Origin of the sequence: Bacillus aerolatus (assembly GCF_009183655.1) — a bacterium.
Classification (GTDB): Bacteria; Bacillota; Bacilli; order Bacillales; family Domibacillaceae; genus Pseudobacillus; species Pseudobacillus aerolatus.
On the sequence record NZ_WEIO01000003.1, the window covers coordinates 1 to 115,343 of the forward strand.

At 40.5% G+C, this 115,343-nt stretch carries 95 protein-coding genes, 2 pseudogenes and 3 riboswitches (1 of these 100 running past the window's edge); of the genes and pseudogenes, 18 read left to right on the forward strand and 79 right to left on the reverse strand.

The features are described 5' to 3' along the window. From F9802_RS06190 to F9802_RS06200, 3 genes and pseudogenes are all read right to left on the reverse strand, one after another. Positions 1–602 (reverse strand): annotated as a pseudogene (locus F9802_RS06190) (urocanate hydratase); the annotation flags it as partial. Between the two features lie 156 nt (positions 603–758). Then, positions 759–1,007 (reverse strand): ferredoxin, encoded by a 249-nt coding sequence (locus F9802_RS06195; protein WP_152150305.1) that lies wholly within the window; start codon positions 1,005–1,007, stop codon positions 759–761. Positions 1,008–1,251: 244 nt separating this feature from the next. Further along, complete coding sequence (locus tag F9802_RS06200) at positions 1,252–2,277, reverse strand: NAD(P)/FAD-dependent oxidoreductase (protein ID WP_152150306.1); 1,026 nt, start codon at positions 2,275–2,277, stop codon at positions 1,252–1,254. A 500-nt stretch (positions 2,278–2,777) separates the two neighbouring features. Here F9802_RS06200 and F9802_RS06205 point away from each other — a divergent pair, with 500 nt between their 5' ends. Then, positions 2,778–3,104: a helix-turn-helix domain-containing protein gene (locus tag F9802_RS06205; protein WP_152150307.1), complete on the forward strand. Its 327-nt coding sequence runs from the start codon at positions 2,778–2,780 to the stop codon at positions 3,102–3,104. A 229-nt stretch (positions 3,105–3,333) separates the two neighbouring features. On the opposite strand, the gene F9802_RS06210 is transcribed toward F9802_RS06205, so the two are convergent. Then, on the reverse strand, positions 3,334–3,474 hold the full coding sequence (locus F9802_RS06210; protein WP_152150308.1) for an anti-repressor SinI family protein: 141 nt from the start codon (positions 3,472–3,474) through the stop codon (positions 3,334–3,336). Positions 3,475–3,489: 15 nt separating this feature from the next. Next, a riboswitch (cyclic di-GMP riboswitch) is annotated at positions 3,490–3,575 on the reverse strand. A 574-nt stretch (positions 3,576–4,149) separates the two neighbouring features. On the opposite strand from F9802_RS06210, the gene F9802_RS06215 reads away from it, so the two are divergent. Together F9802_RS06215 and F9802_RS06220 are read left to right on the forward strand one after the other, a co-directional pair. Next, a complete protein-coding gene (locus F9802_RS06215) occupies positions 4,150–5,613 on the forward strand; it encodes a sodium:solute symporter family protein (protein ID WP_152150309.1) in 1,464 nt (487 codons plus the stop codon). Positions 5,614–5,627: 14 nt separating this feature from the next. Beyond that, positions 5,628–7,295, forward strand: coding sequence for an amidohydrolase (locus F9802_RS06220; protein WP_152150310.1), 1,668 nt, complete (start codon positions 5,628–5,630; stop codon positions 7,293–7,295). A gap of 133 nt (positions 7,296–7,428) precedes the next feature. Here the strand turns inward: F9802_RS06220 and F9802_RS06225 are convergent, their stop codons facing one another. Beyond that, a complete protein-coding gene (locus F9802_RS06225; protein ID WP_152150311.1) occupies positions 7,429–10,449 on the reverse strand; it encodes a DUF6359 domain-containing protein in 3,021 nt (1,006 codons plus the stop codon). Between the two features lie 481 nt (positions 10,450–10,930). Here F9802_RS06225 and F9802_RS06230 point away from each other — a divergent pair, with 481 nt between their 5' ends. After that, the gene (locus F9802_RS06230) at positions 10,931–12,202 is read left to right on the forward strand and encodes an S-layer homology domain-containing protein (RefSeq protein ID WP_152150312.1); all 1,272 of its coding nucleotides are present in this window, start codon (positions 10,931–10,933) and stop codon (positions 12,200–12,202) included. 136 nt (positions 12,203–12,338) lie between these two features. Here F9802_RS06230 and F9802_RS06235 read toward each other — a convergent pair whose 3' ends face one another. The 7 genes from F9802_RS06235 to F9802_RS06265 form a co-directional block, all read right to left on the reverse strand. Continuing rightward, complete coding sequence (locus tag F9802_RS06235) at positions 12,339–13,583, reverse strand: Zn-dependent hydrolase (RefSeq protein ID WP_152150313.1); 1,245 nt, start codon at positions 13,581–13,583, stop codon at positions 12,339–12,341. Between the two features lie 51 nt (positions 13,584–13,634). After that, the gene (locus F9802_RS06240) at positions 13,635–15,104 is read right to left on the reverse strand and encodes a sodium:solute symporter family protein (protein ID WP_152150314.1); all 1,470 of its coding nucleotides are present in this window, start codon (positions 15,102–15,104) and stop codon (positions 13,635–13,637) included. Between the two features lie 199 nt (positions 15,105–15,303). Beyond that, complete coding sequence (locus F9802_RS06245; protein WP_152150315.1) at positions 15,304–16,671, reverse strand: sigma-54 interaction domain-containing protein; 1,368 nt, start codon at positions 16,669–16,671, stop codon at positions 15,304–15,306. Between the two features lie 355 nt (positions 16,672–17,026). Next, the gene (locus F9802_RS06250) at positions 17,027–18,115 is read right to left on the reverse strand and encodes a GerAB/ArcD/ProY family transporter (RefSeq protein ID WP_152150316.1); all 1,089 of its coding nucleotides are present in this window, start codon (positions 18,113–18,115) and stop codon (positions 17,027–17,029) included. Positions 18,116–18,247: 132 nt separating this feature from the next. Next, positions 18,248–19,309, reverse strand: coding sequence for a Ger(x)C family spore germination protein (locus F9802_RS06255; RefSeq protein ID WP_152150317.1), 1,062 nt, complete (start codon positions 19,307–19,309; stop codon positions 18,248–18,250). Next, positions 19,306–20,391, reverse strand: a complete 1,086-nt coding sequence (locus F9802_RS06260) for a GerAB/ArcD/ProY family transporter (protein WP_152150318.1) — start codon at positions 20,389–20,391, stop codon at positions 19,306–19,308. Before F9802_RS06260 ends, F9802_RS06255 begins: the two co-directional genes overlap by 4 nt. Positions 20,392–20,409: 18 nt before the next feature. Continuing rightward, positions 20,410–21,915 carry a spore germination protein gene (locus F9802_RS06265; protein WP_404799146.1) on the reverse strand — a complete coding sequence of 502 codons (1,506 nt, stop codon included), beginning with the start codon at positions 21,913–21,915 and terminating at the stop codon, positions 20,410–20,412. A 237-nt stretch (positions 21,916–22,152) separates the two neighbouring features. On the opposite strand from F9802_RS06265, the gene F9802_RS06270 reads away from it, so the two are divergent. Continuing rightward, positions 22,153–22,737, forward strand: a complete 585-nt coding sequence (locus F9802_RS06270) for a hypothetical protein (RefSeq protein ID WP_152150319.1) — start codon at positions 22,153–22,155, stop codon at positions 22,735–22,737. Between the two features lie 140 nt (positions 22,738–22,877). On the opposite strand, the gene F9802_RS06275 is transcribed toward F9802_RS06270, so the two are convergent. The 9 genes from F9802_RS06275 to F9802_RS06315 form a co-directional block, all read right to left on the reverse strand. Continuing rightward, the gene (locus tag F9802_RS06275; RefSeq protein WP_152150320.1) at positions 22,878–23,864 is read right to left on the reverse strand and encodes a diaminopimelate dehydrogenase; all 987 of its coding nucleotides are present in this window, start codon (positions 23,862–23,864) and stop codon (positions 22,878–22,880) included. Between the two features lie 740 nt (positions 23,865–24,604). Next, the gene (locus tag F9802_RS06280) at positions 24,605–26,314 is read right to left on the reverse strand and encodes a methyl-accepting chemotaxis protein (RefSeq protein ID WP_152150321.1); all 1,710 of its coding nucleotides are present in this window, start codon (positions 26,312–26,314) and stop codon (positions 24,605–24,607) included. Between the two features lie 360 nt (positions 26,315–26,674). Beyond that, on the reverse strand, positions 26,675–27,637 hold the full coding sequence (locus tag F9802_RS06285) for a GDSL-type esterase/lipase family protein (protein WP_191991780.1): 963 nt from the start codon (positions 27,635–27,637) through the stop codon (positions 26,675–26,677). A gap of 273 nt (positions 27,638–27,910) precedes the next feature. After that, positions 27,911–29,161 (reverse strand): polysaccharide deacetylase family protein, encoded by a 1,251-nt coding sequence (locus tag F9802_RS06290; protein WP_152150323.1) that lies wholly within the window; start codon positions 29,159–29,161, stop codon positions 27,911–27,913. Positions 29,162–29,626: 465 nt separating this feature from the next. After that, a complete protein-coding gene (locus F9802_RS06295) occupies positions 29,627–30,103 on the reverse strand; it encodes a VanZ family protein (RefSeq protein WP_191991803.1) in 477 nt (158 codons plus the stop codon). 54 nt (positions 30,104–30,157) lie between these two features. Further along, positions 30,158–30,625 (reverse strand): hypothetical protein, encoded by a 468-nt coding sequence (locus F9802_RS06300; protein ID WP_225435210.1) that lies wholly within the window; start codon positions 30,623–30,625, stop codon positions 30,158–30,160. Between the two features lie 158 nt (positions 30,626–30,783). Then, on the reverse strand, positions 30,784–31,716 hold the full coding sequence (locus F9802_RS06305; RefSeq protein ID WP_225435211.1) for an SGNH/GDSL hydrolase family protein: 933 nt from the start codon (positions 31,714–31,716) through the stop codon (positions 30,784–30,786). A 225-nt stretch (positions 31,717–31,941) separates the two neighbouring features. Continuing rightward, positions 31,942–32,229, reverse strand: a complete 288-nt coding sequence (locus F9802_RS06310) for a DUF4282 domain-containing protein (protein ID WP_152150324.1) — start codon at positions 32,227–32,229, stop codon at positions 31,942–31,944. Positions 32,230–32,482: 253 nt separating this feature from the next. Further along, positions 32,483–32,950, reverse strand: coding sequence for a VanZ family protein (locus F9802_RS06315; protein WP_225435212.1), 468 nt, complete (start codon positions 32,948–32,950; stop codon positions 32,483–32,485). A gap of 376 nt (positions 32,951–33,326) precedes the next feature. Between F9802_RS06315 and F9802_RS06320 the strand changes: the two genes are divergently transcribed. Then, on the forward strand, positions 33,327–33,662 hold the full coding sequence (locus F9802_RS06320) for a helix-turn-helix domain-containing protein (RefSeq protein WP_152150326.1): 336 nt from the start codon (positions 33,327–33,329) through the stop codon (positions 33,660–33,662). Between the two features lie 221 nt (positions 33,663–33,883). Here F9802_RS06320 and F9802_RS06325 read toward each other — a convergent pair whose 3' ends face one another. Further along, positions 33,884–34,039 (reverse strand): anti-repressor SinI family protein, encoded by a 156-nt coding sequence (locus F9802_RS06325; protein WP_152150327.1) that lies wholly within the window; start codon positions 34,037–34,039, stop codon positions 33,884–33,886. Between the two features lie 18 nt (positions 34,040–34,057). Next, a riboswitch (cyclic di-GMP riboswitch) is annotated at positions 34,058–34,143 on the reverse strand. Positions 34,144–34,287: 144 nt separating this feature from the next. Then, positions 34,288–36,018 (reverse strand): phospho-sugar mutase, encoded by a 1,731-nt coding sequence (locus F9802_RS06330; protein WP_152150328.1) that lies wholly within the window; start codon positions 36,016–36,018, stop codon positions 34,288–34,290. Between the two features lie 862 nt (positions 36,019–36,880). Here F9802_RS06330 and F9802_RS06335 point away from each other — a divergent pair. After that, a complete protein-coding gene (locus F9802_RS06335; RefSeq protein WP_152150329.1) occupies positions 36,881–38,629 on the forward strand; it encodes an amidohydrolase in 1,749 nt (582 codons plus the stop codon). Between the two features lie 211 nt (positions 38,630–38,840). Here the strand turns inward: F9802_RS06335 and F9802_RS06340 are convergent, their stop codons facing one another. From F9802_RS06340 to F9802_RS06350, 3 genes are all read right to left on the reverse strand, one after another. Continuing rightward, positions 38,841–39,284 carry a VanZ family protein gene (locus F9802_RS06340; protein WP_152150330.1) on the reverse strand — a complete coding sequence of 148 codons (444 nt, stop codon included), beginning with the start codon at positions 39,282–39,284 and terminating at the stop codon, positions 38,841–38,843. Positions 39,285–39,523: 239 nt separating this feature from the next. Then, on the reverse strand, positions 39,524–41,113 hold the full coding sequence (locus tag F9802_RS06345) for a sodium:solute symporter family protein (protein ID WP_152150331.1): 1,590 nt from the start codon (positions 41,111–41,113) through the stop codon (positions 39,524–39,526). A gap of 282 nt (positions 41,114–41,395) precedes the next feature. Further along, on the reverse strand, positions 41,396–42,664 hold the full coding sequence (locus F9802_RS06350) for an NAD(P)/FAD-dependent oxidoreductase (protein WP_191991781.1): 1,269 nt from the start codon (positions 42,662–42,664) through the stop codon (positions 41,396–41,398). 146 nt (positions 42,665–42,810) lie between these two features. On the opposite strand from F9802_RS06350, the gene F9802_RS06355 reads away from it, so the two are divergent. Next, positions 42,811–44,040, forward strand: coding sequence for a MerR family transcriptional regulator (locus F9802_RS06355; RefSeq protein WP_152150333.1), 1,230 nt, complete (start codon positions 42,811–42,813; stop codon positions 44,038–44,040). Positions 44,041–44,488: 448 nt separating this feature from the next. On the opposite strand, the gene F9802_RS06360 is transcribed toward F9802_RS06355, so the two are convergent. From F9802_RS06360 to F9802_RS06440, 18 genes are all read right to left on the reverse strand, one after another. After that, positions 44,489–45,484, reverse strand: coding sequence for a D-cysteate sulfo-lyase (locus tag F9802_RS06360; RefSeq protein ID WP_152150334.1), 996 nt, complete (start codon positions 45,482–45,484; stop codon positions 44,489–44,491). Positions 45,485–45,536: 52 nt separating this feature from the next. After that, positions 45,537–45,680 carry a hypothetical protein gene (locus tag F9802_RS19545; RefSeq protein WP_191991782.1) on the reverse strand — a complete coding sequence of 48 codons (144 nt, stop codon included), beginning with the start codon at positions 45,678–45,680 and terminating at the stop codon, positions 45,537–45,539. Continuing rightward, positions 45,673–46,131 (reverse strand): VanZ family protein, encoded by a 459-nt coding sequence (locus tag F9802_RS06365; protein WP_152150335.1) that lies wholly within the window; start codon positions 46,129–46,131, stop codon positions 45,673–45,675. The genes F9802_RS19545 and F9802_RS06365 overlap by 8 nt, the downstream gene beginning before the upstream one ends. Before the next feature lie 149 nt (positions 46,132–46,280). After that, complete coding sequence (locus F9802_RS06370) at positions 46,281–47,084, reverse strand: hypothetical protein (protein ID WP_152150336.1); 804 nt, start codon at positions 47,082–47,084, stop codon at positions 46,281–46,283. A 161-nt stretch (positions 47,085–47,245) separates the two neighbouring features. After that, positions 47,246–48,409, reverse strand: coding sequence for a DegT/DnrJ/EryC1/StrS family aminotransferase (locus F9802_RS06375; protein ID WP_152150337.1), 1,164 nt, complete (start codon positions 48,407–48,409; stop codon positions 47,246–47,248). Positions 48,410–48,856: 447 nt separating this feature from the next. Next, a complete protein-coding gene (locus F9802_RS06380) occupies positions 48,857–49,303 on the reverse strand; it encodes a hypothetical protein (protein WP_152150338.1) in 447 nt (148 codons plus the stop codon). Between the two features lie 536 nt (positions 49,304–49,839). Then, positions 49,840–50,466 (reverse strand): acetyltransferase, encoded by a 627-nt coding sequence (locus F9802_RS06385; protein ID WP_152150339.1) that lies wholly within the window; start codon positions 50,464–50,466, stop codon positions 49,840–49,842. Then, positions 50,441–51,067: a sugar transferase gene (locus F9802_RS06390; protein WP_318636106.1), complete on the reverse strand. Its 627-nt coding sequence runs from the start codon at positions 51,065–51,067 to the stop codon at positions 50,441–50,443. Before F9802_RS06390 ends, F9802_RS06385 begins: the two co-directional genes overlap by 26 nt. Positions 51,068–51,085: 18 nt before the next feature. Next, positions 51,086–52,366, reverse strand: a complete 1,281-nt coding sequence (locus tag F9802_RS06395) for a nucleotide sugar dehydrogenase (RefSeq protein WP_152150341.1) — start codon at positions 52,364–52,366, stop codon at positions 51,086–51,088. Beyond that, positions 52,366–53,595 (reverse strand): glycosyltransferase family 4 protein, encoded by a 1,230-nt coding sequence (locus F9802_RS06400; protein WP_152150342.1) that lies wholly within the window; start codon positions 53,593–53,595, stop codon positions 52,366–52,368. The genes F9802_RS06395 and F9802_RS06400 overlap by 1 nt, the downstream gene beginning before the upstream one ends. 13 nt (positions 53,596–53,608) lie before the next feature. Next, positions 53,609–55,684, reverse strand: coding sequence for an alginate lyase family protein (locus F9802_RS06405; RefSeq protein ID WP_152150343.1), 2,076 nt, complete (start codon positions 55,682–55,684; stop codon positions 53,609–53,611). Between the two features lie 63 nt (positions 55,685–55,747). Further along, the gene (locus F9802_RS06410; RefSeq protein ID WP_152150344.1) at positions 55,748–56,854 is read right to left on the reverse strand and encodes a glycosyltransferase; all 1,107 of its coding nucleotides are present in this window, start codon (positions 56,852–56,854) and stop codon (positions 55,748–55,750) included. Beyond that, positions 56,851–58,092, reverse strand: coding sequence for an MATE family efflux transporter (locus tag F9802_RS06415; protein ID WP_152150345.1), 1,242 nt, complete (start codon positions 58,090–58,092; stop codon positions 56,851–56,853). Before F9802_RS06415 ends, F9802_RS06410 begins: the two co-directional genes overlap by 4 nt. Continuing rightward, a complete protein-coding gene (locus tag F9802_RS06420) occupies positions 58,073–59,401 on the reverse strand; it encodes an O-antigen polymerase (RefSeq protein WP_152150346.1) in 1,329 nt (442 codons plus the stop codon). Before F9802_RS06420 ends, F9802_RS06415 begins: the two co-directional genes overlap by 20 nt. A gap of 464 nt (positions 59,402–59,865) precedes the next feature. Then, positions 59,866–61,698 carry a nucleoside-diphosphate sugar epimerase/dehydratase gene (locus F9802_RS06425; protein ID WP_225435213.1) on the reverse strand — a complete coding sequence of 611 codons (1,833 nt, stop codon included), beginning with the start codon at positions 61,696–61,698 and terminating at the stop codon, positions 59,866–59,868. A 405-nt stretch (positions 61,699–62,103) separates the two neighbouring features. Continuing rightward, positions 62,104–62,874, reverse strand: coding sequence for a tyrosine-protein phosphatase (locus F9802_RS06430; RefSeq protein ID WP_152150348.1), 771 nt, complete (start codon positions 62,872–62,874; stop codon positions 62,104–62,106). Between the two features lie 114 nt (positions 62,875–62,988). Beyond that, the gene (locus F9802_RS06435) at positions 62,989–63,690 is read right to left on the reverse strand and encodes a CpsD/CapB family tyrosine-protein kinase (RefSeq protein ID WP_225435214.1); all 702 of its coding nucleotides are present in this window, start codon (positions 63,688–63,690) and stop codon (positions 62,989–62,991) included. Continuing rightward, positions 63,680–64,423: a YveK family protein gene (locus tag F9802_RS06440; RefSeq protein WP_152150350.1), complete on the reverse strand. Its 744-nt coding sequence runs from the start codon at positions 64,421–64,423 to the stop codon at positions 63,680–63,682. The genes F9802_RS06435 and F9802_RS06440 overlap by 11 nt, the downstream gene beginning before the upstream one ends. 236 nt (positions 64,424–64,659) lie before the next feature. Here F9802_RS06440 and F9802_RS06445 point away from each other — a divergent pair, with 236 nt between their 5' ends. Further along, positions 64,660–65,427, forward strand: a complete 768-nt coding sequence (locus F9802_RS06445; RefSeq protein WP_152150351.1) for an SGNH/GDSL hydrolase family protein — start codon at positions 64,660–64,662, stop codon at positions 65,425–65,427. A gap of 81 nt (positions 65,428–65,508) precedes the next feature. Here the strand turns inward: F9802_RS06445 and F9802_RS06450 are convergent, their stop codons facing one another. From F9802_RS06450 to F9802_RS06465, 5 genes are all read right to left on the reverse strand, one after another. Then, on the reverse strand, positions 65,509–66,441 hold the full coding sequence (locus F9802_RS06450) for an LCP family glycopolymer transferase (protein ID WP_152150352.1): 933 nt from the start codon (positions 66,439–66,441) through the stop codon (positions 65,509–65,511). Between the two features lie 462 nt (positions 66,442–66,903). Further along, positions 66,904–67,047 carry a hypothetical protein gene (locus F9802_RS19550; RefSeq protein WP_191991783.1) on the reverse strand — a complete coding sequence of 48 codons (144 nt, stop codon included), beginning with the start codon at positions 67,045–67,047 and terminating at the stop codon, positions 66,904–66,906. After that, on the reverse strand, positions 67,044–67,493 hold the full coding sequence (locus tag F9802_RS06455; protein ID WP_152150353.1) for a VanZ family protein: 450 nt from the start codon (positions 67,491–67,493) through the stop codon (positions 67,044–67,046). The genes F9802_RS19550 and F9802_RS06455 overlap by 4 nt, the downstream gene beginning before the upstream one ends. A gap of 283 nt (positions 67,494–67,776) precedes the next feature. Continuing rightward, positions 67,777–69,111 carry an ABC transporter permease gene (locus F9802_RS06460; RefSeq protein WP_152150354.1) on the reverse strand — a complete coding sequence of 445 codons (1,335 nt, stop codon included), beginning with the start codon at positions 69,109–69,111 and terminating at the stop codon, positions 67,777–67,779. Further along, positions 69,089–69,778, reverse strand: a complete 690-nt coding sequence (locus F9802_RS06465) for an ABC transporter ATP-binding protein (RefSeq protein WP_152150355.1) — start codon at positions 69,776–69,778, stop codon at positions 69,089–69,091. The genes F9802_RS06460 and F9802_RS06465 overlap by 23 nt, the downstream gene beginning before the upstream one ends. 127 nt (positions 69,779–69,905) lie before the next feature. Here F9802_RS06465 and F9802_RS19915 point away from each other — a divergent pair, with 127 nt between their 5' ends. Beyond that, positions 69,906–70,178, forward strand: coding sequence for a hypothetical protein (locus F9802_RS19915; RefSeq protein ID WP_152150356.1), 273 nt, complete (start codon positions 69,906–69,908; stop codon positions 70,176–70,178). Here F9802_RS19915 and F9802_RS20205 read toward each other — a convergent pair. From F9802_RS20205 to F9802_RS06560, 19 genes and pseudogenes are all read right to left on the reverse strand, one after another. Beyond that, a pseudogene (locus F9802_RS20205) lies at positions 70,178–70,222 on the reverse strand (hypothetical protein); the annotation flags it as partial. The gene F9802_RS19915 and the pseudogene F9802_RS20205 sit on opposite strands and share 1 nt — an antisense overlap. A gap of 46 nt (positions 70,223–70,268) precedes the next feature. Then, entirely contained in the window at positions 70,269–71,570 is a 1,302-nt protein-coding gene (locus F9802_RS06475; protein WP_152150357.1) for a hypothetical protein, read from the reverse strand. 540 nt (positions 71,571–72,110) lie between these two features. Further along, a complete protein-coding gene (locus F9802_RS06480; protein WP_225435230.1) occupies positions 72,111–73,235 on the reverse strand; it encodes a DegT/DnrJ/EryC1/StrS family aminotransferase in 1,125 nt (374 codons plus the stop codon). Between the two features lie 114 nt (positions 73,236–73,349). Further along, the gene (locus tag F9802_RS06485) at positions 73,350–73,973 is read right to left on the reverse strand and encodes an acetyltransferase (protein WP_152150358.1); all 624 of its coding nucleotides are present in this window, start codon (positions 73,971–73,973) and stop codon (positions 73,350–73,352) included. Between the two features lie 4 nt (positions 73,974–73,977). After that, positions 73,978–74,574 carry a sugar transferase gene (locus tag F9802_RS06490; protein ID WP_152150359.1) on the reverse strand — a complete coding sequence of 199 codons (597 nt, stop codon included), beginning with the start codon at positions 74,572–74,574 and terminating at the stop codon, positions 73,978–73,980. Beyond that, positions 74,575–75,813, reverse strand: coding sequence for a glycosyltransferase family 4 protein (locus tag F9802_RS06495; RefSeq protein ID WP_152150360.1), 1,239 nt, complete (start codon positions 75,811–75,813; stop codon positions 74,575–74,577). 9 nt (positions 75,814–75,822) lie between these two features. After that, on the reverse strand, positions 75,823–76,539 hold the full coding sequence (locus F9802_RS06500) for an acyltransferase (protein WP_152150361.1): 717 nt from the start codon (positions 76,537–76,539) through the stop codon (positions 75,823–75,825). 48 nt (positions 76,540–76,587) lie between these two features. Next, the gene (gene wecB, locus F9802_RS06505; RefSeq protein ID WP_152150362.1) at positions 76,588–77,658 is read right to left on the reverse strand and encodes a non-hydrolyzing UDP-N-acetylglucosamine 2-epimerase; all 1,071 of its coding nucleotides are present in this window, start codon (positions 77,656–77,658) and stop codon (positions 76,588–76,590) included. Then, entirely contained in the window at positions 77,594–78,781 is a 1,188-nt protein-coding gene (locus F9802_RS06510; RefSeq protein WP_152150363.1) for a DegT/DnrJ/EryC1/StrS family aminotransferase, read from the reverse strand. The genes wecB and F9802_RS06510 overlap by 65 nt, the downstream gene beginning before the upstream one ends. Next, positions 78,753–79,907 (reverse strand): glycosyltransferase family 4 protein, encoded by a 1,155-nt coding sequence (locus F9802_RS06515; RefSeq protein ID WP_152150364.1) that lies wholly within the window; start codon positions 79,905–79,907, stop codon positions 78,753–78,755. Before F9802_RS06515 ends, F9802_RS06510 begins: the two co-directional genes overlap by 29 nt. A 3-nt stretch (positions 79,908–79,910) precedes the next feature. Then, positions 79,911–81,194 carry an oligosaccharide repeat unit polymerase gene (locus tag F9802_RS06520; protein ID WP_152150365.1) on the reverse strand — a complete coding sequence of 428 codons (1,284 nt, stop codon included), beginning with the start codon at positions 81,192–81,194 and terminating at the stop codon, positions 79,911–79,913. Between the two features lie 29 nt (positions 81,195–81,223). After that, positions 81,224–82,504 carry a lipopolysaccharide biosynthesis protein gene (locus F9802_RS06525; protein ID WP_152150366.1) on the reverse strand — a complete coding sequence of 427 codons (1,281 nt, stop codon included), beginning with the start codon at positions 82,502–82,504 and terminating at the stop codon, positions 81,224–81,226. A gap of 21 nt (positions 82,505–82,525) precedes the next feature. Next, positions 82,526–83,854, reverse strand: a complete 1,329-nt coding sequence (locus F9802_RS06530; RefSeq protein WP_152150367.1) for a nucleotide sugar dehydrogenase — start codon at positions 83,852–83,854, stop codon at positions 82,526–82,528. Positions 83,855–83,866: 12 nt separating this feature from the next. Continuing rightward, entirely contained in the window at positions 83,867–84,898 is a 1,032-nt protein-coding gene (locus tag F9802_RS06535; protein WP_152150368.1) for a Gfo/Idh/MocA family protein, read from the reverse strand. A gap of 17 nt (positions 84,899–84,915) precedes the next feature. Continuing rightward, positions 84,916–86,754: a polysaccharide biosynthesis protein gene (locus tag F9802_RS06540; protein WP_152150369.1), complete on the reverse strand. Its 1,839-nt coding sequence runs from the start codon at positions 86,752–86,754 to the stop codon at positions 84,916–84,918. A gap of 390 nt (positions 86,755–87,144) precedes the next feature. Next, positions 87,145–87,915, reverse strand: a complete 771-nt coding sequence (locus tag F9802_RS06545) for a tyrosine-protein phosphatase (protein WP_152150370.1) — start codon at positions 87,913–87,915, stop codon at positions 87,145–87,147. Between the two features lie 111 nt (positions 87,916–88,026). After that, positions 88,027–88,731, reverse strand: a complete 705-nt coding sequence (locus F9802_RS06550) for a CpsD/CapB family tyrosine-protein kinase (RefSeq protein ID WP_152150371.1) — start codon at positions 88,729–88,731, stop codon at positions 88,027–88,029. Then, positions 88,721–89,467, reverse strand: a complete 747-nt coding sequence (locus tag F9802_RS06555; RefSeq protein ID WP_152150372.1) for a YveK family protein — start codon at positions 89,465–89,467, stop codon at positions 88,721–88,723. The genes F9802_RS06550 and F9802_RS06555 overlap by 11 nt, the downstream gene beginning before the upstream one ends. Positions 89,468–89,666: 199 nt before the next feature. After that, positions 89,667–91,715, reverse strand: a complete 2,049-nt coding sequence (locus F9802_RS06560; RefSeq protein WP_191991785.1) for an S-layer homology domain-containing protein — start codon at positions 91,713–91,715, stop codon at positions 89,667–89,669. 252 nt (positions 91,716–91,967) lie between these two features. On the opposite strand from F9802_RS06560, the gene F9802_RS06565 reads away from it, so the two are divergent. The 4 genes from F9802_RS06565 (at position 91,968) to F9802_RS06580 (ending at position 96,559) form a co-directional block, all read left to right on the forward strand. After that, positions 91,968–92,672: a hypothetical protein gene (locus tag F9802_RS06565; RefSeq protein ID WP_152150374.1), complete on the forward strand. Its 705-nt coding sequence runs from the start codon at positions 91,968–91,970 to the stop codon at positions 92,670–92,672. 464 nt (positions 92,673–93,136) lie between these two features. Beyond that, positions 93,137–93,598 carry a competence protein ComK gene (locus tag F9802_RS06570; protein WP_152150375.1) on the forward strand — a complete coding sequence of 154 codons (462 nt, stop codon included), beginning with the start codon at positions 93,137–93,139 and terminating at the stop codon, positions 93,596–93,598. 387 nt (positions 93,599–93,985) lie between these two features. Then, on the forward strand, positions 93,986–95,545 hold the full coding sequence (locus tag F9802_RS06575) for an N-acetylmuramoyl-L-alanine amidase (RefSeq protein ID WP_152150376.1): 1,560 nt from the start codon (positions 93,986–93,988) through the stop codon (positions 95,543–95,545). Between the two features lie 519 nt (positions 95,546–96,064). Beyond that, positions 96,065–96,559, forward strand: a complete 495-nt coding sequence (locus F9802_RS06580; protein ID WP_152150377.1) for a sigma-70 family RNA polymerase sigma factor — start codon at positions 96,065–96,067, stop codon at positions 96,557–96,559. A 277-nt stretch (positions 96,560–96,836) separates the two neighbouring features. Here the strand turns inward: F9802_RS06580 and F9802_RS06585 are convergent, their stop codons facing one another. The 3 genes from F9802_RS06585 to F9802_RS19560 all read right to left on the reverse strand — a co-directional run bounded on the left by F9802_RS06585 (position 96,837) and on the right by F9802_RS19560 (position 98,840). Beyond that, positions 96,837–97,946, reverse strand: coding sequence for a Fic family protein (locus F9802_RS06585; RefSeq protein WP_152150378.1), 1,110 nt, complete (start codon positions 97,944–97,946; stop codon positions 96,837–96,839). A gap of 322 nt (positions 97,947–98,268) precedes the next feature. After that, positions 98,269–98,670 (reverse strand): hypothetical protein, encoded by a 402-nt coding sequence (locus F9802_RS06590; protein WP_152150379.1) that lies wholly within the window; start codon positions 98,668–98,670, stop codon positions 98,269–98,271. Between the two features lie 2 nt (positions 98,671–98,672). Beyond that, on the reverse strand, positions 98,673–98,840 hold the full coding sequence (locus F9802_RS19560) for a hypothetical protein (RefSeq protein WP_191991786.1): 168 nt from the start codon (positions 98,838–98,840) through the stop codon (positions 98,673–98,675). A gap of 467 nt (positions 98,841–99,307) precedes the next feature. Here F9802_RS19560 and F9802_RS06595 point away from each other — a divergent pair, with 467 nt between their 5' ends. Continuing rightward, positions 99,308–100,297, forward strand: a complete 990-nt coding sequence (locus F9802_RS06595) for an S-layer homology domain-containing protein (protein WP_152150380.1) — start codon at positions 99,308–99,310, stop codon at positions 100,295–100,297. A gap of 480 nt (positions 100,298–100,777) precedes the next feature. Further along, positions 100,778–102,529 carry a M14 family metallopeptidase gene (locus F9802_RS06600; RefSeq protein ID WP_191991787.1) on the forward strand — a complete coding sequence of 584 codons (1,752 nt, stop codon included), beginning with the start codon at positions 100,778–100,780 and terminating at the stop codon, positions 102,527–102,529. 358 nt (positions 102,530–102,887) lie between these two features. Here the strand turns inward: F9802_RS06600 and F9802_RS06605 are convergent, their stop codons facing one another. The 8 genes from F9802_RS06605 to F9802_RS06640 form a co-directional block, all read right to left on the reverse strand. Next, positions 102,888–104,303: a purine-cytosine permease family protein gene (locus tag F9802_RS06605; protein WP_152150382.1), complete on the reverse strand. Its 1,416-nt coding sequence runs from the start codon at positions 104,301–104,303 to the stop codon at positions 102,888–102,890. A 684-nt stretch (positions 104,304–104,987) separates the two neighbouring features. Further along, positions 104,988–106,061, reverse strand: coding sequence for an S-layer homology domain-containing protein (locus tag F9802_RS06610; RefSeq protein WP_191991788.1), 1,074 nt, complete (start codon positions 106,059–106,061; stop codon positions 104,988–104,990). Between the two features lie 256 nt (positions 106,062–106,317). Beyond that, positions 106,318–106,842 (reverse strand): nitroreductase family protein, encoded by a 525-nt coding sequence (locus tag F9802_RS06615; RefSeq protein WP_152150384.1) that lies wholly within the window; start codon positions 106,840–106,842, stop codon positions 106,318–106,320. A gap of 102 nt (positions 106,843–106,944) precedes the next feature. Next, positions 106,945–109,332 carry a putative bifunctional diguanylate cyclase/phosphodiesterase gene (locus F9802_RS06620; RefSeq protein WP_191991789.1) on the reverse strand — a complete coding sequence of 796 codons (2,388 nt, stop codon included), beginning with the start codon at positions 109,330–109,332 and terminating at the stop codon, positions 106,945–106,947. A gap of 31 nt (positions 109,333–109,363) precedes the next feature. Then, positions 109,364–109,924 (reverse strand): hypothetical protein, encoded by a 561-nt coding sequence (locus tag F9802_RS06625; RefSeq protein ID WP_152150386.1) that lies wholly within the window; start codon positions 109,922–109,924, stop codon positions 109,364–109,366. An 88-nt stretch (positions 109,925–110,012) separates the two neighbouring features. Further along, positions 110,013–110,153: an anti-repressor SinI family protein gene (locus tag F9802_RS06630; protein ID WP_152150387.1), complete on the reverse strand. Its 141-nt coding sequence runs from the start codon at positions 110,151–110,153 to the stop codon at positions 110,013–110,015. An 18-nt stretch (positions 110,154–110,171) separates the two neighbouring features. Continuing rightward, positions 110,172–110,257: riboswitch (cyclic di-GMP riboswitch) on the reverse strand. 280 nt (positions 110,258–110,537) lie between these two features. Next, complete coding sequence (locus F9802_RS06635) at positions 110,538–111,599, reverse strand: S-layer homology domain-containing protein (RefSeq protein ID WP_152150388.1); 1,062 nt, start codon at positions 111,597–111,599, stop codon at positions 110,538–110,540. Positions 111,600–111,631: 32 nt separating this feature from the next. Next, positions 111,632–111,952, reverse strand: a complete 321-nt coding sequence (locus tag F9802_RS06640; protein WP_152150389.1) for a hypothetical protein — start codon at positions 111,950–111,952, stop codon at positions 111,632–111,634. A 312-nt stretch (positions 111,953–112,264) separates the two neighbouring features. On the opposite strand from F9802_RS06640, the gene F9802_RS06645 reads away from it, so the two are divergent. Together F9802_RS06645 and F9802_RS06650 are read left to right on the forward strand one after the other, a co-directional pair. After that, on the forward strand, positions 112,265–113,905 hold the full coding sequence (locus F9802_RS06645; protein ID WP_152150390.1) for a hypothetical protein: 1,641 nt from the start codon (positions 112,265–112,267) through the stop codon (positions 113,903–113,905). Positions 113,906–113,987: 82 nt separating this feature from the next. Further along, positions 113,988–115,343, forward strand: the 5' portion of a protein-coding gene (locus F9802_RS06650; RefSeq protein ID WP_191991790.1) for an S-layer homology domain-containing protein. Its footprint extends 75 nt past the window's final position; 1,356 of the gene's 1,431 nt are visible here — the first part of the coding sequence; its start codon is at positions 113,988–113,990; the stop codon falls past the right edge of the window.

Here is a 115,343-nt window from a genome sequence, read left to right on the forward strand (position 1 = left end):
TCAATTCTCGTTTCATCGACGTCAATACCAATTACGACACCGCCATTCATCGTCACCGCAAGCGGCTGTGCACCACCCATACCGCCAAGGCCCGCTGTAAGAGTGATCGTGTTCTTGAGTGTGCCGTTGAAATGCTGCTTCGCAAGCTCCGCGAACGTTTCATACGTCCCTTGTACAATTCCTTGAGAACCAATATAAATCCAGCTTCCCGCTGTCATTTGGCCGTACATCATGAGGCCTTTTTGATCCAATTCATGGAACGTATCCCAGTTAGCATAAGCTGGAACAATATTTGAATTGGCGATTAACGCACGCGGCGCATCCTTATGTGTTTTAAAGACAACGACTGGCTTTCCTGATTGAACGAGCAGCGTTTCATCTTCTTCAAGGTTTTTTAACGTTTCCACAATCGCGTCGAAAGATTCCCAGTTACGGGCCGCTTTTCCGATGCCTCCGTAGACGACGAGCTTTTCTGGATGCTCAGCTACCTCGGGATCTAAGTTATTCATCAACATGCGAAGGACAGCTTCTTGCTGCCAGCCTTTTGTGTTTAGTTCTGTTCCTCTGTAACGTTTTACTCGATTTTGTGTAGTTGCACTCATTTCTTCCTGCCTCCTATTTGTGTTAGTGTTAGTTTCATTTTATACTGAAAATTGCAATAATTTATTATAATTTGATGATGTTTTTATGTTTAATTTCTCACTTTTTATTTTTCAACTTCTTGTTTACGAATTGTTTCATGGTGATTAAATAGCGCTTTATCCTGCTTTTAAAGGATCGCCATCGAAAGGTTCATCAGCTATTTTAATAGATTCAGTCGGACAGCCGAGGCTAGCATCTTCTAAATCATAGAAAAGGTCATCAGGAACTTCAGCTGTACCTTGATTATTATCAAGCATGACAAATGAAAGACCATTTTCATCGTAATCAAAGACTTCCGGAGCGGTGCTACCGCATGCTCCACAAGCTATGCAAGTTTCTTTATCCACAATCGTATATTTTGCCACCTCTTGCACCTCCAAAAAATCAAGTTTATTTTACAGCTTAATGAAGCTGAATTAAGAGTTCACTACTATTTCTTTTTCTCTGCGCCTTCTGCTATGCCAGTACTATGAAGTGGTTGAACCTTTCGCGCTGCAGTGGAACTACATTTTCCGCAAGCTCTGCAAGGCTCTTTATCTACAAGCTTACATTTCGGCATCACACACCTTCAAAGGGTGAAGTTTATTTTGTATCATAATCAAGCAGAAATTAGGAATGAACGGCTGCTTCTTTTTTGTCACTCTCTCCCATTACACTCGTACTATGAAGCGGCTGTACCTTCGCTTTTGGATCAATATATACTTTCGCATTGCTAATGGCAGTCGGTGCTTCACCAAATCCGCTGGCGATTAACTTCACTTTTCCTTCATACGTACAAATATCTCCTGCTGCATAAATGCCTTCGATATTTGTCTCCATGCGGGAATTGACAACGATGCTGTTTTTCTCAATTTCAAGGCCCCAGTTTTTAATCGGGCCGAGGGAAGAAACAAAACCGTAAGTAACGACGACATCATCCACATCAACGACTTCTTTTTGTGTGCCTTTTACTTCTTCGAGTACGACTTGCTCAATCCGGTCTTCTCCGATTAATTCCGTCGGCACGTACGGCGTCAAGATGTTCACAGAAGAATTTTTCATCGTTTCCACGCTGTGCTCATGTGCGCGGAATTTATCGCGGCGGTGAGCGATCGTTACTTTTTCTGCAATCGGCTCTAGCATAAGCGCCCAGTCAACCGCCGAGTCGCCGCCGCCGAATACTTGTACCTTTTTCCCCGCAAACTGATTTAAATCATTAATGAAATAATGAAGGTTTTTGCCTTCGTATTTTTCCGATCCTGCAAGCTCCAGCTTTCTCGGCTGGAAGGCTCCGTTGCCAGCAGTAATCACGATCGTTTTCGTAAAATGAGTGCCGGCATTCGTTGTCATTTTAAACACGCCATCTGCCTGCTTCTCGATTTCCTGCACCGCTTCTTCCAGGCACACAGTCGGGTTGAATTGATCCATTTGCTCTTTTAAATTATCCACAAGCTCCTGCGCTCTCACTTTCGGAAAGCCAGCTACATCGTAAATGTATTTTTCAGGATAAAGCGCGGACAGCTGCCCGCCAAGCTGCGGAAGACTCTCGATGATTTTGCAAGACATTTGTCTCATCCCTGCATAAAAAGCAGTAAATAAACCGACGGGCCCTCCGCCTATAATTGTCACGTCAAACACTTTTTCGTTTTGGGGCATTCCATTCACTCCTTGTGAGATGCAAAGTCTCTTGTTTCAAAACATTCAGCCTATAAAATACTCTTCTCTGCAATACTTTAAATTATTTATACATCATCTTTCACAAAAAACTAAGGGCTTTCAGTGCCTAAGTAAAAAATATTCACAATATAACAAAAAAACATATGAGCGGTGCCTGTCACTCCCCGGTTTTTGTCGATGAAAAAGAGAGCCAAGATAAATTGGCTCTCTAGGTTTTCTGTTGTTACTTGTGTAGTGAAACGGCTTCGTCGCAAACCCGTTTACAACAGCGCTTTTTCTTTTCTTCAATACTTGTGCAGGAGTTGAGAAAAATGTGCGTGTTCATATAAGGCGGCAGTTCATGAGCAGGTGCTGAATTGTCAAAATTACAGATTCTCCTTGGCTGATAGGCACTTTTTCAATTTTTTGTCCTTTTATTATTGGTTGTGGTAAAATAAGGTCGATTGATTATTTTTGAGTACATTCTAAGGGTGAGAAAAATGACTATAGGTGAACGAATCCGGGAACTTAGGATGAAAAAAGGTTTATCATTGACCGAATTAGCTAACCGTGCAGGAGTAGCGAAATCGTATATTTCTTCGGTTGAACGACAATTACAATTAAACCCTTCTATCCAATTTCTACATAAAATATCTGCTGTGTTAGATGTAAATGTTGAGAAGTTAATTAACGAGAATAACAGTAAAGAGGATGAAATTGATACAGAATGGCTCGAACTTGCTAAAGAAGCGATGGAGTCAGGAATTAGCAAAGAGCAATTCAAGCAATTTCTTGAGTTTCAAAAGTGGCAAAAATCTAATAAATAATTTTCACTTGGACTTCTCCTGCTTACTTTTTTCAAGTGGAGGAGTCCTGAAAAGATAAGGTAATGGGCAATACTAGGCCTGCTCCAATTTAATATTACCTATTTTATGTACGCTCCTTAAATTCGCAAAATTAATCCTGCTGCGACTTCATTTCTCTCCCACTAACACTAAATGGTTTTTTGAAAATTTAACTAAGACAAATGCCGCAGCTGCGCTTTTTCAGGAAATTTTATACATCGGACTCGAAATTCCCCAAATTCATTTTTCCGCTCTGCAAAAACTCCCTGATTTCCTCGATTGATATACCTAAATTTTTAGCTTCTTTGATTAAGGCCACCCACTCTTGATCCAGCAATAGACCTTCAGCCATAAATATCCCCCTAATATAGGCAGCTCAGCCATCATAGCAAACCACACCTTAGACCTGTAACTTTGCGCCCTTACTTTTCAATAAGTTTGCCTTTTTCATAAGTTTCACATTTGATCCCAGTTTAATAGACTTTCCGAACAGAAGTCTCCCACCTCAACCGTTAGTTAAGTGTCGAGTAGTTGACTAATAGAGAATACACTAATTTATTCACAGTACTTTAATAGTCAAATTGTACCATATCCTTTCACGCTTTCACATAACTTTCGTCAAACTCTTTTCGCTTTCTTTCGACGAAGCTGGACAACAAACTCCCCTTTTCTAAACGAATCGTTCCTCTGCCTTTTTTGTCATAATTGCATTTGGTTAATATAGTCGATCTGTAAGATAAGAACAAATAATCCCAGTATTAATTTAAATTCGGAATAACTCTTATGAAATAGCGCAATAAGTGCGCGCGGATCAATTGATTGAATATTTAGAATACCAATGTTAAGCTTGTATAAATTTAAAGTCATCAGGTCATCATAACGTGTTAGCCAAATTAAAAACAGAAAGGAGCTCCTATCCTAGTTCAGCACCTCAGACTCAAATCAATTGTGAACGCTTTTTAATCTCAGCTCTTCATCTATGATCTACTCTCATGCGGCAAAATGATAATAGTTTGGAGGGAAAACAATGGCGTGGTATTTGAGCTATATTTTAATTTATTTCCTATTTATGTTCGCTGTAGGATTTTACTATTTTACTAAAGTAAAAACGTCGGATTCTTATTTAATTGCCGGTTGGAATATGGGCTTTTGGAACATTGTCGGTACGATTATTAGTACGAACTGCGGTGCCGCTGTGTTTATCGGCTGGATTGGCATGGGGTTCACCGTTGGAGTATCAGGCTTTTTCAAATTTGCTCTCCCTGCTTATTTAACGAGCATGCTTCTCGTCGCCGTTTTCAGCAAGCCGTTAAGAAGACAAAGGCTGTATACGTTAGCTGACCTATTCAGTGAGCGTTTCGGTTCAAAAACCGGTATCATTCCTTCTATCCTCTCCGCTTTCATTTACTCGGTCCCGACGACCGCTCTTCAAATAGTCGGAATGAGTACTGTATTTAGCATCGTGTTTAATATCGATCCTAAAATAGGAATCGCTTTGTCATTCGCCTTAATTTTAGGTTTCACCATTCTTGGAGGCCTTGTTGCTACAATCGTTACTGATGCCATTCAAAGTGTCATTTTGATCGTCGGAATTTTCGTGCTCGCATTCGTTACCTTAAAATTTGGCGGTGGACTTGCCCATGTCATTGAAAGCACGCCGCGTGATTATTTAACTCCTTTAGGAGCCGGCGGTTTAAACGAAGTGCTCATGTTTGCCTTGTCGGTTGCCCCATTTTATTTAATATGGCAGTCCACGTGGCAGCGCATTTTCGCTTCGAAAACAGAAAAAATAGCGATTCAAGCAGGTTTGATCGGACACGTCATTACTTTAGGCATATCTGTATTGCCTTTCAGCATCGGAGTGACGGCCCGTCAGTTCGTCCCTGCCGATATACATCCTGATTTAATTTTCTCCCACATCACTGTCGAACTACTTACTCCAGCCATTGGCGGCATCGTCATCGTCGGCCTTTTATCCGCTCTAATGACCGGCGCCGATTCCTTTATTCTGCAAGGAAGCTCGAACATTACACAAGACTTGTATTTCCGCCTGTTCAATCCGAAAGCATCTGAGAAACAAATGATGTTTGTCGCCCGGTTAAGCGTTGTTGTTATTTCCGTACTCGCCTTAATTTTCGCTTATTTTATGACTGACATTATCAGCATGTACCAATGGGCACTAAGAATATCAGCTACAACGCTCGTCTTTCCGTTTTTGGCGATTATGTTCTGGAGAAGAACAACGAACACCGGAATCATCTCCAGCATGATTGCTGCTTGCTTAGCGACGATCATTTGGCCGTTTTTCGGAACAAACATTGATCAAGTCATACCAGGCTTTATCGTGTCCATTGCGACAGTAGTCATTGTTAGTCTGTTTACAAAACACTCACCTAGCGAAACGATCAAAGCCGTATTCTGGGAAGACCTCCCTTCCGCCAGTAATAGAGGGGCAGAAGAGTCCGAAACTGAACAAACAAATATTATTTAAAAAGGAGCCTCAAGATGAACATTGACCTCATTATAAAAAATGCAAATATCGTTACTTTAGATGAAAAAAATACGGCTGCAAAGTCACTGTTAGTATCGGCCGGAAAGATTGTGAAAATCTGCTCTGAATCAGAACCTGACATACAGGGATATATTATTGACTCCCGTACACAGGAAATAGATTTAAACGGGGCCACTCTTCTCCCGGGCTTCATCGATACACATAGCCATTTGCTTATGTATGGAGAAATGTTAAATTTTATCGATTGCCGTTCCCCTCTCAACAGCAATATAGAAGATATTTTACAAAAAGTCAGGGAAAAAGCGGAACAGACGCCGCCGGGAAATTGGATTATGGGCTGGGGATATGACGATACATTACTGGAAGAAAAAAGACATCCAATGAGAGCAGATTTTGATCAAGTGTCCCCCAACCATCCTGTTTTCATTAGACACATTTCCGGTCACTTCGCCACAGTGAACTCAAAAGCATTGGAACTGGCCGGACTGACAGAAGAAACACAAGATCCGCCAGGTGGCTTTTTTGGCCGGGATAAGGCAGGAAAGCTGGACGGCGTCATTCACGAAATTCCGGCACTAGAAAAAATCATTCCAGCTTTACCTGTTCCAAGCGAAGAGGAAAATATCGAGAACATCGCTAAAGGAGCGCAAGTGTACTTGGCTCAAGGCATCACAACGTGCACAGATGCCGGGGTTGGACTCGATAAAGGAATCGCTGAACTCGATGCCCATTTAGCCGCAATTAATTCCGGCAGAAACCCGATGAATATGAGATTGATGATTATGAATCACTTGCTGAATGAAGACGGACCATTTGCCAATTATACTGCGGAAGGGCTTCAAGTTGAATTAAAACGCAAGTCAAATAACAAGGCTCAGCTCGACAGCGCCAAACATTTTCAAGACGGTTCCATTCAAGGCTACACAGCGGCGCTCAGAAAACCTTATTATAGCGACTCCTCCAAAATCGGCGAACTGTTGAACGAACAACAAGCGTTCAATGAAGAACTCTTGGATTTGCATAATAGAGGCTTCCGCATTGCCATTCATGGCAACGGCGACCGGGCCATTGAGTCCAACATCGAAGCGCTTGGAAACGCAATAAAAAGCAGTCCGCGAGACGACCATCGCCACCGGATCGAACATGTGCAAACTGCAAGCTTTGAAGATTTGCAAACAATGAAACAACTCGGTATTGCCGCTTCCTTCTTTATTAACCACGTTTACTATTGGGGAGAGCGGCACCGCGACATCTTTCTAGGACCAGAGCGGGCATCTCGGTTGAACCCATTAGCCGAAGCTGTTGACTTGGATTTACTATTTACACTGCATTCCGATTGTCCGATCACGCCGATTTCTCCCCTCTTCTCTGTATGGGCAGCCGCAAATCGGTTAACGAGCAAAGGCAATGTTCTGGGAGAAAATCAAAAAATAGACGTGCTAACCGCGCTGAAATCAATGACCATTTACGGAGCAAAACTAAACTTCGAAGAAAACGAAAAAGGAACAATTGAAGTGGGCAAAAAAGCTGACTTCGCTGTGTTGGCCCAAGACCCGTTAACGTGCCCGCCTGAAGACATAAAAGACATTTCAGTAGCAGCGACCATCATTGACGGGAAAGTTGTTTGGGAAAATAGTGCGGTGCCCGTCACGCTCCGGTAGGGAAAAACAAGCAGGCTTCTGCTGTGTTAACCGGGTCCCACCAGAAGAATGTTTTTTCTCATTAATAATTTAACAGAAGGAGAGCCAAGCGGCTCTCCTTCTGCAATATTTGGGGAGTGTCAGCGGCCGTCCCTTAAAACTTAATTTCAACTAACACCGGGTCATGATCACTCGCACGCCCAGCCATGTCTGTAAAGTCGGCGTTAATGTGGACAATGTCCGCCTTTGTTGACTTAGCCAGGTTGTTAGAAACTAAGATGTGGTCAAGCACTTGTGAGTTCCCTTGGAATAAGTAAGTGTAGCGTTCTTTTTCCTTAACTTTGTCGATCATATTAACTAGTTCATTTCCTTTTAAAATCTCCAATGTGCGGGAAAATTCGAAGTCATTTAAATCACCAAGGACAACGACGTTCGCCTGTTTATTTTCTGTTTTAATATTTTCCACGAAATCATTGACGATTTGTGCCATTTGGTGGCGCTGCGCTTCACTTCCGTAAACAGGAGGCTGTGTGGAACCAAATAAAGGTGTGTCTCCTGACTTTGAGTTAAAATGATTGGCAATGACGATGACACTCTCACCTTGAAAATCAAATTGTGCAGCCAGCGGTTTGCGGCTATTGTTAAATGCATCATTGTTCGGATCGATGCGGCCCGGGTTATACGTCAGCTTCCCGTCTTTATAATCGACCGGCTGTGCGGCGCTTCCAGGCTGTGGTCCTTTCGTAAGAGAAACGCGCTCCGGATTATAAAGAAAGCCGACACGAATGTTTGCATTTGGCGCTCCGCCATCTTTGTTATTTTCAGGATTAATATTGACGTATTCGTATGCTGGACCACCCGCTTTTTCGATGGCCGCAATTAAGCGCTCATAGCTCTCGGAAGCATCGGAATCGCCCGCTGCTTGCCCGTTATTATCTTGTACTTCCGTTACTCCAATAATGTCCGGGCTTTTCATATCTTTCGCAAAAGCGCGCGCAAGCTTTTCGGCTTTTGAATCAGGCGTTTCATTACTCGCTTTATTATTTGAGAAGTTCTCCAGATTATAAGACGCAATCGTTAACTTTTTCTTCGCTTGTCCGAGCTTGGTTGTTTCCGGCTTGGCTTTTCCTTTTTTAAAGGCTGCCTGTAAATCCGCTAAGTCCGCATAGATTTTGTAATTTTGGAAGCCATAATTCACTACGCCCGCCACGGTACCGTTGAATAAATCTCCCGTTGCTACGTCAAAGTTTCGTGCTTCATTGTTAGGAAACAATTTAAATTGGATTCTTTCCGGATGCTGATTGTCTTCAGTTAAACGCACCCCGCCGTTGACTGTGTCAGTTTTAGCCTTTTTCTGAACGACGATGAGATCGCCGTGTTCTTGAGGAGCCACCGCTTTCATGTCTCCAACTTCAACACGCATACCTTCAATGCTTTCCCAAAAATCAATCGCATCTTCTTCAGGATCAAACTCTTTGAAACTGTCATTATCTATCACTTTTGTCGGCAAGTTTTTGCCGATGACAATTGGGCGGGGCAGCTTCTCACCACTTGCTGCCTTCTCGACTTTGCCGCCTTGATCGTCACGCGCGTTTATTTGTGTAATCGATAAGTCCGTTTCTCTTTTTGAGTTATTGTAGCCGTCAATATGATATTCATCAACTTTCCCGCTAATGCGGACTTTATCTCCAATGGCAGTATCCGTCGCTTTACCAGTATAAACAATGAGAGCTTCTGACGTTTTCGGATTGTCATCTATTTGATCGTCAGGTGTTTGAATGTGAAAATAATTCCCGCTGCCGATTTTATACGTGTACGTAACAATCCCTTCTATATTCGTGACAATCTCTCCTTTTAACGGAGATTCATGAGAATCACCTTGAATGTCATGAATTTGCAGCCCTTCTTCCGGATCGAACACTTTATATTGGAATTCTTTTACTTCCGTTTGTGTCAAACCTTCTTTTTTAGCAAATACTTTGACCGTCATGTTTCGGTCCACTGTGATCGGTTCTTGATATAAGCGGCCGTGTTGAACCGGGCCTTCTCCAGTAGTCGTATAAAAAATGTCCGCTCCTTCAGTTGCCGTTTCCAATGTTACTTTCGTTCCGGCAGCGATGAGTCCTTCTTCTGGCGAAGCAAATACAGACTGAACAGCAGTCGCATCAGCCACAATATCCGCTTCCCCGCGCGGAATGATTTGATACTTTTCTCCAAACTGCTGCACAATTCCGGTAATGGAGTCATAAGTCGTTCCGACAGCAATATTCAGTGCAGCTGTCTCGTCACGAACGATAAAATTTGTACCGTCTGCAGCCGTGTAATTCACCCAGCCGGATCCTTGCTCTGCACTTTCAATCGTGACGTCTTTGACGGTTGCCAGTTTCGATTCATTTTCTTCATTTAATTCGCTTCCCGCAAGTTGCTTAGGGGAAGGAAGGCCGACATTTCCTTCGTTATTTACTAAAACAGCCGGATCGATTTGAAGCAAATTCTGATATTGCTTTAATGATCCGGTGACAGTGATTTCATCGCCTGGCTGAACATCCAATGAAGCCGGACGGACGGCGATGGCCGCTGTTTCATCTTGAATGTGAATCGTATTTTTTAACTTCGCTGTCACGACTCCTTTTGTCGTAACCGTGCCTGTTTCCTGAGCACGTGCTTCCGCGATTGAAACAACTTCAGCCGGATCTTCTCCCGGCTCTTCGGGGTTAGTGCCTGGATCTTCACTTGATACAAATTCAATCGTTAAGGCCGTGTCTTTTTTAAACGATGGCGCACCAAAATACGCGCCAAGTTCCCCTGTAATCTGAACCTTTTCCCCAATGTTCTCCGGGTTCGTTTTCAAGCCAAATGTGGTGCGATTCCCAGCTGGGGTTTTCAACTGGACAGGCATAATCTTGCTTTTATCCTTTTCATTGGCGGAATCAGCGATCGCAATATTCGTATCATCAACGAAAGGACCGGTAAATTGATACGATGGCCCGCTTTTCGTATAACCAACAATATACCCTTCCACCGTGGCTTGTCCGCTGTTTTGAGCCATCGCCTGTGCAACCGTATGGATTTCAGCTGCTTTTGAATGGCTTGCAGATAACGGTGAAAGTAGGCTGATGAGTAAAATGAACATTAAAGCAGCATTAAATAACTTTCCAACATTCTTTTTCTTCATTTCTTCCTCTCCTTTTCTTTTCTTTTTCTCATTGCAATAAGTTATCTATTAATAAAAGTTTGAACTAAAAGGCCTCGCTTACTGAAATCACCTTCTTGTCGTACTGCTGCTTCTTATCTCCCTACTAAACTAGTAAAGCAGAATTTTATTAATAATCAGTAAAATTTATTTGTAGCTAGAGTAAAAGTTTTGTTAACTTGGTTCTCTAATGCTTATTCTTGCGCGTTTTGGAAATATCGCTTCCAGAAAAATCCTCATCCAAATTATACAATATGTGGGTTGATTTTAACTGTGTACTTAGGAGGAGATCATTTCGCTTATTGTTTTGACTGTGTTTCCTTTTGGACTGTAACGCATCATTACGCAGCGAGCTGCCCCCTTAGAAAATAAATGAGCATAAAGAACTCGAATGCTGTTATAATAGACCTAGTATCCTACATATACCTATTACTTCTATTATCTTATTTTCGGGAGGTTATTTATGGGGAGGAAAAAAATTTTTGCTAGTTTGTTGAGTGTTATTCTTTTTGTAACCGCGTTTCTTTCACCGGCAACAGCCGAGGCAGTTGAAACAAAGCTTGACTATGTTGCTCTTGGTGACTCGCTGGCAGCAGGACAGGATCCGTACAAAAAGATTGGTGCGGGTTATGCAGATATGATCGCTGAAAAGCTTCGTACAGACGGAAAACTCGGTTCTTTTACGAAAGAGTACAGCGCTAGTGGAGCAACCACAACGGACGCATTAAATTCACTGAAAAATCAAAAAGTTCAACAAGCAGTCAAACAAGCTGAGATTGTCACGTTATCTGCGGGTGCCAACGATTTATTTAAGGTGATTAAAATTGACCCGGCTACGAGCAAAATTGTTTACGACTTAGCTGAAGTACAACAAGTAATGTTAACACTGCAACAGAACTTAACGGCAATTACTAGCCAATTGAAAAGGCTGAACCCAAAGGCTCAAGTTTATGTCATGGGGTATTACTTTCCTTTCCCTCACTTTCCTGAAGGAGAAGAGAAAGAACAGGCAAAGATGCTGTCTCTACAGTTAAACCAATTGATAGAAGGTGCAGCCACATACAACGGAGCAGCCTTTGTTTCTGTCCAGGAATTTGATAAAAATGGAGCGGCTTATGTAGAGAACCCTCAAGATGTTCACCCGAATGCTGCAGGCTATCAAGTAATGGCGGATGCTTTCTTCAAGGTCTATCATTCAGCGGACCGATTTAGTGATCTTCCGGAAAGTTCGGAGGCACGCCAAGCCATTTTAGCATTAGCGAACGCCGGCATTTTATCCGGCAAACCGGATGGAACTTTTGAGCCCGGCCGGAATATTACACGTGCAGAGACAGCGATTGTTTTGGCGAAAATTGTGCCGAACCTCCCTGAATCTCCGAAAAATCCAGGGTTTAAAGACATCTCTCCAAACGTGAAAGCGTATGATGCTATCGCTAAATTGACGGAAGCAGGAGTTTTCGCAAAAGCTTCGAGATTCAATCCGAATCAACAGCTGACAAGAGCACAGATGGCACGTCTTTTGTCAGTGATCTATAAGCTTGAAGCTGCGGGGCCAACAAATTTCAAAGATGTGCCGGCTGACTTCTGGGCGAAAAAAGAAATTGATGCCGTAGTAACAAATAAAGTGATGATTGGATCAAACGACAATTCCTTTCACCCGAACAATCCAATCACAAGAGCGGAGTTTTCAATAACGATTTACCGAATATTAGAAAGCTTGAAAACCGCTGCCTAAAATAACCGATAAAGCAAAACACCCGGAGAGAAGTGATTAATTAACTCTCCGGGTGTTTTCTATTGTTATTTTTAAGAAGATGTTTCTTCTTCACAAACCGTTTTGCAATAGCTCTTTCTTTTTTCTTCTATCGTGTTCATTCGCTTGCAAGACGGCATAGCGCTTTGTAAAGGACAGACACTCCCTTTTCAATGTCTTTCCAGGAAGTTGCTTCTTCTTCACAGTGACTTTTGCCATTCACGCTTGGAACAAAGAGCATAGCCGTATCTGCTATTTGATTTATATACATCGCGTCATGCCCGGCGCCGCTGATCATTCGTTTATATGGCAGTTGATCTTCTTGGCAAATATCATTTAACACATGAATTATGTTAGATGAAAAGCGGACAGGACGGTTTGATCCTATTTCATTGATTGAACAATCGATTGCCTCTTTTGCTGCCATGTCTTGAATAAACTGTTTTAATTCTTCTTTATATTGATCCAGCTGATCGGCTTCTGGATGGCGAATATCTACCGAGAAAATGGTTTGCCCTGGCACCGCATTAATAATACCAGGAGTTGTACGAATGCGGCCTACTGTAGCCACTGTCCCGTCCTTTTTATTAGCAGCCCATTTGCTTATTTCTTGAATGATGGCTGACGCTGCAACAAGAGAGTCTTTCCGCATCGTCATTGGCGTGGAACCAGAATGGTCGGATTGACCGGATAACTTCACTTCCATCCAGGAAAATCCGGCCACCCCTTCAACAATGCCGATCGATAGATTTTCCGCTTCCAGTATAGGCCCTTGTTCAATGTGTAACTCAAGAAAAGCGGCTATATGCCGGGCACGATCTTTTTCTTCTCCAAGAAAACCAATTTTTTGTAATTCATTTTTAAAATGAAACCCATCCGCATCTTCCCGCTCATAAACATATTCTTTGGAAAACTTTCCTGTTACTACACCGCTTCCTAACATTTGCGGGGCAAAGCGTGCTCCCTCTTCGTTCGTAAACGAAACAATTTCAATTGGATGGGTGTGCTCAATCCCGCGTTCTCTTATTGTTTCCATCGCTTCCAAGGCAGCTAAAACCCCTAACACTCCATCAAATTTCCCGCCTTTTGGAACGGTATCCAAGTGGGAACCCGTCATCACAACCGGCGCCTGACGATCTTTTCCCTCAAGCCGCCCATAAATATTACCGACATCATCGACCCTCGTTTCCATGCCTAACTCCTGCATCCATTGAATGAATAGCTTTCTCGCTTCTTTATCTTCCTCGGAAAGCGCAAGCCTTGTCACACCGCCTTTAGCTGTCTTTCCGATTTGAGCCATTTCCAGCATGCGCGATTTTAACCGATTAATATTGATCATATTTTTATTGTCTGTGTGAATCATTTTTCTGCCTCCCATATGAAATAATGATTTGCTTCTAATTCATTGCCTTTATTACGATGAAATACTGTTGCTGTCAGGGGGAACAATGATTTTTTCATCATCACTATTTGCTGAATCTAAATCTTCCCAATAAACAGCCCTGACTTGTTCCGTTTTATCATGTTGCGTAATTAAACTAATGCCGACAAGACTGATGATCGATACTAAAAAGCCAAATACGGTGTGGTCGATGCCGATCGCCAAATATGGCCAGCCGAGAGTAGCAATGGCTGACAATACCATGCTCCACACTACACCTTTTTTAGTTGTTCTTCTCCAAAACATGACAGCTAAAAACGGAAAGATCATAACCGTAGCGGATAACCTCAATGCCCACTGATACAAGGTAACAATATCCGTCATAGCATAAGCGACAATCAGGCCTAAAACGGAGATAATCACTACTGTCCAGCGTGCTGTCGCCATAAGTTGTTTTTCATTCGCATTCGGATTCACGAGGCGGGAGTACAGATCTCTCGTTAAATTGGAGCTCCCTTGCAAAATAAAGGAATCGGCTCCTGTCATTAATGCCGCAAGCAAACCGACTAGGACAATTCCGCCAACAGCGGGCGGCAGCAACTCGACAGTAACATAGGAAAATAACAAGTCAGGTCTTATGTCTGCCGGAGCAAACTGGCGGGCAATGATCCCGATACAAAAAGGTAAAATCGAGATGGCTCCAGCAATTAAAAACCCTGTAATACAAGCTTTTTTCGCTACTTTCTCACTTTCAGATGCAAACACCCGCTGCCAAGTTGATTGCCAGACGAGGTAAAAGGGGCCGACAGATAAGGCGAATAAAAGAACTTCATTTAACCCTGACGGACCTACAGGGGACAAGTATTCTATTTGTGTCTTTTCGATAATGTTCCCAAAGCCGCCGCCATACACAACACTTGCGGCAAACAATATCCCAATTCCCGCCAGCAAGATAAACGCTTGAATCGCATCAGTGACAATCGCGGCTGGCAAGCCTCCCAAAATGGTGAACCCTAAAATCAGCGCAAACGATAAAAAGATACCGAGGCCAAGCTCTATGCCCAGCGCAATTTTGAAAATGGTCGACATCCCCACAATTTGCAGCGCCAATGTCGGAACCGAATAAATAAACGCTGAAAGAATAGATGGAACGATGCCGGCTTTTCCACCAAACCTTTCACTAAATAAGTCTGCCAATGTGTAAAGTTTTTGTCTTCTTAACGGTGCGGCAAAAACAAAGATAAGCAAAATACTAAAGGCAATCCCCGGCAGTGCGAATTTAAAAAACCCCGAGAGCCCCACAGCAAAACCCATTCCAACCCAGCCAATAAATACGGCTGCTCCGCACCAAGTACTCACGATTGTGCCAACAATCGGCCAATAACCGACACTCCAGCCGCCAATTAAGTATTCATCGTACGTTTTTATTTTAAAAAAATAGTAAACCCCCATGGCGAACATAAAAATGAAATAAATGACGATATAGCTTACATACCAGCTCATAAATTGCCTCCTTATTTTTTTAAACCGAAGGCGGCCCGCTGCTGCACCACTAGAAAACACAGTTATTTTACTAGCACTAATTTGGCTTAAAAAAGGCTGTCTATGTCTGGATGGCTGAATCATTCTTTAAGACTGTAAATACCACTCCTAATCTCATAATATTCTAAATTATCAAACTAATAAAATTAGTCATTTGCGATTATTTGCCATGTACATACTTTTTAATTTTACGTGTGGCTGCTGTTTGGCTGATTCCAAGCTTTTCAGCGACTTTATAGGAAGATGGGTCCTTTTCATACACTTCTAAAATAATAGATTTTTCGACTTCAGCAAGAATTTCTTTTAGCGTAGTATTGTTTTTTACAGAGGAAGATGCACATATATGTTCAGGTAAATCTATCATTCCAATCACGGAATGATCCGCCATGACAACGAGACGCTCAATTAAGTTTTGCAGTTCTCTAACGTTTCCTTCCCATCCGTACGATAAAAAGGTTTCCAACACTTTTGGTGATAATCGTACTTGTTTGTTATAAGCGGTGTTGTGTTGATGAAGAAAGTAATGAGCGAGCGGAATAATGTCTTCCCTTCTTTCCCTGAGCACAGGGATCGTAATGGGAAAAATGTTTAGCCGGTAATACAAATCCTCCCGGAACAACCCTTTGTCAACCATTTCTTTTAAGTCCCGGTTTGTCGCCGTAATCATTCGGACGTTAATATCCAACTGCTCAGTGCCGCCGACAGGACGGAATTGCTTTTCCTGCAGAACATGCAGCAGCTTGGCCTGCAGATGAATAGGAAGCTCGCCGATTTCATCGAGAAATAAGGTTCCGCCATTTGCTATTTCAAACAGCCCTTTTTTTCCTCCCCGTTCTGCTCCAGTGAACATGCCGCCTTCATAGCCGAACAATTCTACTTCAATCAGCGATTCAGGCAGCGCCGCGCAGTTAACGACATAAAACGGCTCCTTTTCTCTTTCGCTTAGTTGGTGAATAGCTTTGGCGATAATACTTTTGCCAACGCCCGTTTCACCGAGAAGAAGGACATGGCTGTTTACTGCTGCAACCTTTCTCACCATATGAAGCACCGCTTTCATCCTCTCACTGTTTGAAATGATGCCTTCAATGCTCATTTGTTCATGAAGATCCCGCTTATACTGATTGAGTTCATCTTCCGTTTCCTCTAGTTGTTTCTTAAGCATCATTAGCTCTGTTAAATCTCTCGTAAAAGAGATGACGCGGTTTAATTTTCCGTTCGTGTCATAGACCGGCTTTGCACGGACGTACACGTAACGCCCGCCTATTGCTCTTTGAATCATTTCAACTGGATGGCCGACTTTAAGTACTCTTAATACCGCAGATGGCGAGAAGATGCCTTTTTCCTCTAGAACTTTCACATTCGTGCGCAAAATTTCTTCTTTCGTCAGCTGCATAAAAGAAGCGCTTACATTATTTACTCTAATAATATTCGCATCGGCATCGGTTACTAAGATTCCTTCAAATGAATACTCAAAGATATTCTCCAATTCCTGATTCGTTTCCAGAAGCCGCTCAATCTCTCTATTCATTGTTTTCCTCCTCGCATAGATCGTCCCCTTTCTTTTTATTATACATGGAAGATGTGTTGACTTTGACAGCTCCGTAAACTTTAAGTTATCATGCGCTGTTTTCTTCTAATAAGCCCCCCTTTTTCCTCTATGCTCATTAAATATGCAAATGCTGTGCCAGCCGATAAAGCTCCATTAGCAAGCGTTTTTAAATAAAAACGGCAAAAAAATAAGTCCAAAAAGACTTGTTGAAGTCCTTTTGAACTTAAAATGAGGAAGAAAAAAGGCGCCAGACACAACCTGTAAATTTACAAAAAAACAGGCACTTCCTTCCATTCGACATAAACCGGGGAGTGACAGGCACCGTTCCTTTTTCTCATTGTCTCTTCTTCACCTTCCTTACAATCGACAGCAGGACAAAGAGGAGCGGAATATAAAGATAATTTATGATAAATCCTATATCGGAAAAATAATCATCTAGTTTATCAACCTGATATCTCGTCTCCAATTGTGGAATAATGAGAAGAATGATAAATAATAAGCCTACAACGGATTTCCGCTGCTGGATTTTCACGGTCCTTTTCAATAATCTGCTCGCACACCAGAGGTAAATACACACATTCGGTATGATGATGATATTCCAATTAATCACTCCAATATATTCAAAGCGTTCTATAAAAGGAAGCTCGACTATTTTTAACATCGATAAAGTAGGCCAAATCGTTTCTTTTAACTGTTCCTCACTAAAGAACGCAAAGGAGAGAACTGTCGTATACAAATAAATGAGTGTTGTAAAAAGGAGACCGAAATGCGCCCATTTTTTCGATTGCTGCCCATTTTTTATAAACGGGTAAAAGACTAAAATTATTTCGTATCCAATCATGACCACTGTTAAATCCTTTGTAGCTTGGAGTATTTCCTTTATAGAGTGATCATATATCGGAAAGAAATTACGGAAATCAGTATAAGGCAGTATGAATAAAAAAATAAAAATTAGATAAAGCGGCAGCACGATGGAGAAAAATGATAATCCCCCAATCACACGAAGCCCGCTATTGACAGCATAGAAAACTAGGACAAAGAAAAACAATGTAAACAAAAAAACGTTCAAATCCGGAAACATCCATACTTGCACGAGTTCAATATATGTACGTGTCACTGTAAGGAGTCCGTAACAGAAATATCCGACAAAGAGAAGGTTGAAAAGTCCGCCAAGCCACTTGCCAAATACTTGCTGATGGATCGAAGCTAAATCAGCCCCCTCCTCCTTAAGCATTTTATATATAAGAAACATGACAATGTGAGTCATGATACCCGCGATAATCACAGCTATCCATGCATCATAACCAGCACTTTTTGCAACTGTCCGTTGAAAAACGAGAAAGCCCGATCCTATTTGCGTCGAAGCGATGACAAAAAAGACAATAAACGGTTCGATTTTTCTTTGTGCTTCTATCGACTGCATGTCAATGACTTCCCCTCCTTATTCTTCAATGTCATCGGTCTTTTTGATGTTTCGGGTTGAAACGAATCTCTTTCTGCGCCTGTGAATAAGACGGACGGCGAATTTGTTAACCGGGAGTGACAGGCACCGTTCCTATTGAACAACCCCGCTTTCCAGGATCGTAACATCGGTTTTCACATGAACCGTGAGATCTTTATATTCATCGTCCCATTTCTTGAAATCAAAGTTTCTTGTTTGTTGTTTGGCATTGTGGCCTAAGCCAGCCGGGTCAATACCGAGTTGTTGAAAGCGCTTGATCAATTTTGTTGTGTTTTGATTAATTTCTTCAGCAAACTTCTTTTCGAATTGCTCGATTTTTTTCTGAGTCAATTTTTTCCCTCTGTATTCTTGAATGATCCCTTCGACTTTAATATTAATACTCATTTCGAGTGGGTTTCTTTTACTTATCTTTATTTTATTCTTTGAATGGATGCTTCTGATGGTAGCTCGATCACCGTCTAACTTGACTACTTGGCTGCCGCCGCTATATTTGTCAACAAGTAATTTTAAATAGAACATATCCTTCACAGAAACTTTATCAACAAGATGCCCTTGGCGATCTAACAAGCCAATAGCAGAAATATCGATTCGTTGTTGATTAAGCTTTTTAATAATTGGCAAGTAGGCTGTCCGCCCTTTTTGTGTGTAATCATACACAAACAAATGGAGATTCGTTTTTGGCACATCTCCATGTTTAATATTATGATCCAACGCATCTGAAATAAAAGTAGCATTCCCATGATCCCCATATTCTCCTTTAAGCACCTTTTGTGCGCTTCCTTCTGAGATGACAAAATACATCCTTGAACCGAGTCTTGCGTCTCGAACAAAGGCATCGCTGATTTCAATTAAGTCTTTTTTGGCAATCGCTTCACTGAAAATCACCAGCTTCAATGAACCATAAACAATCGTCGAATCTGATTGCCTTTGTAATCTGCTCAATATATTGACACTCGTTTCGTCAACAACAGTCATCGTTACATTTTCCGTTGTTCCGTCTTCATTATATTTTGAAAGAAGAATCGTACCGCGAATTTTATTGTCAGAGGCTTCATCATACCCTACCCCTCTTTCGATATCGACTTCATCAATAATACTCTTGTTCACACACCCTGACAGAATAAGACACAAAAAAAGGAGAATATATTTTTTCATCGTTTATTCTTCACCTTCTTTACGATCAATAGCAGTACAAAGAGGAGCGGGATATAAAGATAATTCACAGCGAACCCAATCTTCTGAATATAATCATTAAGTACATCGACCTGATATCTTGTTTCCAATTGAGGAATGAGAAAGAGAAGGATGAATAATAAGCCAACAACGGATTTCCGCTGTTGAATGTTGACGGTTCGTTTCAGCAATCTGCTCGCACACCAAAGGTAAATACACACATTCGGTATAATGATGATATACCAATTGACGATACTAATATATTCAAATCGTTCAATAAAAGGAAACTGGACTATTTTTAACATGGATAAAGTAGGCCAAATCGTTTCTTTTAACTGCTCTTCACTAAAGTAGGCAAAGGTAAGGAACGTTATATACAAATAGATGAACGTTGTGAAAAGGAGACCAAAATGCGCCCATTTTTCCGATTTCTGCCCATTTTTTATAAACGGGTAAAAGACTAAAATCGTTTCGTACCCAAGGGTGATCACCGTTAAATCCTTTGTAGCTTGGAGTATTTCCTTTATAGAGTGGTCATATATCGGAAGAAAATTACGGAAGTCGGTATAAGGCAGTATGAATAAAAAAACAAGTATTAGATAGAGCGGCAACACAATGGAAAAGAATGATAATCCCGAAATCACACGGAATCCGCTATTTACAACATAGAAAACTAGGATAAAGAAAAACAATGTAAACCAAAAAACATTCAAATCCGGAAACATCCATACTTGCACAACTTCAATATAGGAACGGGCAACTGTAAGGAGTGCGTAACCAAAATAGACGACAAAGAGAAGGTTAAACATCCCGCCAAGCCATTTTCCAAATACTTGCTGATGAATGGAAACTAGATCAGCCTCCTCTTTGAGCATCTTATATATAAGAAACATGACAGTATTCGTAGCGATACCCGCGATGACTACGGAAATCCATGCATCATAGCCGGCACTCGCTGCCACTATCCGTTGAAAGCCGAGCATGCCTACTCCTAGCTGTGTCGAGGCGATGACGAAAAAGACAATAAACGGTTCAATTTTTCTTTGCACTTTTATCGGCTGCATGCCAACGACCTCCGCTCCTTATTCTTCAATATCATGACGCCTCTTTTGGTGCTTCGGGTTGAAACGAATCTCTTTCTGCGCCTGTACATAAGATGGACGGCGAATTTGTTTATCAAAGGACAGTCGAATAAATGAATCCTTCAAGTCGCGCCATCTTGGAGGATATATTGGTTCTAAGTAAGGGCGTCCCAATGATGTAAGGCGCAGTAAATGCGTGATAACAATAAGTAAACAAAATACGATCCCAAGCAGCCCCAAAAGCTGTGCAAAAAGGAGAAAAGGAAACCGAAGGAAGCGAATCGCATTGCCCATTTTATACACAGGAGTAATGAAAGAAGCTAGAGCAGCGAGAGCCACAAGAATCAATAAAACATTACTCGTTAATCCCGCTTCAACCGAAGCTGTTCCGATCACAATCCCGCCAACAATCCCGATCGTCTGTCCAATTTTAGTCGGCAGCCTGGCTCCCGCTTCCCGCAGCAGTTCAATCGTCAATTCGAGAATAAGCGCCTCCAATATCGGCGGAAAAGGAATCACTTGTCTTGATGTAATCAAGGTAGCTGTCAAATCCTTCGGAATTAGTTCATAATGATAAGTTAACACCGCGACATACATCGGTGTAATTAAAATGGAAAATACAACGGCGAACAAACGAATTAATCGCAGGATGGAAGCCGTTATCCAGTTGAATAAATAATCCTCAGGCGAGCTAAAGAATTCCACCAGATTTGTCGGACCTATTAAAGCATGCGGGGACCCATCAACCAACACGACCACTTTCCCTTCTACGAGTACGCCTGCCGCACGGTCAGGTCTTTCCGTATCAAGAAATTGCGGGAATGGTGAGTTTTTATTATCCGCGGTCAGCTGCTCTATATAAGAGCTGTCATTAATCTGATCAAAATCAATCGCTTGTAAGCGCTGCCGCATCGTATTCACATTTTCCATGTTGGCAATATCATCAATATACATGAGTGCCGTTCTTGTCTTTGATACAGAACCGATGGTGAATTCTTCGATCATCAGCTCTTTCACGGGCAATCGTATTCTCAGAAGATTAATATTCTGATCGATCGCTTCAATAAACGCTTCTTTCGGGCCGATTACCGACGTTTCCACTTCAGGCATGGAAAGCGAGCGAACGATAACTTCTTTCGCAGCAATAAAAGCAACATGTTGTTTATCTGTATGTACTTTCAATACTAGATAGCCATTGAATAACTTTTCTTCAATGAGCGCTTCATTTGTCTCGATTTGCACATCTTCAATTGGAAGTATCTTTTTCACATCAGCAATAGATGCAAATTGCTTATCTAACAAATAGGGCAAAATATTTTTTTGGATAATGTCCTGATCCACGATTGTAGAAATATAGCGAATCGAAAAATGGAGATTTGTCTCGCTATTATAATAAGAAGACTCCTTCTCATCTTTTGACTTAGCAGGAGCCGTGTCAGTCTCTTCAGAATACTGTTCTTTTAATTTTGGTTGTTTATTGCCTTTTTTAAAGAAAAAACCCATCATGATCCTCCACTCCACCAAAACGTTCATTCAACTGTTAGTTTGTCCTTATTGACCAAAAAGATGTGCCGTTATTAAAAAAACCAACTCGTCCTTAAGCTGACAAAATGAAAAAATCCTGTGGAGATTTCTATCCACAGGATTTTTTCGTTATTCAGGGAATGACGATGGCACCCTATCACAAAGATAGGAGGTTTGCATACATTACATAGAGTGCAACATGAAAGGAGATTAGGATCTATGGATTATAGAGAATATCCATATCACTTCCCATTCCTGCCAGATGAAGAATGGCAAGCATTTGAAGATGAAGAATGGCGAGCATTTGAAAACGAGGCTTTCCCGGATTTTCCGCTGGACCAGCAGCAAGGGTTTCCAGGGGAGTTCGGATCACCCGGACAACAGTCAGGGTTCCCTGAAGGATTTGGACTGCCGAGGCAACAGCCTGGCTTCCCTGGAGGATTCGGACCACCGGGGCAACAGCCTGGCTTCCCTGGAGGATTCGGACCACCTGGACAATTGCCAGGTTTCCCTGGAGGGTTTGGACCGCCGGGGCAGCAGCAAGGAGGAGCGCCAACTTCACCGCCTCCATCCTTTACCCCGCAGCTTCAGCAGCAATCGGCTTCTTTATTTGCCGTTGACCCGGGTGCGATAAGGGGCTGTTTATACCGTTATACTTATGTCTGGCTTGAAAACGGCCGCAGCTTCTGGTTCTATCCAATCTTTGTAGGGAGAAACTCTGTGTCTGGCTGGCGCTGGAGAAACCGGCGCTGGGTATACTACGGAACAGACTTAAGAACCATCCGTTCCTTCCAATGTTTCTGATCGGCGGTAAGTTCCGAAACCCCAACCACTGAAATATAGGAGTTCAGTAAAACAAAAAGAGACAGAAAACCGCTTAATAGGTTTTCTGTCTCTATTTAACTTTCTATAAAACTCCACAAATTTCAGGGAGTGACAAGCACTTACAGCAAGTCTCTTCTTAATTCTTCTGCAGACTTCGGAGATAAATAAACAGGCGGAACTTCAAATACTGTTTTTGCACCAGCTTGCCCCTCATTGTTTAATCGATAAGCAGCCCGCGCATAAGCAACTAATACACTAGCCGTGAATTCCGGATTGCTGTCGAGATTGAGCGAGAATTCGATAATTTGTTTATTATCTTCACCTGTTTTTCCGCTGCGAATGACAAACCCACCGTGCGGCAGTTTTGAGTGATCTGCTTTCAATTCCTCTGCTGTGATAAAGTTCACTTCTGTTTCATAATCAGCAAAGTAGTTCGGCATCGTTTTAATTTCTTGTTCAATTTTCGCTTTATCGTACCCTTCTTCCGCTACTACATAGCAAACACGCAGGTGTTTTTCAGCAGTGGCCAACTCAGGGTTTTCTCCATTTCTTACCTTCTCTACAGCTTCCTCGATTGGGATCGTGTACTGAACAGCACCCGCTACTCCATCAACTCTGCGAACAGCGTCTGAGTGCCCCTGGCTGAGACCTTTCCCCCAGAAAGAGTAAGTTCCGCCATTTGGTAAAATAGCTTCCGTCATGAGTCGATTGATAGAGAACAAGCCCGGGTCCCAACCTACAGAAATAATGCTTGTCTTCCCACTTGCTTTCGCTGCTTCATCAACCATATTAAAATATTCAGGAATCTTTGCATGCGTATCGTAGCTATCAATTGTATTAAACAATCTAGCAAATTGAGGACCTTGTTCTGGAAGATCCGTTGCTGATCCGCCACATAAAATCATCACATCGATTTCGTTCGTATAACTTTCTGCATCAGAAATATGTAAAACTTTCACATTTGGAATATTTACCGAAAGGCTGTCAGGTGTTCTTCTTGTAAAAATGGCGACCAATTCCATATCCGGACATTGCTCGATTGCTGCTGCAACCCCTTTGCCAAGGTTGCCGTAACCTACGATTCCCACTTTGATTTGACTGCTCATCTTTTTCCCTCCATAGCTGCATTTTCCCGAGGACATTGAAGTCCTGTTTCTTTTTCAATATTACCTTTTTTTGACGCAACACACAAACCGCAGCTATGAAAAATCGCAACGTTTTGTGATTTTTCGCTATAGTATTTGAAATTTAGACACGAACGAACTAAGCGAAAAAGTCCGTTAAAAAAGAGGTTTCTCAAAAGCCTGTTTTGAGTAACTTGTATCTCATGCGCATATTCCCGCTATTTCCGCGCATAAACAGAGGCTGGGCGTGCAGAAAACCTTAAAACTCGCGCACATTTCGGTCATCCTCGTTCAGAAAACAATCAACGCCGTGCAGAAACACCAATCACCGGCGCACAATGTGGCACCGCTTCTTAAAAGAGGGGTGTTTTCATTATTTTTTTATCCAAATTACGCACTTTATTATCTATTTTCGCCTTTTTATTATCCAATTGTGAAAATTCGCCACTTTATTATCCCGCCAATTAAATGAGTAAAAGCCCCAAAAGTCAGTACTTACCAGACTTTTGGGGCTTTCCCTTTTTAAAGTTGCATTACGCACAGACCATTGGCATTTATGCGCGAATATAACGGGTTCTGCACGAGAATCATTGAATTGTGCATAACAAACCGACTTATGCACCGGGCGTCGGACTTTGTGCACGGATTGTACGATTTTCTGCACGCCCAAGTTCGATTTATGCGCGAGAACAGCTGAAGTATGCGCGCTGTCCAATGATAAATTAAACTTTAAATCTCCCAATCTGCTCTTGCAGCTCTCCCGCCATGTGGGACAATGAGCCGGCAGATGCTGAGATTTCTTCCATAGATGCCATTTGCTCTTCGATTGCTGCTGCGACATTTTGTGTGCCTGATGCAGCTTCTTCGGCTATTTCAGCTAATAGTTTTTCTGATTGCAGCACTTGTTCAGATCCTGCTGACAGTTGTTGGGCAGCGGCCGACACTTCTTGCAATTGCGCAGATACTTCATCTACAGAGCTGCGAATTTGCGCAAATGATTCTCCGGCTTTATTGACTACCCCTATCCCTTCGCTCACTTCACTTGTTGTTTTTTCCATTGATTGGACGGCAGCTTGCGTCTCATCTTGGATCAAAGCGATTAATTGTGAAATATCCCGGGCCGATTCCGCCGATTGTTCCGCTAGCCTCCGAACTTCATCTGCGACGACAGCGAACCCTCGTCCATGTTCTCCCGCTCTTGCCGATTCGATCGCAGCATTTAAAGCTAAAAGGTTCGTCTGTGAGGCAATATTTGTGATCGCTTCAATAATCTTTCCAATCTCTTGAGAACGCTCGCCCAGCCCTTTCACCACTTGTGATAATTGATTAACGGTAAGATTAATCGAATTCATTTGTCCAATGGTTGATTGAATCGCTTCATTTCCTTCTATCGCTTTTTGTGAAGCTTCTACTGCGTTGACAGACAATTCCTGGGCATTAGAGGCAATTTGCTGAACACTCAACGCCATTTCTTCTACTACTTTTGAACTTTCCTCCGTACTCTTCACTTGTTGATCGGCTCCAATAGCCACCTCTTGAATAGTAGAGGCAATTTGTTCACTTGCTTTGCTTGATTCCTCTGAACTCGCCGTTAACTCTTCAGAAGCAGCGGCCACTTGTTCAGAGGTGATATTCACCTGGCCCATCAACTCTCGCAAGTTCAGCATCATTTTGTTAAAAGAAATGGTTAATTGACCAATCTCATCATTGGATCGATATGTCCCTTCAACGGTTAAATCACCCTGCTCTGCCCCTTCCATGAGCCCTTGCATTTCTTTTACCGGATTGGCAATCATACGGACAACGATAAACCCAGTCACTGCTTTTAAAGCAATCGACAAAAGAATGACTGCCATAATGATTACCTTACTAACCTGATTATCTTTTGTTATGTTTGAATTTAATTCATCTGCATATTCCTCCAAATAATTTCCTATTTCATTCAATAATGCATTGGCGCTTTCTCGAGAGGACTTTACACCTTGCCGATACTCTGTGTATCCTAAATTACCATTTCCCGCCAGCGCTAAATCAGATACTTTCTGTACCCCGTTTAAATAGGTCTCATACTCCGCTTTAAATTGAGAAAATTTCTCCACTATAGCTGCAGACAAAAGACTGTTTTCTAGTTCATTCACTAATTGTTCATTTTCTTTCTTTTTCGCATCGATTTCACCTGTTAATTCTTGTTTCATGGCTGCATCGGAAGTAAGCAGCAACTCGACTGTATAACTATCAATCGCCCGATTGTTTGTACGGATTTGACTTTGCCATTTTACAGGAAGTAACGCATCCTTATACATTTGTTCTGAAGTTTTATCCATTTTATTCATAAAATAAAAGCCAGTACCGCCGATCACACCAAAAATGACAAATGAAATCAGCATTAGAAAAAGCAATTTCCTGCCAATTGCGGCATTACGTAACCACATACTATCTCCCCTTTTCACTATCCAAAGAATGATTAAATGAATGTTGATAACTTATATTTTGAACTTCCTCCCGCAGGCAATTCGCATTTTTCTTAAAATTATCGGCTATCGTATAAAACGAATGGCCCAAATCTGCGGTTTCATCTTTATATATATATCGGCAAAACTAGGCAGATATTTAGTTTTTTTAGCTTTACGAACGCCCCTATCAGTCTTTTTTCCTAGATAAAACTCTATTTACGATTCTTTTACATAGGTTTTTAGACATTGAATAGCAGGAACCTCATTTTTAAGTAAAAAAAAGACAGAAACCCCTTCAATGGATTTCTGTCTCTAAATGAAAAAAATATGCGCGCCAGCCTACTTTGACAATGCTGTGTTCACTGCCGCACTCACAGATCGATAAACAACATCTGCCCCCTGCGGAGTAAAATGTGTTCCGGATTGGTCGATAAACCTCGTGTTAATTAATTTTCTATCGGTTATCCCCTTCATCGAGCCGGTAATATTTTTGTAGTTATCAACTAAAAGAACCTTCTTCTCCTTAGCGACTTTTCTCACAATGGCATTGTATGAGTCATGCCACAGCCGGGCACCATTATATCTGCTGTACAGGTTCTGATTATTCCTCGAGTAATAATAGTTGGTATTATTACCTTGAATGACAGGGATAGTAGTCATTAAGATCACACGGGACTGACGGGCTTTAAGTGTATCAGTGAAATAACGTACATTTTTCTCGAACTGCGCTTTTGTCACTTTCGGCTGACCATTCGCGTTCAGTACGGCATCATTCGTTCCAAACATAATGATGACGACTTTCGGCTTTTTATTTAATACATCTTTTTGAAATCTTGCCTTGCCTTGTTCTGACGTATGCCCTCCGACTCCTGCATTGATCACCGTTCGATACTGTCCGAGCTTATTCACCCATTTATCTTTTTCATCGTAGCCATTGTCACGCCAATTTGTGCCTTGTGTGTTGCTGTCGCCGAAGGCAACAATGATCTCGCTTCCCGGCACCGGCGAATCCTTGGCTATCTTTAAATAACGAGCCGCTACATAACCGATCTTGTTTTTGTAACGGATTTCTGCCCATCCGCCCGGCTTAGCAGCATATATATAAGTCGCCGCTCCTTTTTTCAAAGAACCGATTATTTTTGCTTTCGCATGAGGCTTTTCACGAACATTTAACGAAGATACATTGACCGTGGCTTTTTGTGGTTTTGTTTCAGCAAAGGATGAATCTATATTTATATTGAATAAAAATAGAAAAACGAACAGCCAAATACAGATACTTTTCCAAAGCAGTCCCCTTTTCATCCGCACTCCCCCCATGCACTTTCCGAAAAATAGTAACCTATGAATAAGATGCTGCATTGTGCACAAGTCCTTGGCATTTATGCACGACTGTGACTGCTTTCTGCGCAAGAATCATTGAATTATGCGCAACAAACAAACTTATGCACCGTGCGCCGGACTTTGTGCACGAGCTGTACAAGGTTCTGCACGCCCATGCCCAATTTATGCGCGAGAACAGCCGGAATATGCACGTTGCCTAACGATAAAATAAAAGTTACGCAAAAGAGGCTTTCCCTAATACCGCCCTTCAATTTTCTTAACGAAGTCATCCATTGTGTGGTAAGGGCCGATTCCTTGCCTTTTCAAAATGTAGGGCTGATCGCCGCGCTGAACGTTCCCTGTTTCAGTCGTGAATGCCAGGCGGATGCCGGCCGCTTTGGCAGCTTGAATCGTATGGCTGCTGTATTGTCCCCATGGGTAGGCTAAATATTGAATAGAAGACGGGTCTTCTAACGGTTTGCCGATATGCTCTCTGCCTTTGATCAAGTCCAGCTCGATCTCTTTTTGCGTTTTAGAGATCAAATAAGGAATTAATGTCTCTCTTTCTCTTAAATGCATGCCATTTGTGTGGTGCTGAAAATCAAAAATGTCGATTGTTTCTTTCATCTCTTTATAACCCATATATTGCAGCGTCATCGGATCCCACGACTGGGCGAATGATCTTGTTTTTCCGCCAATAACGAAAGAAACAGCTTTTTGATTGTTTTCCTTTAAAATCGGATACGCGTATTTTTGCATAGATAAATAGTTATCATCAAACGTGATAACAGCTACTTTTCCTGTTAAGTTTTGTTCGTTATTCAAGTAGCGGTCCAGCTCTTGAAGTAAAATCGTTTTCCAGCCGTTTTGCTTCAAATAATCCATTTGCTTTTGAAACTCGGAAACTTTTATCACCATCGAGTTTTTCTCAAATGGCGTCTGTTCAGGCTGCTCCAGCATGTGATGATACATCAACACCGGAATGCCGAGATCTTCGTACACTTTGCTCTCATGTATGTAGCCCAACTGGCCGCCTACATTGACTAAATACCAATTACTTATTTTTCTCGCAACTGGATAACGAATATTTCCTTTCACTAAAGCGATCGCTTTTTGTTTCTTATCTATACGGTTAAAAACGATCGACTCTGTCTTCGTAACAATGCTTAGATTAGAGTTCACTGGTTTCTTTGACTTTGACTGCACTATTTGTTTTTTTGTCGCTGTCTTTATATGAGCTCCCTTTTTGATAAACCCTGTGGCATTTCCAAATGGGACATAATAATAATTTTGATCCTCTGTTACGACTTCATATAACTGCCACGCTAAAAGAGTGCCGATCGTCACCTGCTTCCCGTCCACATAATCATATACCGGGGCTTTCTGCGTAGTCACAATCCACTTAGAAGAAGCAGCTGCTTGAGCTTCCTTCCCCTGAACAATGAACAAAGACGCGACCGCCAAACACACAACTAGTAATATATTAATACAAAAACCTTTCAACACACTTCCCCATCCCTCTTTGTAGTCCTATAGACTTGATGTAAACTATTACCACTATATCAAAAAACAATAGTACTAGGAAGGAAGTTTTAAAAGTTCACTTTATCACTTTAAAGCAACGGGGGTCAGTCCCCCACCGCTTTAAAGCGATGAGGGACTGACTCTTTATATTGAGATTTCCCTGCATAAAAAAAGAGCCATTCCAAAAGTCGGTGCTTAACAGACTTTTGGAATAGCCCCCTTTAGTGAAGCAATATTGCTTTGTGCACGGATCATTGGCATTTATGCGCGAATTTGATAGATTTGTGCACGGAAATCATTGAATTGTGCACGAAAAAGTGACTTGTGCACGGATCGCCACGCTTTGTGCACGGGTTGTACGACTTTCTGCGCGCCCACGCCCGGTTTATGCGCGAAAATAGCCGGAATATGCACGGCACACTCGGCACAAAAACCCAGACGCAGCACCTACCCCCTCTTCTTCCACGCATACAACGGCACAAAGATCAAAAGCGCAATTGCCGCTCCAACAAGATCCAGCGCGACATCTTGAACGAGCGGCGTCCGCCCTCCTGTCTGCAGCTGGTGCAGCTCATCAAACGCAGCATACACGCCGGCACCAACAAGAGCGAACAGCCCAGCTTTTCCTACTTGATTCGGCCGCCACAGCACATACACGAGAAACAGCGCCACCGCCAAGCATCCGAACAAAAACACGTGGGCAAACTTGCGGATGAAAAACTCGAGAAAATAATAATACCCTCTCGTCTCAACCGAAATGACTTGGCCCCAATACGTCACCTCGAACTGTGACAACACACCGGCAAATGGCTCACCCGGCAGCACCTTTGGCAAGAGCCGTACGAGCGACTGCTGTTCATACGTCTGCGAAGAAAAAAGAAAAATCACCCCTGCCACCATCAGCAATATAACAATTCTTATCATCTGTTTCACTATCTACTCCTTTGCGGCAGCATTCTCCATTTGCTGCTTAACGATTTATTGATCGTAGTCCCACAAAATGAGCCACTCGTCTTTTTCTTGTACGACGAACACCTCTTGCTGCAAAGAAAAATTCCCATACTTCCCTTTGTATACTTGAACGACAGGCACTTTATATACCCACCTCAGCACCGGTGCTTCTTTGGAAGGCTTCCACGTCTCTAATTCTTCCGGCTCTCCAAGTGTATACGAAAAAGTTTCCACCCCGAAGTGATTCATAAACACATGCGCCCGGTCCTGTATATAAGCCCCTTTCGTAAATTTCTCTTTCATATAGGGATGGAATAACTTCCACGAATTTGTGAAATCTCCTTCTTGTTCAAACTGATAAAATTCATCGACCGCTTCTTGCGCCTCTTCACCTGGCGAAGAAGACACCAGCCGGCTCAAGAGCCACACGATCATAACGAACACGAACAGGAGGATGATGAACTTTCCCGCATGCGAACGCCGCCTCCTCAACATATAAAACCCCCTCAGAAAAAAGGCTGTTTATTCGAGGATATTCGGCCAGGCTGCGGTTTAGTATGATTCGTTAGAAGAAGAATCATCGCGAAAAAAGCCAGCACCCTTCATCGGATGCTGGCTCTCGATTTCACTGGAGCGGCACTTAGTGTTTATTCTCACCACAACGCCGCGCTCACCGCCATTCTCGCTCCCCAATAAACAACGTTTGCTCCTTGTGGGGTAAAATGTGTTCCCGATGGGTCAATGAGTCCCGATTTCACTAATGTTTCATCTGATATCCCGTTCGGTAGTTGAGTAATATTTTGATAGTTATCCACTAATAGGACGTTCTTCTCTCTGGCAACTTTTCTCACAATTTCATTGTATGAATCATGCCACATCCTCGCACCGCCATATGTGCCGTACAAACGTTCATTATTCCTGGCGTAGTAATGATCCAGCCCTTCAATGACAGGAATAGTTGTCATTAAGATGACAGTAGACTGGCGGGCTTGAAGTGTATCCGTGAAATAACGTAAATTCTCCTCAAACTTCGCTTTTGTCACTTTCGGCTGACCATCGGCATTCAATACGGCATCATTTGTGCCAAACATAATAATAACAACTTTCGGGTTTTTACTTAATACGTCTCTTTGAAATCTTATCCTGCCTTGTTCTGACGTATTCCCTCCGACTCCTGCATTGATCACTGTTCGGTGTTGCGCGAGCCTGTTCACCCATTTATCTCTTACATCGTAACCATTCTCAAACCAATTTGTGCCTTCTGTATTGCTGTCGCCGAACACAACAACGACATCGCTTCTGTCCGCTCCTGCTAATACTGCCGAATCCTTTACTGCTTTTACATAACGAGCCGCTAAATAACCAAGCGGATGAGTAGACTGTATATAAGTGAGCGCCCCCTTTTTTAACGAACCGATGATTTTCTCTTCTATATGAGACCTTTCACGAACATTTAATAGAGATGCAGTGTCTGTTTCTTTTTGCAGCTTTGTTTCAGCAAACGCTGATTCAATATGTAGATTAAATAAAAATAGAAAAACGACTAACCAACTAAATAAACTTTTCCAGCGGAATCCCCTTTTCACCTATATTCCTCCAATGTACTTTTCGAGAAAATGAACTCTCTTACACTTAGCATACTAAACTAGTTTGACGATGTCCTAACGGTTAGTAAACTAAATTTCAATGTTAACCCGCTCATCTTTGTTTGTCGAGGTGTAGTTTTTTACCATCTGATTTCTAGCGGTTTACTATGAAAATCAGCAAAAAAAACAGCACCCATTATCGGATGCTGGCTCCCACTTTCACTGTTACTGCTGTGAAGTCTGGTTGTTAGAAAGTTGTTTCTCAATTTTTTTCAGTGACTCATCCATCTTAAAGAAGATAATAAGAAGTTCACAATAAACACGCACCATTAATGGACCAATGACAATCGTTAATAGCCCCATAATCACACTTAATCCGCCGCCGTAATAAGAACTGACTCCAGTCATCATCATGCCAATTCCAGAAAGAACAGACATCGCGACCCCAATCCAAAAAATAATTTTAATAATAGTTGGGGTAATCATTTTGTCAAATGACAGGAAGTTCCCCATGCGCACACCCCTTTCCAAAAAATTGCTTTCAGTAACATAGTATTTCGAAAGTAAATATTTATGTTGGAAATTAAGATAAATATCAGGGGAGCGTATCAAGGGGGTCAGTGACTGCGGGGACACCGCCTATCAAAGCAACGTCCCCTTTGAACTCGAAACATTCATTGCTTACAAATTTTGCTCCTAAATCATCAACTGAAGCTTCTCTAATAGCTCTCGAACAAGTTCCTTAGCAAGATTTCATTCCCACACACTAGTATTTGTTTAAATAACTCCTTCTTCTTCTGCTCGCAGAGTCATCCTCATTTGATTGATTAAAATGGCTTCTCTTTCTCACCACTCGCCTCCACACAAACAAGGCGAGTGCCGCACCAACTGAATCTAATAGGACATCCGCTACAGAAGCCGTTCGCCCTGGAACAAATGATTGGTGAAATTCATCCGTCGCTGCATACACCGTTGTCAGCAGCCAAGCAAGGAAAAATCTCTTCTTCCGAAACACGAAGGTACATAAAACGGCAAGGAAACCAAATACCATCACATGAGTAGCCTTGCGGATGAGGAAGTTAACCACTTTCGCTTGTTCATCATCTAAACCGAACAATTGCTGAAAGATGGTTAACGTATTTGAACCAGAAGAAGATGGAGCGGCAGTAAACGCAAAGATGAGAAAACACCATACGATCGGTACAGCAACAACTAAGATGGAATTCTTTTTCATATTCATCCTCTAATCTGCATATTCTTCATGCGAAAAAAGGGACTGACCCGTCATAGTGAGCCAGTCCCGGTTAAAAAATAAAAAAAGTGAAGCGGCGCTGCATAGATTATGCACGGCTATGAAGACTTTCTGCACGGGAATCATTGGATTGTGCACAAGTTGTACGGTTTTCTGCACACCCAGGCCCCATTTTTGCACAGGAACAGCCAGATAGGCACGTTGCCTTATGATTACGCAAAAGAGACTTTTAAGACATCCCTACGGATAATCAGCCACCTTCACAATATTTAAGTGCAGGGTCTTTGTCCTTTTCAGGATTGTCATGTTAAAATATAAAGATCGAAGTTAGATTTTAACACATTCTAAGGGTGATCATATGTCTATAGGAACACGAATCCGTGAACTTAGGATGAAAAAAGGATTGTCATTGACCGAGTTGGCTAATCGGGCGGGAGTAGCGAAATCATATATCTCTTCGGTTGAACGCCAAATACAATTAAATCCTTCCATCCAATTTCTAAACAAAGTATCTGCGGTGTTGGATGTGAATGTTGAGAAACTAATTCATGAACATGACAGCACAGAGGAAGAAATTGATATGGAATGGCTTGAACTTGCCAAGGAAGCAATGGAATCTGGCATTAGCAAAGAGCAATTCAAACAATTTCTTGAATTTCAAAAGTGGCAGAAGTCCAACAGCCCCGATAAGTAATACTTCTTTTAACAGGACTTTCCCCATACTTTTGTGTGCATTACTGGGGAAGTCCTGAAAAGCAACTCACCTGTCAATTTTATCCGATCAAACTCCCTCAAATCCAGCCTTGCTGTGAACGGTATAACCGTCCATTGACTAGCTCTCCCGCTCGCTAAAATGTACGAAAATTCAAATAATTCCCCGCCTGCTTCGGACTCTCGCCCTATTATACCCCCACTTTAACAGTAAGATCGCAACGCCGATTTTGAATTTTTCTGATTTACTCTTTCGCTTTTTAAAAATCCCTTCACTTCTTGAGGGGATATACCTAGACCTTTTGCTTCCTTCATCAACGCAATCCACTCCCTGTCCAACGAGATTTGATCTTTCCCCATATGAATCCCCCTAATAATATAGGCAGCCCAGCCATCATAGCAGCCATCCCCTTAGACCTGAAACTTTGCGTCCTTATTTTTCAATAAGTTTGCCTTTTCTATAATTTTCAAACACATATTTGCCCATAAAAAGAAGAAAAAAGTTTTATTCCATTATAGAAAATTGTACCATTTTACTCAGTATGTTTGCATCATTTTTTAACAAAACATTTTACCTCTTTTTTCGACAGGTTCATTATGAACCTTCCCTACACCATCACTAATCCATTGACCATTCCCATGACTTCTTTCTCCAGACTAGAAAGCTTTTCTTTACTGTCAGCCATTGACTCGCCTTTCACCGCAAAGTAAAACTTCACTTTCGGTTCCGTACCTGAAGGGCGTACACACACCCAGGAACCATCAGCTAATTTAAACTTCAATACATTCGATTTCGGCAAATCAATCGACGCTTTAAAGCCGGTACGAACGTCCGTACACTCACTTGCCGCATAGTCTTCCATCGCTATTAGCGGGATACCATTCATACTTTCGGGTGGCTCATGACGGAACTTCTCTAAAATCGACGCGATTTGCTCCGCTCCATCTTTCCCTTTCAACGTCAACGAACTTAGCGACTCTTGATAAAAGCCATACTTCTCAAAGATCTCTATTAATCCATCATACAGCGATTTCCCTTGCGCTTTATAATAAGCCGCCACTTCTGCCGCAAATACCGCAGACTGCACCGCATCTTTATCGCGCACAAAATCGCCAATTAAATACCCATAACTTTCTTCATAGCCAAATAAAAATGTATGCTCACTCGTTTGCTCAAACTGCTTGATTTTCTCGCCAATAAATTTAAATCCCGTCAGCGTATCCATCGTCGTCACACCAAAATCAGCGGCAATTGCCCGGCCAATCTCTGACGTAACGATCGTCTTTAGCACAACACCGTTGTCAGGCAGCGTGCCATTTTGCTGTTTTTGCTCAAGTAAATAATGCAGCATTAACGCACCCACTTGATTTCCTGTCAGAACGACATACTCACCTTCATGGTTTTTCACTGCTACACCGAGACGATCAGCATCAGGATCCGTTCCCATTAAAATATCGGCATCTATCTCTTTTCCATAACGAATCGCCAGCTCAAACGCCACATGCTCTTCAGGATTAGGCGACTGGACCGTTGAAAAGTTCGAGTCAGGAAGCTCCTGTTCCTTTACAATGGTTACATTCTTGAAACCAAAAGCTTCAAGTCCTGCACACACCGGCTTATTCGCTGTTCCATGAAGCGGAGTGAAAACAATGGATAAATCCTTACTAGCTTGCCGGTTCAACTGAATCGACTTCAACGCATCAATATAAGCCCGATCCACTGGTTCCCCTATATAAGTAAGCAGCCCTTTCTCTAACAGCTCCTGCTCGTCTCCCGCTTCAATCGCCAGCTCGCTGCCTGCTTCCTGTACATAGCTAATAATCACATCAGCCGCAGCCGGAGGAATCTGACCGCCATCTTCCCCGTACACTTTAAAGCCATTATACTTGGGAGGATTATGGCTCGCCGTAATCACCACACCGGCATACGCATGCAAATAACACACCGCAAACGACAACACAGGCGTCGGACGCAGCTCTTCAAACACATACGCTTGTACTCCATGCTTGCCAACTGCTTTCGCCACTTCCAACGCAAACTCCGGCGACATGTGACGGCAATCATAAGCAATCACCACACCGCGCATCATTGCTTCCTCTCCCTGTTCCACAATATAACGTGCCAACCCTTCCGCCGCTTTCCGGACCGTGTAAATATTCATCCGATTCGTCCCCGGCCCTAACTCACCGCGCATGCCGCCTGTCCCAAACTCCAACTCTTTATAAAAACTATCCTCAAGCAACTTGTCATCTTCTTGAATAGCTAGTAATCTATCCTTTAACCCTTCATCCAGCGCTTCATGACTTAGCCATTGATCTGCTTTCTCTTTCCAGGACATAGAATCGCTCCTTTATTTCCATACTTATGTAAAAAACAGCCGGGCACCTAGTTCTTTCATCACTTTTTTTAAAAAAATCCTTTAAATTAATTTCCTTTGCTATTCTTTTATCAACACAATTCTCTTTATTGGCACAATCCATCTTTCTTAATAAAGAACACTTTAAACAAAAAAAATAACTTCATTCAAAAGAATATAAATACATAATTTCATATCGATATCTATTTGCTAGAAGTTCATATTATACCATTCATCTTAGTTCTTTATAAAGAACATGTCAACACTTATGTTTTTGGACTCTTTTTCCCTTTCCAAACCGAAGTAAGTATACAACTATAAAGCAGCCTCCATTTGCTTTCTTAGAAAATGACTAAACATATGTAAACAGGCGCTGCCCGACACCAAGGAACTCTTTCCCTGTATGTTCCAAAGGCACTTTCGACAAAGTGAATATTGCCCCAGCCCTCTTGAGGTTCGTAACCTTCTAGCGGCAATAAGACATCTTTCGTAAAATACATGAACGTTCCCCTCTTTGAAATAGACAACAAGACCCAATTACGATGTCAGAATATTATGATTATTGCATTATTTACTTTGTTAAATTTAAGAGCCATTATATAAGTAGTGCTATAGGGTACTTGATGCTTGTCATACACCTGGACATGCTCTTGCCTGCATTGGAGGTTCGAAGCGGGAAAAAGGGCTCCTTAGAAAGCGTAGATTACAACAAGTCTGTCCATAGAGAGTTTATCCACCCTGTCAAACATGGAGTGTATTGGAGGCGATAAATGAAAAAATGAGTTGCAGGCACAAAGCAGAATTATACCGTGAATCTGTCTAACTACTAATCTACGATAGGAGAATGATGTTGAAAAAGATTCATTTAAGTACAAAAAAAATACTTATACTCGCTTTAGTCATAGCCTTGTGTATGGGATTTTCGTCTTCTGGGACCCTTCCTAAGAAGCTTGATCCTCTTGCACCTGATACTGTTTATGTAAACGGAAAAATTATTACAATGGATGCGGATTCTTCTTCTGCTGAAGCCGTAGCTGTGAAAGAAGGCAAAATCATAGCCGTCGGGAAGAGCAAGGACATCCGTCAATTGGCCGGGCGTTCTACTAAAACGGTTGATTTGAAGGGGAAAGTTATGCTGCCGGGATTAATTGATGCGCACAGCCACTTTCCAAGTTCCGGTCTAGTCGGGGCAGTTTATGTTGATTTAAACAGCCCGCCGGTTGGATCAATTGAAAAAATCCAAGACATTATCGATGTGTTGACCGAACGTTCACAGAAAACAACAGAAGGCGAATGGATACTCGGTCGAGGCTATGATCAAACGCTTATAAAGGAAAAACGTCATCCAACCCGTGATGACCTTGATCAAGTGTCGACTAAACACCCAATCTTTCTTACGCATACCTCTGGGCATCTTGCTGTAGCTAACAGTGCGGCACTTAAGCTAGCAGGAATTACGAAAGATACCCCCAACCCAGATGGCGGTACGATTTGGAAAGATCGTGAAACAGGAGAGCCGACAGGCGTGTTGGAAGAAGGTGCGATGACATTAGTCAGCAAGCACGTCCCACCCGCTTCATTCGAACAAAATGTAGAAGCGGTGAAAGAAGCCGTTAAGCAATATACCGCAGCTGGGGTGACGACATCTATCATCGCCTCAGGAAGTAAAGAAAGCTTGATCAACCTGCAGAAATACTCCAAGCAAGGAATTTTGCCGCTTAGAATTACAACAATGGGCACTGGAGGAGGTCTTGGTGATGTGTCTGCCTCTCCGGGGGAAGTGGGCGGCTTTATCACTGGATTTGGAAATGACATGCTGAAGCTTGGTGCCGTTAAGATGTGGCAAGATGGGTCCATCCAAGGATACACCGGCTATTTAAGTAAACCATACCACGTGCCGCCGGGAGACGACCCAGACTACCGGGGACATCCGCTTCAAAGCCGTGAAAAATTAGCCGAGCGCGTCACAGAACTGCACAAAAATGGATATCAAGTGGCCATTCATGGGAACGGAGACGCAGCCATTGATGACATTCTTTACGCTTTCCGCAAAGCGCAAGAGGCATTCCCACGGAAAGATGCTCGTCACCGCATTGAGCACGCTCAAATGGCTAGAGAAGACCAGCTTGACGAAATGAAAGAATTAGGGATCACACCTTCTTTCTATGTCTCGCATACATTCTTTTGGGGAGATCAACACTGGGAAACGTTTATGGGACCTGAAAGAGCGGCTCGTATGAGTCCACTCAACTCGGCCGTTAAACGCGGGATCCGATTCAGTATTCACCTAGATACACCAGTTACTCCGATGAGTCCATTACAAGGAGTCTGGTCGGCTGTCAACCGAACAGCAAGAAGCGGCGAGGTAATCGGACCAGAACAGCGGGTCACGCGGATGGAAGCCCTTCGCGCAGTAACAATTGACGCCGCATGGCAAAACTTCGAGGAAAACATTAAAGGATCCATTGAACAAGGAAAATACGCAGACTTCGTTATTTTAGAAGAAAACCCGTTAACCGTTGATCCTATGAAAATAAAGGACATTAACATACTTGAGACCATCATCAACGGAGATACGGTATATAAGAAATAAATGAAACTTGTTCCCCAACAGAGGTGGTTTTCTCTGTTGGGGAAATGAAGTTATTAGGCACCTAATGTTCGTTCTTCACCTCCGCTCTTGAACAATCAACTGAAGCCTCTCCGATAGCTCTTGAACAAGTTCCTCAGCAGCAACACTCACTTCACTCCCGCGTTCATACCCAAAGGCTATTATTTGTTTATATAACTCCCTTTTCTCCTGTTCACTCACTACTTTTCCCTCTCCCATTCACAGAATCATAATCAACCGATTTATTAAAATGGTTTTTCTTCCCAAAAACAAACAAAGCAAGTGCCGCACCAACTGAATCTAATAAAACATCCGCTATAGAAGCCGTTCGTCCTGGAACAAATGACTGGTAAAATCCATCTGTCACTGCATACACAGTCGTCAGCAGCCAAGCAAAGAAAAACCTTTTCTTCCGAAACACAAAAGTAAATAAAATAGCAAGGAAACCAAACATCATCACATGAGTAGCCTTACGGATGAGGAAATTAACCATTTTCGCTTGTTCATCATCTAAACCGAACCATTGCTGGAAGAGGCTGAACGTAGTGGAACCTGAGAGAAATGGCGAGGCGGTAAACGAGAAGATGAGGGAACACCATACAATCGGTACAACAACTAGGAAGAAGCTCTTTTTCATAGTAAAACCTCTAACTATACATATTCTTCATACGAAAAAAAAGACTGGCTCGTCGTAGTGAGTCAGTTCCCGGTTAAAAAAATATAAAAGTTGTCTATTGAACGGAATGTTGACTGGCACCCCACTTCTCGGATTTTCCTCAACAGATTCCTCTTTCCCAAGAGAACATTCGTTCCACAAATATCGGGGAGTGACAGGCACCGCTAAGCGGCGCCTAGCTCCCAAGACATTCTTATTCATTATATTACGGGTATATAATAAAATATAAAAGTTATAAGAATAACCAAAACACCAGATCCAATTAAAATCTTAGGATATCTTTTTGTTTGTTTGATGGCCTTTTTATCGTACTCATCCTCAGGTAGTATCATTAATTGTCTATGGTATTCAATTTCTTCTTTTGTTGGGGAAGTCAGCTTGGAGCCGATGATTAAAGCACCTAAAGAACAGATGCCTCCAAACACGGCGGAATTCAGATAAATCGGAAGAGTGATGATTTCAAAAAACCTCGCAATTTCTGTAACTACTACTCCAACAAATCCGGCTGTGATACTCCAAAAAGCACCTGCTTTTGTCACTTTATTTGATAGCACACTTGCGAAGGCAACAGGCCCCCACGAAGCAGCAAAAAGAGTAGCGGCAAATACGGAAATCCAAAAAATTGCCGGCGGCTGATAAATCGTTATGATTAAACTGATAACACTTACCAAAATGATGACGATTCGGCTCGTTCTCAATAATTGTTTATCGGACATAGACGTATTTTTTAATAAGTCTTTCGAAATGCTGTTTCCGATCAATTGAAGAAACGTAGAACTTGAAGACAACGCAGCTGCCAAAATACCACTGATGGCGATAACCCCAATCCATGTTGGAACGAGATTCATCACGGACCAGATAAACACCCGCTCTGATGGCTCTATCGATGGGTTGATACTATTTACTGTCAACATAGTAATATGCAAAAATAAATAAATGAAAGCTAAGATGATAGTAGCAATAATAGAGGAACGAATGGCCACATGTTCATTTTTAGCCATTAAATATCTGCTAGTTTGCCATGGGCTTACAGCAATGACAAACCCCCATACAATGCCGATGATGATCACATAAAGCAGAATGTCTGTAGAAGAACCCATATAAGCTCCTTCTCCTGTAATACCATGCCAGCTTAGCATATTAGGCTTTGCTTCCAAATTAGCCGTTTTAACCAACGCTTCCGGTAAACCTCCAGCAGCATTTAAAATGTAGGGAATGGATAAAAACGTAGCTATTGTGAAAACTAAAAACATAATCGTATCTGTAACTAAAACACCCTTGGCACCTGATGAGAAGGTAATAATAGTATAGATCGCTGTAATGAGTACTAAAGACAATGTGTAGTTAATGCCAGTAATTTCTGAAAATAACAATCCTGCGCCTTGTGTAACAGCCACTAAATACGCCGTGATTCCTATAACTAGCGTAAGCGCTGCCACTATTCTTACTTTTTGGGAATTAAATCTCTCTCCAAAGTACTCTGGAAGTGTTAATGCTTTACTTCTTCTTAAGTATCTCCCAAAAAACAGAACGCCTATAATGTATCCCGGTAATACGAAAATGGACATAATCAACAGAGGAATGGCATATCCATCATAGGAGAACCCCGCATCTCCCATAAAAGCGACTGTACTTAAATAGGAGGCAACTAAAGAACCAACAATCAATAATGTCGAGGCATTTCTTCCTGATACATAATAATCTTCTAAGTTTTTTACTTTTTTAGAAATGAAAAGACCGACTAGACTATAAAAAACAAAAGACACTAATGCTCCAATCGTGTAGATCATCTAGAACCCCTCCAAATCACATTATTTATAAACTCTCCTCATAAAGACCTCCGTAACAAAACCAGTTGCAATCATTATACCCCCATAAGAAAGTGCAAAAATTAGTTCTCCCACCGTTAACTTCCCTCCCTGCGCTAATTAGTCCAGTAAGATAAATCTCCCTCCGTTATAGAAAAGGGCGATTTATGATGAATATTTTGTATTCGATATCATTTATAATCCATCATCGATTTTATTTCAACAATATTCTGAATAGTTCAGACGTAGGAAGTAAACTAGCTGTTAATTTAATTTATCTAAAAGTCTGAAGTATAGGTTGGCAGAGCTGACAAGAAACTTCTTTTGATTATATAAAGGAATACTTTTCAACGGAGTATTCTCAAAGGTTTTATTTATCCTTTCTTCCCGTAAGATGCATTGTGCCAATAGCTGTCCGTGAAGCGTTGATTGAGATGCCCCGTGTCCGGTGTAACCTACGGAGTAATAAGCTCCTTGAGTTGTTCTCCCTATTACCGGAAACTTATCGATCGTCGCTCCTATTAATCCTCCCCACTGATAATCAATAGAAACACCTGAAAGCTCGGGGAAAACAGTGGTTAGCTTACTATATAACTCGTTAAAATATTTTTTCTTTGCCGGATAACCAATTCCCGATCCTCCGAATATGATTCTAGAATCAGGTGTCTGCCGAAAATAATTGGTAAGGTTAATCGTATCAAAAAGCATCCGATTATTCGGTATTAACGTAGATAGCAGCTGTTCATCTAACTTTTCTGTTGCAACAAGAAAACTAGAGATAGGAAGAACCCCTTTGTGCAGCTCTGGCTCAATTTTATTTGAATAACCGTCGGTCGCAAAAATAAGTTCTTTTGCTGTCACCTTTCCCTTTTCGGAAGATACGATAAAGAATTGTCCAGATTTTTTAATATCCATAGCTTTTGTTTGTTCATATATTTCAGCTCCAAGATCCGCTGTTACTTCCGCCAGTCCGCGGACATAATTAAGCGGATGAAAGCCGTAACTTTTTGGGTCAAGAAAACCAACTTGATAAAAATCGGAATTTACTTCTTGTTGTAAAGCATCGTCCGTTAATACTTCAACTTCTCTATTAAAATGCTTAAGGATTAGTTCTCGTTCACGCTCAAAATCCTTTGCCTTTTTTTTATTTTTAGATAAAGCAACATGACCAGACTTCCTGATAGAACAATCAATTTGGTGCTCGCTCGCAATTCGTTCAACCGCTTGAATGCTATCTAATGCATATTGATCCAGTCTTTTCGCCTCATCTACTCCCCACCTATTGATAAGTGCACTAGCGGAAAGTTTATACCCCGTGTTCATCATCCCGCCGTTACGCCCACTAGCTCCCCAGCCAATGGTATGTTGCTCTAAAACAACAGTACGAACTCCTTGCTTTTGAAGATAATAAGATGCAGCGATACCAGTAAAACCACCACCGATAATCACAACGTCCGCAGTTACGTGATCGCTTAAAAATGGATATGTTCGCTTATACTTCGTCGTTGCCTCCCATAATGTATCCGTTTTCAATATTCGCCACTCCTTTCAAGATGTATCATTATTTTAATCAGTGGGGGATACTACACTGCAACAAACAAATTAACGGAAAATTCTTTCAACCATTGAGCATACTCCATGGTTAATTTATAATAGATTGCAAGAGGAGGGGAAACTACATGTTAATAGGCAAGTTTGCTCAAAAGTACAATGTAAAAACAGATACTATTCGTTATTACATGGAGCTCGGTTTACTCATTCCGAAAAAGAAAAAGCACTATTATTACTTTGATAAAACTTGTGAAGAAGATATGAAATTAGTTACCGAACTAAAGAAATATCGCTTTTCCCTTCAGGAAATTAACAAATTTCTTTCTTTTAAAAGGGTAACATTGCTGGCTAACAAAGAGGATCTAACATTTTTAATACAAATGTTAAAAGAAAAGAAAGAGGAATTAACTCATAATGTAAAAGATATGGCTAACTCCATTCAGGACATAGAACTTAAAATGCAAGAGCTGAACCGTTTGCATCCTATAGAAGCTGAGAGTAAGGGACTTCCATTTGATTTTTTACCTCTATTGTATTGCCCTAGATGTCAAGTCTCTTTAGATTTGAAAAATACTAGTACAAGAATACAGCAAATTTATATGGGAGAGTTATTTTGTTCATGTGGTTATACAGCAAAGATCCATGAAGGAATTGTCCTAACAGAACATTTAAATAAAAGATCCGTTAACCCCCACTATATATATGACATAGAAATGTTAAAAATTATTCAATCCAGTTTTATCAGCTTGAGTGAAAAGTGCAGCCTTCGACTGAAAGAACACCTTTTATCTCAAGATTTGGCCCACAAAGTAGTGATGGAAACACACATTGATACTTATGTCTTTTTAAATAAATACATTTCCGAGCTTAACGAGGATGCATTCTATATTTTTTGCGGAAGTACTTTGCCAATGTTAAAGATTCTTAAAATGAAAATAGAAAAGATAAATCCCAATTTAAAAATTCTTTATTTACTAAACAGCGGTCTAGATCTTCCATTTAAGCATGGGAACATTGATTTTGTCATTGACAGTTATTCTTTTAATGAATATTCCTTATTTAACTGTTCTCTTCCGATGGAATTTCTTTATCCCTATCTCCATAAAGACAGTAAAATTATTGGATCAAGCTTTTATTATAAAAAAAACACGAAGTCTTTAATAAATATGAAAAATTTTTATCCAAACTCTTATCCTTCTAATCTTCATTCATATTTTATTGAGGAAAATTTAAAGATTGGGGATTATAAAGTCATTGAAAAAGAGGACATTGGCTCCACAACGAACCTCGGAGGCTATATTAAATATCATGTTCCTGGGGAAGAGGCGTACTTTTTTTCCTATTTAGCCACAAAGTAAACAACAGTCGAGCATACCCGACTATCGTTTAAACCCTTCAGTACGTTTATTAGTTGTCTATATGATAAAAACCGTAATAAAGTTTTCTGCGGCTTTTCATCTGTTATTCCTTTTAAATTCTCTTTAATATCGTTCCATATCTATCTTTGCCATAATGAATTATAATGGCCCTAAAACTAGACACCAAATGAGGAAATATTAAGGTAGATTTATGAACTATAAACGATATACGTCAGGATTTAAATCTCAAGTTACGCTAGAGCGGAAAGAAGCCCGGCAACCACCCTCATAATATTCAGCTGCCTTTCATTCTAGCGTATTCCTATTTGATGATTCCTCTGAAAATACAAAAATGAAAGCCTCGCAGAATTTCTTTCTACGAAGCCTTCAAAAGTTATTTTAAAGATCTATTTTTAATTCCCTGGATGGTGCCTGATACCCGATGCCCTTAACAAAACAGAGAAGTATTAGCATATAACGCAGGGGCACCGCCGGAGTGTACAAATAAAATGTTATCATCCTGCTTAAAGTGACCTTTTCGTATTAAATCAATGAGTCCGGCTGCTGCTTTACCCGTATATACCGGATCGAGTAAAATCCCTTCTGTTCTTGCCAAGAGCTGGACAGCTTCCACCATTTCAGGCGTAGGCAACGCATAGCCCGGTCCGACATACTCATCAAAACACGTAACGGCCTCACGGGGGATCGAATTTGGAAGGCCAATGTGTGCTGAAGTGTCTTTCACAAGCTGAAAAACTTTCTCTTCTTGTTCAACTTTTCCTCTGCTTACGTTTATGCCAATGACCGGTATGTTACTTTGACTTCCATAAAACCCGGCCACTAAACCTGCATGCATTCCTCCACTGCCGCTTACACAAACAACAGCGTTCACATTGATTCCTTGATCAAATGACTGAGCCAAAATTTCCTGGGCGCAAGCAACATACCCCGTGGCACCAATGACATTGGACCCACCCATCGGAATGATATAAGGTTGATGTCCTTCCTCCGTTACCTCTTTAGCTACTTTCTGCATTTCTTTCATCAAGTCCGTTCCATTAGGCACCACCTTAATATTTTCAGCGCCCAGTAAATGATACAGAAAATAGTTACCGTTAAAATCTGGCTCAGAGCTTTTTGAAAGTCCCTCTTCCAACACAAGAATACACTTCATTTTCTCTTTAACGGCAGCGGCTAATGTTAAACGGCAATGATTCGATTGAATGCCTCCACACGTAATTAACGTATCCGCTCCTTTTTCCAGCGCATCAGCCACAAGAAATTCTAATTTTCTTGTTTTATTTCCACCAGCCGTCAGCCCAAGCAAATCATCTCGTTTAAGATAAATAGAAGGGCCGCCAAGAACTTCAGAGAAATGAGACAATTTCTCGATAGGCGTATATGACGGTGTGTATCTCTGTCTAGGAAACTGCGATAAATTCATAGTATATCTCCTCCTGTACTCCCATTTAAAACTAGTCACATGTAAATGTAAATTAATTCCGCTCTTGAACGATCAACTGAAGCCTCTCGGACAGCTCTCGCACAAGTTCCTCCGCAGAAACACTTATTTCATTTCCGCGCTTATACCCAAACGCGAGTATTTGTTTAAATAACTCCTTTTTCTCCTGTTCACTCACTGCTTTTCCCTCTCCTATTTATAGAATCATCTGTAATCGATTGATTAATATCTTGTTTTTTCTCGCTAACAACCCGACTCCATACAAACAAAGCAAGAGCCGCACCAACTGAATCTAATAAAACATCAGCAATCGAAGCCGTTCGTCCTGGAACGAATGATTGGTGAAATTCATCCGTCGCTGCATACACCGTTGTCAGCGTCCAGGCAAAAAGAAACCTCTTTTTCCGAAGCACAAACGTAAATAAAAGGGCAAGGAAACCAAACACCACCACATGAGTAGCCTTACGGACGAGGAAATTAACCACTTTCGCTTGTTCATCATCTAAACCGAACAACTGCTGAAAGGTACTTAACGTGTGGGAGCCAGAAGAAGACGGGGAGGCAGTAAACGCAAAAATGAGGAAGCACCAGATGATCAGTACACTAACTAAAAAAGGGTTCTTTTTCATATTAAATCCTCTAATCTATATATTTTTCATGTAAAAAAAGGGGGGCTGACCTGCAGGCAGTCCCCGGTGGAATAAAACAAAAAGCGAAAAGTATTAACTATATAATTCTGACCTTTTACTATTAGCTCGTCCCCAACCCATTCATATCTTTAATCATTAATAATCACTCCTCCTCCAACTCCGGCCATAGCAAAAATCTCTGTAACCAATGTTGAGTTAGTGATTTCATCACCATAAAAGGCATCAAGAGCATCAATAAACCAATCTGATCCTTCTAAAACGATCCCTCCATTACTCTCTAGATTATGAATGGCTTCCTCTATCATTGCTGTCTTTTGCGAAGAAGTTAACTGCATCCAGTCATCACCATCTGCCGTTGACAGGTTCGTGTCTGGATAAACATTCGTATCTTCAACCACTACCTCTTCTACAGGTAATTCCTCAGCTGTTTCGCTAGGTTCCTCTTGTTCAACTACTTCCGTCGTGATTGTTTCATTTAAAACGTCAGCCCGCTTTAAGAAAACATATTCTCCATCTTCTTTGTAAGCAGTCATTTGATGATTGCTCGTTGGAAGATATGACACTGTATACGTATGATCCAATGTTTTAATCACAATAGAATCGACTGTACATTCATAGTCCTCATCACAATCAACCGTAGAACCACCGCTTTTTTGCCAAAGCAACTCGTTCACATAGCTAAAGAAATTTGCCTTTTCTTCTTGAGAAAGTGTATCAAACTCATCATTCGCATCCAATTCCAAGTTATAAATAACGCTCTTCTCTTGGCCTTTTTCAGTATCGAAAAAGGTTAGTTCATCAACGTATTTGCCTATTTCTTTATCTGAAATTAAATCCTCCGCCACTTCATGAACTTTACTACCATCAAAACCGCACCCAACTAAAACGAATAAACTAATGCCGATAACAAAAAAATGACGCAATCTTCTCATGTTGTTTCCCTTTTCTTTGTTTATTAACGAAAAACTACATTTCCGTCTGTAAAATGAAGTAAATTAAAAACCCTCAAATATTTTCATCAATCACCGTACTAAAGCAAAAAAGGGGACTGACCCGTCATATAGAGTCAGTCCCCGGTTAAAAAAGTAATTTGTTAACGTATACCTGCTTTACTATTTACCACATTTATTATTTTAGCAATCACGCGCTCCTGCTGCTCTGCTGTCATGTTTGATCCAGATGGCAGACAGATTCCGTTTTCAAATAGTTCATCTGAGACGCTTCTATCTGTATCATGAGGATAATACTTCACCCCTTCAAAAAGCGGCTGCAGATGGAGTGGCTTCCATACCGGGCGTGCTTCAATATTTTCTTCTTCTAATGCATCAATCAGGTCCATCGGCGATAACCCCAATTTTCCCTGATCAATCGTCAGCGTTGTCAACCAGCGGTTATGTAAAGTACCTTCAAGCTCCGGCATAAACTCCAAACCTTCAATCCCGCCAAGCGCTTCCACATAGCGATCAAAAATCGCTCGTCTTGCGGCTACACGCTCATCTAACACTTCCAACTGCGCCCGGCCGACACCGGCTAAAATATTGCTCATCCGGTAGTTATATCCTTCTTCACTATGCTGGTAATGAGGCGCCGGATCACGTGCCTGTGTCGCTAAAAACCGTGCCTTGCGCAATGCAGTCTCTTCATTCGAAACAAGCATGCCGCCTCCGGACGTTGTTATAATCTTATTACCATTAAAAGAATAAACACCAAACTTACCGAACGTACCACTCTTTTTGCCTTTATACTCTGCTCCAAGCGACTCCGCTGCATCTTCAATCACCGGCACACCGTAACGATCACAAATCGCCATCAGCTCGTCCATCTTTGCACTTTGGCCGTATAAATTAACAACAATCACCGCTTTCGGCAGCCGGCCTTCCTGCTCTGAATCTACAAATGCCCCCTCCAATGCGTCGGGTGACATATTCCACGTCTCCGGCTCCGAATCAATAAACACCGGCTCCGCACCTTGATACAAAATCGGATTAGCAGTCGCAACAAAAGTCAGTGACGAACAAAACACCCGGTCTCCCGCCTGCACATCAAGCAACCGTAGAGCTAGATGAATTGCTGCCGTCCCGGAACTCACTGCCGCTGCATCTTTCACGCCAACATATGATGCCAGTTCCTTCTCAAATCCATCCACATTCGGGCCAAGCGGTGCAATCCAATTCGTTTCAAATGCATCATTTATATACTTCTGTTCCCTCCCGCTCATATGGGGGGAGGAAAGGAAAATCCTTGGTTGGTCAGACATAACAGTCCCTCTTTTCTCATCACACTAGATTTTAGAAGTAATTAAACTCTGCTAGACATTAGCAAAGCTAAAAGAAAAAACCCGACAGCATGCCGGGCATCCAATAAAATGCGGGCTCTAACTAAATAATTCATATAACTTTTGAAAGCCGTTCTTTAATAATTCACAAACGAGCGACAGATATCACTAGCGCTTTTCCTGAAGCAGCTGTTCATCCTCTTCAGCCAGCCCTATTGCCCGCTTTAGCAGGCGTAGCAGCCCATTGAAGGAATTTTTCTTTTTCTTGAGTAGAATCAAAAGACACTTTGAGATGCTTTATACGCCTTCCCAAGCTTTTCGCATCCTCCTTGAGGAGTTTTATTTACTATAATACCATCAAAAAAGTTTTCTTACTCAATCAGAGGGCTACTAGATATACAAACAAATGAGAGACCGAACCCAATTCCTCTATCCTTTATCAAGCAAAAAACCTCTTAATTCTTTTAATAACCGGTCTGCGGATAAAAAAGTCACTAAAGTTAAAAAGTATAAAGTTTTTAAAATGGTTGAAAGGTTATATTCCTCAAACATAGCAACATTAAATTCATCGTACTGTATCACTACTGTTAGGCACAATAGAAGTGAATAAACGATTATTCTTCTTACCTGAAGCGCTTCTTCATTCAAGTATTTTAGATATACCCAAATCACTAGAATAATAGGAAAACCCATAAAATGATAAAAATAAAAGCTATCATATTCAATTGATAAAATGAAGATAATCATTATCCAAATCAATAATACAAAGAGTAGGGTGTAAAGAGATATTATTTGACTGAAAATCTTTTTTACTTTTATCCAAAACCATTTCTTTTTCTTAATTACTTCTTCAAGCAGTGATGTACCACTTGGCAATTGAGGGTGCCTCTCTCTTAATATAGCAACAGCCTCGCTATTAGTTAACAGAAAAAAGGCACAAAACAGAAAAAGGTGCTATGAAAGTTCTTCCAAGGTGTGCGAATAATTCTGTCGTTTCATAGTAAATCATTTTATGATAAGAGCTTGCAATTCTTGTAAAGATAAAAACATTCAAAAACCAAGCTTTTAAAAATAAAATTTCCAAAAACAAGATGTGCCATCTTTTAAATATTTATTCAACAATATTGGCTATATATAGTCGACTTGAATCTATCTACGAAAAAAAATAAACCTTTAGAAGAACATCTAGCAGCTTATTTACAAGATAAAATAATATTAGTGAGACTAGAATAAATAATAGCACCGATATCATTGTATTGCCCACCTCACTTAAACTAGCAATTCCGCCTAGTAAAGTATATGTGGGATCAGCAAGAATATTATTTTAAGTAAGTTTACTTACGGTAATATCAATTAATCTTTGTAAAGGATTTTTCAACTGGACAAACCATCGTTTCATTTATTAAAGCGGATTAACCAATAACCCGAGCCGGTGCACCAACAGCCGTTACTTCATCAGCAATATTAGTAATAACAGTTGACCCTGCCCCAATCATTGACCATTGGCCAATCCGATTCCCTGGTATGACGGTCGCGCCAGCTCCGATTTGCGTACCTTCCCCTACTGTCACATTGCCTGTTAAAATCGCTCCAGGCGACACATGAGCATAGTCTCCCACAAAATTGTCATGTTCAATAACAGCAGAAGTATTGATAATGACATGGCGGCCAATTTCGGCATCAGCATTAATAACGGTATTCGGCATCACAACCGTACCCTCTTTTATAACAGCAGAAGGGCTAAGCACAGCAGTAGGATGGATAAGCACAGCAAATCGGGCATTCTGAGCAGCTAATCGTTCTGCTATTTGCTTCCTAACTCGGTTGTTGCCAATAGCAATGACAAGTTGTACTTTTGTTTCTATTTGCATAAGTTCAAATGCATAAGAAACCGGTGCTAAAATTACTTTGCCTTCTTTACTGGGTTCCGTATATTTATCATCCAGCAAAGCAATTAATTGATATTCTCCCATTGCCTGAATCGTATCTTGGACAACTTTACTATGCCCACCTTCACCGATGACTGCAATTGGCTTCATTTCTCTCCACGCCTTTCGAACCTTTAAACTTCTCTATTGTTACGTGACCGGTCTGGCTAATACCCTCTGACTTAAACACCTTTAATACTGTTAAAAACAATATCTTTATATCCAGCCAAAAAGAGCGGTTGTCAACATACCATACATCCAACTTAAACTTATCTTCCCACGAAATCGCATTACGGCCATTCACCTGGGCCCAACCGGTAATGCCAGGACGCACCTCATGCCGGCGAGCTTGCTCTCGTGTATACAAATCTAGATACTCCATCAGCAGCGGCCGGGGACCAACTAAACTAATATCGCCCTTTAATACATTAAATAACTGAGGTAGCTCGTCGAGACTTAGCTTCCGAAGCAACTGGCCAAATGGAGTCAATCGAATATGGTCGGGCATTAGATCCCCATTCTTATCACGTTCATCCGTCATCGTCCTAAATTTATAAACAAAAAAAGGCTTGCCGTGCAAGCCTGGGCGCTGTTGTTTAAACACGATAGGAGAACCAAGTTTTAAGCGGATCAATAGAACAGTAATTAAAATGACAGGTGATAGAGCCATTAAACCTATAAGAGAACAGATAAAATCAAAAAACCTCTTTATATTAAACACCTTCATCCATTAAACATTTTGAACATACTTGATTTTGGCTAAATTGCCAAAGTTGTAATAGTCAATATTTGCATCATTAATCACTACACAATTCTTCGTATCAAACACAACTGGCATCTTCATCTTATTAAAAATTGTTTCTTCATCTAGTTGCTTAAACTCATTATGATCCGTTAATACAAGAATACACTCCGCATCCTGTACTGCTTCCTCAAATGAAGATAAGTGGAAGTTTACTTGTTGCTGTTGCACGTGCGGATCATAAATACCGATTTTATATCCTTCTGCTTGAAGCAAGCTTAATACATCCATTGCTGGGCTTTCACGCACGTCATCAATATTGCCTTTATACGTTAAACCAAAAACTGCGATCTTAGATGCTGTATCAGGAAGCATCTTCTTCACTTGATTGACAACAAATTCAGGCATAGAGTTGTTAATTCTGCGTGCATCGGAAATTAAGACAGATTGCTCAGGAGCTTTTTCCATAATAAAATACGGATCTACCGCAAGACAATGTCCGCCTACCCCTGGACCTGGTTGATGCAAATTCACACGCGGATGATGATTTGCAAGCTGGATGACCTCAAGAGCGTTAACATCAAGTTTTTCTGAGATCTTCACTAATTCGTTAGCTAATGCAATATTTACATCACGGTAAGTGTTTTCCATCAGCTTGGACATTTCCGCACTGACTGCACTAGTGATCAAGATGTCTCCTGTAACAAAGCTTCGGTACACATCAGCTGCTTTTTGAGCAGAAATCTCATTAATACCACCGACAATTCGTGTATTCTCCACCAATTCAATTAAAATTCGTCCAGGCAGTACGCGTTCCGGGCAATGAGCAAGATAAATATCTTCCCCTGGCTGCCATCCCGCTTCTCTTAAAATAGGTGCTACAACATCATCAATCGTGCGCGGCGGAATCGTCGACTCTACAATAACCGTATTTCCTTCTTTTAAAAGTGGAATTGCCGCTTTTGTCGCTTCAATCACATAATCAAGATTAGCTGTATTATCTTCATTATGAGGAGTTGGAACAGCAATGATAAAACAGTTCGCTTCACTAGGCTCTAATTGTGCTCTTAAGTTGCCCGATTCCACGCCGCTTTTTACCAACTCCTCCAAGCCAACCTCTTCAATATGAATTTCGCCTCTATTTAACTTATCAACAGCTACTGGATTAACATCCACACCGGTAACTTTCCACCCAGCTCTAGCAAACATAGCAGCTGTCGGCAATCCAATATAACCTAGACCTATTACACATAAGCTTTTATTACTCATTACCTTGCCACCTTTTTGATTTCGTTCACATATTTTTCTGCTAAACTCTCCCGGCTAAAGTTTTCTCTTACAAAAGACAGACCATTTTCCCCGAGCTGTTTTTGCAGCTGTTTATTATGATAAAGCTCTAAAATCTTTTCTTTAAACTCTTTAGGGTTTTCCGGATCAACATAGTAACCACTGCCACTCTCTTCAACCAACTCCCGGGCGACACCATCGATTCCCAGTAAAATGGGCTTAGCACAAGACATATAATCAAACACTTTATTTGGATAGACCGTTTTAAACGTATCTATCTTTTTCAATACCGCCGTACAAATATCCGATGCATTACAAAAATCGGCAATCACTTTTTTAGGCTGGGAATCAACAAATAATACATTGTTTAATCCTTCGTCTTTGGCCCGCTTGATAAGCTCTTTCTTTTGCATTCCGTCGCCGACAAGCATAAAGATAATATCTTTTTGATCTTCACACTCTTTCGCTACATCAAGCAGAGAATGAAGATGATTGGCCACACCATGAGCCCCTAGATACGTAATAACAAACCTACCTTCTAAATTGTACTTATCACGCACCCAGTTTTCCCTTGGCCCCGGCTGAAAAATATCTAAATCTGCCCCATTTGGTATGAAGATAATTTTGTCTTCTCGAATGCTTTTTTTGTCTATCAGCGTTTGTTTAAAAGCAGGCGTGAGCACGTTAATTTTGTCTGCGAATTTATACGAAAGCTTTTCAACTAAATAGGCTATATTTATAATCAGCTTATTGTTTAACACGCCTGTATCAATCGCTGATTCGGGCCACAAATCTCTGATTTCAAAGACCATTGGCATTCGTTTAAATAGTTTAGCAAGCAGGCCGGTAATACCAACGAACAGAGGTGGCGATGTAACGATCATGACATCATGCTTTTTAACTTTAAATAAAATTGCAGATAAGGAGGAAAAAGTAAAAGAGAAATATCCCCATAAACGGCCAACAAAAGATTTGTTGTATGCTTCAGACACATATGTCCGGAGCACCGTTGTCTTTTCGGAATACTTCTCTTCTACAATCCATTTACCTTTATATTTCTCTTTTTTCTGGCCAGTCGCGTAGTGTACCGTTCCTGCCACAACAGTAATTTCATGACCCATTTCTTCCCAATACTTGACGAATTGATTAAAGCGAGAGCCGCCTGGATCGTCTTTGCCTAAAAAATATTGATGCAAAACTAATATTTTCACAAGTAACATCCTTTTATTTCATATTAAAAATGTTGTCGCCGCCAATTTTATTTAAATTTACTTCTAATTCTCCAATTGTTACTTTTCCATTGTCTAACGAGACAAAATGCTTTGCTTCGGCTGCTCCAATAACCGTTACAAATCGTAAAGATTGATCAGCCCCACATTCCAGAACAGCTTGTGGAAACGGCTCTTTATAACCATAGTAGAGAGACCTCCACCCTTTCAATGGTCGTTCTGATCCTTTGTACAGCCCAGAAGAAAATGACTGTGTACAGTACGTCGTCAATTTCCATTGTTCTGTAGAATCAATACTAACCCTCCACTCATTGTCAGAGAACTTTTCTACATTTTGTACCCCGAATAGCCAGCTTAATGAAACTTTATCATTGGAGAACTTTCCGAAAAGATCATCAACCACAATCCATTGATCTCCGCTTTCTAAAATACCCCGTCTATGAGTGATCTCACCGTAGCCGGAATGCTCGCCTTCAAACAATTGATACTGAAGACGCTGAGAAAATGCAAGAGCTTTCGATTTTGTCCAGTTTAACCAAATAAATCGGGATGCTTTTTTCATCTGATCTTGATTATTTATCGTGACAGTATTATGAGAAGCAGTCCCATTAAAATACAGAATATGATCCATGTCTGTATTATAAGAAAACGTGCCCGCATCGGCTAAAATGTTTTTCCCTTTATGCCATAGATCAAAATGAAGCATATCCGCTTGAGCAGGCCTGTGTTTATAAGTGGTACAGCGAATCATTCCAAATGATTCCTCATTCCGAATCGTATAATATCCACCTTTTTCGAAGGAAGAAGACTGTTGATTCAAGTTCGATGCCGGAGCGGCAAGTGCGTTATCTCCTGACAACCAGTATACAATTTCGCTAACAGACTCTTCTTTATATAATAATTCACCATTTGTAACATACCAGGCAGCTTGAAGAGCTGGACGATGATCGAGGTATTCACACGAAGTCAATGGGTGAATATAAGCCCCATCATTCATGCCATAATTAGGCAGACGCCCAGACGGAAGTTCTTGATGTTGATACATAAACAAAATAGTTTGACGAAATCGTTGAACAAATGACTCTTCAAATAAATCATTATTAATCTGGCCCAAGCGCAACACCCAAGTTAAACCTTGGATTGCCAGCCGCTGATAATTCATCGAATGTTGAATGTAAGAACCATCTTCATATATTTGCCACATAGCCTCAGACTGTATATATTTCTTGCCTTTTTTTCTCCACTTTTCTGCTTTATCAAAGTACGGAAAAAGCATTCCCGCTGTATACATGCCCGCAGCTTCTGATAAGGAATGATTATTCTTTACTGATTTAAGAGCAAATGAAAAGTGCTTTTCAACATGATCCGCATGATGGTAAATTGCCTTGAGCATTAACTCAATTCTATTTTCAGTTGTAAATGGGTGATCAAGAAAAGCAAACAACCCAAACGTCCAAGCCATAAGCCGCAAAGACATCTCTTGACCACATTTATAATTGGGACCAAGTTCTGGAGGGTTTTTATCAATAAAATCTTCGAAATATGCCCAAAATGTTTCTACATATTTATCCTCGCCAGCAACCGCGTAGGCCCTAACTAAAGGATAGACAAATAAAAAACGCGATAATTCCCATATCCATTTAATATCGCCAAAGTCACTTCCTAAATCAGCGATAGCCGCCCAATGCTGATCAGCCGGCGCAGAATTTTTATTAGCTGGATTGTAGTGCCACTCCAGCTCATCATAGCTGAATAGGTGCTGGCTAAAGTATCGAAATTTGTGCTCACAAATATCATCGGCTTCCGCAATCGCCTGATCCAACTGAAAAACTTCTTTCATATCTTTGTAACCGCTTGGTGTTGCTGAGAAAAAGTATCTCTTTCTTGATTCTTGTAGTAATGCCGTTAAGTCTCTTGTTTCCGTTAGATTTGTGCTCAAATCAATTTCTGAATAAGAAAAAGCCGGGAATTGCTTCTGTAACAATCCCAGCTTTTTTTCAAGTTCGTATTTAATTCTAAAAGCAGTCCAGTCAAGCCCCATATTACGAATAATCTCTAGTTTATCCTTCATTTTGCTCTCCTTTTAAAATAAATTAGGGATTAGATTTTCCTCAATTATTTAATACTGTGAAAGCTACTTGCTGTAAATAGATTTGAGTATATTGGAATAATGGCTAAAAAAGTACTGGTTTTTTATACTTTTACAGTTATTAGATTTGTCTGCTATATCATTGGGATTAATTAACAAAAAATCAAAAAGTTTTTCTAAATCTTCTTCTCCACTAGCATCAATGTTATAACCTATTTCTAATTTCGATACGCAGTCCGAAAGTTTTGTATCTTTAGCAACAATGATCGGTCGTTCAGAAACTATAGCTTCATAAAGCTTATTTGGCAAGGCTACTCGGACATTTTTAATTTTTGTGTCGTAAACAGAATAAATTATATCTACGGACTCATATAATTTTTTTATGTCCTTCTTATAATCATACTTTCCAAAAAAAGAAATATTATCATTTTCTAAGTATTCATTTTTAAGAGAAATGTAGTCTGGGCCGTCCCCAGCAATCATTACTTTTACATTTTTTCTTTTACAAACATTTAATAGGTTAATAAGTTGCTGTTTATATCTTACTACACCGATGAAGCCAATTCTAAACTCTGAAGATTTGGGAGGAGTAATATCCTTATAGTATTCTTCATCTGGAACATTTGGTATTAGGATGTATTTTTCCTTATCAATTTTACCTTGGTAATAATCCTCCCAAAAATACGGAGATGTTAAAATAAGGGAATCGACATTTTTTAATAATTTCTTTTCCAAAAACGAAAGGAATTTTCTAAAGAAATTAGCCTTAAAAGAAGAGCTATCATTGTAAACATATTTATGCAAATCGGCAACTTCATAGATTACTTCTACATTTTTTGAGAACAAAAATTTATATAAAGATACAATAAAAAGCATATCTAGGTTACCAACGTGTATTTTGTTTGGCTTTTCTCTATTGAAATTATTAAAAGCCGTAAACATAAAGGTTAATAAAAATAATATTCTACTTTTACTAAATTCACTTCTCAATATATTTTTTTCTCCAATCACTTCTACAAGTTCATCACTATTAAATACATTATTAGGTCTTTCAGCATATACAACCTGCGTCGAACCAACTTTATTGGCCACTTTTATCCTTTTTACAAATCTAGGATCCGGAAAATGGGAAAGCAGAAAAGTTATTTTCAATTATTATCATTCCTTAATGGCAAATTAGACTTTTTTAGATTTCTAAGAACAAAAAAAGTCTGAATACAATTTTTTGAAAGATACACTAAAATTAAAGAAAAAATATAACCTTTGAGTTCGAAAATCTCAATTAAAAAAGAAGAGAGTACTATTATTCCAATTAAAGAACTCAAATCTATTAATATTTTTGAAGTATCTTTTATATAAACCATGGTTAATCCTCTTAAAAAAAGATCCAATAAAATTATTGGCTGTAACAACGATATTAACAATAAATACGGAGTTATTTCACTGCTATACTCTCTATAAAATATTTTTACTACAAAAGGGGTGAGCATGAATATAAAAATACCTGTAGTCAATAACGTTAATAAAGTAAAGATACTAACTTGTAATAAGTATTTGCCTTCTATAGCAACCTTTTTATTAGAAAGATAACTAAAAACCATATTAGACACAGCTCCAAGAGGGAACATAATTAACATTCCTAGAATTGATCCTGTATAAAATATAGCTAGATAATCTTCCTCTAAAAAAAAAGGAATTATAATCCGATCAATATATTTTAAACCTACAGTTGATAACATAAGTGCCATCATCACTGTAAAGCTCTTAATTTCTTTGATCGTGTATAACCAAATTTGATATAGATTGATAAAACAAAACGATGATCTATATACATATAATAATAATATAGTAGAGATCAATTCCGGAATAATTATAAAGAAAAAAGGGTCTTTTATATTAAAATAATTTAAGTGAGAAAAAAGAATTAGCATGCTTGCAAATAATAAATTTATGAAATTAGTTATTAAAAGATATTTAAACTTTAAATTCTTATATGGAAAAGCCATTAAAAAAGTTTTTAATGATAAAACTAATATATATAACCCATTGATTGTACTAATGTGACTTACAAAAGAGATAACCACTGTGAATATAGCAACAATAAAAAACGAGAAATAAAGCGTCCATGAAATGTACTCTTTTTCTTTATTTTTAGTTTTTAAGTCTCTAATAATTAAATTTGATGCTGCTCCAGCTATTACTCCACATAGAATATTTGAATAACCTAATACAATTAGAATATTAGCAAACTCATTAGTATATTCTGACGCGATAAAAGGCAACACAAAAATTTGCAAAGATATTATTCCCACAATATTTGCTAATATATTTATTACACTGCTTTTAAGAAAAAAACCAAAGCCCAGTTTTTTAACTAACTTTTTTATCATAACTAAATTCCTTTTTTGATATTAAAGATAAAAAGTTTAAAAGATACAACACTAATGCACAAAAAATTAGCGGGTATAGTCCATTAAAAGTTCCTCTAGTTAATAATAAAAGAAAAATAAAAATTGTAGAACCAAGAACTATACTAAGTATATTGTCAAAGTAATTCACTTTAAATTGTGCATATGCCAAAAAACACCCCAGAAATAAACCGATAACAACTCCATTAAATCCAAAATTTAAATAAGCGTCTCCTAAAATAGAAGGGGGAAAAGTAGCACCAACTATATATGCTTCTGGATTTATAATAGCAGCAAATATTCGTTGTGTTTCTTCTGGTTTGAAATCGAAAATAGTTGAAGGGAAAAGGGTAAGCAATAACCTTAGATATGTATCCCCATCTAGCGAAAAATTCATATAGTCTTTAATATACATTGCCGTGAAGGTAGCATCATAAAACCAACTTAAGTCTCCACTTTCTAATGATAAAAGATAAGCTTCTTTGTTATTAAATAAGATTAAGTCAATAAAACCTGAAACACCATCTACCGATTTCATATTATATCTAATAAATTGCCATATAACAAAAAGATGAACAAAGACTGCTGAAAGGATAAGATACTTTGGATTTATTTTAGGGTTAACCTTCATTCTCCCCATTAAATAAGAAAATGCTATCGCTATAATCTGACTTCTTGTTCCAAAAACAAACATCAAAATGAAAAAAGTCGCCGCTAATGATAAAATATACAGCCAATTTATCGAGGCTTTTTTTGATGCAATTAAATAAGTAGGCACTACTAACAAGTATGTTAGATAGGTAGATAACAAACTGAAAACAGTATTTTGCGTTTCAAAAAATGCAAATCTTGAGGAAGCTAATAAATTGCTAAGATTCATACCAGAAAAGTAAATTAAACCTACACTTCCACATAAAGATAAAAAGGACAATTGATTAAAAAGCGTTTGTTTTTTTGTAAGCTCAATATAATTTTCACATTTAATTATTTTGCTTTTGGCTAATAACATATAAGAAATGATATAAGAGAAAATTACAAAAAGGATAAAAGTTAAGGAATACAAAGAATACTTATTTATTTCCGAAGAATGAGCCACACTAAACGTAGAAGAAACTAATGTGATGTATTCCTCTTCATAAATATTATATTTTAGCAATGGGATAATGTAAAAAACTAAAACAAACAAAATAATAAATGAACTTATAATATAATGTTTATTAAATTTAAACCCTATATACCTAGCTATTAATAAAATAAAAATAATAAGAAATATACATAATAAATAAATCATATGCCCTCGCTACTTTTTAAGAATTTTATTTAACGAAATTAATTATATAAATCATTCTTAATTCTCCGTCATGTACAACAATGCTCTTTTCTTGCCTATACTGATACTAAAGGAAAGGGCGAGAGAAACTGTGCCATCATTCAATATGGATAATTTTTTTTATAAAAAAGCTCAATACAAAGATAAAACATTTTTGAATTTTCTGCGCTATGTTCTCAATTAATATGAAGACCGATACATCCTCTCACCTTTCCCTTTTGCTGCCAGGCCTTCCTAACTTGAATGCAATAGAACGTTTAAGGTCTAGCTGAAAGGAAATATGATTATCAGCCACTAATAAAGACCTCCCTGAATCGAATCGGTCCTCTCATTTATGGATGATTTGGACACCTCTCAGAAGAAGATGCTTCAGTGTATCGATCTTTAGCCGTATCAATCAGAAAATGGAGTTGGACTTATTCCCTTTAACTCCTCACTACTTCCCTCATCACCCGCTGCAACCCACTCTTCGTATTCGCAATCTCCACAAGCTGCTCTTTCAACAGCTTAGCGTTCTTCGCTGGCAAGCTATTGATAAACTCCCAGAGCACATCCCCTTCCACCTGCCCAGCCTTCCCAATATGTATCTTCGGGAACACCTGCTTAGAATGGACTTCGTTTTCGTTGAGAAGTTCTTCATACATCTTCTCCCCCGGTCGAATACCGGAGAACTGAATACCGATTTCTTCTATAGTATAACCTGAAAGTGTAATCAAGTTTTTGGCGAGGTCGACGATTTTGACGGGTTCGCCCATATCGAGTACGAAGATCTCCCCTCCCCTAGCGAGTGCCCCTGCCTGGATGACGAGTCTGGATGCTTCCGGGATGGTCATGAAGTATCTTGTCATATCCGGATGGGTGACGGTGACGGGACCGCCGGCTTGGATTTGTTTTTTGAACAGCGGGATGACACTGCCTCTTGACCCTAAGACGTTGCCGAAGCGGACGGCGACGAAGCTCGTGTTGCTTTCTTTGTCGAGCTGCTGGATGACCATTTCTGCGACGCGTTTTGTCGCGCCCATGACGTTCGTTGGGTTGACGGCTTTGTCGGATGAGATGAGTACGAATTTTTTGACGCCGGCAACTGCGGCGGCTTCCCCTACATTTTTTGTGCCGAAAACATTGTTTTTAACCGCTTCTTTCGGGTTGTATTCCATAAGCGGCACGTGTTTATGAGCCGCGGCGTGATAGACGACTTCTGGGCGGTGTTCTGCCATCAGGCTGAACATGCGCTCGCGGTCTTGAATATCACCGATAATCGGAATGATGTCAATCATGCCTTTATAGCGGTTGCGCAGTTCCATGTCGATTTGATAGATACTGTTTTCTCCGTGGCCGACAAGCACAATTTTATCCGGCTGGAACATACCGATTTGCCGGCAGATTTCCGAACCGATCGAACCGCCGGCGCCTGTAACGAGTACGGTGCGGCCAGTGACGTATTCCGAAATACTTTCAAGATCGAGATCGACTGGTTTACGCCCAAGCAAGTCTTCTACTTGTACTTCGCGGAACTGGCTGACGGATACCCGGCCGGTCATGACGTCTTCGATGAGCGGCATGATTTGCGTTTTAGCATCTGTTTTAGCACACTGTTCATAAATATGCTGAATTCCTTTTTTCTCAAGTGAGGGAATCGCTATAATGATATTGTCGATGTGTTCTTTTTCAACGATATCCGGAATGTCGGCGATTGTTCCTGCCACGGTCACTCCGTGAATTTGCAGCCGCTGCTTTCTCGGTTCATCGTCGACGAAAGCGACTGGAAAAAAGTCGGCGTCTGCGTAAGTAAGTAGCTGGCGGACAACCATCGAGCCCCCTGAACCGGCACCGACGATTAATGTCCGTTTCTTGTCATTATTGCCTGCAATGAAATGGTCCCGATACAATCGCCACGAAAAGCGTGAACCTCCGATCAGCAGAATATGAAGCATCCACGTGATTAAAAGCACACGCATGTAAATATCCTGGAACGCCACTAGCTGGATGATGGCTGTGGCTGCGATGGAAAAAGTTACAGCTCTTGCAATGGCCATTAACTCGCGCACGCTTGCGTATTCCCATGCTTTTTGGTACAGCTTGTAAATAGCCGCAAATAAATGATGGCTCGCCAGCAGGGAAACAGAGCTGATAAACAATGTACTCGCACTGTAAATGTTCATATAAGGATGCAAAATAAAATAACCGATATAAATAGAAAATAAAACGATGACTGAATCAAGCCCTACTAACAGCGACAGCCTTTTTTGGTAAGTCAACAGCAATTCACCTCTTTGTTTGTTCATTATCTTTGGTGTTTCCAAATAAAAAACAGTTAATAGAAACCCACCCCTGTTGGATGGGCTTTTATTAACTGTTTTTCCACTATTTTTCTAGATTTCAAGTTCAAAAAATAAAGTAAAACCGGGCATCTAACCCGTCCTCACGCTATACTACTGACGACTGGCGTCTAAGGCGATTCTATAAATACCCACAGTACAGCCGAGTGCCTCCGTTGATAAAGGTCAGGAGGCATCACCTAAACATCTATACTTTTAAGCCGTTGCTATTATTTCACTTATTTTGTAAAAGGAATAGCTGTAAGTTTATCCGTTGCTGGCTTGTTTTTACATTGTTTCCTAAGACTGATTCCGCCGCTCTGCGATGTTCACTTTTTGAATAGATTAAAATAATCCGAGAAACTTCTTTTTCGTCCGAATTCGCTCCGGTGGTTCTTTGTACATATGCTGGCCGTTCACAATCAGTTCGGCGTTTTCTTTAAAGTAATACACATAATCCGTTCCCGCTCTTTTTTGCAGGCGCTCGTGTGCTTGCGCCATATGGAAACTGCGGTTTTTTACGTTGTGAGCGTCGGAAGCAAAGAGATGCGTTAAGTTCGCGTCAATCAGCTGTTCTGTAAACATCTGGATCTTTTTCCCGAACTTGCCAATATAAGAAGACGCAGTAATTTGTGTCGCCGCTCCGTTTTTCACTAGGTTGTACAATCTGTCTGGTTTCTCTATTAGTTCCTGATTACGCTCAGGATGGACGATGATGGGCAAGAGCCCTTTCATCTGCATGTCAAAGAAAAGTTGTTCCGCATATTGGGGAACATAGCCAGATGGAAACTCAATCAATACGTAAGATGAATCTCCGCCGATTGTCAGCAATTCATCTTTTTCATAATCTTCCATTAATTCCCCGTATATTCGTATTTCCTGACCGGGTAGAATTTCGACATTTATACCCCCATCTTTTAGCTCTTTATTTAAGTCGGCTACACCAGCGATAATGTCTTTTTTCACATTGTCGTACGTGCCGTTTTTATGGTGAGGAGTGGCCACGATTGTCGTGATCCCCTCTTTTTCTGCTTCTTTAGCCATGATTAAACTTTCTGTCAGTGTTGTTGCTCCATCATCGACCCTAGGTAAAATGTGGCAGTGAAGATCAATCACATTATCACCTCCCTCTATTTCTAGCATTATAGTGACAATAATCATATGATTCACCTTACCATATATATGCCATTAAACCTATAGGATTTCCTCGACAGTATTTCCTAATTTCCCCTATTTACCGTAGTAATAATAGTAGTTTGAATCACTCTGTTTTCTATTATTTAAGACGACTCCAAGCGGCTTTGCATTGACTGATTGCAGAAGCTCCTTCGCTTTTAATGCCGCGTCGATTTCCGTTTTCCCGCTATTGACAACGAGTACGCTTCCATCACACTGGTTAGCGAGCACTTGGGCATCCGTCACTGCGAGGATCGGCGGCGTATCAAAAATGACTATGTCGAATTGTGTATACGCTTCTTCCAGGCATTCTGCCATCGCCTCCGAACTAAGCAGCTCGGCAGGGTTGGGCGGAATCGGTCCGGAAGTCAATACGTGAAGGAAGTCAATCTCTGTTTGACCGGCTGCCTCAGAAAGTTCCATCTGCTTAGTCAATACATTCGTTAGACCAAAATTATTCATGCGATTGAATGTGTAATGCGCGGTTGGCTTGCGCATGTCCGCGTCCACTAACAGTACTTTCTTCTTCTGCTGGGCAAAGACAACGGCCAGATTGCTCGCTGTAGTGGACTTCCCTTCTCCGGGACCTGCGGAAGTAACGAGCAAAGAGCGAATCGCCTGATCCACGGAAGAGAATAAAATATTCGTGCGGATCGTCCGGTACTGTTCGGAAATAGGTGACTTCGGATTTGTTTTGGCGATTAAATTTCGCTGAGCTGAGCCTGGAGCTGTCTTTTTCGTTTTCTTAAGAACCAATGGTTTCACCTCTGTATGCTGTTTTCTTTGCACGGGACCTTGTTGTTTTTCCATCTTGCGCAGTAATCGTTGTCACGCTGCCAAGCATAGGGAGATCAAGCAGGCGCTCTACATCTTGTTCCGTTTTCACTGTGTTATCGAGGTATTCGAGCAGGAAAACGAGACCGACACCTGCCATTAAACCGACGACAAGCGCAATGGCAATGTTTAATAGCGGCTGCGGTTTAACAGGAGACATGCCTTCTGCTGCTTCTGCTTTCGCCAAAATACTGACGTTATCGACATTCATAATGTTTACAATTTCTTTTTGAAAGACTGTGGCCACTTCATTGGCGATGGCCGCGGCACGCTCGGGATCCGTATCCTGAACGGACACATTGACGACTTGTGAATCTTTTTCACTTTGAACGGTAATCTTCCCATTCAGCTCTTTCGCTGTCCCGTCCAGTTTTAAGTTATCGACCACTTTCTCCAAAATGGCCGGGCTTTTCATAATGACATTATACGTGTTGATTAGTTGCAGATTTGTTTGCACTTCCGTCGGGTTATAAAGCTGCTGCTCTGTCTTCGCCTGATTGACAAGCAGCTGTGTTGATGTTTGGTAAACGGGGGTAAGAACAAAATAGCTAATAATACCGCTGATCAACGCAGCCGAAAAAGTTATAAACAAGATTAACCTCAAGTGTTTTCGAAGCGTACTTGTCAATTCACGCAAGCTGATTGTCTCTTCCATACTTTCCTCCTAGTAATATCATTAGTCGCTTTTCCAACAATTCTCTTAAACGATTGCTAACAAGTTGAAATTATATCATACCTTTTTGTAAAAAGGCGTAGAAATTTAAGGCATTATGACGCTTGCGGCAAATCTTGACTTTAGATTCATTTAATAATAGATTTTAATAAAAGAACAGCTTTTTTTGATTTTTCCCAAAAAGAATACAAAGATATAGGAAAAAGGTGGAGGTTTTTTTGAAGAAATTTTCAATAGTGTTTTATATCCTCAGCATTATTGTTTTTTTAATCGCGGCCAATGTTTATTGGAAAGAGCGTACGACCTTTTCATCGGCTAGTACAGCAGCTTCTACTGCTCCCTCAGATTCCACCAACAACAGTCAGTCAGTAGATGACTTAACAAGAAAATGGCCAAGCGCTGCCAGGGAGGCTTTTTCTCAAACACGGGAAGCAGGCGTACCCTATAAAATCACCATTGCCGGCTCCTCCGCATTAGGTGCCGAAACAAATGGCTGGTCCACTGCCGTGAAAAAAGAACTGGACGATACATTCGGCCAGGCAGTAAAAGTGGACATTAAAGAATTCGACGGCACCTCGCTTGATTTTATGGAGTCAGATGTTCATGAAGCGATTATTCAATCGGCTCCCGATCTCATTCTCTATGAATCTTTTCTGTTAAAAGATAATGGTGTTGTTGACATGAATACTCATTCTGAACTGATTACTACATTTAATAAAGAGTTAAAATCTGCCAATGAACAAGCGGTTCTCATGTTGCAGCCGCCACACCCAATTTACAATGCTACTTTCTATCCTGCTCAAAAAGAAGACTTAAAAAAGTTTGCCCAGGACAACAGCTTGCGCTTTATCGACCACTGGAACGCTTGGCCGGATGTGAAAGATGAAAAAACGACTGAATTACTCTCTGAAGACCAATCTACTCCAAACGAGAAAGGCCACAAAATTTGGGCGGATTATTTGTCAAAAGAATTAATAGCGGAATAAAAAATACATGGCCATAAAAAACTGCACCCCAATTGTTAGTGGTGTCTAACAATTGGGGTGCAGTTCAGAGCCGTGTATTTTTTATTCTATATCCAAATGTTTTTTGAAAATAGATGATACCCTTTCTTTTTCTTCATCCGATACTAAGTAATAATAGACGCCGCCGATTTTCTTGTTGCTGCCTTCGACTTCCTCCTGCTTAATATTGTGTCTGGCAGGCGCATAGTTTTTTTGGATAGCCATCATTTCATCGATGGACAAATTCGTTTGAACGTTTTTTTCCACGACTCCTAACATGCCATTGTATTTCCGGACGGATTGAGCACTCGCTCCTTTGTCAATGATGCCTTGAATCACTTGGCGCTGCCGAGCTTGTCTGCCGAAGTCTCCCTGCGGATCTTCATATCTCATTCGTGAATACTTCAACGCTTCTTCCCCATTCAACTTGATCGTGTCTTTAGGAAAGTCTTCTCCCTCATAAGAAAAAGCAAATGTATTATTAACAGTGATTCCCCCGACCGCATCCACAATATCTTTAAACCCGTCCATGTTCATTTCAATGTAGTAATCTACCGGAACATCAAGAAATTCTTCTACCGTTTTCGCCGCCATATTGACGCCGCCAAACGCATACGCATGATTAATTTTATCTTCTTTGCCTTTGCCGACAATATCCACACGCGTATCGCGGGGAATACTCAACATTTCCACTGAATTCTCCTGCCCATTCACAGACAGCAAAATCATCGTATCCGAACGCCCTTTATCCCCTTCCCGCTCATCCACTCCTAAAAGCAGCACAGTGAACGGCATGTTATCTTTTAACGACACTTCTTTCTCACGCTTCTCCGACTTCTCAAGCGCCGACTCATTTACCATGTTCTTTAGTGCACTATTGAAGGAAGAATACACATTGAATGCGAAGCCCGCCCCCACAACTATAAGTAACAACAAAATCGTTAATATAATCTTCTTCTTACCCTTTCTCTTTGGCGACCTTCTTCTTCGTTCCATGCTGTAGACTCCTTTTGTCTCATTCGTAGTGAAAAACTTTCTTCTTTCTTTTTAGAATAGCATGGATTTTGGAATGAGCAAGAAGCGTATGTTATTTCGGACAATTCTTTAAATCTGGAGTTTCATACGGAGAGAACAAATGAGCGGCCAATATTACGTACTTGATCTTCAACAGGACAAAACTCTATTTGTCCTCCATTGTAGATCTTTATAATAACGAAGTCAGATCGTTGCCTGCAATAATTTGAACTTGTCGATGGACACCATGAAAAAAGCGGAACGTGAACGGCCCCCTCTTGCATAGTGATCAAGGGTTCCAGTACACATCCCTCCAATATAACAACCTGTTTAAAAGATACAAGATGAACGTTAAGGCAAACTGCTTGGATAACGCCTGTATGGAAAGTTTCTTCAACCATTTTAAAACAGAAATTTTTCTCTTTATTCTTTATGAACGTTCTTTCACTTTTGCTCTTGAACGATCAACTGAAGCCTCTCGGGCAGCTCTTGAACATGTTTCTTAGCAGAAACACTCACTTCATTCCCACGTTCATACCCAAAAGCTAGTATTTGTTTAAATAATTCTTTCTTCTCCTGTTCACTCACTGCTTCTCTCTCCTACCCTTAGAATCATATTCAATTGATTTATTTAAACGGTATTTCCTTCTCACCATTCTGCTCCAGACAAACAAAGCAAGAGCCGCACTAATTGAATCTAATAAGACATCAGCGATAGAACCCGTTCGTCCTGGAACAAGCGATTGGTGAAATTCATCCGTCGCTGCATACACAGTCGTCAGCAGCCAAGCAAAGAGAAATCTCTTCTTCCGAAACACGAAAGTAAATAAAATAGCAAGGAAACCAAACACCATTACATGAGTAGCCTTACGAATGAGGAAGTTAACCACTTTCGCTTGTTCGTCATTTAAATCAAGCAATTGTTGAAAGATGCTTAACGTATTTGAACCAGCAGAAGATGGAGAGGCAGTAAACAAGAAGATAAGGAAACACCATGCGACTGGTACAAAAACTAAGAAGTAGTCCTTTTTCATGTTAAACCCTTTAATCTGCGTATTTCTTCACGCTAAAAAAAGGGGACTGACCCGTAATGATGAGTCAGTCCCCGATAAAAAAGATGTCTGTTTAAAAAATGAGCAAAAAGCATTAATTACATGATTCTGATTTTCTACTGCCAAAAGGAAGACATCACTCCGCAGTAAACACTTTTTGCAGGAACTCTTTTGAGTTGTATCACCGCTGCGATAAAGCGCTGGGAACAGGCAGAGAGGACATCTTTCACTCGGCAGACCCTTAATAGTCAACCGTTTGGAACATTTACTCAAATCTCAACGCTTTGCTCGGATTCATTCTCGCTGCTTTCAATGCTGGATAAATGCCAAACAAGGTGCCGACAGCGAGTGAGGAATATAACGCAAGCTTGACCCCCCATAGCGGCAACACAAGAGAAAAGATGAAAATGTTATTGTTCCACAGTTCAATAAAGACGTAGCCTAGTCCTATGCCAATGACTCCGCCAAGCAAACAAAGCAGGAGCGTTTCAAAGAAAAACTGTACCATCACTTCAAATGTCGTAGCGCCCAGCGCTTTACGAATCCCAATTTCCCGCGTCCGCTCCCTGACAGACATTACCATGACATTCATGATACCCGTTCCACTGATCAAGAGTGCCGTCACGGTGATCCCCACGAGCATGACTTGTAAAATCGTTGTTACTTTATCAAGCGCCTTGAGCATCTGTTCTTGCTTCACTACGCTGAAATCAATTTCCTTGTGATTTTCTTTAATCGCAGCAAACACATCGCTATCGACTTGGTCGATTACGGAGGTGCTTTTAGCTTCGACAATCATTTTATTCAAATTTTTCATATCTGTCTCTTGCAGTGCTGTTTCGATCGGCATGATGACATTGTTGTCAGTGCTTGCACCAAGTGTCGCATTCGGCGCCAGTACGCCAATCACCTTGTACTTCATGTCATTGATGACCACTTCTTTGCCGACAAGTGAAGCTTCCTTCTTTTCAGCAACTACCATTTGAGCGGTTAACGAAGAAAAAATCCGCTTCCACCACGGCTCGGGTGTGGCTTTTACCGGTGCGCTATTTTCCTGTGGTACACTTTCTTTCCCAAGCAGTCCGTCATGAATGTTGCTTCCTAAAACAATCACTCTTGCTTTCTCTTTCTGTTCTTCTTTCGTAAAAAAACGTCCTTCTACGAGTTCCGCGTGCTGCACCCGGCTATATTGATCCGTGCTGCCGACTAGTACAGACTGCAGCCTTTTTACATCCTTTCCTTCTCCCATTCGCACAGTCGTGACCGTTTCCAAATGAGGTGTCACTGAGCGGACATTTTCCACTTTTTCCACTGCTTTGGCGTCGTCATATGTCAGCGTACTCGGCACACTCGTTAAACCGCTCAAAAAATCCTTTTGGCCGCTTGCTGTATCGAGAACCCGTCCAGGGATAACTAAAATTTGCTCAGCCCCTAGCCCGCCCATCTGCTTCAACAGCGTATCTTTGACGCCAATGGAAATCGATATCAGCACAATAACCGCAAACATACCGATCACAACACCCATCATCGCAAACAGGACCCGTAAACGATTCGCCCACAACCCAAACCACGCCAGCTTAAATCCCGTAAGCAGCTTCATTGGCCATCTCCCTCAACATGCCATTCTGCAACAGCAAAGTCCGTTCCGCCCGCTTCGCCACTTCGATATCATGCGTGATCATCACAACCGTAGCACCATTTTTATGTACGCGGTCGATTAACTGCAGGACACTTTCTGTCGTCCCTTCATCGAGGCTTCCAGTCGGTTCATCGGCTAAAATCAAGCTCGGCTCATTGATGAGCGCCCGTGCAATCGCTACCCGTTGCTTTTCCCCGCCGGATAAGCGGCTTGGCTTTTGACTCTTTTTATTCGATAATCCCACTTCTTCCAGCATGTTAAGCACCTTTGCTTTCTTTCCAACCCACTTTTTCCGGCCATACGTAAGCGGCAGCAGTACATTTTGATACACAGACAAATTAGGAATGAGCTGAAAATTCTGAAACACAAACCCAATTTCTTTGTTTCTCAGCGCCGCCCGTTTGCCTTTTCCCATTTTATGAACCGCCTGTCCAGCCAGCTCATACTCGCCGCCATCAAGCACATCGAGCGTGCCAAGCAAATTCAGCAGCGTACTCTTTCCCGAACCGGACTTCCCCATGATCGCCACATACTCACCTTGCCCGATTTGCAAATTTACGCCGCGTAAAACCGGCACCTTCTCTCCTCCTGAACGGTAAAACTTCTTTGCCTCGCGCAATTCAATCATCTAATAACCTCCAAACTAACGGAATATTGTTTCACTCGGACTCTACGTATCTAAAGATAAATTTTTTATTTAACTTCAAAAGCCCGTGATCATACGGAGTTAATCCAGTACAATCACGGGTTTTTAAATGGATACTTACATAAAAATAAAAAACTTCTTCAAAATCAATTTCATTTTTTATTTTCGCTTCTTTGTCGACCCACTCGCTTCCACAAATAAAACAGCACATAAAGAGCAAGCGCAATTGCCTCTCCAATCAAATCCAAAAACACATCATCAAGAAGCAGCATCCATCCACCTGTCTGTAGCTGGTGTAACTCACCAAACGCTGCATACACACCAGTTGCCTGCGAGTACAATCAGCCCAACGCTTAATCGGTCTCTACAGCAAGTAACGTGAAACAGAGCTACAACCAATAAACCAAACAAAAACAAGTGAGCCAACTTGCGGATAAAAAACTCGATAAAAGGGTAACTTTTAACCTTTATATCATCTTATTTTCGAAGCCAATATGGCCAGGATTTCTTTGTAACCATTATTATAAGAATCAGAAACTGCTGAAAAGGATTTACTATTCCTAGTTGTGCTGGGACCCGAGTACAAATCTACTGCTTCTTCAGACAATGGAAACTGTTTTGCCAAATCAGAATATACATGTTTTATTCTATCCGAACCAAGAAATGTCCACCAACCTATCGTAAAAGTTCCTGACAACTCATATGGACCGTACCCATTATTTTGGATTGTTGCATAATCCCATCTATAAACTCCATTATAGCCATCCATAAAGTTATTCAACTTATAATAAGGTGTAGTATTATCTGGAGCAATAAGAACCTTGTCAAAAAATTGTTTTTCTAAACCTCTATGGATTTTTAAAAATAATTCTCTTTGTTCCGACTCCTTTGGATACGCACCAATAAAGCTTTCTATCCACAATGGGAAACGGTGAGAATGAGATGAGTCGGCTGCTATGTTCTTAATTGTTTTTATTTCACTGATATCTTTTTTATTACCATATCCAGCATATAAGTAATCCGGATGGTCACTCCATACGCCGGGTTGGAATAGCCACCTTCCTTCTTTATCAAATTTACTCTCTTTTTGAAACACTAAATAGCTTATTCTTAAAATATCGTTAAGTATGGGTTCGTCACTAAAGTAGTTACTTAAATCCGCAGCAATCGCAAATGTAAAGAACTCTTCATCGACAAAGGCTCTATAATAGCTATTATCTACATTTTTGTTTTCTAGTTTCCATAATACTCGCTGCCGCATTCCGCCTTGGAAGTCTTCCCTCTCCCATTGCCATGCAGGAATTTCTATCCACAATCTCTCGATTTCACTCAATAAATAATTAGCTAAATAATTAACGTGATCTTTATCAGTACTCCTACTATCCGCTAACAGAATGTATCTGCTAATTAAATAATAGTAATGCAGTGTAGATAGCCTTTTATTTTCTATATTGACGTCAACTTCTTCATTTCCATTGACCGCAAAGCGATCAAAATGTTCTTCAAAGTCATTTATTATCTTCTTGTCAGAAGATTGATAGGCGTAATGGAGGGGAACCATAAGAAAATGACCAGCATCATAGAAATCACGTTCAGACTTTAATTCTTCTTGTAAATAAGCACGTATTGTATCATTCCATAACTTTTTTTCTCTATTATTCAATTTTAAAGAATACTTTTGATTATCATTATTTTTGTTAAAGATAGTTACACAAGTAACGCAGGTGACTATAACGGAAGATAACAAAATTAAAATTATTAATTTCTTCATCACACTATTTATTCCTTTTTATTTTGAACTTTAACAGATTAGCTATTATCTGTGAACACTCCCGACTATGAGATTACACGCCAGTAGTTGCTTCACAAGACGTATTCATATAGACAATAATTTGTTATATTCTTGAGTGCTTATCCATGCGTTAGCAAGTGCTTCGGCAAGTTGACGTGTAAAAGAAAGAAAAGAAATAAGACTTCGACCTTAACGAATGAGAATACATAAATGTTTCTTTATTTGTAATCTTTAACCAATAATCGAAGTCTCTCGAGAAGAAAGAGCAGAAGTAATAAACACAAAGATAGGAAAACATCGTATAATAAAGCAGCATAATAAAAATGGGACTTTCTTATATTAACCCTCTAACATAAATATTCTTTATGACAAAAAAGGAGACTGACCCTTTATACGAGTCAGTCCCTGGTTAAAAAGGTAAAAAGGCAACTAATTAAAACATAAACAAAAAACGATGATTATATAATTCTAACCTTCTATGATTGAAAAGGACATTAACAGTAGTCAAAGCAGTCAAACTCCTCATAAGCTGCCGGCTTTAACTTTCACCGTTTCCTTAACCTTATCAATCACTCTTTGCTGCTGCTCTTCAGTCATATTCGATCCTGAAGGAAGACATAAGCCATTTTTAAACAACTCATCCGAAACGCTTCTTCCCTCTCCATGAGAGTAATATGCAGTTCCTTCAAATAACGGCTGCAAATGGAGCGGCTTCCATACTGGCCGTGCTTCTATATTCTCCTCTGCTAATGCTTCAATTAACTCAATGGGCGACACGCCTAATTTCTCTCGATCGACCGTTAAGGTTGTCAGCCAGCGGTTATGCAATGTGCCTTTCAACTCAGGCATAAACTCAAAACCATCTATTTCGCCAAACGCTTCCATGTAATGTTTAAAAATAGCTCGTCTTGCTGCCACTCGCTCATCGAGCACTTCTAACTGCGCCCGGCCAACTCCTGCTAAAATATTGCTCATCCGATAATTATAACCCACTTCACTATGCTGATAATGAGGCGCTGGATCACGCGCCTGGGTCGCCAAAAAGCGCGCCTTGTGCAATGCTTCCTTATCATTCGAAACAAGCATACCGCCGCCGGACGTTGTAATAATTTTATTCCCGTTAAAAGAAAACACACCAAACTTGCCAAACGTGCCGCTTTTCTTCCCCTTATACTCGGCTCCAAGCGACTCCGCCGCATCTTCAATAACCGGAACACCGTAACGATCACAAATCGCCAGCAACTCATCCATCTTTGCGCTTTGACCGTATAAATTTACAACAATCACCGCTTTTGGCAGCCAGCCTTCTTGCTCCGCGTCAATGAATGCCCGTTCCAGCGCATCAGGCGACATATTCCATGTTTTCGGCTCCGAATCAATAAATATCGGCTCTGCTCCTTCATACACAATAGGGTTTGCACTCGCCACAAACGTTAGCGTTGAACAAAACACCCGGTCTCTTGCCTGCACATCAAGCAGTTGTAACGCCAGGTGAATCGCAGCCGTTCCCGAACTCAGCGCCGCTGCACCCTTTACACCAACATACGCTGCCAATTCCTTCTCAAACCCATCCACATTCGGACCGAGCGGCGCAATCCAGTTCGTTTCAAACGCAGCATTTATGTAATTCTGTTCCCGCCCGCTCATATGCGGGGGAGAAAGAAAAATCCTTGGTAGTTGGGGCACAATCATCTCTCCTTCTTTCATATATAATATACGCTATATTTGTTTCTTTTTAACTGAACCGAAAAGTTAAGCAGCCTAAATTACCCTTGCCGGAGCCCCCACAGCCGTAATTTCTTGCGGCAAATCACCAATCACTACAGAACCAGCTCCCACAACCGACCATGGTCCAATCGTCTTGCCAGGAATCACAACTGCCCCAGCTCCAATATGAGTGCCTGTTCCTACTGTGACATTTCCTGTGAGAGTAACATTCGGTGAGATATGAGAGAAATCTCCAATTCGATTATCATGCTCAACAACAGCAGCAGTATTAATAATCGTATGTTGACCGATAACAGCAGCAGCATTAATGACAGCATTAGGCATTACGACCGTGCCATCTTTTATCAAAGCCGATGGACTAACAATAGCAGAAGGATGAATAAGTACAGCAAAGTGGGCATTTTTAGAGGCTAACCTTTCTACAATTTGCTTCCTAACCCGATTATTCCCGATAGCAACAATAAAATGTACCTCTTTCTCTTCTTGCATGAGTTTAAATGCGTAAGAAATAGGGGCTAAAATCACTTTATCACTTTTTTGGGAAATTGTGTATTTATCATCCAATAAAGCAACTAGCTTGTACTCTGCCTCTGCTTTGATTATATCTTGAACAACCTTGCTGTGTCCGCCTTCACCAATAACTACGATTGCCTTCATCTCTCTACACGCCTTTCGAGCCTTTAAACTTCTCCATCGTTACATGCCCTGTTTGACTAATTCCTTCTGACTTAAACACCTTTAATACTGTCATAAATAATATTTTAATGTCTAGCCAAAAGGAGCGGTTATCTACATACCATACATCCAACTTAAACTTATCTTCCCAAGAAATCGCATTGCGCCCATTCACCTGCGCCCATCCGGTAATACCTGGGCGCACTTCATGCCTGCGTGCTTGTTCTGATGTATATAACTCCAAATACTCCATCAATAAAGGTCTCGGACCGACTAAACTAATATCACCCTTCAATACATTAAACAACTGCGGCAATTCATCCAAACTCAGCTTCCTAAGTAGCTGACCGAAAGGTGTTAACCTTGCATAATCCGGTAGCAATTCCCCATTTTCATCTTTCTCGTCAGTCATAGTCCGAAATTTATACACAAAAAAAGGCTTACCATATAGTCCAGGGCGCTTTTGCTTAAAGATAATGGGTGAACCAAGTTTTATACGAATTAGAAACGCAGTAATTAAAATAATGGGAGATAAAATTACGAAACCGATAAAAGAGAATGTGAAATCAAATAATCGTTTCATTCACTTCATTTCCTTTGTATCTGCAAGCATAATTTTCTCTAGTCTTTCAGAAAGAAGAGCCCAATTGTGTTCTTTTTCTACATAAAGTCGAGCTTTTTGCCCCAGTTGATGGAGGTCTTCTTTAGAAGCAGTCATTAAAACTTTAGCTAACTCTGTAGAAAAATTATTTTTTATGACATAACCACCGCCTGCTTTTTCGACAGGAGTATCATCTAAATTACAAAGAAGAGCCACTGGTAAAGAGGCTCCCATGTAATCAAAGAGCTTGTTTGGACTTATTCCCCATTTAAAAACAGGAGAGTCCTTCAACGGCAGTAACCCAATATCACATTGAGAGAGCAAGGCGGGTATACATTCTTTGGGTAACGGATCGACAAAATCTAAATTTGATATATTTTCCTTATGTTTTCTTTCTATAAGTCGTTTCTTTTCTGGTCCATTTCCCACTAATAGAAAATGTACTGAAGGTTTACTTTCTTTTAAAATCTTAGCAGAATCAAGAATAGCATCTAAATTATTAGCAAGACCATGAGTACCCGTATAAACGGCAAGAACACGATCTTTATTTTTTTCTAAAATCTGCTTAACTTCGCTTGGCAACTCTTCTACAGCGTCTAACCGTTTAAGGTCAATTCCATTTGGTAAATATAATACTTTTTCTTTTTTGATACCTTTATTTGTTACATAACCAACCGCTTTATCAAATAAAACAATAATTCTTTTAGATTTACGATAGAGGAACTTTTCCATTGATGCCAATCCATAGATTACTGGATTTCTCGCTGTGACTTTCCCTAAATCGATTAGCGTTTGCGGCCATAAATCCCTTTCTTCAAAATAAAATGTTGATTTCTTTTTTTTCGAAGTCAAGTAACCAACATAGGCAGCTAAAGGATGTACTAATGAGCCTATTACTATGTCAGGCTGCTGGTCGATATTCTTAGCAATTTTGTATGCTCTTCTACTATATGAAATCATATTAAATACTCTGTTGATATCATTTTTATGATAAGGAGTTGTCCTAATCCAAATAAATTCAATCCCGTCATAATTTTTTTTAACAAACAGTTGCTTATTGTCCATCAAATGCTCTTCATGTAATGTTTGATGATTATAGGAAGAAGCAAAAATAGTCACCTTGTGTCCTTTAGCAATTAATTGCTTTGCTAAGTCATAATGGCGGGTTCCTCCGCTTGATCCAGGCCCAATTGCGTAGTGGTTAAAAATCCATATATTCACCTTAAAACCTCACTCTTGATTTCTTAGTAATTGATCAGCCGGCACGTCTCTCACTTTTTTTGCCGGTGAACCAACAACCAGTTCTTCTGTTTGTATGTCTTTTGTTACTACACTTGCTGCTGCTGCCGCTCCATCTTCATGAATTACTTTCCCTGGAAGAATCGTTGCGTTCGCTCCAATGCGGCCGCCGTCTTTAATGGTTACACCTTTAAATTTATCAAACCGTTCCTTGCTTCTTCCCATATAATTATCATTAGTCGTAACAACACACGGAGCGACAAATACATAATCACCGAGCTCAGAATAAGCGGTAATATAGCAATTAGTTTCAAGCTTACACCGCTTCCCCACTTTGCAGTCATTTTCAACGGCGACTCCGCGGCCGACAATCGTCCGTTCCCCAATCGTTACCCGCTCACGAATAGTGGCTAAGTCTGCGATGAACACTTCATCACCAATTTCCGCATTCGCATAAATAATAGCTGAGGTTCCGATCGTCACACCCGATCCAATGACGGCCGGTGGAAGCTGTTTCGTTTCTGGCAAAATAGATGCTTTTGCCCGTGTTGGCTGTTTTCCGATAACGACATTATCTTGAATAATGACGTTGCTCCCGATTCGAGTTCCCTCATATATAACAACGTTGTTGCCAATGACCACATTGTCCCCAAAAGTAATACCTTCACCTACAACGACATTTTGACCTACACTTATCGTCGCTTTCATTATTCATCTCTCCTTAAAAAAGCCGCCTGTATGAACGGGCGGCTTTTTTTATCCAAAGTATTTAATAATTTCTTTAGTAATTTTCTCTGATGCTTTACCATCACCATAAAGTTGCTTAGAATAATCTGTTGGTTTAAAGTCCTGTATAATAGCAGCCAGGTCTTCTTTTAATGGGGCAACTAAGCGGTTACACCCGGCTTCCACTGTTTCCACCCATTCTGTTTCGGGACGCAAAGTCAGACAGGGTACTTTTGCAAAATAGGCTTCCTTTTGTACACCACCTGAATCCGTCACAATGGCTTTCGCATACTTTTCAAGCAGCAGCATTTCTAGATAAGAAACAGGCTCAATCACTTGTAAATTGCTCCCCACCCCAGTTAATTCACTTAATCCGTATTCATCGAGCCTGTGCTTCGTTCTTGGATGAAGCGGCAAAATGACAGTTTCATCAAGGTTCGCGAACGCTTTAAAAATGGCAGTCAATTTTTCCTTTGAGTCCGTATTATCCGCACGATGAATGGTCGCAAGAGTATATCTCTTTTCTTCTACACCAAACTGCTCAAGGTTGTATTTTTCTTCCGCAATCGCTGTATTGTACAAGACCGCATCATACATGACATCACCGACATTCACAACATTCTCGGTAATGTTTTCATTCTTAAGGTTTTGCACAGCTGTTTCAGTCGGCGGGAATAGCAATGTAGATACATGATCCGTTATTACACGGTTTATTTCTTCTGGCATTTTTTTATTAAAGCTCCTAAGTCCCGCTTCAATATGAATAAGCGGAATGTGAAGCTTGCTTGCGGCAAGTGCACCAGCAAGCGTTGAATTCGTATCTCCGTATACAAGCACTGCATCTGGCTTCTCTTTAAAGACAACTTCTTCAATCGCCGCAAGCATGTCTCCCGTCTGTTTACCGTGCGAAGCCGAGCCTATGCCTAAATCATAATCTGGCTTCGGTATATTCAGTTCATGGAAGAAAACCCCGGCCATATTGTAATCATAGTGCTGGCCTGTATTCACCAGCACTTCTGTTGCGTGTTTACGTAGTTCACGAGAAACAGGTGCTACTTTCACTAGTTGCGGCCGTGTCCCGGCAATTGTCAGTATCTTCATTTGTTCTTCCCTCACTTTGGTAAAACTCAATAATTTTTTCAATCACGTAGTCCTGATCTTCTTGTTTTAACTCTGGATACATCGGAAGGGAAATCGCTTCTTTCGCCGCTTTTTCAGTTTCTGGCAGGTCTCCTTCCTGATAACCGAGCTCTTTAAACACTGGTTGAACATGAAGCGGCATCGGATAATAAACCATTGTGGAAACTCCCTGCTCTTTCAAATATTGCTGGAGTCCGTCACGTTTCGGAACACGCAAGGTGTATTGATGGAAAACATGATAATTACCTTTTTTCTGAACAGGCGTCTGGAGGACTTCCTCTAACTTTTCATTGAGCTTGTCTGTGTAATAAGCTGCCCGTTCACGACGGGCATGAGACCATTTGTCCAAATGAGGAAACTTTACATTTAAAATCGCTGCCTGCAGTTCATCTAGGCGGCTGTTATAGCCGAGAACATGATGATAATACTTCGGCTTGCTTCCGTGAACACGGATGACACGTGCTTTTTCAGCAAGCTCTTCATTATTCGTGACAATCATACCTCCGTCACCATACGCACCTAAGTTTTTCGTTGGGAAGAAGCTATATGTAGCCGCTGTGCCAAGTTCCCCAACACTGTGACCGTTTTGCTTCGCGCCAATCGCCTGCGCGGCATCCTCTACAATAACAAGGTTATGTTTGTCGGCAATTTCCCTGATCGCTTCCATATCCGCCATTTGACCATATAAGTGAACAGGAATAATCGCTTTTGTCTTCTTCGTAATCACTGACTCAATTTTCGAAGGATCAATATTAAACGTAACCGGGTCAATATCGACATAAACAGGTACCGCGCCGGCACGGGCAATCGCCCCGCCCGTCGCAAAAAAAGTGAACGCTGTTGTAATCACTTCATCCCCTGTTTCTACACCCGCTGCCTGCAAAGCAATATGAATCGCATCACTGCCGTTCCCGACACCGATACCGTGATCAACGTTACTGTATTTCGCTATATCCGCTTCAAGCTGCTTTACATTGCTTCCTAAAATAAATTGAGAAGAAGACATCACCTCATCCATCTTGGCGATAACTTCTTCTCTCATTGATTGATATTGTTCAGATAGATCGAGCATTTGAATTTTCATAGTGAACTCCTTTTATATCTTTTTTATCAGAAAGACTTTTATAAGCTGCAATTAACTTCTTACTCTCGTTCTCCCAGTTATATTCTGCTTCTATAGCTTTGCGTCCGTTTTTCCCCATTCGTTCGGCTTCTTTAGGATGATCTATTAACCATTGGACGGCAAAAGCAATTTGTTCTGGTTTTAATGGGTCTACACAAATGCCACATTCATTTTTTTCGATAATCCCTTTCCAGAGCGGGAAATCAGATGCAATAACTGGAATGCCCGCTGCCATGTACTCAAACATTTTTACCGGTAGGGCATCCACATAGTTCAAGGTTGGGTGCAAAACCACCAACCCTACTTTTGATTTTTGATATACTTCTTTTACTTCATCACGACTCAAATAGCCTAATTCTTTTACCTTTGTCCAGCCATTCAATCTTGTTACTAACTCTCTTTCTGCAGAAACCGCAAATCTTCCGCCGAGAAGCATATGTATGTTATCTGTTAAACTCAGCGCCTTTACCATTTCACTAATGCCTCTTACAATCGTAATTCCGCCAACATAACAAATGGCATTTTCTTTACCTGCCCAAGCGCTACTTTTAATTTTCAGCTCTTCTAACAAAGGATAGTTATTAATGTCTTGAGCTTTGCATCTTAACCTTAAAAAACGATCTCTAATATGCGGAGTAGCAGCTAAAATGGCATCAAATTTTCTCGCAGCTCTATTTTCAAATTGCTCAAATAATTTCGAGACCAGTCTACGAACGTATATTGGCAACCACTCTTTTGTTAATATTTGCCTCGGGACATCTTCATGGACATCGTAAATTACTTTTTTACCGGCTTTTTTTAATTTCAAACCAACCGGGATGAGCTCCGGGTCGTGAAAGTGATATATATCCGCATCTACCTCCAAACCCTTTTGAAAAACCTTGTTAACCGTTTTTGTCATTCTCTTCAAACGGTTGCCTGTTTCTTTTATTACCCCATGTACTTGAACATCTTCAATAATAGAATCGGATGCACCCGGCACAACGAAATGCACCTCATAACCCGACTCTGCCAGCGAGCGGCATTCTTTAATAAAAATTCGTGTGTCTGTGTAGGAGTGTACAGATGTTAAATGACATATTTTCATTTTTTACTCCCTTTTATATTTTATTTCGTTAGCAAAAAAACTATTAGTCAACCAAAGCATCAAAACTGCAAACAAAATCCCGTGTGTCAGCAAGGATGTGAAAAATGCAGAATTAATTAACGACATTGCCGGAATCGCAAGAATCGACATTGATAAAAATGACGGCATTGAGACGGACACTGTATCGATTATTTTTAATAATATTGCAAGTAACAATGAAAATCCTAAAATTCCTATAACTCCAAAATTTAAATAAGCATCTCCAAAAAAGCCAACATTCGGAGCAAATTCTCGTTCAAAATAAGAAGTTGCAACTAATTGAACCGGAGTTGAATTATAAACATTATCGTTTAAAAAGCCCAAAAACGAATGTGAAAGTTTGAACTTTTCGATTCCTTGAAAGAAGTGATAGTAAATATAATGCAAATTACTCGGAACAAAAAATAACCGTCTGATAAAAATCGAGGCCATATAGAAGGAACCGGAAAAATTGTAGATAATCACACATACTGCTACTAATAGCGAAGAACCTAAAGAAATAACTAACAATAAATTATTTTTTAATTTAGTTTTTCCAAACAGATGAAACCCTATTAAAACTAAAGGTGCAAAAAGAAAACTTTTAAAATTTGTCATTGAAAATAAGAAGACTTGCAGCACTATAAAAATTCCTGCTAGTTTATAGTTTCGCTTATACATAGATACAGCTATTACTAACATGTTGATAACATGTGCCTGCCATGGGAGTAAATATGCCAGAACTTTATTGTTAGTATTTCCGTAAGCTTCTCGAACGCTATAAATCTCAGACAAATTTAAATTGATCCGGCTTAAACCGCCTTGCGCTATTAATAGTCCGTAAACAATGACTGTCATGCCGCCAACGATAAACATTATTAAATTTTTTCCTTCTTTAAGCCGCACCAAATGTATCTTTGAAAATAAACTTACTATCAAAATAATCAAGAACAAAGACAAACTAATCAAATAAATAAATGGACGCGGTTGATCTTGTAGCCAAAACAAAGAAGTTAAAGGAATAAACAATAATACAATTATTAAATAAATAACTATTTTGCTAGGTGCTTTCTTATGTTCGAGTAAAAAAATAGCAATTAGGAAAACAACTGAAGCCAGAATATATGACTCAAACATTTTCGGGTAAGATTTATATAAAATAAAACCCTCGTATGCAAAGATAGGATTGATAATCGCAACATAGCTATATTCCAAAAGAAATTTTAAAGTGGTTAAAAAAATGAATGTAATTATTTTTATTTTTATCATGTATAGCTCCAAACAACTAATGTATTAATTTAACTACGAATGTAACCTGCAGCCCGGCTAACCCTAAAAATAAAAAATAAATATACGATGTAAAAGAGAATTTCGTGTATCGAATACGCTAAAATCACTGCTTCTATATCTAAATAGGTAGAACTTATCCAGAGTACAGAAACCGTAGAAACCGCTCTTATTCCTTGAATGATGGAAAGTAACTTTACTTTCTGCTTAACGAAAAATACAACACTTAGTGGAGAAACAACAAATTTTGCATAATATCCAAAAGCCAAAATTTGAGATAACTCTCCTGCTTTCCGCCATTCTTCGCCAAATACAAGTGCAAATCCCCACGGTCCTGCGGTTACAAGAAGTAATACTGGGACGATGCCAATAACGGAGAGAAGTATAAGAACCTTTCTTAGTACATGGCCAAAGGGCTTCCCATCAGAATATAATTCAGCTATTTCACTTAAAAACACTTGTGCAACCGAAGTAGAGATTAACGAAATCGGTAAGACTGCTACCCGAATTGTTAAACTATAAAAACCGACAATTGCTTCCGAAAAGAAACGCATTAAAATAAAAACCGGCGCCTGTGCTGCCATATTGTCAAAAAAAGCAGATGTGCTATTATACAACGGGTAATGTCTATGTATTTTTGCTGTCTGTTTTAATGAATCGAATTGATAGTTTCGAAAGTCAAATAAAAAACTAAGCCTTTTGACGATGGTCTGATACACAACTGAAATGACATAACCTAGTACATTAGCCAAAATAAGCCCCACGGAATGAAGCCCTATTAAACCAAAAATAATAGAGCTTCCACTCGTCACAGAGCTACGGAGTACTTTCCCTTTAGAAAGCACTCCGAATTCTTTGTGCTTATTTAAATAGTAATTCAGTCCCTGCATAATCCCCATGGCAAGCAGGGTAACTGGAATATATATAAGAAGCGAGGATACTTTCTCTAATCCGAACATGCCAATAAATTGATCGTAGAAGATTTGTTCGGCTAACAATATCAATATGGTGAAAAATGTAGAGAGTATGACTACCACTTTAAATAATGCCTGACTCTCTTTTTCCAATTTTACGGTATTAATAGCAAATTCATATCTGCCTGTAGTGTAAACAATCAACAAAGAACATACAGAAAGATAGAAACTAAAATAGCCAAATTCTTCTGGGCTGTATATTCGCGTAAGAAATGGCGAAGCCGCGACATTAATAAATTGAGCAAGCAATGTAGCTGAAAACAAAGTTGCAAAGTTTTTAAGAAATCTATTAGAATTTAATCTATCTTTTATTCTCATCACAGGCACTTCCCTGGCTGTTTACAATTTTAAATATTTACTCTGTTCCGTTTCGCTATAAGTGTTTCTTGTATCGAATATGGCCTGCGACTTCCTCATGATTGTTTGGTAATCAAACGCGCTATGATTTGTAGCAATCACCGTTAAGTCAGCCTGCTCAAGCAGCTCTTCTGTCAAGTTTACCGTTTCATGTATTTTTCCCTTCAACTTAAATTCTTCAATGTGAGGATCAGAAACTGCCCAATCCGCTCCTGCTTGTGTCAACTTCCCTAGAATAGGCAACACCGGCGATTCCCGATAATCATCAATATCTTTCTTATAAGCAACACCTAAAACAAGTATTTTAGAACCTTTAAGAGCTTTTCCTTGTTTATTTAAAATTCCTGCACAACGCTGCACGACAAACTCTGGCATACTATCGTTAATTTCACCAGCAGTTTCAATCAATTTTGTATGGTAGTTGTACTCACGTGCTTTCCAAGTAAGATACCACGGATCGATCGGAATGCAGTGACCGCCAAGACCGGGACCTGGATAGAACGGCATAAATCCGTACGGTTTTGTTGCAGCTGCGTCGATCACTTCCCAGACGTCGATCTCCATTTTGTTGCAAAGAATTGCCATTTCATTAGCAAGGGCGATGTTAATGTTACGGAATGTGTTTTCAAGAAGTTTTTCCATTTCAGCAACAGCAGGACTAGATACTTCATGCACATCTCCTTCTAATACAGAACGATACATCGTTGCCGCTACGTTTGTACAAGTTTCTGTCATTCCGCCGACGACTTTCGGTGTATTCTTCGTATTAAATTTTTTGTTTCCCGGATCTACACGTTCCGGAGAATAAGCAAGAAAAAATTCCTCTCCACAGACGAATCCGGTTTCTTCAAGTATTGGTTTAATCAATTCTTCTGTAGTGCCGGGATAAGTCGTACTTTCCAAAACAACGAGCGTTCCTTTTTTAATATACTTGGCAATAGCTTTGGCAGAGTTTTGCACGTATTCCATGTTCGGCTGTTTATAAATATCGAGCGGTGTTGGTACACAGATCGCTAAAGCATCCACATTCCGAATAAATGAATAGTTAGAAGTAGCTTTTAATTTATTCGATTGAACCAATTCCTCGAGATCCGCTGTAATTACATCTCCAATGTAATTCTCTCCTCGATTGACTTTTTCCACTTTTTCCTGCTGTACATCAAAGCCGATGACATCATAGCCCGCTTTCGCTTTCTCAACCGCCAGCGGCAGGCCCACATATCCAAGCCCGACGACACCGATAGTTGCTGTCTTAGTTTCAAGTTTGGCAATTAGCTGTTCCGCTGTATTACTGATCGTTTGTGTTATCATGATCAATCTCCTTTACATACATACTTTGACAGGCTTCATATAGATTGGTTCGTTCCCGGCGGCCGATTCGTAAAAAGCAAGGACAAGCTCTAAAGCTCTTCTGCCATCTTCTCCGGTGACAGCCGGCTCTCTGTTTTCATTTACCGCTTCTATCATGTCTTCAATAATGCATTGGTGCCCAGGTTTCCCCCACGGATCGGCCTTTACTTTATTTAATATCTCTTCCGCCTCTTCTTCCGACATACCCTCGATGGTTAAGCATTCAAAATAAAGTGCATTCGCACCGCCGATTTTCACCGTGCCTTTTTCACCGAAAATCGTAATCGACTCTTCAAAGTTCCGCGGATACACTGTAGTGGACGCTTCCACCGTTCCAAGAGCCCCCGACTCAAATCGGATCACACCGGTTGATACATCTTCTGCTTCAATTTTTCGTAAGCGTGTCGCTTCCATGCTGAATATTTGTTCAGGCTGACCCATGAACCAAAGCAACAAATCCAAATTATGAATGGCCTGATTCATTAGCACTCCACCGTCATATTGCTTCGTGCCACGCCATAAAGCTTGGTCATAATATTCCTGATTTCGGTTCCAGTTGACAGTTGCATTGGCATGGCTGATTGTCCCCAGCAAACCTCTATTAAGAATTCCCCTCAGTTCCTGCACAACCGGGCGGAATCTGTTCGGGTGAACAACCGCCAGCTTAACACTGTTCTCTTTGCAGGCATAAATAATCCGGTCCGTTTCTTCCAAAGTCATCGCGATCGGTTTCTCCAAAATAATATGCTTACGTGCTCTAGCCGCTTCTTCTGCTAAAGGCGCATGGAGGCCGCTCGGCGTGCAAATGCAGACAATATCGATATCTTCTCTTTGCAGCATCTCTGAAAACTCGGTAAAAGCCTTTGCCTCATATGTATCTACGTAATATTCCATTGCTTTGGACACTTTATCGCACACAGCGACAAGTTTAGCCCCCTGTATATTCTCAATGGCTTGAGCATGTTTTTTCGCAATAAAGCCACACCCTACAATTGCAAAATTCATGATTAGACTCCTTCTTTCTATATTAATACTCCGCTGACTTCTCGCATCAACTGCTGCAGTTCGCCTTTCGCATTAGCAATCTCTACTAATTCCTCTTTTAGCAACCCATTGCTTTTCGCAGGCAAGCTGTTAATAAATTCCCAAAGCACCTCCCCTTCCACTTGTCCCGCTTTCCCAATGTGAATCTTTGGAAATACTTGATTTGGATGAACCTCGTTATTGTTAAGCAGCTCTTCGTACATTTTTTCGCCCGGGCGAATGCCTGAAAATTTGATGCCGATTTCTTCGATGCCATAGCCTGACAGTTTAATAAGGTTTTTGGCGAGGTCAACGATTTTGACAGGTTCGCCCATATCAAGGACGAAGATTTCTCCTCCTTTGGCGAGTGCGCCAGCCTGAATAACAAGCCTTGATGCTTCCGGGATGGTCATGAAGTATCGTGTCATATCGGGATGAGTAACGGTAACTGGGCCGCCTGCTTGTATTTGTTTTTTGAATAAAGGAATGACGCTGCCTCTTGACCCTAAGACGTTGCCGAAGCGGACCGCAACGAAGCTTGTTTCGCTTTCTTTGTCGAGCTGTTGGATAACCATTTCGGCGACGCGTTTTGTCGCGCCCATCACGTTCGTCGGGTTGACGGCTTTATCGGATGAAATTAAGACGAACTTTTTGACGCCAGCTGCACAGGCTGCTTCGGCTAAGTTTTTCGTGCCGAAAATGTTGTTTTTTACCGCCTCTTTCGGATTGTATTCCATGAGCGGTACATGCTTATGGGCAGCCGCATGATAAACAACGTCCGGCTTGTACTCTTGCATGACGCTGAGCATGCGCTCGCGATCTTGAATGTCACCGATAATCGGAATAATTTCAATCGACCCTTTATTGCGATTTCGCAGTTCCATATCAATTTGATAAATACTGTTTTCCCCATGGCCGACAAGAACAATTTTACCTGGCTGGAAGGTACCGATCTGGCGGCAAATTTCCGATCCAATCGATCCGCCAGCTCCTGTCACGAGGATGGTTCGGCCTTTAACATATTCGGAGATGCTTTCAATATTAAGTTCTACTGGATCACGCCCTAGTAAATCTTCCACTTGTACTTCGCGGAATTGGTTAACGGATACGCGGCCTGTTATGACATCTTCAATGAGTGGCATGATTTGAACTTTTGCACTCGTTTTCGCACATTGCTTATAAATATGTTGAGTTTCAGACCGTTTCAATGAGGGAATAGCGATAATAATGTGGTCGATTTGCCGTTCTTCCACTATTCTCGGTATGTCTGCCGTTTTCCCCTCTACTGTGACTCCGTGGATTTGCAGCCGCTGTTTGTTGCTATCATCGTCTACAAGTGCAACCGGACAGAAATCTACGTCGTTATGGTTAAGCAGCTGGCGGACGACCATGGATCCTCCTGAACCGGCCCCAACAATCAATGCTCGCTTTTTTTCTTCGTCCCCTGCAATAAAGTGGTCGCGGTACATGCGCCAAGAAAAACGGGAACCGCCGATTAAAAGAATGTGCAGCATCCACGTGACCAAGAGAACACGTATGTATATGTCTTGGAAAGCAGCCAGTTGAATAATAGCAGTTATGGCGATAGATAACGTGACTGCTTTGGCGATGGCGACCAGTTCACGGACACTCGCGTATTCCCACGCTTTCTGGTAGAGCTTGTAAAGGGCGGCGAACAAATGATGGCTCGCTAAAAGCGAAATCGAACTGATAAATAACGTGCTTGCATTATAAATATTCATGTACGGATGCAAAATGAAATAGCCGATATAAATAGAGAATAAAACGATAGCTGAATCAAGCCCGACTAACAGCGACAGCCTTTTTTGATACGTCAATTGCATTCACCCCTTAATGTATGAACTTTAAATTAAAAATGACTGTTTTATGTAAAAAACAGCTAATAGAAAACCACTTCGCAAAATGGGCTTTTATTAACTGTTTTTCTTTTAATGTTGGCTTAAAAGAAGTTTATAAAAGCTACGAACATAAATGTTCATAAATTAATTGGGCATCTAACCCGTCCTCACGCTGCACTACTGACGACTTGCGTCTAAGGCCGAGGAATTCCATCCAGACCCACAGTACAGCCGAGTGCCTCCATTGATAAAGGTTAGGAGGCATTACCATTTTTGTTCATAATTTTACTTTATATGTATAAATACCTATATTTATCCATGTTTTTTAGTTAAAAAAATAAGCTGGATTTGATCCTGCTGTTTAAGAATTTAAAAAATACCTAGAATCTTCTTTTTTTTACGAATTTTCTCCGGAGGTTCTTTATATAAATGATTTCCCTCAATAATTAACTCTGCATTCTCCTGAAAATAGTAAACATAGTCATCCCCCATCTTTTCTGCCATCCGCGCGTAGGCATCGGCCATTTTGAATGTACGAGTATGCGTATTATGAGCATCAGACGCCAGCAAGTGAGTCAATTGGGCATCAATGAGTTGTTCGGTAAATAACTGGATTTTTTTCCCGAAATGCCCTGTATAAGACGACGCAGTAATTTGGGTGGCTGCTCCGTTTTTAACAAGTGAGTACAACCTGTCAGGGTGCTGGATTAATTCCTGGTTGCGCTCCGGATGAACGATCACGGGAAGCAGCCCGTTCATTTGAATGTCATAGAAGAGCTGTTCCGTGTAGTGGGGAACAGAGCCGGAAGGAAATTCAATAAAGATATAGGAAGAAGTTCCGGCGATTGTCAGAAGTTCATCTTTTTCATAGTCTTCTAACAGTTCCCCATAGATTCTTATCTCCTGTCCCGGCAGCACATCCACATTTATACCGGCTTTTGTCAGCTCTTTATTTAAAGCGGCAACACTCGTTACGATCTCTGCTTTTACATTTTCATATGCGCCATTTTTATGATGAGGCGTGGCCACAATGGCGGATATTCCCTGTTTTTCCGCTTCTTTTGCCATAGCAATGCTCGCTGGGCTGGTATCGGCTCCATCATCCAGCCCATGTAATATGTGGCAATGAAGGTCTATCATGCTATCACCTACCTTTTTTTCACTTGACAAACAGGGAAAAAAATAACATAATTATCTTACGAATATAGGTGTCGTTTTACCCACCTAATTCCTTTGATGACTCTTAACAGGTTATTTATTACCGTAATAATAGTAATAACTTGACTCTTTCAATTTATGGTTATTTAATACAACACCAAGCGGTTTAGCTTTAGCTGACTGCAGCAACTCTTTTGCTTTTATAGCACCGTCGGCTTCTGTTTTTCCGCTGTTTACGACGAGTATGGTACCGTCACACTGATTGGCCAGCACTTGCGCATCCGTTACAGCCAGCACCGGTGGTGTATCAAAAATGACCAAATCGTACAAGCTGTAAGCTTCATTAAGAAACTGTTCCATTATCCGAGAGCCTAATAATTCGGCGGGGTTAGGCGGGATCGGCCCGGAAAGCAGCACATCCAGCCCATTTACATCCGTTTCTACTACTGCTACAGAGAGACTTTTTTGCTTGGCTAAGACATTCGTTAATCCAATCGTATTCGTTAAATTAAAAGTATATTGCATCGTTGGCTTGCGCATATCAGCATCCACCAGCAGTACACTCTTCCCTTGCTGAGCAAAAACAATCGCCAAGTTGGCTGCCGTTGTTGACTTCCCTTCACCAGGGCCTGCAGAGGTGATCAGCAGAGAACGGATTGCTTGATCGACTGACGAAAATATAATGTTTGTGCGAATCGTTCGGTATTGCTCGGAAATTGGTGATTTCGGATCAGTTTTAGCGATAAGTTTTCGCTGCGTCTGACCGGGAGCTTCATTTCTCTTTTTCTTAAGAACCAATGGTTTCACCTCTTACTGTTGCTTTCTGTGTTGCGGGAACAGTGCTTTTTCCTTTATTTTGTACATCGATAACTGTTACGCTGCCGAGTACCGGAAGACCGAGTAGCTTTTCAACGTCCTGCTCGGATTTAATGGTGTTATCCATGTATTCAAGCAGAAAAGCGAGACCGACACCTGTCATTAATCCGACAACGAGTGCGATAGCAATATTTAAGAGCGGTTTCGGCTTTACGGGTGCTGCCCCCTCTTTTGCTTCAGCTTGGGCCAAAATGCTGACATTATCGACATTCATAATTTTGACGATTTCACTTTGAAACACACGGGCTGTTTCATTTGCAATGTCCGCCGCTATTGTTGGGTCTTCATCCCGTACGGCCACATTCACGACCTGTGAATCTTTTTCACTTTGCACTGTAATTTTTTCGTTTAACCCGGCCGCCGTCATATCTAAATCAAGATTTTGAGCGACTTTGTCAAGAATAGCCGGACTTTTAATAATGACATTGTATGTATTGATTAACTGCAGGTTTGTCTGTACCTCAGCCGGATTATACAGTTGCTGCTCTGATTTTGCCTGATTCACAAGCAGCTGAGTCGATGTCTGGTAAATAGGAGTAAGAACGAAATAACTGATGAGTCCGCTAATTAAAGCGGCTGTAAACGTAATGAGCACTATTAGTTTTAATCGCTTTTTTAATGTATCTGCTAGTTCTCGCAAGCTGATGGTTTCTTCCATAAAATCCTCCTAAATAAATGTCGAAAAGGTATTATTTGACGAAATTGTAGCATACTGAATATTAACTTTCAGAGAAATTAAGCATAATTATCATAAGTTTAACACTCTTGTAATATTTTGTATTAAAATTACAAAACTATTAAACAATTTTCACAAAGCAAAACAGCCAAAAGAAGGCTGCTTTGCTCAAGAGTTAAAATTATTTTAATTCACTCATCAAGTCTGCTTTAATTAAGAATTCAGCAAGAATACGGGCCATTTGGTCACGTTTTGTAAATGCCGTCGGCTCAAAGTTGCCTTTGGTCGTACCGGCTACAATGCCTGCTTGGTAGGCACGGAGAACATCCTCACGAGTAGAAGCACCCACTTTTTTCGCATCTTTAAAATCTGTAATTTTCTTATTCTTGTTAAACTTCTCTTTATCAAAGTCGACGAAACTTAAGTTCAGCGCACGGCCGATCATTGCTGTTGCTTCCGCACGGGTAATTCTGTCATTTGGAGCAAATGTGCCATTTTTCTTACCAGCGACAACGCCATTTTTCACAGCTGCCATTAATGCACCTTCTACGTTAAACCACTCATCGCCTTTCACATCTTTAAAACGGCCATCATAATCAGCTCCCGGAAGACCTAATGCGCGAGTCAGTAATACAGCAAATTGCGCACGAGTCATATATTCATCCGGACCGTATTTGCCATTTGTTTTTCCGCTGATGATATACTTTGAAGCTAATGACTCAATATAGTTTTCCGCCCAATTATTACCTTTGTCAACATCAGGGAAAGTTACATTTCCTTCAATCACTGTGTACACAGAGCTTCTTAACGATTTAACAACCGCTTTTTGTTTGTCGTCTTCCGTCACAAACCTAGTTGGTACAGCACTGAACGTATTGTCATCATTAACGCGTACACCTGTTGCACGATTCGTATTCACATTAGCATTTAAGCCGAATCCGCGTTTTACATATTCGTTCCCTACATTGCGTAAAATAACTGATTTATCACCGCCGACAGCTTCTACAGAGAAATCAACGATTTGCGAAAGAACTTTTGCTCCCTTCGCTTGAACTGCTTTCGTTACTTCTAGAGCTCTTGCAGATGGAACAGGATTCACAGATACTTTTAAAGATAATTCAGAAACTGGCACACCGAGTTTTTTCGCAAGCGCAGCTGTGTCCACATCCTCTACTTCAATTTCATAAGAAACGCCGTCTCCTTGTACAGTAATATCTGCATCTGGCGCTTTTGCTTTGAGCTTATCTATCAACTCCGCAGGAATCAATAAAGAAACTGTTTGTCCAACTTCCACTTTCGGAAGATTAATTACTACCTCATCTTTCTCTGGCGTAACAACTGCCACAATCTCATCAATCAATGCATCGGGAATCGTCCCAATGACTTCATTTCCGTTTGCTTCCACAACAGGAGTAACCTCTACCCCATCATCTGTTGGAGTGGTGTCACCAGGAGTTGGTCCAGGCGTACCGCCTCCACCATTACCAGGAGGGGTCGGTTCTTCTGGCTTCTCATTTGCTTTTTTCAGCGCTTTGACTACAACTTTTGCTGCTGAAAGATTAGGGTCTATTTTTTGGACAAGCTCTTTTATCGCCCCAGGTGCTTCCTCTTGATTAATATTTCGTAAAATGGTCTTTGTTATGACGGCATTTTCACTCGGATCTTTGGCCGACAACAACGCCCTTGTCAAAGCAATCGCATGTTTTTCTTCGCTAAGATCCTCTATCTCTGTCAACTGAATAATATCTAAAAACTTTTGTTCAACATTCGCCACATACGTTAAATACTGGTCCATTGTAATCGAAGTTCCCTCTGATTCAAATACTGCTTCTACATTTGGGCTTTGTTCTTTAGCGAAGGCTTCGATATCCTCCTTTTTCGCTTCCAGAAGATTTACTTCTGTAATAAAGTCAATCGTAGCTACAAATAGAGCCCTTCCTTCCTCTGATACAGGAGCTTTGAGAATTCGATCAACGTAGTCTTCTGCGCTAATTCTATCAGCTTTTTCTTGGGCCTCATTAAGAACCTGAATGTCTTCATCCGTTAGATGCTTTCTTACAGTTTGCAAGTAAGCTACCAAACTTTCTAAATCTGTAAAGTTCAAGTTTTGTTCCGCTGCTTCTACTTGATCAGCATGGAAACCCCCTCCAAATGCAGCAATCGGCGTAAAAGCTACTGTAGCAGCAATCATTGCTTTCAACGCTTTGTTACTAAACGGATACCTTTTCATTCTCATCTCCCCTTACTTAATATACTCTCTATGTAGGTTGTACATTGTTGAAAATAAGAATTAGAAATAAATCCAATTATTCTCATAAAGATTACACACACACATCATAGCTTATAACATTCTGACAATCAAACAAAATTGGATAAATAGTTATATAATACCAATTTTATCATTATATTCTTTTCTGCCTATCTTTTACTGTTTGCAATGCTATACTGTTAAAAAATCAAATTAACGGAGGCTGGTAAGTACATGAGGAAATTCATCAAATTTTCTTTAGTGGCTTTGCTAGTACTGGCTGCTGGTACGGGAGCTGCGATTTACTACTTTGCAAAAGTAAAAAATTATGATGTTGCCGATCAAAAAGTTGATGAAATTATCGAAAAACAATACAGCATCAAGCTGCCTGATGGGACATCGCTCCCAGAAGGAATTAAGAAAGATGCAGATGGAAGTGTGTGGATAGACAAGAATGGCCATTATATACTAGAGAATGGCAGCACGGTCGCCCCTGAAAAATGGATGACTGAAAATAGCCAACTCGGCAACAGCGGAATAGCGAGCGCCAACACATTAGCTGACGGGGGAAACGATCCAAATAAAAAAGTGACCGTTGATACTATTAAAAACCGCTATGCTTCTACTTTTAGCAATTTACAGGGACAGGCAGAAAACCAATTAGGAACTTTAGTCGGACAAGCAAAAAAAGAATACACTCAAAAGTTAGCAAACGGTGAAAAAATCAATCCGGCTTATTTTTATCAAAAATACTCCAATGCAGCAGATGCGGTTGAGTCGAAAACTGACGCTGCTTTTAACACCGTCTACAACACACTAAAAAATGATTTGAAAAATAACAACTACAGCACTTCTCATGCCGAGCCATTTAAAACGAGCTATGAAAATGTAAAAGCACAACAGAGAAACGAGTTAATGAAAAAGGTCACCGGCAGATAATAATTGTCTCTCCCTTCCTTAACGTTTCGATCACCAAAAAGGGTAACGAAAAAAGGAGCAATTCCCCTATTAAGAGGAGTTGCTCCTTTTTTCGTTGCTATATTAATTATAAAGAGCGGCCTATGGAATTAGCGGCCAGCTGTTTGTCCTCTGCTTGGCTGCCGCTTTTTCAATCGGATGACCGGGTTTCAGCGGGAATCACGCATTTATAGTCGACATTTCGAGTTTTACAGCCGGTTATGGCGAATTCACAGTCGGTTTTCCGCTTTTTGCAGTCCATATCGTCTATTTTGCAAACGCCAAGGCAGTTTGTGGCCTAATCTACAAATGACCCATCGAAAGAAATGTAAATATTATTAAAATAGTGTAAATATTTCAATAAAATAGTCTATTCAGTCTAGTTAATATTAACCACTATGATATAGTAAAACTGAATTTGATGATAATGAGGGGGATACGTACTTATGAAAATTGTTAAACGTTACAAAATTTCGTTACGCACTATGGCTCTTGTCGAACAATATCATCACGATTATAACACGATTATTTATGACGAAGATGGCGTCTATTACTCCAAACAAACTGTAAGATCGATTCTCGAAGACGCCTGCATGCGCGGATTTTCCACGTATGAAGGCAGGACCAAAGTTGCTCGCAAGCTCCTGAATTACATTCAGAAGACACCGTTGCTTATTTGTCTCAATAAAAACATTTGCGCCTTTCCAACGATGTCACCAAACAATTACGGCTGCATTTGGATCATTCATCACCAAGTCCAAAACTGCCAGATGAAGGATCGCAAACTAACCGTTACATTTAATAATGGCACACAGCTGCCGCTCGATTGTTCTCTCCGTGTCTTCAAACAACAACAAGAACGCACGTCTAACTGCATCAATTACTACTATCGTAATTTGTTGACTTAATGTTACAAACAACGTTTTCTGTCATACTTTTAAGGGCTATTAAGACATCGTCTGGGAATTTTGCCATGCAGCCTATATAACAACATACATACATATTATGATTTTCATCCAGTAACGGGCCCCGCTCAATGAGTTGGGGTTTTTACTAGTTTGTAGAACGATTTAAAGCCTCCATCTCTTCCTCATTTAATATAGAAGCAGATCATTACTAGGCAGTCTTTTCGTTATATGCAAATAGAAACTTTTGCCTCATTATGTCGAATAAATGGCTATTTTTACAACTTTTCCGACCTTTTTCTCAACTTTTGAAATATTACGGAAATAAACACCAAAATATTTAAAAAATGCTAAAATGAAAACTGCATTTGCCAAAAACCTATTAAGGCGGTGGTTATTATTAGAAAACTATTTATCTGTCTAGCTTCTTTTCTGCTCTTTTTCTCGTTGCAGACAGATCCATTAACGGCAAAAGCAGCGCAAAGTACGATTCAAATTGCTGTACACAAAGCGAATATTCGCAGTGAGCCAAGCATGACATCAAGTGTAATCGGACAAGCAGACAGGAATGAGCAGTACTCTGTGTTGAAAGAAAAATATGACTGGTATCAAATTCAGCTGGACAACGGCAAAAAAGGCTGGGTGGCCGGTTACATTGTGACAAAGACTCATCAAGCGAATCGGTCATCGAGCAGCAATAGTTTATCTGGCACGATTCAAATTGCAGTAAATAAAGCGAATGTCCGCAGTGAGCCGAGCAAGACGGCAAGCGTGATCGCTCAGGCTGATCGAAATGAACAGTATCAAGTGATGAAAGAGAAATATGGCTGGTATCAAATTCAGCTGGCTAACGGCAAAAAAGGCTGGGTAGCCGGTTATATTGTGATAAAAGGCAGCGGCGGAACTCAGCAGGCTGTGAAAGGAACTTCCTCCAAAAAAACAGGTACGATCACTGCGGATAATTTACATGTCCGAAACAGCCCTTCTTTATCAGCCGGCATTATGGGGAAACTACATATTGGCGACCAAGTAACGGTAGCCGGGACAAAAAATGATTGGGTGAACATTACTTATAAAAGTCAGGATGCCTGGGTAAACAAACAGTTTATTCGAATCAATGAAGCGAATAAGCTAAGCAATACTCAAGCTTCTGTTGATGGGTTTGCCGTCATATTACACGACAGAACAAACATCCGCTCCGCTGCAGGGGTATCCTCTTCAGTTGTCACTAAAGGTTCTCAAGGTGAACGGTATCCAATCATTGGCCGGGAAGGCGACTGGTATAAAATTACGTTAGCAAGCGGCAGGCAAGCATATGTGGCCAGTTGGGTTGTATCAGTAAATGGAGAAGGCAACGCCAGCACGGCTCCTTCCGCTCAAACAACACAGCCAAATGCTAGCCGCTCCACGAGTCTGCAAGGTAAAACCATTGTTTTAGACCCGGGTCATGGCGGCAAAGATCCTGGCGCTACCAGCATGAAAGGGACGTTCGAAAAATATTTAACGATGCAAACGTCGCAGCTCTTGTATCAGAAATTGACAAAGGCAGGAGCCACTGTCATTTTAACCCGCTCAAATGACAGCTATGTCTCTCTTCCTTCACGAGTATCGGCATCTAACCACCTTAAAGCCGATGCCTTCATTAGCATTCACTATGACAGTACATACCACGCAGGAGCGAATGGGTTCACGACTTATTATAAACATGGGTATCAAGAGACCCTCGCAAAAAGTGTGAATAAGGAACTTACCCGCACCCTGCCTTTAAAAGATCGTGGTACTCGCCAAGGTGATTATTACGTTATTCGCGAAAATAGCCAGCCTGCTATTTTGCTGGAGCTTGGTTATTTAAGCAACCCGCGGGAAGGATCATTAATCGTCACTACGCCATATCAGGAGTCTGTCACGAATAGTATTTACAACGGATTAAATTCATATTTCAGTCGTTAATTTTTAACGGGGCTGTTCCTAGTCAGTTTTCACTGACTTTCGGAACAGCCCTGTTTTTATGTGTATGGATAGGAGTGACTAACTTTATTGTATTCTTTTAGACAAATCTTGAGCGGCGTGCATATTCTGGCTGTTCCTGCGCATAAACCGGACCTGTGCGCGCAAAAAATCGTTCAACTCGCGCACAAAGTCTCGTGACCGGCGCACAAGTCTATTTGCCGCGCACATTTCGATGATTTTCGTTCAGAAAGCCATCATAGCCGTGCATAAACGCCAATGACCTGCGCATAACGCCGTACGCTCCGTTGTATTTAATGAAGAAAGTGAACGCTGCCTAATGCTAAAAAGGCAGCGTTGTGTCATTTCGTTATAAGTAAATTGGCCGTACGGCAGCGTCGAACCGTCCGTCTATAGGCACCGTTCCCTTTGTTTGCCGTATCGATCCTGAAAATGATTCCCGCTATGCTTGATTCAACCCGGGAATACAAGGAACGCGCGCTTCCATAAAGGAAGAGTTTAATGGCAAGCTTTGATGAAATGGTGGCCGATTTTACCCCGATGATCCACCATGTGATGAAGTCACTGCATATTTACAAAGACGAAGATGAATTTTTTCAAGTCGGGCAAATTGCGCTTTGGGAAGCTTCTCAAAAATTCACTGAAAACAAAGGCAAGTTCTCCAACTATGCCTATACTTACATGAAAGGACGGATGATGAATGCTTTAAAAAGAGCAAACGAAACAAAAGAGCGGAACGTGTATCCGGATGAGCCGTTTTGGGAAGCACAAGCCGGCGGCCAAAGCGACACCCCCTTTGAATTAGACGCATTACTCTCTTACGCAGGAGACTTAAGCGCAAGAGAAAAAACGTGGCTCGTCTGTACGTTTTACTACTGCATGACCATTACAGACATCGCCGCCCAAGAAAACGTTTCCCCATCCGCCGTGAAAAAATGGCGTAAACGAGCGATTGAAAAACTTAAAAGTAGCGGGCGGGGATTGTTGATGGATTAACAAACACCCTTGCCGGAGTTAAGCCACAGATTTGACTATAAATCGGCGCTAGCCGACTGTAATTTGGGTTTGACCGACTATAAATCCGCAGCGGCCGCCTGCAAATTGATGAATACCGACTGTAATCAAACAAGAAGGTGTCCCAAAAGTCTAAACTTCTAGGACACCTTCTTGCACTTTCCAGATTATTAAATAAGATTCATCACCCTGCTTTTATCCTAGGTAATGCTAGACTTCACTCGAAACTTCGTTTTATCATACACCGTCCCCTTTACTCTCATAGATCAGTCATAATTCCAATCAAATCATATTGATAAAAGCGTCGGTTTCGTTTTCGATCATCGCCAAAGATCATTTGCAATTGCATGAGTTGAGCTAGGCTTTTTCGGATTGTGGCAGGGGCTAAATCAGTCGCTTCTTGAATCTGATGCACTGTAGCGATTGGATTCATAAATAATGCTCCCCAGACTTTTTTCGTCGATGGCTGAGCAAGCTTTGAAATTCCTTTATGGTATAACTTTTCCGCTTGGTCAAGTTTTTCGTATTGATGTTCGGCCATTCTTGTTGCAGCATCCAGGAAAAAGATGATCCAGTTTTTCCAATCTGGTTCTTCCCTCCCAATTGCCCGAACGCCGTTTAACATAGCGTAATATTTAAATTTTTCCCGCTCAAGTTCTTCGCTTAAGAAAAAGATGGGCGAATCAATAAGTTTTGATTGAAGTAAATACAGGACGATTAAAATTCTACCGAGGCGTCCATTCCCATCCAAAAAAGGATGAATCGATTCAAATTGAGCATGGATAATAGCCGCTTTTATGAGAGGGTGCAAGGACTCTTCTTCCTCTGAGTCCGTATACGCATTCCCATTAATATATTTCTCCAAGTTCGCCATATACCCTCCCATTAATTGTGGTTCAGGCGGTATATACGAGGCATCCTTCATTTGCTTAGTAGGTCCAATAAAGTTCTGAATCCGGCGGTATGCACCAGACGCACTAGTCGAACCTCGGGCACCTTCCATTAAAATTTTATGCATATCACGAATTAAGCGTTCTGTTAACGGATAGCCCGTTTGAATAGTTTCTACACCAAGCTTCAAAGCATTCTGGTAGTTACGAACTTCTGTTTTTTTCCAATCGGACTGCTGATCAATCTTGTCTTCGAGCATTTCGCTAAATGTGACTTGCGTGCCTTCGATACGGGTAGATTGAACAGATTCTTGTAGTGTCAATAACTGAATAAATGATTCATTCACTAAAGAATAAGTAAGCTTCTGTCTCAACTTTTCCAATTTAGCTGATGCCTCAACCACTTTTTTGTAAAATGCCAGCTCTGTCTCAGGATCAAACTTGAGCGGCAGGAATGGTAATTGATAAGGTTGTTTCACGTTTACACACCACCTAAGATAATTATTATCCTTTTATTATCTTATAATACGCTAAAGTGTGCGTTTACGCTATTTTTCCTTTTAAAAAAATCGTAAAATAACCTATTTAGGGATTGTTGATGGAGCAGAAGCGGCGATTCATCCCCTATTTCCCTTAAATAAAAAAGCAGGGAGCCAAATGAATGGCTCCCCGCCTTTAGTCCTTCCAATTGTCTGTATGGTGCCTGACATCCTATTTTTGTCACGTTTCCGCGGGAGAAAGTGTACAATAAAAAGAAGCATTGATGAATCACACCAATGCCCATTTTTCGGAAATGACTTATTAGCAGGAGTCTTTATCGTCTTTTAAAAGGACAAAGTCTTTGAATAAAACTAAAGCTTCTGTAAAGTTGCCTACTTGGTCAATAGCAACAGCGTTAAATACAACTTGGCCATTATGACGTTTATTGCTTAGAATGGTTACACGCACTTCGTATGAGTCTACTGCAGAGATGTTAGCAAAAAAGTGTTGTGTTCTCCCCGCTGGAATTTGAACTTGTGCTCCAGGCAGTACTTGGACAGCCATTGGATTAGTCGGAGTTCCCGGTGGTGCAGCAGACGTATCCGCATCCCCCCAGTTAAATACTTCTACTTTGACAGAAACACGCCGGTCTCCAAAGTTAGTAACAGACACATATAAGTCTTGCGCAATGTTTGCATCTCCCTCAGCACTGTCATCGTTCACGATCACCCCGGAAGTGTAAACTTTTTCGTGCTCGTCATTCCTGTCATGCTTGTTGCACTTGTCATGTCTGTCATGTCTGTCATCCTTGTCACACTTGTCATGTCTATCATCCTTGTCGCACTTGTCATGCCAGTCATGCTTGTTACACTCATCGCATCTGACACTATCATGCTTACATTTCCTGCAGCCCCAATGATTACTTCCCATACTTTATTCTCCTTTTCCTTAAGATTGCCAAGTTAAAAGTAACTAATCCCCTGGCTTACTATATCTTATGAATGCTTGAATGAATGGCGATAGTTCGTCCACCTATTTTTTAAAAAAGAGTGATTCTGCCTACCTTTCTTCCTTACAATTTGCTCTTGCCGTCTAGATTTTAAAAACGGGCAGGGATTGTTAATTGATTAAAGGAGTTAAACTGCCGAACACTAAACAGAAAAAAGAGCCAGAGAGTCAATAATTAACTCTCTGGCCCTTATACTTTCCAGATCCTCGAATAAGGCTCGTCATCCTGTTTTTATTCTAGGCAGTCCTTTAACCCCGCAATAGTGCGTTTCTATCCATCTAACAAACTATTTACGGTTATTTTCTTTAGTGGTACAATGATCAAAATATATTTTGACAGGAGATCGACACGATGAACAACTACAAACTTTTCACAGCAGCAACTGCTGTTACTATAGCCGCTGTGAGTGTTTCCTCACCATCAAATGCAGAATCTGTCCATTCATTTACAGATGTAGGAAAAAATTATGACGAAGCAGTCAGCTTTTTATATGAAAATGAAATTATTAATGGGATATCTCCTACAAAATTCGGCATCGATCAGCCATTAAAGCGCGGTGATGCAGCGGTTATTTTAGCCAATGCACTCGGACTTGATACTGAGAGCGCTCCTGATGCAGGTTTTAAAGATGTAAACAAACGTATTAAAGGATCGGTTAATGCGCTGGCAGAAGCAGGCATTGTTTCTGGTGTAACCAAAACAGAATTTAAACCTGACGAGACATTGAGCCGCGGCGCGATGGCAAAATTTCTTGTACTAGGGTTTGAATTACAAGAGTATGAAACGGAAACACCATTTACAGATGTAGGCGGAGTGTTTGCTCCGTATATTGAAGCACTTTATGGCGCTGAAATTACTAGCGGCAAGACAGCGACTTCATACGGAACACACCTCGATATTAAACGTGGTGAGTTTTCAAACTTGTTGTACAATACAATCTTGTTTATGCTCGAAGATTTCTATTTCCCTGTCATTGAAAGTGCGAAAGTGACATCAACTACCTCAACCGAAATTGTGTTAACAGAAGCAGTCCCGCCTGAATATAGTGCGAGAGAAACAGCGGAGTCCTTCTTCTTTTCAGTTAAATTAAAAGACGGATCTGAAACGGATTTTGAACCGACTGCATACACATTGTCCGCAGACCGTAAAACATTGACGATTGAGCATAAAAATTATGATTTGAACGGAAAAGAAGGCATCATGGTCATTGACGACTGGGAAACTGTCTTTGAAGCTCCATTCAATTATAAACAAGTGTCGACTACGACAAGTTACAATGTAACGGACGAGACATTTGATTATACACACTTGCTTCCTGCTACAGAAGGAACTGCAATTTAAATAAGTAGAGGGCCATTGGGTAAGTAATTCCGATAACGTGGAGAAACATTATAAATAGCACAAAAAATTGAGGGTCAAATCATATAGATTTGACCCTCAATTTTTTATTGTCTTATAAAGGCTTCATTTGTTTTAACAGGAAAAATGGCATTGCTTTTTTTGCACGTATAGTACTTAACGCCTTTTTAATTTTTGTTATATTGTGAATATTCTTGCTAATTTTTCATAATCTCTTTTTTTTACAAAAGATCATGTAATAATAACTTATGGTCTTGCGTAACTAATGGCCAACATAATGAGAATAAAAAAGATCAAAAAGAAAAAACGCTTATTTATACTCATCTCTGCAGTTAACTCATTTTTCTTTTAGAAGATGGGAGGTAAAATTTTATGACAACAATTTCTCCACCTCTATGTTAAATGAAAATATCTTAATGATTCTCGAGCCAATATGAAACTATGAAGAGGAGGATGTTCGATATGTTTAAAAGTAAAACTTTGGTGTCTTCTACTATAGCTGTGATGACATTATCAGTAATGTTTGGATTGAATCAAACGAGTATGGCTTCTTCTACACCGAAACAAGGAAAAGAGGGAACAACTGCATCCGATGTAAACGCAGCGCCGCCCGCAGCTGGGCAAATAAACCCTACGTTTACCCCTTATTTTGGCCAAAGCTACAAGCAGCCTGAACAAGTCAAAGCATTATATCCAAAGCCTGATATCAGCTTCGATACTCCTGCATTTAAAGAAGGTAAGTCGGACTTCACAACGCAAGAGGAAATGATGCAGTTCTTGAAGGAATTAGATGGAAAAAGCGACCTCATGAAGATGGAGACCTCTCTATATTCGCTTGAGGGGCGCGAGATGCCGCTGCTTATTTTTACAACAAGCGAAAGTGAACATTCAGCTGATTTTAAACGTAAGCCAACAGTTTGGATGGAAGCACAAATTCATGGCAATGAGCCAGCTGCAGGCGAGTCTGCTTTAGTGACAGCGCAGCAACTGGCCACGGGTAAACTCGGTCAAGAAGTGCTCAAAAAGATCAACGTTGTCATGGTCCCCCGAAAAAATCCAGATGGATCTTACTATTTTCAACGGGAGAATGCGAAACGGCTGGATGCGAACCGTGACCATATGAAATTTGAATTGTCGGAAATCAGAGAAGTTACTAAAGTATTTAATCGATTTAAACCAGAAGTGTCCATTGCCTTGCATGAAGAAGGCGTTGTATCCGATGCATTTTCCGACGTTGGCGAAGAGGGAGCACTGAAATACCACGATATTACTATGGCGAAACAATATAACTTAAATACTCCGAAGTCCATCTTTGAAAAGACCGATGACTGGTTAATTAACCGTGCTCATAGGGATCTAGCGAAAAGTGGTTACTCTTCTAGTACGTATCTCGTGCCTGAGCGTTCTGATAAGGGCGAATACATTGTATCAGAAGTAGGAACAGAGCCGCGCTATGAAACTACTTTCCAAGGCCTTCAGCCGAGTTTTTCTTTATTTGTTGAAAGCCGGGGGATCGGTATTGGCCGAGAAAACTTTGAACGCAGAGTAGCTTCACAAGTAGCTGCCCAAACTAGTTTATTAAAGACAGCTGCCAAGCAAGCCAAACAAATAAAAGCTACTGTTGACGCCGCAAGAGCAGAAGTCGTACGAAAAGGTGAAACAGTAAAGGATAATGATAAAATCGTTATCAATAGCACAACTAAAGAAATTGCTAGTAATAATCGAATGAAAGTTGTGGACATCGCCAAAGGAGAAGTTGTAGAGATACCAGTCAAATACCTTAGCCTTGATAAGGGAGTCCCTACTCTGGAACGCATCCGTCCAAATGCATACATTTTGCCTCCGGCTTACCACGAGATTGCTGAAAAACTGCAAATAGCAGGCGTTGAAGTAAGTAAATTGAAAGAGGAAAAGGTGCTGGCAGTAGAACGTTACAAAGTCACTGAACAAAAGGCAGACGAGCGTTACTACCAGGGACATTTGTTGAACCACGTTAAAACAGAAGTACAAGAAAAAGAGTACTTCTTTCCAAAGGGAAGCTACGTCTTCCAAATGAATCAGCCTGCAGCTAACCTCATTGCAGAGGCTCTTGAGCCCGAAGCTGTAGATAGCTACGTTACATTTAACTTTATACCTGCTGACCTCGGCAACGAATTGCCGATCTACCGATATATGAAGGAAGACAAACTCAATGTAGAAGCTGTGAAAAACTAAAACAGAAAGTAAAAGAGAAAAGGCAAAGAACCAACTAAATGGTCCTCTGCCTTTTTCTCTTCCGATAAAAGTAAACAGCGATGAATATAGCTAGAACGATGAAAGGAATTAAATAAACACTATATTGAGCAAGATAAAATGTGACTTTATGCCACTTTCGCCCCAATTCCCGGCCTAATGTGATAAAAGTGAACACCCATAAAGCAGCACCGGAGTAGGCAAACAAAGCAAATTTTCTATACGGCAAGCAGTTAATGGCGGCCAAATAAGCAATCGGGCTAAGTTATCTTAGTAGTTGCCTACCTTGTTTAGACTCACAAACTATGAAAAAAGCTTTGCGGAGATCCCCCATCAACATTCACGCTATATATTCATCCGATTCCACATCATTAGCTGCTTTTTTGCTGTAATATTTGCCTTTTGTAGCGAGTGCCAGCACAATTGTGAGTGCAAATGCTATGATGGCTGCAAAGAAGGCGGCGATATTTTGCAGGAAGATACCCATGTATCCAAAGGCTGCGATGGAACCTACTACACTGGCTGCGATTAAAGACACCACTCCAACCGGGTTCCATGCATATAAATATTCCTGCCTGTGCTCAAAATATTTAGGGCCGATTTTTAATAGTCTTTTCACAACAAAAGCATCGCACAAAAGAATGGCAGCCCAGGATAGAAGAAAAACACCTTGGAATGTAAGTAAACTGCCTAAGTGATCTAACACGCCGCCAAGCATTAAAATGATGGCAGCAATAGAAGTGAAGACGACCCAGAAATTCCGCCCTGGCTTAAATTTGAATACGTTTTCAAAAAAGTTCGCCAAAGATAAAGAGCTGCTGTATAAGTTAGTAATATTTATACGCAATTGCGTTAAGATCGTAAACAGCGCTCCCCCAATACCGAGAATTTGCACGAAGAAAACGCCTGGATTTTCTTCACCCATTTGAACGCCAAACCAAATACCGATAACCCCCATTATGAAGAAACAAACAAGCTGTGGAATAAACCCAACGGCAAATACACCTATTTTAAATTCTTCTTTTTTAATAAATCTCGCATAATCTGACACGAGCAGAGCCATGATTCCTACGAGGCCATTCATGATCCCGATGCAGGCAAGCAAAGATGCTCCGCCAACCTCTCCTCCTTCAGGAAGAAATGTCCATATACTCCCTTCAAAAGTTGACGTGTTGAGAACGATGAAAAAACCGGTACCGAGTAAAAGAATAAAGAGCGGCATCGACCACTTTTGCAGCTTGTCCAGCTGCTTAATGCCAAACCAGTTTAATGGAATAACAATCAGGCCGAAGAAAATCATTAACCCCCAGACCGGAACAAATGAAATATATTCATGAACAGCAGCAGCCATAATGGAACCTTCGATCGCACAATACATAATAAAATTGAGTGCATAGATTAACGAAGTAATTGACGCCCCGAAGTAACCAACCCCCCCGCCTCGGGCCATTAAGTTTACATTCAAACCAGACTTTGCTGCATAATAACAAATACCTATTCCAATGACGCCTGCTACTACAGTTGCGTAAATTTCTGCTATTAATGCATTAACTGCCCCAAAATTAATGGCCATCAAACTGCCCATTTGAATAAATAACATCGCCGTCGCCACGCCTAAAGTGACATTTGTAATACTTAGCCACCCCATCGTCCGGCCTTCTACAGGCACTTTTTCTAAAGCAAAATCATCTTTCTTTTCTTCTTTACTGACTTCCTCTCTTTTCTCCCCTGTTTTTGGCCTTAAAATCTCCACCATACCTTCATCCCCCTTGCTATATATTTTACAAAGCAACCAACAGCCAACTAACCAGCTTTCCTCCTTTGCCGCAGCTAATACTTTTTCAAATCCCCTTATTTAACATCTATTCTTCTTATAGAGCTACGATAATATAAGCAAGTATCACGCCAAAGTGCCCAATTTTCTAAAAATTATAAAAATTAGTTTGTTTTAGCCTATTTATCCTTCTTCTCTCCTGTTTACTGTCATTTTCTTGAACAAATAACAGTAAAAATACCAGCAAATAATTGCAAGTTTGAAATTTAAATTGCAGTTTTGGCTGTTTTCCCTTGCTAGATAGAGCGCTTATCGCCCACTTTTTGAACATCTATATGTACTGACGAGCCATTTGACCATTCACTTATTCCGACTCATGAAACAGCCTTTGATTCAGGAAAAACGCCTGGTGCCCTCCTCTTTTTTGAAAATCAAAAAAACAGCACAACATGCGCTGTTTTAGGAAATACTTTTATATTGTTTTGTTTCTTTTTTTAATAAGAATACGGTGAAAGTATAGATAATACAGATTCCAATCGGTACTACAACAAAGGCATCTTCAATAAAAAGCGAGCCAAGCATTCCCTTCAAAATGATTGGCTCGCTTTTTCTTTTATCTTGTGAACCTTTCGACGAACTCAGAGGTTCGGCCACGAGCACGATAAGTTAGCGATTCGTCAGTTCCGCTAATTCGAGAATTACGGCTCCGTTAATGACCGATTTTATACGCCCGACATTTGGTGCATAGTACACAAACGTGCCATCTTTATCGGTGACTTCAACTACGTTTCTAAATGTTCCCGCCGGAGTAGTGATAGTTTTCGTCATTGAGGTGATGGTGTGTTTTTTTCCGCTTCCCGAAGGACCTATTGGCCAAGATTGGCCGACTTTGACAGGATATTTCAAAAGCATCACTTCTTCAATTACCCCTTCAGATTCCATGTAACTGAAGTAATATCCGTTACTATCTTCTCTTTCTACCATCCTTGCATCTACCTTTTTACCGCCCTCATATACTTCCCATACATTCCAGCCATTAGACTGTTCTCCAGAAAACTTATAAACGATCGTTCCCACTTCATCCGCATGGTAATGGTAAACCTTGCTTTGATCCATCGCGTAACTTCTAGGTACTTCCACTTTAAATCGATCGTCTAACGCTCTCGCTAAAAAAGCGGAAAACTGAGCGCGGGTGACATCCACATTAGGCCGGTACGTATTATTCGGGTACCCGGCAGTAATTTTCTCCGCCAAAATTCGTTTAATGTACACATAGGCAGACATATTAGGTGAAACATCGGTGAAAGAAGCAGCGGCCTCCTCTGTTAGCTGAAAAGCTCTCGATAAGAAAATCGCCATTTGCCCCCGCGTGACAAATTCATGTGGACGATAAGTGCCATCTGGAAAACCGCTGATGATTCCTTTTTCCACTGCTGAAGCGATATAACCGCTCGCCTTTTGATTCGCTCCTACATCTGAAAACTTAGTGGCTCTTTGTTCGCCGCTTAACCGTAATGCTCTCCCAATCATAATCGCTGCGGCAGCCCGCGTTACTTCTTCATCGGGGCGAAAAGTAGAATCCGTATAGCCTGAGATGACCCCTTCACTCTCTAAAAATAACATTTCCTCATAAAAACGGTGGCTCTCTGTCAAATCTTTAAACCCGGCCGCCTTCGCACTAAAGCTAAAAGTACTAAATATTAAGGTAAATACAACTAGAAACAACAAGCTTCTTTTCATACTCACTCCCCCTTCTCTGCTTATACATATGGCGGCCATTCAATCTTTTATTCCCCTAAAATAGTGCCTGTCACCCGTCACTTTAAAGCAGTAACGCAGTGGGGGACTGACCCCGTTTCCCACAACATTTCCCATTCAGTCCGCCAAAATCTATGACCCTACAAAAAGAGAGCTAATCATTTCTTCCAAAATGATTAGCTCTCTTTTTCTTTTATCTTATAAAGCTTTCGACAAAACCAAGGGAGTGACAGGCACCCTACCTAAAATATTCTCTGTACACAATCTCTTCAAACGGTATATGCTTCTTCGGTTTCGGTTCTGCACTGATCTGTCCGATACCCATTACTGTTACGATACGGCGGTCGTCGGGGATGCTGAGTGCCTTTCGTACGTGAGACTCTCGTTTTTCTGACTCCTCTGCATCTTCCGAGTGATAAATCGCACCAAATGCAGCGCCCAGCTGTTCTTGTTCGGCGGCTAACCATATAAATGCTGATGCAATGGATGCATCTTGCAGCCAGTATTTACTTACATCCGGACGGCCTGTAATAGCAATTCCAGCTCCTGCATCCGCCAGCCATTTCATGAACGGAGTAGCCGTTGATAAATGAACGAGCTTTTCCCGATCCGTTACCACAATCAGCTCACGGGACGGCAAGTTATTCCCCGCAGGTGCCAAGTACCCTGCGCGAATAATTCGATTCAAGGCATCTTCATCCACTTTTTGTGCTAAAAATGCTGTGATTTCTCTTCGTTTTTCAATAGTTTCATGTACATTCATCCTCATTTCCCCTTTCCATTATATTTTATCAAACTTTTCTGAAAAATTAGGTTTTTACTAGAGAAACCGCCGCCAGTCATTGAACATTAGCTTTATATTCATTTATTCTTCTGAAACCAATGTTACTTTTCCATGAGTTTCAATCATCTTCCTGTTTCCTTTATAGGAAGCGACAGGTACCCTTACTAAAAGTTGCTCAAATTGTTCTTTTGGCAGCGGGGGACTAAAAAGGTATCCTTGAAACTCTTCACAGCCAACCTTTTTAAGATAGGCAGCCTGGGTATTATTTTCTACTCCTTCTGCTATTACTTTCATTCCGAGTTCTTTAGCCATTAATGTCGTTAACCTTACGATCGCTGCATTCTTTTCGTTTTGTTCCATTGAAGCTACAAATGATCGGTCGATTTTTAGTTTATCAATCTGAAGCTGACTTAAATATTTTAAAGAAGAATAACCTGTTCCGAAGTCATCGATCGAAATGCTGAAACCTATTTTCTTTAGAGATGAGAGTTTGCAGAGGACATATTCAATGTTCTCCATTGCGACACTTTCTGTAATTTCCAATTCCAAATATTTTGGATCAGCACCTGTCTCAATTAAAATACTTTCAACTGTTTCTACAAAATCAGTTTGTTGAAATTGCATAGGTGAAATGTTTATTGCCACTTTCACTGGTGAAATGCCTTTTTTCTGCCAATCGACAATTTGACGGCATACAGCCCTTAATACCCATTCACCCATCCACTTAATAAATCCACTTTCTTCAGCGAGAGGAATAAACCGGTCAGGCAATATAAGCCCTTCTCCTGCTTTATTCCACCTAATTAACGCTTCAGCGCCCACCATTTCATTTGTATTAATAGAAACTTGAGGCTGATAATATAAAACAAACTCTTCTCTTTCGATTGCTTTATGCAGAGAATTTTCTAATTCAAACCCCGAAAGGTTTTTCATAGAAAAATCATAAAATAAAAAATCATTTTTTCCTTTCTTTTTTACTTCGTACATGGCCAAGTCTGCACGTGTTAATAGCGTGTCAAAATCAGTTCCATCGCTTGGATAGAGAGCAATCCCTATACTAGGAGTAATATGGATATCTTTATCTTTTAGAGTATAGGGCTTTCTTAGCTTTGCTAAAATATTCATAGCCGCTTTTTCCGCTTCCTCGATAGATAAATATTTTATTAAAACGGAAAATTCATCTCCGCCAATTCGAAAAGCACGGCAATGACTGCCCCTATTATCACGCAGCCTCTCCCCGACTTCCTGCAGCAATAAATCACCAAAAGAATGGCCCAGATTATCATTAATATTTTTAAAGCGGTCAATGTCTATCATCATCACAGCAAATTGGTTTTCTTTATTGATCAGTAAATCTGAAAATTCCTTCTCAAATAACCTTCTATTAGGAAGGCCCGTCAGCATATCTTGATAAGCGATATGTTCTACCTCATGCAAGGTTTCCTCTAGTTGTTCCGTCCTTTTTTTTACTGTCTGTTCTAAATGCTCATTTATGTTAGAAAGCTTATTGAACAAAGCTTCATTTTCAAACAAGGTAAAAATTTGCCTGATAATGATTAACAGGATAACCATAAAGAAACTCAAAAAAACCGTGTCAGATTTATAAAAGTCAACACCTGCGACGATAAAGAACGCTACAACTGCAGAATAAGGCAAAATAATTTTCAAAAAGTGATTCTTTTTATGTTTATATACTTCTCCATGTTGCGGCAAAGGCTGTTCTTCATGATAGAGTCCTGAAAGACCGATCAGCAAAAGAGTGGATCCCCATAAAATATCAATATTGCTTCCTACAATTTCTACTTTGAGAACTGTTAAATAGGAAGCGATAGTATCCGCTGTAATTAGAAGCAATAAACCAAAAATCAATAACACCTTGGTTTTTCGATTGAAAATAGCATGAGAAGCTGTCAACAAGCTTAGGACGCCAAACAAGACCCCTAAATCTAGAATTGGATAAATAATTTTAATCACATAAAGCTTGCTTGCCGATTGAGACAATAAAGGGGTAAGAATAAACCTCCAGCTCATTGCAGCAGCGACCGACATAATAATTAAAATATCTAAAATCAGTCTCATTGTTCGCAGTCTGCTTTTTAATTGATAGACTAATAAAAGTAAACCCAATAAATAGAAAATATTTTGACATATCCAAAAGGTTCCCGACAAGTTATAAATTGTCTGGTGCGTTTTAGCCGTAAACTCATCATAAGACCAAAGACAAAGAGCTGTTAAATAGCTTAAGCTGCCTAAACAAAGAAACAGCCAAAATTGTCTTTCTGCCTTTTTTGTTTTTTTAAATGTTAAAAAAATCCACCAAATAGAAACGGCAGAAGCGATTATTTGAAAAGAAATTCTGCTTATAAGATATATTTCTGTCCCTTCAACAAGAAGACCAAAAGAATAATTGACTACAATAAATGCCATAACGAAAAGCAAGGCTGCTTTTTTGTTTATTTTTTGAGACATAAGATCCCTCAAATTCCTCAGCATTAACTACTTAAACTTCCAACAGTTGGAGCCCAGGCCATTGTTTCATTAACCAGCTATAATCCTTTTTATCTTTATATAATTTTTCAATATGTATTATAGCTGGTATCACGTAATCTCCTTTATAAAAGATTTTCTCTCCTACTACTTCCATCGGCATCTTATAGACCCTGCGAAGCGCTTTACAAAAAACCCCTTCTAAAAGAGCCACACAGTATTTAATTTCCTTTTGTTCAGCAAAATGCGCAAGTGAGGTGATTAGCCTGTCAAGATTTTCTCCCCTATGCTCTTTCAAAATAGCCGCCTTATCCAGCTCGGCTGTTTGATCCACATATTGTTGAATGGTTTTCAACTTATAAAAAGGAAAAACTTGATTGATATTGTTTTTTTCTTTTAAATTATAAGATTTTACTTCGATTGTCCCAACGTTCATATTATTCTGATTTTTAATAAGAAGCAGCTCTGTAAGGCCTTTAGAAAACTCAAACTCAAATCCTTTTTCCAGCCAGCACTCCATCCAAATCTGGTTAAAAACGTTAGCCTCTTCTAAATTTTCTACAATTTTATACATTGTTCCCCCGCCCATAGCCCCTCATTATGTACACCGCACATATCATGAGTGCTTATCGCCTTCACGCTGATGTTGAATATTTATGTTTTCACCTACTGAATTCGACATTTTCCAAATTCACTTTTTCTTTCTTCAAAAATTCTCTTATTTCTTCCATTGATATACCTAAATTTTTAGCTTCCTTCATTAAGACGATCCACTCTTGGTCTACTAATTGACTTTTCTCCATAAACGATCCCCCATTAATATGGGCAGCTCAGCCGTCATAGCAAACCACACCTTAGACCTGTAGCTTTGCGTACTTACTTTTCAATAAGTTTGCCTTTTTCCTGAATTCCCCCTACAAAACTACTACAAAACACTAAAAGAGACACTCCGTTACTTTTTCTTATATTCATAGACAAATTATACCATGCCATTAAATGGGTTGACATATTTTTCATCAAACACTTTTCGATTCTTTTCGACGGAATACATAAAAAATTTCTATTTCCCTCATTTTATAAAACAAAAAGTGTCAGCTCCTCCGCTGTTTTAAAGCACTAGGGAACTGACACTGATTACCCGTGTTATACAGCTTTCTTTCTACTAATTAGAGTGCCAGGCAACAAGCCTAATTTACTATTTTAGTTAGCTGTATTTTTGTTATTCCTTCAAAGCTTACCTTTATAAGTCCTACGTTCGGTGCGTAATAATCAGTGCCTCCATCATCGGCGGTAACTTCTATCACGTTTCTAAAAGTGCCGGCAGGAGTAGTTATAGTCATGGTCGTTGAGGTTATTTTGTATGTATGCTCATATCCTTGATAACCTACACTCCAAGACTGGCCGACTTTTACAGGGTATTTTAAAAGCTGCCACGATTCAGATTCAGGATAACCGAAATAATACCCTTGGCTATTTTCCTTTTCTACTATTGAATAGGCTTTTTTATTCTTCACATACACATCCCAGAGATCCCATTCAAAATACTTTTTTCCAGAAAACTTATAATAAAGATTTCCCATTTCATCTGATTGATAATGATAAATCTTATTTTTATTTTTTAAGTAAGTTAATTGTACAGGCAATTCAACCTTAAATTTATCGTCTAACGCTCTAGCTAAAAAAGCAGAAAATTGGGCCCGCGTCACTTTTACATTAGGACGAAACGTATTGTCCTCGTATCCTGACGTAAGATTTTCCGCTATAATTCTTTTAACGTGCGGATAGATTGTCATAGAAGATGAGACATCCGAAAAAGGAGCAGCCGCTTCTTCCGTAAGCTTAAAGGCTCTTGATAAGAAAATAGCCATCTGTCCCCGCGTGACAAATTCATTAGGATGATATTTTCCATCCTGAAAGCCGCTGATAATTCCTCTCTCTACGGCAGAAGCGATATAACCACTTGCCTTTTGATCTGCCCCCACATCTGAAAACTTTGTTGCTCTTTGTACTCCATTCAATCCTAAAGCTCTTCCAATCATAATGGCAGCTGCAGCCCGTGTTACTTCTCCATCAGGACGAAAGGTATCATCAGGATAACCAGAAATGATCCCTTTGTTTTCTAAAAATGACATCTCCTTATAAAATCGATGATTCTCTGACAGGTCAGCAAACGCTGCAGCTTTCACACTGAAACTAAAACTGCTGAAGGCCAAAACAAATACGGCTAAAAATGATAAGCATTTTTTCACAATTAAACTCTCCCTCTTTAAGTGTAGATATATCAGCTGTTCGAGCTAACTTCGTGATTACTTCTAACTTCATACTTTTTATTAACTATGTATTTCATTTTTAAATAAGTTAATGCTTTATAAACTTTTTCGAAGTCGGTTTCTTCTTCAGCGTCTAATGTGAGATGGGCAGGTGATTGATAGTTAATCCTTCCTTTATAGCTCATTAAAATAAATACGGCTGGACGCTTGTTGCCGTCCTTCTTCCAATCTACCTCACCATAACAAACATGATACTTAACCGAGCCATCTTTGTTATGATTCGCTGTAATTACTACTTGCTCATGAATATGATGTACTTTAAAATCACTCATTCTCTTAATCTCTCCTTTAAAAAAATTCCCACCCAATATTATTCGGCATAATTCAACTATTTCCTTTATCCTATGAGCGATATCACACTCAAAGTATTTCATCACGATCAGACAGGGGCGATAAACTTGTTAGCTTAAATCCATCACAAGCTTTCACAACCAGACTATCATCACAGTAAAAGCATTTTATTGAATAAATAATATAATTGCCGCTTAACACCTGGGTAATATAGGACGATATAAAACACATAAAACCATTACTTTTGTAGGAATATATCACTAGTAAAATACTTTATAGCGGAGGCGTCATATGTGTTAAAATATCGTTCGTTTTTATTTACTTTTACTTTTTTGCTATTCCTAGGATTATTCACGGCTGATCAAGCGAAAGCCAATTCGGTTGTTAAAGGGACGTTTGTAGAGGTGACGCATGAAGAGGTGCGGTCAGGTGGTGGAGCGACAGAAAAAAGGTTGAAAAACATTACAATTATGAATGATCAAGGGCGAACCATTACATTGAATATTGACCAGTTTGCTGCTTTAACAATCGATACTCTTCCGACAACGATTAATGCTTTTAAACGAGGGATGAAAGTCGAAGCGGATGTAAACTTACGTCGTGTGAAAGAGCTTCGCGGACAATCAGGTGAACACCCTGCAAAAATTGAACACCGAGACAAAGTCGTAACAGGGACTGTGAATCGCATTGCCAAAAACGGCACTTTTCTTTCTGTGCGGCTCGATAATGGACAATCGAAAACATACTATTTAAATGATCAAACGGAAATCTTTAAAGGCACAACACTTGTAGACTTGAGCGTTTTATATGAAGGCGACCGGGTCAAGCTTGTATTTACTGAATATGATACGAATTACATCAGTTCAGTCGAGATTAATACACAAGGCATTAAAATTGAACACCTTTATAAAGGTACGATCCATCAAATGGACCCCGTTCGAAATAAGCTCATTGTAAAAAATGAAAAGGTATTCCGAAATTGGATGTGGCAAACGAAGAGCCCTTCTGGAAACACGAGCTATACCTACTCAACTAAAACACCTATCTATGTAGGTAATCAGCCTATCAAGCGTGATCGCCTTCGTTTCTACACTAATCATGACGTGTATTTCGTCACAGTGAGCCAATTTGGCCAAGAAGTGATTGAGAAAATGGTCATTAAACAAAAAAATGAACGAACATTTTATGAACCGATGACTGCAGTAAATACTTCTTCGAAATGGATTCGTCTTAAAACCGCTGGTCCCATCTATTATCATAACGGGACGATTCTCATTCGGAATGGAAGATTAGTAGATTCGAATAGTTTGCAAGCTATGGGGACAGCCTTTGTCGTAACGGACGGGGCTCAAAAGAGTGAGTTTGCAAATGTGGTGCATATAACAAATGATGGCTTCCAAAGCCCGAACTTAACAAATCATTCGATCTATTTCGGTCAAATTAGTCAGACGAATGGCTACCAGCTTTCGCTGAAAAATACGAAGCTGCTGTCTAATAATTACTGGAAAAACACGACAGCCTCGAGACTTTCATTTAGCAACGACACGATTGCTGTCGAAGATTTCCGCGATTCAACGTTAAGCGTGATACCTAGAAATGAATTCGAAGACAGAACCGGCCAATACGGCTACTTTTATGTGTCGAATAACACCATCGTGGGGGCTCATATCATTGGAAAAAGCAACCTGCCCGCTCAAGTTGTATCAGTAGGACGAATTGATGCGGTAAGCACCAACATTGTGAAAGTTCGTAACGTGAGCCAATGGTGGCAAGGCGTTTGGAAGGAAACCGGTCATATCTCAAGCATGAATATTAAACAAGCGACCATTATTCGCGATGGAAAAGTAATTTCGGCAGATAAGCTGAAGCCTGGTGAACGAATCTACCTTCTCCATGAATCCAGCGTAAAAGGACGTATTCTATTAGTAAATTAGCAGAAAAAAGTAGCATGTAAACGCATGGTTTGCATGCTACTTTTATTCATAGAAATTGACGATCATTAGAAAGGAAATCAATATGACAAAAATTCGCACAAGTTTCACGAAATATTTCTATCTATATATCAGTACGTTTCTCATTTCCCTCTTTGTAAGCGTCCCTTCAGCTGAGGCCGCTCCTCCAGACTTTAATGGCGGGGTTCATAACGAGTATGAATATGAAGAGTATGTCTTTTTATCGGGTGCGCCAGTGAAATTCAGCGGAAAAATGACGGTCACCGAACGAGAAAGAAATGATCAATTGACGAAAACGTATCGCTTTACTTTAACAAATTCAAACGGAAGTAAGCTGTCGCGCAGCATCGTTTACGTAACTGATCTAGAAAAGCGAACAGACAAAGGACAGACAACTACACAAACAGCTGTTAAAAGCTATTCAGAGAAAATCACGATGGGAAAAGTGACTTATACATTAGATGATTATCAATTGTCTCAAGGTGCAATCATAGACAATCGCCCAGCCTCCGATTATTACTCCGGGAATGTGGTTGGCAGAAAGACATACAAAACCAATACGGACGAAATCATTACCATTCATTTCAGTGGCCGGAATGTGGGGTATGAAAACTTCTGGGGAGCGACGGAAACACAGTTCATCGACTATGAAATTGTCTCTAACCAAGGAAAAGCCTTTATCACAAGTAAAGTATCAGACAGCAAAACAAAAGTGCTGAAATATGAGCCTCATGATCCGTCGTTGTCCAGCTTTACCGGCGGCCATGCCCTCATCAGTTCACAAAATATGATTGGAGAGTATTCGTACGATATTCCATATGGAAGCGGGACAGGCACCGTTCACGTGAATCAAGAAATGGTTCCAGTCATTGAGCGGCTCATCGTGCCTAAATTTCGTGATTTAAATGGGCATTGGGCAAAAGATAACATTGAACGCTTGTATTCTCTTGGTGTTTTTGATGAATCGAGCCGGTTTTTTTCACCGAATACTCCGATGAATCGATACCAGTTTACCGTTGGGGTATTAAAGTCAGCTGACATTCGTGTACTTGAACAGCCTAAAAACCAACGCGCACCTAAAAAAGCAATTTTTGCCGATTTAGATCCGAAAGATCCTGATTACTTATACATTGAAAGTGCTTATCACAAAGGAGTGTCTAAAGGGGTCAGCGCCACTAAATTTATGCCAGAAGGCCCGTTAACCAGGGCTCAAGCTGTCGCCATACTTGTGCGCGCCTTAGGGTTGGAGAATCGTGCACCAACTCCTGGTTATCAAACGGGCTATGCCGATAACAACTCTATTCCGAAATGGGCCAAAGACAGTGTGTACGTGGCGACAGAAATCGGATTAGTTTACGGGGATGGAAGAAATCGTTTCAATCCGTATCAAGAGATGACAAGAGCCGAAGCGTCCGCTATG

What these genes read in the sequence shown, in the direction of transcription:
- F9802_RS06200 (WP_152150306.1), bottom strand. Translation starts at nt 2,277, where the DNA reads ATGCCCCAAAACGAAAAAGTGTTTGACGTGACAATTATAGGCGGAGGG.
- F9802_RS06205 (WP_152150307.1), top strand. Translation starts at nt 2,778, where the DNA reads ATGACTATAGGTGAACGAATCCGGGAACTTAGGATGAAAAAAGGTTTA.
- F9802_RS06210 (WP_152150308.1), bottom strand. Translation starts at nt 3,474, where the DNA reads ATGGCTGAAGGTCTATTGCTGGATCAAGAGTGGGTGGCCTTAATCAAA.
- F9802_RS06215 (WP_152150309.1), top strand. Translation starts at nt 4,150, where the DNA reads ATGGCGTGGTATTTGAGCTATATTTTAATTTATTTCCTATTTATGTTC.
- F9802_RS06220 (WP_152150310.1), top strand. Translation starts at nt 5,628, where the DNA reads ATGAACATTGACCTCATTATAAAAAATGCAAATATCGTTACTTTAGAT.
- F9802_RS06225 (WP_152150311.1), bottom strand. Translation starts at nt 10,449, where the DNA reads ATGAAGAAAAAGAATGTTGGAAAGTTATTTAATGCTGCTTTAATGTTC.
- F9802_RS06230 (WP_152150312.1), top strand. Translation starts at nt 10,931, where the DNA reads ATGGGGAGGAAAAAAATTTTTGCTAGTTTGTTGAGTGTTATTCTTTTT.
- F9802_RS06235 (WP_152150313.1), bottom strand. Translation starts at nt 13,583, where the DNA reads ATGATTCACACAGACAATAAAAATATGATCAATATTAATCGGTTAAAA.
- F9802_RS06240 (WP_152150314.1), bottom strand. Translation starts at nt 15,104, where the DNA reads ATGAGCTGGTATGTAAGCTATATCGTCATTTATTTCATTTTTATGTTC.
- F9802_RS06245 (WP_152150315.1), bottom strand. Translation starts at nt 16,671, where the DNA reads ATGAATAGAGAGATTGAGCGGCTTCTGGAAACGAATCAGGAATTGGAG.
- F9802_RS06250 (WP_152150316.1), bottom strand. Translation starts at nt 18,115, where the DNA reads ATGCAGTCGATAGAAGCACAAAGAAAAATCGAACCGTTTATTGTCTTT.
- F9802_RS06255 (WP_152150317.1), bottom strand. Translation starts at nt 19,309, where the DNA reads ATGAAAAAATATATTCTCCTTTTTTTGTGTCTTATTCTGTCAGGGTGT.
- F9802_RS06260 (WP_152150318.1), bottom strand. Translation starts at nt 20,391, where the DNA reads ATGCAGCCGATAAAAGTGCAAAGAAAAATTGAACCGTTTATTGTCTTT.
- F9802_RS06265 (WP_404799146.1), bottom strand. Translation starts at nt 21,915, where the DNA reads ATGATGGGTTTTTTCTTTAAAAAAGGCAATAAACAACCAAAATTAAAA.
- F9802_RS06270 (WP_152150319.1), top strand. Translation starts at nt 22,153, where the DNA reads ATGGATTATAGAGAATATCCATATCACTTCCCATTCCTGCCAGATGAA.
- F9802_RS06275 (WP_152150320.1), bottom strand. Translation starts at nt 23,864, where the DNA reads ATGAGCAGTCAAATCAAAGTGGGAATCGTAGGTTACGGCAACCTTGGC.
- F9802_RS06280 (WP_152150321.1), bottom strand. Translation starts at nt 26,314, where the DNA reads ATGTGGTTACGTAATGCCGCAATTGGCAGGAAATTGCTTTTTCTAATG.
- F9802_RS06285 (WP_191991780.1), bottom strand. Translation starts at nt 27,637, where the DNA reads ATGAAAAGGGGACTGCTTTGGAAAAGTATCTGTATTTGGCTGTTCGTT.
- F9802_RS06295 (WP_191991803.1), bottom strand. Translation starts at nt 30,103, where the DNA reads ATGATAAGAATTGTTATATTGCTGATGGTGGCAGGGGTGATTTTTCTT.
- F9802_RS06300 (WP_225435210.1), bottom strand. Translation starts at nt 30,625, where the DNA reads ATGTTGAGGAGGCGGCGTTCGCATGCGGGAAAGTTCATCATCCTCCTG.
- F9802_RS06310 (WP_152150324.1), bottom strand. Translation starts at nt 32,229, where the DNA reads ATGGGGAACTTCCTGTCATTTGACAAAATGATTACCCCAACTATTATT.
- F9802_RS06315 (WP_225435212.1), bottom strand. Translation starts at nt 32,950, where the DNA reads ATGAAAAAGAATTCCATCTTAGTTGTTGCTGTACCGATCGTATGGTGT.
- F9802_RS06320 (WP_152150326.1), top strand. Translation starts at nt 33,327, where the DNA reads ATGTCTATAGGAACACGAATCCGTGAACTTAGGATGAAAAAAGGATTG.
- F9802_RS06325 (WP_152150327.1), bottom strand. Translation starts at nt 34,039, where the DNA reads ATGGGGAAAGATCAAATCTCGTTGGACAGGGAGTGGATTGCGTTGATG.
- F9802_RS06330 (WP_152150328.1), bottom strand. Translation starts at nt 36,018, where the DNA reads ATGTCCTGGAAAGAGAAAGCAGATCAATGGCTAAGTCATGAAGCGCTG.
- F9802_RS06335 (WP_152150329.1), top strand. Translation starts at nt 36,881, where the DNA reads ATGATGTTGAAAAAGATTCATTTAAGTACAAAAAAAATACTTATACTC.
- F9802_RS06340 (WP_152150330.1), bottom strand. Translation starts at nt 39,284, where the DNA reads ATGAAAAAGAGCTTCTTCCTAGTTGTTGTACCGATTGTATGGTGTTCC.
- F9802_RS06345 (WP_152150331.1), bottom strand. Translation starts at nt 41,113, where the DNA reads ATGATCTACACGATTGGAGCATTAGTGTCTTTTGTTTTTTATAGTCTA.
- F9802_RS06355 (WP_152150333.1), top strand. Translation starts at nt 42,811, where the DNA reads ATGTTAATAGGCAAGTTTGCTCAAAAGTACAATGTAAAAACAGATACT.
- F9802_RS06360 (WP_152150334.1), bottom strand. Translation starts at nt 45,484, where the DNA reads ATGAATTTATCGCAGTTTCCTAGACAGAGATACACACCGTCATATACG.
- F9802_RS06365 (WP_152150335.1), bottom strand. Translation starts at nt 46,131, where the DNA reads ATGAAAAAGAACCCTTTTTTAGTTAGTGTACTGATCATCTGGTGCTTC.
- F9802_RS06370 (WP_152150336.1), bottom strand. Translation starts at nt 47,084, where the DNA reads ATGAGAAGATTGCGTCATTTTTTTGTTATCGGCATTAGTTTATTCGTT.
- F9802_RS06375 (WP_152150337.1), bottom strand. Translation starts at nt 48,409, where the DNA reads ATGTCTGACCAACCAAGGATTTTCCTTTCCTCCCCCCATATGAGCGGG.
- F9802_RS06385 (WP_152150339.1), bottom strand. Translation starts at nt 50,466, where the DNA reads ATGAAGCCAATTGCAGTCATCGGTGAAGGTGGGCATAGTAAAGTTGTC.
- F9802_RS06395 (WP_152150341.1), bottom strand. Translation starts at nt 52,366, where the DNA reads ATGAGTAATAAAAGCTTATGTGTAATAGGTCTAGGTTATATTGGATTG.
- F9802_RS06405 (WP_152150343.1), bottom strand. Translation starts at nt 55,684, where the DNA reads ATGAAGGATAAACTAGAGATTATTCGTAATATGGGGCTTGACTGGACT.
- F9802_RS06415 (WP_152150345.1), bottom strand. Translation starts at nt 58,092, where the DNA reads ATGATAAAAAAGTTAGTTAAAAAACTGGGCTTTGGTTTTTTTCTTAAA.
- F9802_RS06420 (WP_152150346.1), bottom strand. Translation starts at nt 59,401, where the DNA reads ATGATTTATTTATTATGTATATTTCTTATTATTTTTATTTTATTAATA.
- F9802_RS06440 (WP_152150350.1), bottom strand. Translation starts at nt 64,423, where the DNA reads ATGGAAGAGACAATCAGCTTGCGTGAATTGACAAGTACGCTTCGAAAA.
- F9802_RS06450 (WP_152150352.1), bottom strand. Translation starts at nt 66,441, where the DNA reads ATGGAACGAAGAAGAAGGTCGCCAAAGAGAAAGGGTAAGAAGAAGATT.
- F9802_RS06455 (WP_152150353.1), bottom strand. Translation starts at nt 67,493, where the DNA reads ATGAAAAAGGACTACTTCTTAGTTTTTGTACCAGTCGCATGGTGTTTC.
- F9802_RS06460 (WP_152150354.1), bottom strand. Translation starts at nt 69,111, where the DNA reads ATGAAGCTGCTTACGGGATTTAAGCTGGCGTGGTTTGGGTTGTGGGCG.
- F9802_RS06465 (WP_152150355.1), bottom strand. Translation starts at nt 69,778, where the DNA reads ATGATTGAATTGCGCGAGGCAAAGAAGTTTTACCGTTCAGGAGGAGAG.
- F9802_RS19915 (WP_152150356.1), top strand. Translation starts at nt 69,906, where the DNA reads ATGGATACTTACATAAAAATAAAAAACTTCTTCAAAATCAATTTCATT.
- F9802_RS06480 (WP_225435230.1), bottom strand. Translation starts at nt 73,235, where the DNA reads ATGAGCGGGCGGGAACAGAATTACATAAATGCTGCGTTTGAAACGAAC.
- F9802_RS06485 (WP_152150358.1), bottom strand. Translation starts at nt 73,973, where the DNA reads ATGAAGGCAATCGTAGTTATTGGTGAAGGCGGACACAGCAAGGTTGTT.
- F9802_RS06490 (WP_152150359.1), bottom strand. Translation starts at nt 74,574, where the DNA reads ATGAAACGATTATTTGATTTCACATTCTCTTTTATCGGTTTCGTAATT.
- F9802_RS06500 (WP_152150361.1), bottom strand. Translation starts at nt 76,539, where the DNA reads ATGAAAGCGACGATAAGTGTAGGTCAAAATGTCGTTGTAGGTGAAGGT.
- wecB (WP_152150362.1), bottom strand. Translation starts at nt 77,658, where the DNA reads ATGAAGATACTGACAATTGCCGGGACACGGCCGCAACTAGTGAAAGTA.
- F9802_RS06510 (WP_152150363.1), bottom strand. Translation starts at nt 78,781, where the DNA reads ATGAAAATTCAAATGCTCGATCTATCTGAACAATATCAATCAATGAGA.
- F9802_RS06515 (WP_152150364.1), bottom strand. Translation starts at nt 79,907, where the DNA reads ATGAAAATATGTCATTTAACATCTGTACACTCCTACACAGACACACGA.
- F9802_RS06520 (WP_152150365.1), bottom strand. Translation starts at nt 81,194, where the DNA reads ATGATAAAAATAAAAATAATTACATTCATTTTTTTAACCACTTTAAAA.
- F9802_RS06525 (WP_152150366.1), bottom strand. Translation starts at nt 82,504, where the DNA reads ATGAGAATAAAAGATAGATTAAATTCTAATAGATTTCTTAAAAACTTT.
- F9802_RS06530 (WP_152150367.1), bottom strand. Translation starts at nt 83,854, where the DNA reads ATGATAACACAAACGATCAGTAATACAGCGGAACAGCTAATTGCCAAA.
- F9802_RS06535 (WP_152150368.1), bottom strand. Translation starts at nt 84,898, where the DNA reads ATGAATTTTGCAATTGTAGGGTGTGGCTTTATTGCGAAAAAACATGCT.
- F9802_RS06545 (WP_152150370.1), bottom strand. Translation starts at nt 87,915, where the DNA reads ATGATAGACCTTCATTGCCACATATTACATGGGCTGGATGATGGAGCC.
- F9802_RS06555 (WP_152150372.1), bottom strand. Translation starts at nt 89,467, where the DNA reads ATGGAAGAAACCATCAGCTTGCGAGAACTAGCAGATACATTAAAAAAG.
- F9802_RS06560 (WP_191991785.1), bottom strand. Translation starts at nt 91,715, where the DNA reads ATGAAAAGGTATCCGTTTAGTAACAAAGCGTTGAAAGCAATGATTGCT.
- F9802_RS06565 (WP_152150374.1), top strand. Translation starts at nt 91,968, where the DNA reads ATGAGGAAATTCATCAAATTTTCTTTAGTGGCTTTGCTAGTACTGGCT.
- F9802_RS06570 (WP_152150375.1), top strand. Translation starts at nt 93,137, where the DNA reads ATGAAAATTGTTAAACGTTACAAAATTTCGTTACGCACTATGGCTCTT.
- F9802_RS06580 (WP_152150377.1), top strand. Translation starts at nt 96,065, where the DNA reads ATGGCAAGCTTTGATGAAATGGTGGCCGATTTTACCCCGATGATCCAC.
- F9802_RS19560 (WP_191991786.1), bottom strand. Translation starts at nt 98,840, where the DNA reads ATGATAGTGTCAGATGCGATGAGTGTAACAAGCATGACTGGCATGACA.
- F9802_RS06595 (WP_152150380.1), top strand. Translation starts at nt 99,308, where the DNA reads ATGAACAACTACAAACTTTTCACAGCAGCAACTGCTGTTACTATAGCC.
- F9802_RS06600 (WP_191991787.1), top strand. Translation starts at nt 100,778, where the DNA reads ATGTTTAAAAGTAAAACTTTGGTGTCTTCTACTATAGCTGTGATGACA.
- F9802_RS06605 (WP_152150382.1), bottom strand. Translation starts at nt 104,303, where the DNA reads ATGGTGGAGATTTTAAGGCCAAAAACAGGGGAGAAAAGAGAGGAAGTC.
- F9802_RS06610 (WP_191991788.1), bottom strand. Translation starts at nt 106,061, where the DNA reads ATGAAAAGAAGCTTGTTGTTTCTAGTTGTATTTACCTTAATATTTAGT.
- F9802_RS06615 (WP_152150384.1), bottom strand. Translation starts at nt 106,842, where the DNA reads ATGAATGTACATGAAACTATTGAAAAACGAAGAGAAATCACAGCATTT.
- F9802_RS06620 (WP_191991789.1), bottom strand. Translation starts at nt 109,332, where the DNA reads ATGTCTCAAAAAATAAACAAAAAAGCAGCCTTGCTTTTCGTTATGGCA.
- F9802_RS06625 (WP_152150386.1), bottom strand. Translation starts at nt 109,924, where the DNA reads ATGTATAAAATTGTAGAAAATTTAGAAGAGGCTAACGTTTTTAACCAG.
- F9802_RS06630 (WP_152150387.1), bottom strand. Translation starts at nt 110,153, where the DNA reads ATGGAGAAAAGTCAATTAGTAGACCAAGAGTGGATCGTCTTAATGAAG.
- F9802_RS06640 (WP_152150389.1), bottom strand. Translation starts at nt 111,952, where the DNA reads ATGAGTGATTTTAAAGTACATCATATTCATGAGCAAGTAGTAATTACA.